This window comes from Lewinella sp. W8, from assembly GCF_004375085.3.
In the GTDB taxonomy this organism is placed as follows: Bacteria; Bacteroidota; Bacteroidia; order Chitinophagales; family Saprospiraceae; genus Neolewinella.
This window is the reverse complement of record NZ_SNAQ03000007.1, coordinates 115,344-230,686: the sequence shown is the minus strand read 5'-3', so window position 1 is coordinate 230,686 and position 115,343 is coordinate 115,344. Positions and strand designations below refer to the sequence as shown.

The 115,343-nt window shown below is 57.1% G+C and carries 92 protein-coding genes (1 of these 92 only partly in view); 40 read left to right on the top strand and 52 right to left on the bottom strand.

All coding sequences use genetic code 11. The features are described 5' to 3' along the window. Positions 1 to 5 precede the first annotated feature (5 nt). From trpD to E1J53_RS10245, 3 genes are read left to right on the top strand one after another with little or no spacing between them, the layout of a single operon-like run. Positions 6 to 995 (top strand): anthranilate phosphoribosyltransferase, encoded by a 990-nt coding sequence (trpD, locus tag E1J53_RS10255; protein ID WP_134272834.1) that lies wholly within the window; start codon positions 6 to 8, stop codon positions 993 to 995. 43 nt (positions 996 to 1,038) lie between these two features. Beyond that, on the top strand, positions 1,039 to 1,857 hold the full coding sequence (gene trpC / locus E1J53_RS10250) for an indole-3-glycerol phosphate synthase TrpC (protein ID WP_134272833.1): 819 nt from the start codon (positions 1,039 to 1,041) through the stop codon (positions 1,855 to 1,857). Continuing rightward, a complete protein-coding gene (locus E1J53_RS10245; protein WP_134272832.1) occupies positions 1,854 to 2,510 on the top strand; it encodes a phosphoribosylanthranilate isomerase in 657 nt (218 codons plus the stop codon). Before trpC ends, E1J53_RS10245 begins: the two co-directional genes overlap by 4 nt. Positions 2,511 to 2,573: 63 nt before the next feature. Here E1J53_RS10245 and mdh read toward each other — a convergent pair whose 3' ends face one another. Then, the gene (mdh, locus tag E1J53_RS10240; protein WP_134272831.1) at positions 2,574 to 3,506 is read right to left on the bottom strand and encodes a malate dehydrogenase; all 933 of its coding nucleotides are present in this window, start codon (positions 3,504 to 3,506) and stop codon (positions 2,574 to 2,576) included. 140 nt (positions 3,507 to 3,646) lie between these two features. On the opposite strand from mdh, the gene E1J53_RS10235 reads away from it, so the two are divergent. Continuing rightward, positions 3,647 to 5,164: a zinc-dependent metalloprotease gene (locus E1J53_RS10235; protein ID WP_216650032.1), complete on the top strand. Its 1,518-nt coding sequence runs from the start codon at positions 3,647 to 3,649 to the stop codon at positions 5,162 to 5,164. 582 nt (positions 5,165 to 5,746) lie between these two features. Here the strand turns inward: E1J53_RS10235 and E1J53_RS10230 are convergent. Next, a complete protein-coding gene (locus tag E1J53_RS10230) occupies positions 5,747 to 6,853 on the bottom strand; it encodes a TlpA disulfide reductase family protein (RefSeq protein WP_134272829.1) in 1,107 nt (368 codons plus the stop codon). 543 nt (positions 6,854 to 7,396) lie between these two features. Here E1J53_RS10230 and prfA point away from each other — a divergent pair. The 4 genes from prfA to E1J53_RS10210 all read left to right on the top strand — a co-directional run bounded on the left by prfA (position 7,397) and on the right by E1J53_RS10210 (position 12,195). Beyond that, the gene (gene prfA / locus E1J53_RS10225) at positions 7,397 to 8,461 is read left to right on the top strand and encodes a peptide chain release factor 1 (protein ID WP_134272828.1); all 1,065 of its coding nucleotides are present in this window, start codon (positions 7,397 to 7,399) and stop codon (positions 8,459 to 8,461) included. 258 nt (positions 8,462 to 8,719) lie between these two features. Further along, positions 8,720 to 9,535, top strand: coding sequence for a universal stress protein (locus tag E1J53_RS10220; RefSeq protein WP_173021429.1), 816 nt, complete (start codon positions 8,720 to 8,722; stop codon positions 9,533 to 9,535). Positions 9,536 to 9,559: 24 nt separating this feature from the next. Then, positions 9,560 to 11,194 (top strand): phosphoenolpyruvate carboxykinase (ATP), encoded by a 1,635-nt coding sequence (pckA, locus tag E1J53_RS10215; RefSeq protein WP_134272826.1) that lies wholly within the window; start codon positions 9,560 to 9,562, stop codon positions 11,192 to 11,194. Between the two features lie 404 nt (positions 11,195 to 11,598). Beyond that, positions 11,599 to 12,195 carry a hypothetical protein gene (locus tag E1J53_RS10210; RefSeq protein ID WP_134272825.1) on the top strand — a complete coding sequence of 199 codons (597 nt, stop codon included), beginning with the start codon at positions 11,599 to 11,601 and terminating at the stop codon, positions 12,193 to 12,195. Positions 12,196 to 12,225: 30 nt separating this feature from the next. Here E1J53_RS10210 and E1J53_RS10205 read toward each other — a convergent pair whose 3' ends face one another. After that, positions 12,226 to 12,714 (bottom strand): hypothetical protein, encoded by a 489-nt coding sequence (locus tag E1J53_RS10205; protein ID WP_134272824.1) that lies wholly within the window; start codon positions 12,712 to 12,714, stop codon positions 12,226 to 12,228. A 250-nt stretch (positions 12,715 to 12,964) separates the two neighbouring features. Between E1J53_RS10205 and E1J53_RS10200 the strand changes: the two genes are divergently transcribed. Together E1J53_RS10200 and carB are read left to right on the top strand one after the other, a co-directional pair. Next, positions 12,965 to 13,336 carry a PRC-barrel domain-containing protein gene (locus E1J53_RS10200; protein WP_134272823.1) on the top strand — a complete coding sequence of 124 codons (372 nt, stop codon included), beginning with the start codon at positions 12,965 to 12,967 and terminating at the stop codon, positions 13,334 to 13,336. 353 nt (positions 13,337 to 13,689) lie between these two features. After that, the gene (carB, locus tag E1J53_RS10195) at positions 13,690 to 16,527 is read left to right on the top strand and encodes a carbamoyl-phosphate synthase large subunit (protein WP_134272822.1); all 2,838 of its coding nucleotides are present in this window, start codon (positions 13,690 to 13,692) and stop codon (positions 16,525 to 16,527) included. Positions 16,528 to 16,542: 15 nt separating this feature from the next. Here the strand turns inward: carB and E1J53_RS10190 are convergent, their stop codons facing one another. The 3 genes from E1J53_RS10190 to E1J53_RS10180 form a co-directional block, all read right to left on the bottom strand. Then, positions 16,543 to 16,905, bottom strand: a complete 363-nt coding sequence (locus E1J53_RS10190) for an STAS/SEC14 domain-containing protein (RefSeq protein WP_173021428.1) — start codon at positions 16,903 to 16,905, stop codon at positions 16,543 to 16,545. A 668-nt stretch (positions 16,906 to 17,573) separates the two neighbouring features. After that, on the bottom strand, positions 17,574 to 18,275 hold the full coding sequence (locus E1J53_RS10185; protein ID WP_134272820.1) for a hypothetical protein: 702 nt from the start codon (positions 18,273 to 18,275) through the stop codon (positions 17,574 to 17,576). A 9-nt stretch (positions 18,276 to 18,284) separates the two neighbouring features. Continuing rightward, the gene (locus E1J53_RS10180) at positions 18,285 to 20,450 is read right to left on the bottom strand and encodes a molybdopterin oxidoreductase family protein (RefSeq protein WP_134272819.1); all 2,166 of its coding nucleotides are present in this window, start codon (positions 20,448 to 20,450) and stop codon (positions 18,285 to 18,287) included. A gap of 106 nt (positions 20,451 to 20,556) precedes the next feature. On the opposite strand from E1J53_RS10180, the gene E1J53_RS10175 reads away from it, so the two are divergent. Both E1J53_RS10175 and E1J53_RS10170 read left to right on the top strand, forming a co-directional pair. Next, positions 20,557 to 21,057 carry a GNAT family N-acetyltransferase gene (locus E1J53_RS10175; RefSeq protein WP_134272818.1) on the top strand — a complete coding sequence of 167 codons (501 nt, stop codon included), beginning with the start codon at positions 20,557 to 20,559 and terminating at the stop codon, positions 21,055 to 21,057. A 58-nt stretch (positions 21,058 to 21,115) separates the two neighbouring features. Continuing rightward, complete coding sequence (locus E1J53_RS10170) at positions 21,116 to 21,598, top strand: GNAT family N-acetyltransferase (protein ID WP_134272817.1); 483 nt, start codon at positions 21,116 to 21,118, stop codon at positions 21,596 to 21,598. Positions 21,599 to 21,611: 13 nt separating this feature from the next. On the opposite strand, the gene E1J53_RS10165 is transcribed toward E1J53_RS10170, so the two are convergent. Next, positions 21,612 to 22,310: a LytTR family DNA-binding domain-containing protein gene (locus tag E1J53_RS10165; protein ID WP_134272816.1), complete on the bottom strand. Its 699-nt coding sequence runs from the start codon at positions 22,308 to 22,310 to the stop codon at positions 21,612 to 21,614. Between the two features lie 22 nt (positions 22,311 to 22,332). Then, positions 22,333 to 23,466 (bottom strand): sensor histidine kinase, encoded by a 1,134-nt coding sequence (locus tag E1J53_RS10160; RefSeq protein WP_134272815.1) that lies wholly within the window; start codon positions 23,464 to 23,466, stop codon positions 22,333 to 22,335. 215 nt (positions 23,467 to 23,681) lie between these two features. Here E1J53_RS10160 and E1J53_RS10155 point away from each other — a divergent pair, with 215 nt between their 5' ends. After that, the gene (locus E1J53_RS10155; RefSeq protein ID WP_134272814.1) at positions 23,682 to 24,557 is read left to right on the top strand and encodes a DUF5694 domain-containing protein; all 876 of its coding nucleotides are present in this window, start codon (positions 23,682 to 23,684) and stop codon (positions 24,555 to 24,557) included. A 92-nt stretch (positions 24,558 to 24,649) separates the two neighbouring features. On the opposite strand, the gene E1J53_RS10150 is transcribed toward E1J53_RS10155, so the two are convergent. After that, on the bottom strand, positions 24,650 to 24,832 hold the full coding sequence (locus E1J53_RS10150) for a hypothetical protein (RefSeq protein ID WP_134272813.1): 183 nt from the start codon (positions 24,830 to 24,832) through the stop codon (positions 24,650 to 24,652). Between E1J53_RS10150 and E1J53_RS10145 the strand changes: the two genes are divergently transcribed. Both E1J53_RS10145 and E1J53_RS10140 read left to right on the top strand, forming a co-directional pair. Next, positions 24,831 to 25,694: a pirin family protein gene (locus E1J53_RS10145; RefSeq protein ID WP_134272812.1), complete on the top strand. Its 864-nt coding sequence runs from the start codon at positions 24,831 to 24,833 to the stop codon at positions 25,692 to 25,694. The two genes, E1J53_RS10150 and E1J53_RS10145, sit on opposite strands and share 2 nt — an antisense overlap. A 900-nt stretch (positions 25,695 to 26,594) precedes the next feature. After that, on the top strand, positions 26,595 to 28,382 hold the full coding sequence (locus tag E1J53_RS10140) for a serine hydrolase (RefSeq protein ID WP_134272811.1): 1,788 nt from the start codon (positions 26,595 to 26,597) through the stop codon (positions 28,380 to 28,382). A 69-nt stretch (positions 28,383 to 28,451) separates the two neighbouring features. Here E1J53_RS10140 and E1J53_RS10135 read toward each other — a convergent pair whose 3' ends face one another. Beyond that, positions 28,452 to 31,361 carry a leucine--tRNA ligase gene (locus E1J53_RS10135; RefSeq protein ID WP_134272810.1) on the bottom strand — a complete coding sequence of 970 codons (2,910 nt, stop codon included), beginning with the start codon at positions 31,359 to 31,361 and terminating at the stop codon, positions 28,452 to 28,454. A gap of 438 nt (positions 31,362 to 31,799) precedes the next feature. Then, positions 31,800 to 32,375 carry an alpha-ketoglutarate-dependent dioxygenase AlkB gene (locus E1J53_RS10130; RefSeq protein ID WP_134272809.1) on the bottom strand — a complete coding sequence of 192 codons (576 nt, stop codon included), beginning with the start codon at positions 32,373 to 32,375 and terminating at the stop codon, positions 31,800 to 31,802. A gap of 226 nt (positions 32,376 to 32,601) precedes the next feature. On the opposite strand from E1J53_RS10130, the gene E1J53_RS10125 reads away from it, so the two are divergent. After that, on the top strand, positions 32,602 to 33,102 hold the full coding sequence (locus E1J53_RS10125; RefSeq protein ID WP_134272808.1) for a hypothetical protein: 501 nt from the start codon (positions 32,602 to 32,604) through the stop codon (positions 33,100 to 33,102). Between the two features lie 37 nt (positions 33,103 to 33,139). Here E1J53_RS10125 and E1J53_RS10120 read toward each other — a convergent pair whose 3' ends face one another. Next, complete coding sequence (locus tag E1J53_RS10120) at positions 33,140 to 33,694, bottom strand: HD domain-containing protein (RefSeq protein ID WP_134272807.1); 555 nt, start codon at positions 33,692 to 33,694, stop codon at positions 33,140 to 33,142. An 83-nt stretch (positions 33,695 to 33,777) separates the two neighbouring features. On the opposite strand from E1J53_RS10120, the gene E1J53_RS10115 reads away from it, so the two are divergent. Next, positions 33,778 to 34,353, top strand: a complete 576-nt coding sequence (locus tag E1J53_RS10115) for a hypothetical protein (protein ID WP_134272806.1) — start codon at positions 33,778 to 33,780, stop codon at positions 34,351 to 34,353. On the opposite strand, the gene E1J53_RS10110 is transcribed toward E1J53_RS10115, so the two are convergent. After that, complete coding sequence (locus E1J53_RS10110) at positions 34,350 to 37,856, bottom strand: pyruvate carboxylase (RefSeq protein WP_134272805.1); 3,507 nt, start codon at positions 37,854 to 37,856, stop codon at positions 34,350 to 34,352. The two genes, E1J53_RS10115 and E1J53_RS10110, sit on opposite strands and share 4 nt — an antisense overlap. Before the next feature lie 345 nt (positions 37,857 to 38,201). After that, positions 38,202 to 38,516 carry a winged helix-turn-helix domain-containing protein gene (locus E1J53_RS10105; RefSeq protein WP_134272804.1) on the bottom strand — a complete coding sequence of 105 codons (315 nt, stop codon included), beginning with the start codon at positions 38,514 to 38,516 and terminating at the stop codon, positions 38,202 to 38,204. Positions 38,517 to 38,741: 225 nt separating this feature from the next. Here E1J53_RS10105 and E1J53_RS10100 point away from each other — a divergent pair, with 225 nt between their 5' ends. Next, entirely contained in the window at positions 38,742 to 39,989 is a 1,248-nt protein-coding gene (locus tag E1J53_RS10100) for a cytochrome-c peroxidase (RefSeq protein ID WP_134272803.1), read from the top strand. 4 nt (positions 39,990 to 39,993) lie between these two features. On the opposite strand, the gene E1J53_RS10095 is transcribed toward E1J53_RS10100, so the two are convergent. The 4 genes from E1J53_RS10095 to E1J53_RS10080 all read right to left on the bottom strand — a co-directional run bounded on the left by E1J53_RS10095 (position 39,994) and on the right by E1J53_RS10080 (position 43,029). Continuing rightward, the gene (locus E1J53_RS10095; protein WP_173021427.1) at positions 39,994 to 40,545 is read right to left on the bottom strand and encodes a GNAT family N-acetyltransferase; all 552 of its coding nucleotides are present in this window, start codon (positions 40,543 to 40,545) and stop codon (positions 39,994 to 39,996) included. Positions 40,546 to 40,592: 47 nt separating this feature from the next. Continuing rightward, entirely contained in the window at positions 40,593 to 41,684 is a 1,092-nt protein-coding gene (locus tag E1J53_RS10090; protein WP_173021426.1) for an XdhC family protein, read from the bottom strand. Next, complete coding sequence (locus E1J53_RS10085; protein ID WP_134272800.1) at positions 41,668 to 42,252, bottom strand: NTP transferase domain-containing protein; 585 nt, start codon at positions 42,250 to 42,252, stop codon at positions 41,668 to 41,670. Before E1J53_RS10085 ends, E1J53_RS10090 begins: the two co-directional genes overlap by 17 nt. A gap of 132 nt (positions 42,253 to 42,384) precedes the next feature. Continuing rightward, entirely contained in the window at positions 42,385 to 43,029 is a 645-nt protein-coding gene (locus E1J53_RS10080) for a deoxynucleoside kinase (protein WP_134272799.1), read from the bottom strand. A gap of 59 nt (positions 43,030 to 43,088) precedes the next feature. On the opposite strand from E1J53_RS10080, the gene folK reads away from it, so the two are divergent. The 3 genes from folK to E1J53_RS10065 all read left to right on the top strand — a co-directional run bounded on the left by folK (position 43,089) and on the right by E1J53_RS10065 (position 46,041). Further along, positions 43,089 to 44,084 (top strand): 2-amino-4-hydroxy-6-hydroxymethyldihydropteridine diphosphokinase, encoded by a 996-nt coding sequence (gene folK, locus E1J53_RS10075; protein ID WP_173021425.1) that lies wholly within the window; start codon positions 43,089 to 43,091, stop codon positions 44,082 to 44,084. 89 nt (positions 44,085 to 44,173) lie between these two features. Then, positions 44,174 to 44,959: a bifunctional 2-polyprenyl-6-hydroxyphenol methylase/3-demethylubiquinol 3-O-methyltransferase UbiG gene (locus E1J53_RS10070; RefSeq protein WP_134272797.1), complete on the top strand. Its 786-nt coding sequence runs from the start codon at positions 44,174 to 44,176 to the stop codon at positions 44,957 to 44,959. 164 nt (positions 44,960 to 45,123) lie between these two features. Further along, positions 45,124 to 46,041: an MBL fold metallo-hydrolase gene (locus E1J53_RS10065; protein ID WP_253931373.1), complete on the top strand. Its 918-nt coding sequence runs from the start codon at positions 45,124 to 45,126 to the stop codon at positions 46,039 to 46,041. A 6-nt stretch (positions 46,042 to 46,047) separates the two neighbouring features. Here E1J53_RS10065 and E1J53_RS10060 read toward each other — a convergent pair whose 3' ends face one another. From E1J53_RS10060 to mraZ, 15 genes are all read right to left on the bottom strand, one after another. After that, the gene (locus tag E1J53_RS10060) at positions 46,048 to 46,788 is read right to left on the bottom strand and encodes an SDR family NAD(P)-dependent oxidoreductase (RefSeq protein ID WP_134272796.1); all 741 of its coding nucleotides are present in this window, start codon (positions 46,786 to 46,788) and stop codon (positions 46,048 to 46,050) included. 74 nt (positions 46,789 to 46,862) lie between these two features. After that, positions 46,863 to 47,783 carry a hypothetical protein gene (locus E1J53_RS10055; RefSeq protein WP_134272795.1) on the bottom strand — a complete coding sequence of 307 codons (921 nt, stop codon included), beginning with the start codon at positions 47,781 to 47,783 and terminating at the stop codon, positions 46,863 to 46,865. A 658-nt stretch (positions 47,784 to 48,441) separates the two neighbouring features. Beyond that, positions 48,442 to 49,926: a cell division protein FtsZ gene (ftsZ, locus tag E1J53_RS10050; RefSeq protein ID WP_134272794.1), complete on the bottom strand. Its 1,485-nt coding sequence runs from the start codon at positions 49,924 to 49,926 to the stop codon at positions 48,442 to 48,444. Positions 49,927 to 50,180: 254 nt separating this feature from the next. Next, positions 50,181 to 51,524, bottom strand: a complete 1,344-nt coding sequence (gene ftsA / locus E1J53_RS10045) for a cell division protein FtsA (RefSeq protein WP_134272793.1) — start codon at positions 51,522 to 51,524, stop codon at positions 50,181 to 50,183. A 72-nt stretch (positions 51,525 to 51,596) separates the two neighbouring features. Beyond that, a complete protein-coding gene (locus tag E1J53_RS10040) occupies positions 51,597 to 52,406 on the bottom strand; it encodes a cell division protein FtsQ/DivIB (RefSeq protein WP_134272792.1) in 810 nt (269 codons plus the stop codon). After that, complete coding sequence (gene murC / locus E1J53_RS10035) at positions 52,399 to 53,778, bottom strand: UDP-N-acetylmuramate--L-alanine ligase (protein WP_134272791.1); 1,380 nt, start codon at positions 53,776 to 53,778, stop codon at positions 52,399 to 52,401. Before murC ends, E1J53_RS10040 begins: the two co-directional genes overlap by 8 nt. Next, on the bottom strand, positions 53,778 to 54,911 hold the full coding sequence (gene murG, locus E1J53_RS10030; protein WP_134272790.1) for an undecaprenyldiphospho-muramoylpentapeptide beta-N-acetylglucosaminyltransferase: 1,134 nt from the start codon (positions 54,909 to 54,911) through the stop codon (positions 53,778 to 53,780). The genes murC and murG overlap by 1 nt, the downstream gene beginning before the upstream one ends. After that, positions 54,901 to 56,061 carry an FtsW/RodA/SpoVE family cell cycle protein gene (locus E1J53_RS10025; RefSeq protein WP_134272789.1) on the bottom strand — a complete coding sequence of 387 codons (1,161 nt, stop codon included), beginning with the start codon at positions 56,059 to 56,061 and terminating at the stop codon, positions 54,901 to 54,903. Before E1J53_RS10025 ends, murG begins: the two co-directional genes overlap by 11 nt. Continuing rightward, positions 56,058 to 57,383: a UDP-N-acetylmuramoyl-L-alanine--D-glutamate ligase gene (gene murD, locus E1J53_RS10020; protein ID WP_134272788.1), complete on the bottom strand. Its 1,326-nt coding sequence runs from the start codon at positions 57,381 to 57,383 to the stop codon at positions 56,058 to 56,060. Before murD ends, E1J53_RS10025 begins: the two co-directional genes overlap by 4 nt. Positions 57,384 to 57,390: 7 nt before the next feature. Beyond that, entirely contained in the window at positions 57,391 to 58,647 is a 1,257-nt protein-coding gene (gene mraY / locus E1J53_RS10015; RefSeq protein WP_134272787.1) for a phospho-N-acetylmuramoyl-pentapeptide-transferase, read from the bottom strand. Then, positions 58,637 to 60,127: a UDP-N-acetylmuramoyl-L-alanyl-D-glutamate--2,6-diaminopimelate ligase gene (locus E1J53_RS10010; protein WP_134272786.1), complete on the bottom strand. Its 1,491-nt coding sequence runs from the start codon at positions 60,125 to 60,127 to the stop codon at positions 58,637 to 58,639. The genes mraY and E1J53_RS10010 overlap by 11 nt, the downstream gene beginning before the upstream one ends. Positions 60,128 to 60,201: 74 nt before the next feature. Continuing rightward, on the bottom strand, positions 60,202 to 62,319 hold the full coding sequence (locus E1J53_RS10005; protein ID WP_134272785.1) for a penicillin-binding transpeptidase domain-containing protein: 2,118 nt from the start codon (positions 62,317 to 62,319) through the stop codon (positions 60,202 to 60,204). A gap of 50 nt (positions 62,320 to 62,369) precedes the next feature. After that, complete coding sequence (locus E1J53_RS10000; RefSeq protein WP_368671745.1) at positions 62,370 to 62,645, bottom strand: FtsL-like putative cell division protein; 276 nt, start codon at positions 62,643 to 62,645, stop codon at positions 62,370 to 62,372. A gap of 155 nt (positions 62,646 to 62,800) precedes the next feature. After that, positions 62,801 to 63,712 carry a 16S rRNA (cytosine(1402)-N(4))-methyltransferase RsmH gene (gene rsmH, locus E1J53_RS09995; protein WP_134272783.1) on the bottom strand — a complete coding sequence of 304 codons (912 nt, stop codon included), beginning with the start codon at positions 63,710 to 63,712 and terminating at the stop codon, positions 62,801 to 62,803. After that, entirely contained in the window at positions 63,712 to 64,185 is a 474-nt protein-coding gene (mraZ, locus tag E1J53_RS09990; protein ID WP_134272782.1) for a division/cell wall cluster transcriptional repressor MraZ, read from the bottom strand. The genes rsmH and mraZ overlap by 1 nt, the downstream gene beginning before the upstream one ends. Positions 64,186 to 64,641: 456 nt before the next feature. Here mraZ and E1J53_RS09985 point away from each other — a divergent pair, with 456 nt between their 5' ends. The 5 genes from E1J53_RS09985 (at position 64,642) to E1J53_RS09965 (ending at position 69,048) form a co-directional block, all read left to right on the top strand. After that, complete coding sequence (locus E1J53_RS09985) at positions 64,642 to 64,782, top strand: hypothetical protein (RefSeq protein WP_154640174.1); 141 nt, start codon at positions 64,642 to 64,644, stop codon at positions 64,780 to 64,782. Positions 64,783 to 65,078: 296 nt separating this feature from the next. Further along, complete coding sequence (rplU, locus tag E1J53_RS09980) at positions 65,079 to 65,390, top strand: 50S ribosomal protein L21 (RefSeq protein ID WP_134272781.1); 312 nt, start codon at positions 65,079 to 65,081, stop codon at positions 65,388 to 65,390. Between the two features lie 87 nt (positions 65,391 to 65,477). Then, positions 65,478 to 66,182: a 50S ribosomal protein L27 gene (gene rpmA / locus E1J53_RS24660; protein ID WP_134272780.1), complete on the top strand. Its 705-nt coding sequence runs from the start codon at positions 65,478 to 65,480 to the stop codon at positions 66,180 to 66,182. Positions 66,183 to 66,427: 245 nt separating this feature from the next. Beyond that, on the top strand, positions 66,428 to 67,306 hold the full coding sequence (locus tag E1J53_RS09970; RefSeq protein WP_134272779.1) for a hypothetical protein: 879 nt from the start codon (positions 66,428 to 66,430) through the stop codon (positions 67,304 to 67,306). Positions 67,307 to 67,818: 512 nt separating this feature from the next. Continuing rightward, positions 67,819 to 69,048 (top strand): DEAD/DEAH box helicase, encoded by a 1,230-nt coding sequence (locus tag E1J53_RS09965; RefSeq protein WP_134272778.1) that lies wholly within the window; start codon positions 67,819 to 67,821, stop codon positions 69,046 to 69,048. A gap of 96 nt (positions 69,049 to 69,144) precedes the next feature. On the opposite strand, the gene E1J53_RS09960 is transcribed toward E1J53_RS09965, so the two are convergent. Next, positions 69,145 to 69,999, bottom strand: coding sequence for a TerC family protein (locus tag E1J53_RS09960; protein WP_134272777.1), 855 nt, complete (start codon positions 69,997 to 69,999; stop codon positions 69,145 to 69,147). Positions 70,000 to 70,066: 67 nt separating this feature from the next. On the opposite strand from E1J53_RS09960, the gene E1J53_RS09955 reads away from it, so the two are divergent. Both E1J53_RS09955 and E1J53_RS09950 read left to right on the top strand, forming a co-directional pair. Beyond that, positions 70,067 to 70,558, top strand: a complete 492-nt coding sequence (locus E1J53_RS09955; RefSeq protein ID WP_134272776.1) for a DUF6495 family protein — start codon at positions 70,067 to 70,069, stop codon at positions 70,556 to 70,558. Positions 70,559 to 70,706: 148 nt separating this feature from the next. After that, a complete protein-coding gene (locus E1J53_RS09950) occupies positions 70,707 to 73,079 on the top strand; it encodes a glycoside hydrolase family 3 N-terminal domain-containing protein (RefSeq protein WP_134272775.1) in 2,373 nt (790 codons plus the stop codon). A 341-nt stretch (positions 73,080 to 73,420) separates the two neighbouring features. Here the strand turns inward: E1J53_RS09950 and E1J53_RS09945 are convergent, their stop codons facing one another. Continuing rightward, positions 73,421 to 74,152 carry a S24 family peptidase gene (locus E1J53_RS09945; RefSeq protein ID WP_134272774.1) on the bottom strand — a complete coding sequence of 244 codons (732 nt, stop codon included), beginning with the start codon at positions 74,150 to 74,152 and terminating at the stop codon, positions 73,421 to 73,423. Positions 74,153 to 74,802: 650 nt separating this feature from the next. Next, positions 74,803 to 75,219 (bottom strand): DoxX family membrane protein, encoded by a 417-nt coding sequence (locus E1J53_RS09940; RefSeq protein WP_134272773.1) that lies wholly within the window; start codon positions 75,217 to 75,219, stop codon positions 74,803 to 74,805. 251 nt (positions 75,220 to 75,470) lie between these two features. On the opposite strand from E1J53_RS09940, the gene E1J53_RS09935 reads away from it, so the two are divergent. Beyond that, complete coding sequence (locus tag E1J53_RS09935; protein WP_134272772.1) at positions 75,471 to 76,442, top strand: TraB/GumN family protein; 972 nt, start codon at positions 75,471 to 75,473, stop codon at positions 76,440 to 76,442. 203 nt (positions 76,443 to 76,645) lie between these two features. Beyond that, positions 76,646 to 77,434, top strand: a complete 789-nt coding sequence (gene argB, locus E1J53_RS09930) for an acetylglutamate kinase (protein ID WP_173021433.1) — start codon at positions 76,646 to 76,648, stop codon at positions 77,432 to 77,434. A 94-nt stretch (positions 77,435 to 77,528) separates the two neighbouring features. Here the strand turns inward: argB and E1J53_RS09925 are convergent, their stop codons facing one another. From E1J53_RS09925 to E1J53_RS09900, 6 genes are all read right to left on the bottom strand, one after another. Beyond that, complete coding sequence (locus E1J53_RS09925) at positions 77,529 to 79,010, bottom strand: xylulokinase (RefSeq protein WP_134272771.1); 1,482 nt, start codon at positions 79,008 to 79,010, stop codon at positions 77,529 to 77,531. A 66-nt stretch (positions 79,011 to 79,076) separates the two neighbouring features. Further along, complete coding sequence (locus E1J53_RS09920) at positions 79,077 to 80,282, bottom strand: hypothetical protein (RefSeq protein ID WP_134272770.1); 1,206 nt, start codon at positions 80,280 to 80,282, stop codon at positions 79,077 to 79,079. Between the two features lie 250 nt (positions 80,283 to 80,532). Then, positions 80,533 to 81,441, bottom strand: coding sequence for a hypothetical protein (locus E1J53_RS09915; RefSeq protein ID WP_134272769.1), 909 nt, complete (start codon positions 81,439 to 81,441; stop codon positions 80,533 to 80,535). Positions 81,442 to 81,813: 372 nt separating this feature from the next. Further along, the gene (gene smc, locus E1J53_RS09910) at positions 81,814 to 85,368 is read right to left on the bottom strand and encodes a chromosome segregation protein SMC (protein WP_134272768.1); all 3,555 of its coding nucleotides are present in this window, start codon (positions 85,366 to 85,368) and stop codon (positions 81,814 to 81,816) included. Between the two features lie 190 nt (positions 85,369 to 85,558). Beyond that, the gene (locus tag E1J53_RS09905) at positions 85,559 to 86,257 is read right to left on the bottom strand and encodes a hypothetical protein (RefSeq protein ID WP_134272767.1); all 699 of its coding nucleotides are present in this window, start codon (positions 86,255 to 86,257) and stop codon (positions 85,559 to 85,561) included. 535 nt (positions 86,258 to 86,792) lie between these two features. After that, positions 86,793 to 87,650, bottom strand: coding sequence for a hypothetical protein (locus E1J53_RS09900; protein WP_134272766.1), 858 nt, complete (start codon positions 87,648 to 87,650; stop codon positions 86,793 to 86,795). Positions 87,651 to 87,843: 193 nt separating this feature from the next. Between E1J53_RS09900 and E1J53_RS09895 the strand changes: the two genes are divergently transcribed. Both E1J53_RS09895 and rfbC read left to right on the top strand, forming a co-directional pair. Further along, positions 87,844 to 88,395: a DinB family protein gene (locus E1J53_RS09895; protein WP_134272765.1), complete on the top strand. Its 552-nt coding sequence runs from the start codon at positions 87,844 to 87,846 to the stop codon at positions 88,393 to 88,395. A 28-nt stretch (positions 88,396 to 88,423) separates the two neighbouring features. Then, positions 88,424 to 88,954 (top strand): dTDP-4-dehydrorhamnose 3,5-epimerase, encoded by a 531-nt coding sequence (gene rfbC, locus E1J53_RS09890; RefSeq protein WP_134272764.1) that lies wholly within the window; start codon positions 88,424 to 88,426, stop codon positions 88,952 to 88,954. A gap of 230 nt (positions 88,955 to 89,184) precedes the next feature. On the opposite strand, the gene E1J53_RS09885 is transcribed toward rfbC, so the two are convergent. Continuing rightward, on the bottom strand, positions 89,185 to 90,402 hold the full coding sequence (locus E1J53_RS09885) for an MFS transporter (RefSeq protein WP_134272763.1): 1,218 nt from the start codon (positions 90,400 to 90,402) through the stop codon (positions 89,185 to 89,187). 89 nt (positions 90,403 to 90,491) lie between these two features. Between E1J53_RS09885 and E1J53_RS09880 the strand changes: the two genes are divergently transcribed. Continuing rightward, a complete protein-coding gene (locus E1J53_RS09880) occupies positions 90,492 to 90,920 on the top strand; it encodes a hypothetical protein (protein WP_134272762.1) in 429 nt (142 codons plus the stop codon). Here the strand turns inward: E1J53_RS09880 and E1J53_RS09875 are convergent. Further along, the gene (locus E1J53_RS09875) at positions 90,893 to 91,765 is read right to left on the bottom strand and encodes a family 16 glycosylhydrolase (protein ID WP_134272761.1); all 873 of its coding nucleotides are present in this window, start codon (positions 91,763 to 91,765) and stop codon (positions 90,893 to 90,895) included. The genes E1J53_RS09880 and E1J53_RS09875 overlap by 28 nt on opposite strands. 131 nt (positions 91,766 to 91,896) lie before the next feature. Here E1J53_RS09875 and E1J53_RS09870 point away from each other — a divergent pair, with 131 nt between their 5' ends. Genes E1J53_RS09870 through E1J53_RS09860 form a run of 3 tightly spaced genes read left to right on the top strand, consistent with a single transcriptional unit; the run spans position 91,897 to position 94,579 of the window. Continuing rightward, positions 91,897 to 93,030 (top strand): glycosyltransferase, encoded by a 1,134-nt coding sequence (locus E1J53_RS09870; protein ID WP_134272760.1) that lies wholly within the window; start codon positions 91,897 to 91,899, stop codon positions 93,028 to 93,030. Further along, positions 93,030 to 93,725, top strand: a complete 696-nt coding sequence (gene pxpB / locus E1J53_RS09865) for a 5-oxoprolinase subunit PxpB (RefSeq protein ID WP_134272759.1) — start codon at positions 93,030 to 93,032, stop codon at positions 93,723 to 93,725. The genes E1J53_RS09870 and pxpB overlap by 1 nt, the downstream gene beginning before the upstream one ends. Further along, complete coding sequence (locus tag E1J53_RS09860) at positions 93,710 to 94,579, top strand: hypothetical protein (RefSeq protein ID WP_134272758.1); 870 nt, start codon at positions 93,710 to 93,712, stop codon at positions 94,577 to 94,579. The genes pxpB and E1J53_RS09860 overlap by 16 nt, the downstream gene beginning before the upstream one ends. Here E1J53_RS09860 and E1J53_RS09855 read toward each other — a convergent pair. After that, positions 94,569 to 98,192 carry an SdrD B-like domain-containing protein gene (locus E1J53_RS09855; RefSeq protein ID WP_134272757.1) on the bottom strand — a complete coding sequence of 1,208 codons (3,624 nt, stop codon included), beginning with the start codon at positions 98,190 to 98,192 and terminating at the stop codon, positions 94,569 to 94,571. The two genes, E1J53_RS09860 and E1J53_RS09855, sit on opposite strands and share 11 nt — an antisense overlap. Positions 98,193 to 98,652: 460 nt before the next feature. Continuing rightward, the gene (locus E1J53_RS09850; RefSeq protein WP_134272756.1) at positions 98,653 to 102,279 is read right to left on the bottom strand and encodes an SdrD B-like domain-containing protein; all 3,627 of its coding nucleotides are present in this window, start codon (positions 102,277 to 102,279) and stop codon (positions 98,653 to 98,655) included. Positions 102,280 to 102,497: 218 nt separating this feature from the next. Between E1J53_RS09850 and E1J53_RS09845 the strand changes: the two genes are divergently transcribed. Further along, complete coding sequence (locus tag E1J53_RS09845) at positions 102,498 to 103,889, top strand: hypothetical protein (RefSeq protein WP_134272755.1); 1,392 nt, start codon at positions 102,498 to 102,500, stop codon at positions 103,887 to 103,889. Here E1J53_RS09845 and E1J53_RS09840 read toward each other — a convergent pair. From E1J53_RS09840 to serC, 3 genes are all read right to left on the bottom strand, one after another. Further along, positions 103,886 to 104,527, bottom strand: a complete 642-nt coding sequence (locus tag E1J53_RS09840; protein WP_134272754.1) for an HAD family phosphatase — start codon at positions 104,525 to 104,527, stop codon at positions 103,886 to 103,888. The two genes, E1J53_RS09845 and E1J53_RS09840, sit on opposite strands and share 4 nt — an antisense overlap. A 72-nt stretch (positions 104,528 to 104,599) precedes the next feature. Then, positions 104,600 to 104,812 (bottom strand): hypothetical protein, encoded by a 213-nt coding sequence (locus E1J53_RS09835; protein ID WP_134272753.1) that lies wholly within the window; start codon positions 104,810 to 104,812, stop codon positions 104,600 to 104,602. Between the two features lie 276 nt (positions 104,813 to 105,088). Further along, positions 105,089 to 106,147, bottom strand: a complete 1,059-nt coding sequence (serC, locus tag E1J53_RS09830) for a 3-phosphoserine/phosphohydroxythreonine transaminase (RefSeq protein ID WP_134272752.1) — start codon at positions 106,145 to 106,147, stop codon at positions 105,089 to 105,091. Between the two features lie 107 nt (positions 106,148 to 106,254). Between serC and E1J53_RS09825 the strand changes: the two genes are divergently transcribed. The 3 genes from E1J53_RS09825 (at position 106,255) to E1J53_RS09815 (ending at position 109,741) form a co-directional block, all read left to right on the top strand. Continuing rightward, entirely contained in the window at positions 106,255 to 107,682 is a 1,428-nt protein-coding gene (locus E1J53_RS09825; protein WP_134272751.1) for a lipopolysaccharide assembly protein LapB, read from the top strand. Positions 107,683 to 108,006: 324 nt separating this feature from the next. Further along, positions 108,007 to 108,957 carry a ParB/RepB/Spo0J family partition protein gene (locus E1J53_RS09820; RefSeq protein WP_134272750.1) on the top strand — a complete coding sequence of 317 codons (951 nt, stop codon included), beginning with the start codon at positions 108,007 to 108,009 and terminating at the stop codon, positions 108,955 to 108,957. A gap of 79 nt (positions 108,958 to 109,036) precedes the next feature. Continuing rightward, a complete protein-coding gene (locus tag E1J53_RS09815; protein ID WP_134272749.1) occupies positions 109,037 to 109,741 on the top strand; it encodes a DUF5683 domain-containing protein in 705 nt (234 codons plus the stop codon). A gap of 6 nt (positions 109,742 to 109,747) precedes the next feature. Here E1J53_RS09815 and E1J53_RS09810 read toward each other — a convergent pair whose 3' ends face one another. The 3 genes from E1J53_RS09810 to E1J53_RS09800 form a co-directional block, all read right to left on the bottom strand. Next, positions 109,748 to 112,966 (bottom strand): VCBS repeat-containing protein, encoded by a 3,219-nt coding sequence (locus E1J53_RS09810; RefSeq protein ID WP_134272748.1) that lies wholly within the window; start codon positions 112,964 to 112,966, stop codon positions 109,748 to 109,750. Between the two features lie 268 nt (positions 112,967 to 113,234). Next, positions 113,235 to 113,942: a hypothetical protein gene (locus E1J53_RS09805; protein WP_134272747.1), complete on the bottom strand. Its 708-nt coding sequence runs from the start codon at positions 113,940 to 113,942 to the stop codon at positions 113,235 to 113,237. A 363-nt stretch (positions 113,943 to 114,305) separates the two neighbouring features. Further along, positions 114,306 to 115,343: the 3' portion of a hypothetical protein gene (locus tag E1J53_RS09800; protein ID WP_216650031.1), read on the bottom strand. It continues 798 nt past the right edge of the window; only the last 1,038 of its 1,836 coding nucleotides appear in the window; its start codon lies beyond the right edge, outside the window; its stop codon occupies positions 114,306 to 114,308.

The window sequence follows — 115,343 nt, the reverse complement described above, 5'->3', positions numbered from 1 at the left end:
CCGCCATGAAAATTCAGCTGAATCAACTCTACGCTCAGGAGCCCCTTTCCCGGAAAACGGCCTACCAAACCCTGTCCCAGATTGGAAACGGGGAGGCCTCCGAGATAGAAATCGCGGCGGTCGTATCGGCCATCAATATGCGCCCCGGAGTACTTTCCGAGATCCAGGGGTTTCGGGATGCGATGCTGGAACTGGCCACCCCCATTGATCTGGAGGGCCGACAGACCATTGACATTGTGGGCACCGGCGGAGACGGCAAGAACACCTTCAACATCAGTACCCTTTCGAGCGTCGTGGTCGCCGGTGCGGGTTATCCGGTAACGAAGCACGGCAGCTACGGTGTGAGCAGTAACGTGGGCAGCAGCGACGTCCTCATTTCCCTGGGCTACGAATTCAGCAATGATCGCGACAAGCTCCTCCGGGACCTCGACACCGCCGGTATCTGTTTCCTCCACGCTCCGCTCTTCCACCCCGCCATGAAGAACGTGGTTCCGGTCCGCAGAGCCATGAAAGTGCGGAGTTTCTTCAACCTTCTTGGTCCCCTGATCAATCCGGCGCGTCCTACCCACCAGCTATTCGGCACCTTCCATCTCGAAGTATCCCGAATCTATGACTACATCCTCCAGGAAGAAAGTGACCGGTATTACAACATCGTCCACGCGACCGATGGCTACGATGAAATCAGTTTAACCGGGAGTGCCAGTGTGCGGAGCCGGGAACGGCAGCGACTGCTGAATCCGGAAGACTTTGGCCAGACCACACTGGCGCCGGAAGCCCTCTTTGGCGGGGAAACCCCGGAGGAAGGCAAGGCCATTTTCCTTTCCGTACTTCAGGGCACCTCCACCCCGGCGCAAAAGAGTGTCGTGCTGGCCAACGCGGGCCTCGCCATTCAAACTATTCACCCCAGTCGGGACTTATTGGAATGCGTGGCGGAAGCCGAAGCCAGTCTCGACAGCGGTCGCGCCCTGGAGGTCCTGCATAAAATAGTCCAGTAAGTCAGCCACTCGAAAACCGATCAATAATCCCCAAGCTACCTTCATGTCTACCATTCTTGACCGCATCGTTGCCCACAAAAAACTCGAAGTAGAACGCCGTCGGGAACGTTTTCCGATTACGATGCTACGGGACAGCGTGGGGTACGGTTGGGCTCGCCGGAGTTTATCGGCCTCCATTAGCAACAGTAAAGATTTTGGTATCATCGCCGAGTTCAAGCGCAAATCTCCCAGCCAGCAAGACATTAATTTGGGTGCCGATCCCGCTCAGGTTACTGCGGGCTACGCCAGGGCGGGTGCAGCGGGCATCAGCTGCCTGACCGACGTGCAGTTCTTCGGGGCTCACCCCACGGACATTGACGTGGTGCGGCAGACGGTGGATCTACCCGTTATCCGGAAGGATTTCATCGTGGATACCTACCAGCTTCACGAGGCCCGCGCCATGGGCGCGGATGCCATCCTCCTCATCGCCGCCTGTCTGTCTTCCGCCCAGCTGGATGAACTGGCCGCGGAAGCCAAATCCCTCGGTCTGGAGGTCCTCTGTGAGGTTCACAGTGCCGAAGAGGTAAAATTGATTTCGCCACACGTGGACGTAGTGGGCGTCAACAATCGCAACCTCAAGGATTTTTCCGTAAGCATCGCCACCAGTCTGGAACTGGCGGAAATGCTTCCCCGGGAAACGCTGAAAATCAGCGAAAGCGGGATCGAAGACCCCCAATCCATCGTCCGGCTGAAACGAGCAGGATTTTCCGGTTTCCTGATTGGGACGTACTTTATGCGGCAGGAAAACCCGGGAGATGGCTGTGCCAACTTCATCCGGGAAGTCCACGAGATTAATGAACTCTATGACGGAGCAATAGCATGAAAGTAAAGGTTTGCGGCTTAAAGTCCCCCGACAACATCAAAGAGATCCTGGAGCTAGGGGTGGACTATATCGGAATGATTTTTTACGCAAAATCACCACGGTTTGCCGAAAGCCCCGAATTGATGAACTGGCTGCGGCAGCATGAAGCCGCCTTCGAAAACACCCGGAAAGTGGGGGTGTTCGTCAACGCGGAAATCGAGTACATTCTCAACACCGTCCATGATTACCAGCTGGATTTTGTCCAGCTTCACGGTAACGAAAGCGCGGGGTACTGCCGGGAGCTCAAGCTGCTCTGGTCCGTCAACACCCTGCGTAAAGCGAGTATCATCAAGGCCTTTTCCGTAGACGAGGGCTTCGATTTTCGCTCCACGAACGAATACGCGGACAGTTGCCCACTCTTCATTTTCGACACCGGCGGCCATGCCGCCGTGGGCGGAACGGGCCAGCAGTGGGACTGGGATAAACTGGCGGAATACGATAGTCCGGTTCCCTTTCTTCTCAGCGGAGGTATCGGACTCGAGGACGCCGACGCCATCCGGCGGCTGGACCACCCGCAACTGCGCGGGGTGGACGTCAACAGTAAGTTTGAAGTCAGTCCCGGACAAAAAGATGTAACGCGATTGCGCCTTTTCCTGCGGGAACTGAAGGCGTAAAAATGACGGGGGCCGGTCAGTGATCACTGACCGGCCCCCGCGCTAAGTACCTTCTGGACTTGCTTAAACGTCCATGCTCTTGTAGACCTCCAGTACCTCACGAACGTGGTTGGCGGAAGTATTCATGAGCGCCATTTCATCTTCGTTCAGGTTGAGCTCGATGAGTTGCTCGATACCGTTGGTGCCCAGCTTTACGGGAACGCCGAGGAAGATGCCTTCCTGACCGTACTCGCCTTCCAGCAGAGCGCAGCAGGGGAAGATTCGCTTTTCGTCACGCACGATGGCGGCCACCATTTGTGCGGCGGCGGCACCGGGGGCATACCAGGCAGAAGTGCCCATCAGCTTAACGAGTTCGCCACCACCCTTCTTGGTGCGCTCCACGATGGCGTCCAGTTTGTCGGCATCGATCATGTCAGTAACGGGGATACCGGACACGGTGGTGTAACGGGGCAGCGGCACCATGGTGTCTCCGTGACCACCCAGCAGCATAGCCTGGATGTCTTTGGGGCTTACGTCAAGCGCGGTAGCCAGGAAGGCGCGGTAGCGGGCGGTATCGAGAATACCGGCCATACCGAAGACGCGGTTCTTGGGTAGTCCGCTGGCCTGGTAGGCCGCGAAGGTCATCACGTCCAGCGGATTGGACACTACGATGATGATGGGGTTCTTGCTGTGTTCCATGATGGAACGGGTAACCGCAGAAACGATTTTGGCGTTGGTGGAAATCAGATCGTCCCGGCTCATACCCGGCTTACGGGGAATACCGGCGGTGATGACCACGATATCACTATTGGCGGTGAGTGCGTAGTCTTCGGTACCCACCAGGCGGGTGCTGTAATGGTCTACGCTGGCCTGTTGCCAGCTGTCGAGGGCCTTACCCCGGGCAACGTCACCCTTGATGTCCAACAGGACAATTTCACGAACGAGATCATTGTGGGCCAAAACGTTGGCTACGGTAGCACCAACATTACCGGCGCCGACTACGGTTACTTTACTCATGCTAATAAATGGTTTTTTTGCGGTTTAAAGCGGCACGAAAGTAGCTAAAATTGAGCGGACGAACTCAAATGCCGCCAACAAGACGTCTTGTGCCCCGTGGTTTAGTTACTTTTGGGACCGCAAATGACCAAAAAATAACAATGACGAATCGAATTTCATGCTTGCTAGGCGCCCTCCTACTGACCTTCGGGGCACTCTTCGCCCAGCAGTCTTCCGATCTTGATTTCTGCGCCACTCAGGAACGCACCGAGTGGATGAAAAAATATCAGGCGGGACAGATCACACCGGTCACGACCAAATCGCTCAACACGCAATACATTCCGCTTCACCTGGTCATCGTTGGTCGGGACGACGGAACGGGTTACATCAACCCCGTAGACATGCTGGGGGCCATCCAACTGCTCAACACCAGCTTTGCGCAGTATGACATCCAGTTTTTCATCGACGGTGACGTCGACTTCGTCAACAGTAGCGCCTACTACGACCACTCCTTCTCGGTAGGGCGCCAGATGATGTCCGAAAACAACATCCGGGACAAGATGAACGTCTACTTCGTGGATAATGCGGCGGGGGCCTGCGGATACTACAGCCCCGGGCCGGACGCCATTGCCATGTCTAACGGTTGTACGAGTGCTAACAACACGGACTTTGTACACGAAGTGGGCCATTTCTTCTCCCTGGACCACACCTTCTACGGTTGGGAAAGCGTGGGAGAGATTTCCGAGATTAACCTGGAGGACCGTGCGCCCGCCACGGTCTTCTACCGTGGGGAAGATGTTGCGGTAGAGAAGGTCGACGGATCGAACTGTGATGATGCTGCCGATGGTTTCTGTGACACTACTCCGGACTACCTGATGGAGCGGTGGACCTGCAACGGTGCCGGTGAATACCGCGACAGCCTTACCGATCCGGATTCCCTGAAATTTGCGGTTCCTGGCGCCAACTTCATGTCCTACTCCCTGGGAGATTGCAAGGGGGAATTTTCCCCTGAGCAGGTGACGGCCATGCGAACTAATCTCGCCAGTCGCCTGCGCCTGGATGAGAATGGTCCCAGCAACCCCGTCAGCGCCAACGGCGCCGATGTGAACCTCCTGTTGCCCGTAAACAATGCGACCGTTGAGTTCTCCGACTTTGTGGAACTGGTCTGGAACACCACCCCCAATGCTGATTATTATCTCGTGCAGATCAACAGCTCAACCAACTTCACCGGAACGGTACTCGATTCCTACATCACCTCGGACACCTCCATCATCGTGACCGAGAACCTGGTGGCCCGCCGTCGTTACTACTGGCGTGTTCGCCCCGTGAACCGTTATTCGGTGGACAGTGATTACAGTGAAGTCTACCGGTTCCGCAACGGGGAATTCACCGTCTCCACCATGGACGAAACCCTCAATGCGGCACTCACCGTTTCTCCGAACCCCGTCCGCGGGGGGCAGGAGCTCCGCATCGCGGGCCGTGACCTGGGTACTGGAGGCAGCCTGAGCTATCAGCTGCTTGATCCCGCCGGAAGAGTCCTGCAAAGCCGAGAAGGCCTTACCGTGCCGGCCACGGGCTTTACCGACTACATCAGTACCAACGATATGCCCGCCGGCATATACTTCCTCCGTCTCCAACTGGACGATCGGCAGGTTACCCGCCGCGTTGTAGTTTGGTAGTCAAGCCCTTGATCTCCTAAAAAAGCAGGACCGGAAATTTTCGGTCCTGCTTTTTTAGTTCCTTTCTTCACCGTGGATTGGTGCGCGGCTGGTGTCGGTGTTTGGAGTTATATCGTAATTCCTTCCTCCCCCAGGCAGAAGGCCAGTGGTTTACTCTTTTGGATAAAGACCGCCAGGTAAATTGCCTGACGGCACCGGTTACCACGGCCCCCGAAGTAGATTACCTCGTGGGGAGTCTTGGCGGACTCGTAGCGTCGCCACCATTGGTTGAGACGCTGTGCGTCGATGGCTTATTCTTGCGACGGAAGGGACCTGAAAAATTCCGACAAAACTGGTGCGGTTACCTCCAAGAACCAAATGGACTACCCAAAGGGAAGTCTTGGCGGACGCATAGCGTCGCCTCCATATGCTTCGTTCTCACAAGCCTTAACCTTAGCCTTAATTCACGTCCGGCTTGCGCTTGCCCGACCAACCTCCCATTGAGCGGGGAGCAAACCTTTTCCGGGATATACGTCTAAATCAAAAAAAAGCCCCCGGTGATCAAGGCGATCATCGGGGGCTTTAGCAATGGATGTTATCTACTTACAGTACTTGCTGTAAGGCTTGTTCAATTTGGGCGGCGCCACGAAGGCCAACGGCAGCGATTTTGCCCTCCCGGTCAATCAGGAAGGTCTTGGGAATACCGCGTACGCCGTACATTTTGGCGGCCTGGCTATCCCATTTCCGCAGTTCGCTTACGTGGTAGTCCCAGATGAGGCCATCCTTCTGAATGGCGTCGGTCCAACGCTTCTTCTGTCCCTGGTTACCTTGCGCGATTTGCTCGGCGGACAGGCCAGCCGTCCGGCGGGGATCGAGTCCGTCCAGGCTCACGCTGTAGATGGTAAAGCCATCGTCTTTGTACTTATTGTATACCTTGACCACGTTGGGGTTCTCCCGGCGGCAGGGGCCACACCAGCTGGCCCAGAAATCCAGGAGTACTACCTGGCCGCGCAAGTCAGAAAGGGCATACTCCTTACCGTTGGGGTCGGGCAGATTAATGTCCGGCGCGGGCTGACCAACCTGAATCAGCTCTTGGCTCTTGCGCATCGCAATTTGCTGTTCCAGTTGACTGACGTACTGAGCGTAGGTAGCCTTGTTTTTGTCGTCGGCGGGCAGGCGCTCTACGGCAATCTTGTGGATGGGAAGTCCGGCCTCACCGGCCCGACTGAGGCTGTTGATGGCGATGAAGGCCCCGATCTTGGGATCACTCACTGTTTCCACGAGCGATTTTATGTCGGCAATCGTAACGGGAGCTCCCTGGAGCGCCTGCATCCGCTCCTTCATTTCCTTGGCCGAGGCAGATCCCTCAACGGTGAAATCATACTGCTGAAAGGTAGCGAGGTTACCCTTGATGTCGACCAGGCCTTCGTCTTCTCCCAGCGCCACTACGGCCTTTTGGGCCCCAATGCGGAGTTGGTAAACTCCGGAGGGCAGGCCCTCGGGAAAGGCCAGTTCAAAGTTGCCGCCGTTTTCCACGGGCGCATTGGCGAGCACCTCGTTGGCGGAGTTAAAGCCAACGCGATCCAGATATACCTTAAGGCCGTCGGCGCCCTCCAGGTCTCCGCGAATCACGGTGCCTTCCGGCGATGACGAGCAGTGCCAAAGGCTAACGCCCAGCAGCAGAAGCACAAATAGTCTTACAATCTTCATGGAATAGATAGTTTATTCATACAAGGTCTTCCCTGACCCCATAGTTTAATGATTGGTGATCTCGCCGGAAAAAAGGAGCCGGCGGGAGGGAATAAGGATAACGAAAACAAGCTGTTTCCGCGTATACCTTCGTTCCGGCTCCGCTAAGATATAGCTTTTCCGGATTTTAATACTACAATTGTAGTTTAAATTGTCGTTTTGCGACGAGCGCAGGTGCCGTGGGGAGGGAGAAAGAAGAAAGAAGAAAGAAGAAAGAAGGAAGAAGGAAGTAGGAAGTAATGCTGAAGGGAGCAAAGGTTAGGGAGAATTGGTTTAAGTGCCGGTCGGTCATTGCTGATGGCTTTGCGCTTTTACCCAGGCTCCTGGCACCTGCGGTCACGCCAAAATATTGTCCGCGTTTTTTTGAAACACAGCCCGGAAGCAAGCGCTGTTTACTCCCGACGGCAAATGCCCTTCGCGTGGCAACCTTTTGATCCGCCCTTACTGTTTATCTTTGCGGCCCGGAACCTACTCCCCTCCGGAGCTTGTGAAACTATTTACCCCATGCTTGATCAATTAGAGGCCATTTACCATCGATTCAAGAACCTGGAAGAATCCCTTGCGGATCCTGAGGTAATCACCGATGCGGAGAAGTTTACCAAGGTCAACAAGGAGTACGGCAAGCTCAAGCCCATTGCGGATACCTACCTGGAGTACAAGGATCTGCTCGACAATATTGAGAGCAGTGACGCCATGCGCAAAGACCCCGACCCCGAGATGCGGGAAATGGCGCAGCTGGAATACGACGAGCTACGGGAACAGAAGGAAAAAATGGATGAAGAGATCAAGATCATGCTCATCCCGAAGGATCCGGAAGACGAGCGTGATGTGATCATGGAAATTCGCTCCGGTACCGGAGGAGACGAGGCCGCCATCTTTGCCGGCGACCTTTTTGACATGTACAAACGCTACTTTGACTCCCAGGGGTGGAAGATTGAGATCATTGACGAAAACGAGGGAACGGCCGGAGGATACTCCAAACTGGTTTTTGAGGTTCACGGCGAAGACGTTTACTCGGGCCTGAAATTTGAGTCCGGCACGCACCGCGTGCAGCGGGTTCCCAAGACGGAAAGTCAGGGGCGGGTGCATACCTCAGCGGCCACCGTGGCCGTATTGGCAAAAATGGAGGCCGAAGACATCAACATCAACAAGGCGGACCTGAAGATTGACACCTTCCGCGCTAGCGGTGCCGGTGGTCAGCACGTAAACAAGACCGAATCCGCCATCCGTATTACTCACCTGCCAACGGGGATCGTTTCGGAAAGTCAGGACGGCCGCAGCCAGCACAAGAACAAGGAGATTGCCATGGCGCAGCTCTACCGTCGGATCAAAGAGCAACAGGATGCCGCCCTGGCCGGAGAAATTGCCAGTGCGCGAAAGTCGCTCGTCGGCTCGGGAGACCGGTCGGAGAAAATCCGCACCTACAACTACCCGCAAAACCGGGTGACGGACCACCGCATCAACCTGACCCTGCACAGCCTGGATAAGATCATGGCCGGGGGATTGGAGCCCATTATTGAAGGGCTACAGGTAGCCGAGAACGCCGATAAGCTGAAGGAAGGCGTATAAATTCCCTCCCCCTTTCGCCGATTGCTTTCATGCGTATTCCCGTATTCTACCGGGAATGGCGCATCCCGTATTTGCCTTAATTCTTCCCAACACACCACGAGACTTCCCTCCCATCTTCGGATAATTTCTGCCCTGCGAAAAATCACCCGCCTTCATGACGTGGGTCACCTGCCTCCCTTCTGCGGAGTAGGAACTTTGGATCATCAACAAGATCAGACACCGGCAATGATTCCGGTCCTGATCATAAGATCCACTGACATGAAAGATTTTTCCACCATAGTAGTTCCCCACGACTTTTCCCCACAGGCGGACCGGGCCTTGCAGTACGCCATCAAGTTCTTTTACGGCCAGTCCGGAAAGAAGATTCACATCCTGCACATTCTGGACAAAACCGCCAGCCGGGCCGCCGAAGCCACGGCGCTGGAAAGAATCCAGGCCATCATTGACAATTACCACGGCAAGACGAGTGCCCACCTGCACCCAAAGGTGAGCCGCGGGGAAATCCCCACGGCCATTCTGGCGGCCCAGCAGGAGCTGAAGAGCGACGCCATCATTATGGGCACCAAACGGAGCATGCAGGCGTCCGATAATGCCGCCACTAACGCGGCCAATCTGGTGTACGATGCGGAATGTCCGGTCATCGTCATTCCGGATACCGTGGACAGCTTCAAACTGAAGAAGATGGTACTGCTGGTCGGAAAAGAAGACCTGATGGAGCCCGAGAAACTTAGCGTTGCCCTGGTGGTCGCCCGGCAATTTAACGCCGAAATTCACGTGCTGACCTTTTACGATGAAGGAGACCAGGACCTGGCGGGGCAGGACGTCAACGAAGACAGCCTGGCTTACTATTTCGACCGCTTTTACACCCAGCACATCTTCGTCAAGAGCGACGACCTGCTGGAGGGCATCACCCGGTATCTGGACAATCACGACATCGATCTGTTCGCCATCATCCCCAACAACCACGCCCGCCAGGGCAAGCCCAGCGAGGGACGGCTGACGCGATTACTCACGCTCCAGGCCAAAATTCCGCTACTCACCATTGATAAGGTTAACGCCTTCACCAACGCATAAACCCGTTCAAAACCACCAACAATTATGAGCATTCTTTCACCAACTCCGGCTATGGATACCCTGGAGGCCTATGGCCTGAAAAACGTCAAGATTAACTGGAACCTTTCCAAGGAACGCCTGCAGGAAATCACCGTAGAAAAGGGCATGGGCGTGGAAACCGACAACGGTACCCTGGCCATCAACACGGGAAAATTCACCGGTCGTTCCCCCAAGGATCGCTTCATCGTCCGCGACGACTATACCGAAGACAAAGTCTGGTGGGGCAAGGTGAACCAACCCATCTCTCCCGAAAACTTTGATTACCTCCAGCAGGAAATGCTGAAGTATCTGGAGGGTAAGGAGGTTTACGTAAAGGATGCCTACGTCTGTGCGCTAACGGAGTTTAGGACCAACATCCGCACCATTGCTCAGTACCCCTGGTCGGCTTACTTCCTCAACAACATGTTTATCAACCTGACGGAGGAGGAGCAGGCTGCATTCCAGGAAGACTGGTTGATACTCTGTGCTCCCGGCTACGAGTGCCCCGATCCGGAGGCCCGTGGACTGCGGCAGGGTAACTTCTCCATCATCAACTTTTCCAAGAAAATGGCCCTGGTGGCGGGATCCGCCTATACGGGTGAGATGAAAAAGGGCATCTTTGCTTCGCTGAACCTGGTGCTGCCCGTAGAGCACCAGGTGCTGCCCATGCACTGCTCCGCCAACGTGGGAGAAGCGGGAGATACGGCCATCTTTTTCGGCCTTTCCGGCACGGGAAAAACTACCCTATCGGCCGACCCGAACCGCAAACTGATCGGCGATGATGAACACGGTTGGACGAATGAAGACATCATCTTCAACTTCGAAGGAGGATGCTACGCCAAGGCCATTGACCTGAGTCCCGAAAGCGAACCGGAAATCTATGCCGCGGTGAAGCCCGGAGCGCTCCTGGAGAACGTCGTCTTCCACGAAGGCACCAAAACGGTGAACTACGCCGACTCTTCCATCACCCAAAATACCCGGGTGAGTTATCCGTTGAGTCACATCGACAACCTGCAGATGCCTAACTACGGGAAGAATCCGAAAAACGTGTTCTTCCTGACCTGCGACGCCTTTGGGGTGCTGCCTCCCGTCTCCCGCCTGACCCCGGGGCAGGCCGCCTACCACTTCATTTCCGGATATACGGCAAAGGTGGCCGGGACGGAAGCGGGGATTACGGAACCGGTCCCCTCCTTCTCCGCCTGTTTCGGAGCTCCCTTCATGCCCCTGCACCCGACGGTATACGCGGAGATGTTGAGTGAGAAAATGCAGAAGGCCGGCACCAACGTCTGGCTGATCAATACTGGGTGGAGTGGCGGCCCCTACGGAACCGGCTCCCGCATCAAACTGAAGTGGACCCGCCGGATGATCACGGCCTGTATGGAAGGATTGCTCGATGACGTAGAGTACGAACAACACCCCATTCTGGGCCTCCATATGCCCAAATACTGTCCGGGAGTTCCCATTGAGTTACTCGACCCGATCAACACCTGGCTACAGAAGGGTGCCTACGTACGCAAAGCGATTCAGCTGGCGCACTACTTCCACCTGAATTTTGAAAAGTTTGCCGCACAGGCGTCTAAGGAAATCATTGAAGGTGGCCCACTCGTGGAGGAACACCACCAGCTTGACTACGACGTCTAGGGTAAGAACAGTGGATCAAGTCGGAAGTGCCGGCATACCTGGTTTCCGGGGTGTCTGGTGCTTCTGACTTGTGCACTGTATGGGGTTTACGCCCGATGAAACATCTCTTTGGCGATGACGGGTGGAAAATCAGTAGTGAGGAGCAATGTCATTAACGAAGGTGACCTGGATCACTATCCCCCGCCGCCCAAGCACCTACATTTACCATGAAGCCGATAGGGCCACCAGCACACTGCGAGGTTTCCTAAAACCCTAGCTGGAATCAAGGACCTGTCGGTGGGGTTTTAACTTTCGGGCATGTGAGGTAGCCCGAAGTGTCATTAACAATTGGGGTTTTGCCGGTCCGTATTCGGACCGGCTTTTTTCTTCCTACCCGGGTTTACCGATTAGACAAATTAGTCGTCATGCGCAAGAGCTTAACGGTCCTGATCCTACTGCTGGCTACCTGGGGTGGTCTCACCCTATTCGTAGAGAAAGATGGGGAAAGTATTCTTCACGCCTCCGCGCCGCAGGAGGCCCAACAGAAGGTGCTGATCACTTATTCTCCCGATCCCTTTTATAATCTGGACGAACGGGTGTGCGACCACATGGGAGCGGCCTTTCGCGAAAATCAGTGGGGCGTTACGATGGCGACCGTAGGGGCCGCCAGAAGATTGGACCTTGAACGGTACGACGCATTTGTATTTTGCGCCAATACGTACAACTGGTCTCCGGACTGGGCCATCGGTAAGTTTATTCGACAAAGTGCTCCAATTGCGGGCAAACCCGTAATGGCCATTACGCTAGGGAGCGGCTCTACCGCCAGAGCGCAACGGCGACTGGAGCAAAAAATTCAGGAAGCCGGAGGGGTTTTATTGGAGTCGAAAAGCCTCTGGCTTTGGCGCCCCAACGACGAACACCGGATGGAAGAAGAGAACGTAACGGTGGCCTGTGACCTTGCGGCGGCCTGGGCAGACTCCCTGGCCAAAAGCCTACTGGATCAACGGGTCTCCGTGCAATAAGACGTTACAATCACGGTCCATTAAGGGGCCCTACCCTCCCCCCTTGGGAAGTTTTGGCAGGGTAAAGATCGTTTCCGGCCCCTTGGGTAGCCTGCGTTTGAAGGGCGGCTCATAGTTGTCAAGTGAAGTAGCCCGGAAAGTGCGCAGTTCGTCCGTCCGCTGATCCCGAAGGATCATCTCCGCTTCGGTCAACGACACGAGATCATAGTCGATGTAGTAATCTCGTCCCTCCAGATACTTGCGGGATACGATACCCTTGCCCATCACACCATCGACGCCGAGGGTGAGGATTTGCTCGTTCGCGTTCCATTCCCACCTCCCCAGTAAATTACGGGCCGCCCGATCATGATGTGGGCCGGCATCTTCGTCGAAGTTACCTTCGGGATTGAGCCGTAGAAAATATCCATTCCGATGTCCCTCAGAAGTTTCTTCCCACCAGACGGCGGTGAATAAGGAATCCGGCTGGGCACCAAGGCCCAGGCCGCTGAAGAGGAAGACGAAGAGTAGCAATTTGCCCATAACTAAGTAAGTATGCTACCAATAAGACGGGGAAAATTCGGTCTGGGTCAAGAAAAAAACACTTTTTAGGTTCACCTTAACATTCAACGGGCAGTCCCCGAAACAGAAACATTATAATTATTTAAAAATAAATTTATTATGCATTAAACTTTTTCATCATTAATATTGTTATAATGATGTATTTTGTAACGAAAGCGGGGCTAAAACCCTTTTAAACATCTACCCCCCGCAATAGAAGATTTTAAGTATTATGAGTAACCTCATTTTAAGTTCAAGCAGTATTACCGGAACCACCGTCATTAATAGTCAAGGTAAAGAACTTGGTACCATCAAGGATCTGATGATCGATACCAATAATGGCACCATCAATTATGCCGTATTGTCCTTCGGCGGATTTCTTGGCCTGGGTGACAAATACTTCGCCATCCCCTTTGAGGCCTTTACCATCAACGAGACCAAAGAAATGTTCGAACTGAACATCAGTAAGGAGAAGCTAGAAAATGCCCCCGGCTTCGATAAAGACAACTGGCCAAAGAATACCGATCACAATTTCTGGAACGGTCTTTATGACTACTACGGCGTAAAACGCCGCTCGTTCCTGAACGAAAATCAGTACGCCTAATTAAGGCCAATGCACAACCGTGCTACAATTGCTATTAAAGCCCGCACCGTGATTACGGTGCGGGCTTTTGTTTTGTCCCGTCCTTCCTGACCCGGTACTTAAATTTTGTAGTCAAGATTCTAACGCTATTTTGAGTGGGGCCCCTCCCCTTTTCCTACGCAAAATTATCCCGGGTAGCAAAGCGCTCAGAAAACAAGGTGCTTCCGGCAAAAAAATCGACTGCACTCCCCAAAAGAAACAAATCCTGAGTACCTTTGGCCGAATTTTAGAACCCGTCGCCAGCAAGCGTTAAGTTCACGCCCTGACCACGACCGAACTGAAGCGCCCAAGGCGGCAAAATCGTTGCCCCCGGCATGCCGAAGGATACTTCCATTACTTCCGTTCTCATCATCGGTAGCGGACCGATTATTATCGGACAAGCCTGTGAATTTGATTACTCAGGCTCTCAGGCCAGCCGTTCCCTTCTGGAGGAGGGCATCGAGGTAACCATCATCAATCCCAATCCGGCTACCATCATGACGGATCCGATGACGGCCGACAACGTTTACCTCTTGCCGCTTACCGTAGAAAGCGTGGAGCAGGTACTGAAGGAGCAACCTCAGATCAACGCCGTATTGCCCACCATGGGTGGACAGACCGCCCTGAACTTGGCCATTGAATGCGGTGAGGTAGGCTTGTGGGAAAAATATGACGTGCGCCTCATCGGGGTAGACCTGGACGCCATCGAACTGGCCGAAAACCGGGAAGCGTTCCGGAAGCACATGATTAATCTCGGCCTCGGGGTTGCTCCCGCCCAGATTGCCAATTCCTTTCTGGAAGGAATGGAAGCCGCCCAGGAAATTGGCTTTCCCCTCGTGATCCGTCCCAGCTACACCCTCGGTGGTTTTGGTGGTGGCTTCTGCTTCAACGAGGAGGATTATCCGGAAATGCTGCGCCGTGGTCTCGATGCCAGTCCGACCCACGAGGTCCTCATCGATAAGGCGGTGCTGGGCTGGAAAGAGTTCGAGCTCGAACTCCTGCGTGACGCGGCCAACAACGTGGTCATCATCTGTACGGTCGAAAACTTCGACCCGATGGGTATCCATACCGGTGATTCCATCACCGTAGCCCCGGCCATGACCCTGAGTGACACCGCCTATCAGGATATGCGCGACCAGGCCATCAAGGCCATGCGCGGCATGGGCAACTTCGCCGGGGGTTGCAACATTCAGTTCAGCCAGAATCCCGAAACGGAGGAACTCATCGTCATCGAGATCAACCCCCGGGTAAGCCGATCCTCCGCCCTGGCCTCCAAGGCCACCGGGTACCCCATCGCCAAAATTGCCGCCAAACTGGCCCTCGGCTACACGCTGGACGAGCTGAAGAATCAAATCACCAAAACGACCTCGGCCTTCTTCGAGCCCACGCTCGATTACGTGATCGTAAAAATCCCACGCTGGAACTTCAACAAATTCCCCGGTGCCGATCATCGACTCGGACTGCAGATGAAGTCCGTTGGTGAGGTAATGGGTATCGGCCGGAACTTCCTCGAAGCCATTCAGAAGGCGTGTCAGAGCCTCGAAAACGGTCGGGCGGGGCTCGGTGCCGACAAAAAGGAATGGATCAAAACGGACGACATCCTTCATCGCCTGGAGAACGTCTCCGACGACCGGCTCTTCCGCCTCAAGGACGCCCTCCGTCTCGGGGTTCCGCGTAAAACCGTCCAGAAGCTCACCAAGATTGACCCCTGGTTCATTAACCAGGTCAAACGCCTGGTGGATTACGAAAAGGAAGTACTCAAGTATAATGTCCCCGAAGACCTACCCGAAGAGTTCTTCCGCGAACTCAAGGAAGTGGGGTACTCCGACGCTCAAATCGCCTGGCTCCTCCGGGTGGATGAGGAGGCCGTCACCAAACGTCGCTACGAACTGGGCATCCGCCGGACCTACAAGATGGTGGACACCTGTGCGGCCGAGTTTGAGGCCCAAACGCCCTACTTCTACTCCACCTTCGACCAGGAAAACGAAAGCGTGGTTTCCGACCGCAAGAAAGTGATTGTGCTCGGCTCCGGCCCCAACCGCATCGGTCAGGGTATTGAATTCGATTACTGCTGCGTCCACGGCCTGCGGGCCGTGCAGGAAGCGGGCTACGAAGCCATCATGGTGAACTGTAACCCCGAAACGGTGTCTACGGATTTCGACCAGGCGGACAAACTCTACTTCGAGCCCGTCTACTGGGAGCATATCCGGGAGATCATCGAACTGGAAAAACCCGAAGGGGTTATCGTCCAGTTGGGTGGCCAGACGGCGCTAAAACTCGCTGAAGAATTCCACAAGCGCGGCATTAAAGTATTTGGTACCAGCTACGAGAGCCTGGACCTGGCGGAAGACCGCGGGCGGTTCAGTGATCTGCTCAAGGAGTTGGACATCCCCTACCCCAATTACGGCACCGCCAAGGATGCCGACCAGGCCCTGGAGGTTGCCAACCGCGTGGGCTACCCCGTGCTCGTACGTCCCAGCTACGTACTCGGTGGCCAGGATATGCGGATCGTCATCAACGACCAGGAACTGGAGCGGCACGTACTCAGCATCTTCAAGAAAAGCCCAGACATGGTCGTGCTCGTTGACCACTTCCTCGACCGGGCCAAAGAAGCGGAAATCGACGCAATTTGCGACGGCGAGGATGTGCACATCATGGGCATTATGGAGCACATCGAGCCCGCCGGTATTCACTCCGGAGACTCTTCCGCGGTGCTTCCCACCTACTCCCTGAGCGTGGAAGCGGTGAATAAGATGCGAGAATACGCCGAGAAACTGGCCTTTGCGCTCAAGACAAAAGGACTGCTCAACATCCAGTTCGCCATCAAAACCGATAAGGAAACCGGCGAGGATACCGTTTACGTCATCGAGGCGAACCCCCGGGCTTCCCGGACGACTCCCTTCATCGCCAAAGCCTACAAAGTGCCCTACCTGAACATCGCCACCAAGGTGATGTTGGGCGCCAATAAGCTGAAGGACTTTGACATCAACCCTCAGCCCAGCGGTTACGCCATTAAGGTACCGGTATTCAGTTTCAACAAGTTCCCCAACGTCGACAAACAGCTTGGTCCCGAGATGAAATCTACCGGAGAGGCCATTCGCTTCGTGAAGGACATGACCGATCCCTTCTTCCGGGAGCTGGACCGTAACCGGAGCATGTATCTGACGCGGTAGGCTGGTTGCTAGTTACTAGTTGCTGGTTAGCCAGTTTTTTGCGGCGTTCAGTTGTTGGAGGGAAAACACTTTGACGGCCGGGCGGGGAAGCAGCCTGGCGGCCAGGGAAAACAGGCGTTGCAGACGTTGATCATCGGTCACGAGTGCATACTTGTGGGCCTTCCACAACAGGGTTGGCTCATTGCGTAAGACCTTGATCATGGCCCATAGACTTGCGTATCCCCGAAAACGAGGGACCTCAGACAGGAGATTCACCTCGCCGTGTCTTTGGTAAAGGGGATTGATGGTCTGAAACAGCAAATCGATGTCCGCCGAGCCTACTTTGCCCGCCACCCGATAGTGAATACAGCGAAAATCGGCCTGAAGGATGGTCAGCATAATCATCTGGGCGCGGAGCGCAGGTGCCCTGCTTTTCAGGAAGTACCTGGTACCTGCGGTCCCCCGCCCTCATTTATTGTTACCCCTTTAACCCTAAGAGGCCCAAGAGGTTCTTACCCGTGGTCGAATAATCCAGTTGTGAGCCAATAGGATTCACGCGCCACGAACATTGCCCTCCATGGTGGAGACGGTATGCGTCAAAAGCCTCCCCCGAAGCGCCAGCCAATTCTCCACTCAAAAACTCCTTCACGACGTACAACGTCGAAACCAACCCTCCATGGTGGAGACGCTATGCGTCGAAAGCCTTCCCGAAGCGCCAGCCGTATTACCACGCCGTACTCCATCACGACCTACAACGTCGAAACCAACCCTCCATGGTGGAGACGCTTTGCGTCGAAAGCCTTCCCCGAAGCATCAGCCAATTCTCCATGCAAAAACTCCATCACGACGTACAACGTCGTGCCCCATGGTGGAGACGCTATGCGTCGAAAGCCTTCCCCGAAGCACCAGCCAAATCTCCATGCGAAAGCTCCATCACGACGTACAACGTCGAAACCAGCCCTCCATGGTGGAGACGCTATGCGTCGAAAGCCTTCCCCGAAGCATCAGCTAGATTTCCATTCAAAAGCTCTATCACGACGTACAACGTCGTGCCCCATGGCTTCCCTCTACAGGACCCGATCGAGCGTAGCTACATAATTCCTCTCCACGGTTGCCCGCAGAGCAACGAATGCGGGCTCGGCCAGGAAGTTCTTCAGGCTATCGGCATCCGCCGCTTCCCATACGGCAAAGTGGTTCATAAGGTAGGGAATTCCGCGGGGTGATTTTTCTCCCCGTTGGGCCATTAACTCGGCCTTCATCCGACCAAAGTAAGTCAGCTTTACCGCTTCATCGTCCGCCAGCTTCCGGTAGGCAGTTTCCGCCTCGGAAGTTCCGGTAAAAAAGTGCACCACGTGATGGCGCGACTTATAGTTTTCCGGACGTGGTTCGTGGGTGATTTTTTCCGTGAAGTTGAAGGTAAAATCCTTCACGGAATTGATCCTCAGGATACTGATGATCTGAAACAGGGTTTTAGACGCCAGGGTAAGAAATGCGGTCGCGTGCGGATACCGCACGATCAGCAGTTGCTCCCGGGCCAGTTGAGGGTCTCCCTCCAGGGTCTCCCCGACGAAGGCTTTGAACACCGGAAAGGCACCAACCGTCTTCACCTGCGTGACGGCCAGGCTGAGGTATAGACTATACATCCAGGCCCTTTTGGTGGAGAACCAATTGATGGCGTACAGGGGAGTATCCAGATCATCGGTCTCCCGAACCGCCCGGACGATGACCTTGATGTCTTTAGTGACCGGCTTACTTACTTCTTTCGGCATGGTAGTGGGTTATGGGGTGGGAACTTCCATCGGCTCCAGTTGTACAAATTGCCCGCTGAAGGCAGCGTTCCCCGTGAGGGGGTCGAGGCGGAGCTCGTCGGTAATGTCATTGACGCTTGGTCCGGCTTCCCGGCTAGCGACCTGCAGTTGCGTCCCCTTCCGGCGATGGCCAAAACCGTGGGGAATGCTGACGACACCGGGCATCATTTCATCCGTCAGTTCCGCGGGAAGTTCAATACTGCCTACCCGAGAGGTCACGCGTACGCTCTGCCCGGTCAATACTCCGATCGCTCCGGCATCTTCGGGGTTAATCATCAGGGTACATCGCTCCTTACCCCGGGCGAGACCGGGTGCATTGTGCATCCAGCTGTTGTTGCTCCGTAAATGTCGTCGACCGATGAGCATGACCTGGCCCGCTTCCCGGTGCATCAGCGACAGATCGTTACCCTTACTCCGCAAATCCTCCAGCGCCTCCCGGAGGGCTTCCGGTAACAATTGGATCCGCCGGTCGGGGGTCTGCAGCACCCCCGGCAATTGTGGTTTCAGGGGGCCCAGATCAATCCCGTGGGGATGACGTAGCAGCTTGCCCAGGCTCAGTCCGGAAAACCACTTCTTCCACGACGACAGGCGACCATATTGGCCGGTCAGCAAGGCAAGATTGAGGATCATTCGTGGATTTCCGAGGCGGTATAAACGCGAGGGCTTCTTCCCCGTCATGGGGGCCAGCCTTTCGATCAGTGCCTTGGCGATTTGCCAGTCGTAGGGTTGTCCTTCCGGGGCACGGAACAGGGGAGCTGAGAAGCGTGCGATGTTTCGCGTGGCCAGGTGATTAAACACCAGGTCGTAGTGGTCCACTTCCAACTGGGAGGGCGGGGGCAGAATCAGGTCGGCGTGACGGGTAGTTTCGTTTAGGAAAATATCGATACTGACCATGAAGTCCAGTGATGCGAAGGCTTCGTCGAGCTGACGGCCGTTCGGTGTCGAGAGTACCGGGTTACCCGCGTGGGTGATCATGGCGCGAATCTGTCCCTCGCCCGGCGTCAGAATTTCTTCGGCCAGCGCCGCCACCGGAAATTCTCCTTCGGCTTCCGGAAGTCCACGAACCCGACTGGTCCAGCGGCCGTATTTCTTGCGGTATTTTTTGGTGCGGATCACGCTGACCGCAGGCGTCGTAAACAGGGCGCCGCCCTCCCGGTCCAGGTGTCCCGTGAGAACGTTTAGCGTATTGAGCAACCAGTTGCACAGACTGCCGTGCTCCTGGGTTGAAAGTCCCATCCGGCCATAGATTACCGCCTTTGGGGTAGTGGCGTACTGTTGGGTGAGCCGAACAATGTCCTCCGCCGGCACACCACAACGTTCACTGGCCATTTCCGGGGTGAAGTCCCGGACCAGGGCACGCAACTCCTCCATCCCGTTGAGGTGATCGGCCAGGTGGCCGGGGTTTACCCAGTTTTGCTCGAAAACGAGGTGCAGCATCGCCAGAAGAAAGTACACGTCCCTTCCCGGAAGGATAAAATGATGCTCGTCGGCGTATTTGGTCGTCTCCGTGCGGCGGGGGTCAATGACGATGACTTTGCCCCCACGCTCCCGGATGGCCTTTAGCTTGGGGGTTACGCCGCCGGAGCTCATCAGGCTACCGTTAGAGACGCTCGGATTGGCCCCCATGATGATGAGAAAATCGGTGCGGTCAATGTCGGGGATGGGGATGTGCAGGGTATGCCCAAACATGTGGTGGGCGACGTACTGGTGGGGAAGCTGATCCACCGAGGTCGCCGAAAAAACGTTACGGGATCCCAGTGCCCGGCGAAATTCGCCGGCGTAGGTGAGAAACCCAAAATTATGGACCGTGGGGTTGCCGTAGTACAGCCCGACGGCGTCTAGTCCATGTTTATCCCGAATTTCGTTCAGCCGTTGTCCAGCAAAATTGAAGGCCTCCTTCCAGCCGATTTCCTCCCAGCTCCCGTCCGCTTTTTTTCGCAGGGGGTGACGCAAACGGTCCGGATCTTCGTGAATTTCGTGAATGCGTGCCCCTTTGGGGCAAATGAATCCCTTACTGAACACATCCTTCTCGTCTCCGGTGACCTTCAACACGCGCTGACCGTCGTGTTCAATGCGCAAGCCACACATGGCCTCACACAGGTTACAAACGCGAAAATGTACTTGGGGGGCTGGCATAATCAGGATTTGCGGATCGGGAAGATAGGATAATCCTGAGGAGGAGGCTACTTCAGCGGAACCGGGACGGGTATATTTGACCAGAAGGGATCTCTAATTCAACGCCATGCTCCAACTCCGCAAACTAACCGCAACTGATCCCGAGCCCATCGCTACAGCCTTCGCCGACCAGGGCTGGAACAAGCCCGAGGCCCAGTACCGGGAGTACCTACGACAACAACGGGAAGGCCTACGGGACGTCATCGTCGCCAGCTGGGCGGGCAGCTTTGCGGGCTACCTCACCATCGTGTGGGAAAGCCAGTACGCCTACTTCCGGGACAATAAGGTGCCCGAGATCGTGGACTTCAACGTGCTGAAAAAATTTCAGCGGCGAGGAGTCGGCACGGCGCTGATGGACGAAGCGGAACGGCGCATCGCGGAGCGATCTGCGATGGTGGGTATCGGCGTGGGGATTACGGCGGACTATGGCCCGGCCCAGATTCTCTACCAGAAGCGCAGATACCTTTCCCTTGGCCACGGGCTGACCCGTGACGGGGAACCCCTTCATTACGGAGACCGGGTGACGATCGACGACAGTCTGGTCCTCCACCTCCAGAAAATCCTTTAGCCGGCTTCTTGATACTCTTTTTTAGTTTGTGGCTTTTCCTGGTTAATCAAGTTCTACCATGTCGCTCGTCCGCTCCGCTCTACCCTCCGATGCTCCCGCCATTGCGGCCATTTTCAATGAATACTTGGGGAACGGCACCATGGTCCTGCGGGAACGCTCCGAGCAGTATTATCGGGAGATGATGGATCGCTCGGACTGCAGCATCTTCGTATCGGAATCTCCGGAAGGAATCCTACAGGGGTATGCTTCGGTAAAACCCTACAGCGACCGCCTGGGCTACCACATTGCCGGGGAGGTGTCGGTCTTCCTGACCACCGCGGCCTGCGGCCGCGGAATCGGGAATGCCCTCTACGCGGCACTCTGGCCCGCCTGCCATGCACTGGGTTACCGGCACCTGACGGCCAAGATATGGGCGGAGAACACGGCCAGCGTCCGGTTCCACGCCCGTCATGGATTTACCGAAGTGGGTATTCAGCGGGCCATCGGTATCGTGGACGATCGCCGGATTGATATGCTGATTATGGAGAAACTTCTGGGATAGGGGGATTAGGGCATCACTCACTGATTACCCGCGCAAACTCATCGGCGTAGCCATCGCTAATCGGCAGGTAAACGCCGTCGATCACGACGCGGCGGCGCTCAACGTAGTCAATCTGCCGCAGTGCCACGAAGTGACTACGGTGAATGCGGCAGAAGCGATTAGCGGGCAATCGCTGCACGAACTGCTTGATCTTCTCCAGGGTGAGGAGTTTTCTTCCGCCGGCCAGGTGGAGGGTAAGGTAGTCACCACTGCTGCTGCCGTACAGTATTTCTCCGAGGGCGATCCGGTGCGTGCGGTGCCCGCTCTTGACGAAAAGGAAATCCTTGGCCGGTGCGACCGCCGGGGAGTCGGAAACCTTCTCATCGGGAGAAAGCTTTTTGATGGCCTGATGAAAGCGGTCGTAGGATATGGGTTTGAGCAAATAATCGACCACGTTAAGTTCGTAACCCTGAAGGGCGTATTCGTCGTAGGCGGTCGTCAGGATTACCCGGCACTGGTCCCCAATGATTTTGGCCACCTGCAGTCCATTGATTTCGGGCATCTGTACGTCTAGCAGGAGGAGGTCGGCGCGATGATCCCGGAATTCCCGGAGCGCCTGGATGGGATTGGTGAAACTGGCGAGCAGCTCCAACTCCGGAGTGCGCTCTACGTAATCGGAGAGGAGTTTTACCGCCAGGGGTTCGTCGTCAATAATGATGCAACCTAAGGTCATACGTGGAAATAAATTATTGGGTTCAGGCTACCGGTGACATCCGCGCACGCCCAACCGAATGCCCGGCCTTACCCACGTTTTGGCACCTGCGCGCCGCCGCCCGCCGAATGATCAACTCCACCCGGAATTTATCCGCCCCATCGTCGATACGGAGTTCATGCTGTTCCGGATAAAGCAGGGCAAGCCTTTTGCGCACGTTTTCCACGCCGATGCCCCCCTGCCCGTCCTTTGAGCCCGGAAGGTGGCGCTTGGCGTTGACGATCCGGCAACAAAGATCCCCGGCTTCACTTTCGCGGATGCTGATGCTCAGGGGAACGGCGGGGTCCCGGAGGTTGCCGTGCTTGAAGGCGTTCTCCACGAAGGGCACCAGCAGGAGGGGCGGCAGGCACCAATCCTGGTGGAAGGGGCCCGTTTCCAACTGCGTGGAGGTCAGGTTATCTACCCGCAGTTCCTCCAGGTGGATCAGGTCACGCAGGTAATCGAGTTCGCGTTCCAGCGGTACCAGACTTTCCCGTTCGTACAGGGAATACCGCAAGAGTCCGGAAAGCTTTTCCAGCACCGGCAGGGCGTGATCGGAGCCGGAATGCACGAGGGAGTAAAGATTATTGAGGGTATTGAACAGAAAATGAGGATTGACCTGGGAGCGAAGGAATTTGAGCTCCGTTTCCCGCCGCAGCGACTCGGCCTCCCGTCTTCCTAGTTCCTGAAAATCTGCCCGCTGCATGAGGTAAAAAACAATACCCAGGGCGGTAAAAATGAGGGCATAAAGCACCTGATCTAAAAGGTAATAATTCCACGACATCCCCGGGTTGTAGTTCCCGTAACCGGCGATCGCTTTAAAGACCACCTCTTCCCAAAAGGCCCGCATGAACATACAGGCCACTACGCCGGCCAGCATGACTACTCCCAGAAAAAAGCGGCTGGCGCCATCATAATTGCGGTACAAAAGCCAGTAACTCCACAGCGAGTAACTGAACCAGGAAACTCCGGTGAAAAACATGAGGAGTAGGTGTAGGGGATCGGTGTATTCCATCAGTTCCGCCCAGCGATCTTCGGCCTGAATGAGGTCGCTCAGGTGGAAGAAGGAGAGGTAGACAACCAGAAACCAAAGTAACAGCCGACCGAATAGGAAGGGCATTTTATCCGCTTTCATCATGCAACTAAAGTAAGCAGCCCGGCCGGAGCGGCGGACGAAAATCGGTGGATCCGGTAATTACATCGGTGAATCGCTCCACTTGCGGGAAAAACGCGAAAACGATCATAAGCTCCATTCACCGAAGGATTCCCGCCGTCTAAAGATTTCGTTTGCGGGCTGGCCGCTACCCTGCCGAATATTGAACCATCACTTCACCAAACACCAAATACGGGACCATGAAAACCTACCCACTCCTCCTCCTGATGGCCATCCTGCTAAGTGCCAGCCTGCACGGGCAGGAAAAAACCCAAAAAATGTTCAATCCCGACGACATTCTCGTCCAGGGAGACCAACAACCCCAGATTCTCCTCGTGGGCACCTTTCATTTTGACTACCCCGGTCTCGACTCCCACAAGACGGCAGCTGAAGATCAGGTGGACGTGAAGAGTGAAAAGCGCCGGGCTGAAGTTGAGGAACTTCTCGATTACATCGCCCGTTTCAAGCCCAACAAGATTGTGGTGGAACGCCGGAAGGGCAGCAAAATAAACGAGAATTACCGACGCTACCTGGAAGAAGGTTTTGAGCTGCCCCGCAGCGAAATCTACCAGTTGGGTTTCCGGCTCGGCAAGCGGTTTGACGTCGATACACTCGTCCTGGGCGATGCATTTACATTCTCCAATTCCCTGTACTGGCACCGGGATTCTTTGATGCTGCGCCCCATACTGGACAGCATCTTCGCGGACGTGGAGGGGAATACAGACACGGTCATTGATCGTCGCTACTACCAGCTCTATGACCACGAGGATGAGATGCTGAAAAACAGCACCCTGCTGGAGCATTTCAAATACGAGAATGATGTATTTCGGATCCGGCGGGGCCACGGACACTACCTGGAATTTGAATCCGACCTGGGCCCCGATGCCCTCGCCATCTGGTGGTATTCCCGCAACCTGCGCATCTACCGCAACATCCAGAAGGCCACTACCTCCCCCGACGATCGCATTCTCGTCCTTTTCGGCGCCGGACACCTCGGCATCCTTCGCCAACAGTTTGAGAGCTCCCCGAAGTATAAATTGATTGACTTTGCGGACTTAGAAAACTGGTCCAACTAACCCCACTTAACCAACTCAGGGCCAGCTCTTTTTGGAGCTGGCCTTTGTTGTTTTATCCAGAGCGTTCGTGGTCGCTAAAGACCATGGTAAGGTTACTTCAGCGGGAGGCGTTGAATGATTTTGGCGCGTGCGCGCAGGTGCAACGTCCAATCCGCCATGCCAGGGTGCCAGCCGACCGGGTGGTCGGCGATGATCGATCCTCCGGCGGAAGTGAGTTTGCCGTGAAACATTCTCTTACTGCGTACGTTTAATGTACCTACATCTAATTTGATCATGGACCGCAAGAAATTCCTCAAAACTTCGCTTCTGGGTGCGGCTGGGATGGCCGCCTCCTCCGCGGCATCCGCCCGACCGGCCACCTCCACCTACGATAAGCTCATGGATCAGGTGGGATTCAATCACCTGCCGAACGAAGAAATCCGGACGCCCAAAACTGTCCTTCACCGGGCGGAAACCCGGGGGCACGCGGATCACGGTTGGTTAAACACCCACCATACCTTTAGCTTCGCCAACTACCGCAACCCAGAGCGGATGCACTTTGGGGTCTTGCGGGTGCTCAACGACGACGTGGTGGCTCCGGGACGGGGCTTCGGCCGCCATCCCCACGATAATATGGAGATCGTTTCTATTCCCCTGGAGGGTGACCTCAAGCACCAGGACAGCATGGGCAATACCGCCGTTATCCGTCAGGGCGAAGTACAGATGATGAGTGCCGGCACGGGCATCTTCCACAGCGAGTTTAACGGGAATGCGGACCAGGCGGTAAAGTTCCTCCAGATCTGGATGTTCCCCAACAAAAAGAACATCACTCCCCGTTACGATCAGATCCGGTTAAGCGGAGAACGAAACGTCCTTCAGCAAATCCTCTCCCCCACCGCAACCGATGCGGGCGTCACTGCCCAACAAAACGCCTGGTGGCACCTTGGGGACCTGGACCGCGGTTTCCGGACGGACTACTGCCTCCACCGGGGTGGAAACGGTCTGTACGCCTTCGTCATTGAGGGCCGGGTGTCCGTTGCGGGCCAGGAACTTAATCGGCGCGACGGATTCGGTATCTGGGACGTTGACCAGGTCAGCATCGAGGTCAGTGAGGATGCCCGCCTGTTGCTGATGGAGGTTCCCATGCAGCTTGGGTAGTTTTTTTGCATCGGGTGATTGTGTCCCTTTGGGGCTCAATCGTTCCCGTAGATCAGCTTTGGGTGCTCCGACCGGACGCTCAGAGGACCGCTTTGCGGACACTCCGAGGACCTGCTTTATCCCGAAAAATAAGCGAACTGGGCTTTCAGAAGTGTTCATTATTGGTGTTGACTTTCCCCGAAAGTCAACCAGGTCGGGCAACTCCTTATTTTCAAAGCCTAATTGAACAAATGACGCTTAACCTTTCTAGTCTACCGTAACCCTTCCAGTATCGCGTCCCGAAAGTCAATAAGACGCTCCGCCACATATTGATGATGGTTGTGATTAAAGTGTGACAACCCCATTCTAGCAACCTCAAAATGCGCTAATTTCTTGACAATAGCATTCACGTCTCCATCCATCACCTCCCTCATCAGCAAGTGCACGTAGGAACTATATTCACCCCGAGCATCAGGTAGATCCTTTACCCCAATTGGGTCCCAAACATAGTACAGGACCTCATCCACCCTTTTTCGTAATTCTGTGAGTTGTCCTCTATTCAATTTTAAAGTCATTGCAGCTTAACGGCAAAAATATTGAATCGCCACCATTCACCAATCAACCCACACCTCTCGTACGCCTCAATCGTTCCGGTAATTGAGCTTTGGGTGCTCCGACCGGACGCTCAGAGGACCGCTTTGCGGACACTCCGAGGACCTGCTTTATCCACAAAAGTCAAGCCGGTGGATGCCTTGGGCAGTAATCGTCTGGTGGGGCTCCGACGCGGTTCAGCCTTTCGCCGGATGAATCCGGCGCTACCGGGAGAGAGAGCGGTTGGGGATGAAGGTTTACTAATTGACTACCGCCATGCAACGCTCTCCCGGTGGCGCTCGTCCTTCCGGACGAGACTATTACTGATCAATGTTCCCACTACGCACTACTACCTTTCTCCTCCTTCCTTTGCTCTTTACCCTGTTGCCCGGCACCTGCGTCCGCGCCCAAAATGGTGGCCCCAGTCCGAGCGTGGACCGGCTGATTCACGCCGCCAGCATACCAGGATTCCAGGGGGTCTATTTTGAAGACGGGGAGATCGTTACGTCCCTTACCCGGGGCATTACGGACGCGGACACCCGCCGTTCGGTCACCCCCAACACGGTATTCTCCGCCGCCTCCCTCAGCAAGCCGCTGCTGGCCTACCTGACGTTGCAACTGGTCGATGCCGGTCAAATGGACCTCGACGTTCCGCTGGTGCAGTACTTCAATTATCCGGACGTCGCGAAGGACGATCGCCACCGGGAAGTCACGGCCAGAATGGTCCTTTCCCACACCACCGGACTACCCAACTGGCGAGACGATGACCTTCAGTTTCGCCGCGCGCCCGGAAAAAAATTCGGGTATTCCGGAGAGGGGTTCGTTTGGCTACAACGCGTAGTGGAGCACCTCAGTGGCAAGGACCTGCAGACGCTCGCCCAGGAAAAAATCTTTACGCCCTTCGGCATGGAGCACAGCAGTTTTGTGTGGAAAGAAGCCTTTGAACAGGATTTCGCCCGCCCCCACAAAGTGGGGGAACCCCTGACGGTTAACCATAAACCCGAGTACGCCAATGCCGCTCATTCCCTGAAGACCACGGCCGAGGATTACGCGCGGTTCCTTATGGCCCTGGCGGAAGGAAAGGGGCTGTCCGCAACTTCCCTCACCAACCTCCTGACCATCCAGAGCACCCCGAAGGGCAGCGAATTTGTCCACTGGGGTCTGGGAGTAGGCCTCCAGGAATCCGACGGCGGCACCCAGTTCTGGCACTGGGGCGACAACTACGCCTTCAAAGCCTACTTTACCGTGGATGCGGAGGCCAAAAGGGGGCTCGTTTACTTCGCCAACGACTACAATGGACTGAGCATCACCCCCGACGTAACCGACCTGGCCCAGATGGGCTCTCAACTGGGTTGGGAGTGGGCCGACTATAAATACTACAAAGACCTTCCCCGCCCCAAAACCGCCATCAACGCTACCCTACCCTTTCGCTGCGTGCCCTGCAACCAGTCTTGTGACACCCTGACCTACCGCGAAGGTGGCTACTGCTACCACTGCGGTATGGAACTGATTCAGTACGAAGGGGAGCCCAAGCAGTACACCATTGCGTTTTACCTCCAGAACGGGGTGGAGGTCCTGGATTTTGCCGGTCCGATGGAAGTTTTTGCCTACGCTGGTTTTGAGGTCTTTACCGTATCGAAGACCAGGGCACCGATTCAGTCGCAGGGCATTCTGACCATCGTACCGGATCATGATCTGGAGAGCGCCCCCGAGGCCGACATCCTGGCCTTCTTCGGCGGGAACTCCGGAGTAGCCGCCGATGATCCGGACGTCATCAACTGGGTGAAGGCCCGCGACGAGGCCGATTATTACTTCAGCGTGTGCACCGGCGCCTTTGTCCTGGGCGAGGCGGGCATGCTGGAGGGGCAGACGGCCACCACCTTTCACCGGGCCCTGGACCGACTCGAAGAACGCTTCCCCAACACCACCGTGTTACGGGACGCCCGCTTCGTCGACAACGGACGAGTCATCACCACCGCCGGCATCTCTGCCGGGATTGACGGAGCGCTCCACCTGGTGGCCAAGCTTCGCGGAGAGGAAGCCGCCAAGCGGGTGGCCCGCTATATGGAGTACGACAAATGGACGCCGGGAGAGGGGGTGATCCTTAAGGAAAATTGATTGCGGGTAAAGAAAAGCGGCCATCCGTCGCCGTGACGGATGGCCGCTTCTCGTTTCGGCTCGTGGACATTACCCCACCACAAAATTCACCATCCGCTTCGGGACAACGATCACCTTGCGGATCGTCTTTCCCTCGAGGTGCTTTTGTACGCCGGCATCTTCCTTGGCCATGGCTTCAATGTCTTCCTTGCTCGCGTCGGCGGGAAAATCAAGCGTCAGGCGGGTTTTGCCGTTAAAGGCGATGGGATAGGTAAAGCTATCCTCCACCAACCACTTCTCTTCAAACACCGGCCACTCGCTCCGGTGCACGCTGCCTTCCCCGCCCAGGGCGTGGAACAGCTCATCGGCAATGTGGGGCGCGAAGGGAGCGATCAGTCGCGTAATCGGCTCCAGTACGGCGCGCTTGTTGCACTTCATTTTGCCGAGGTCATTGCAGGCCACCATGAAGGCCGAGACACAGGTATTGAAGCTGAGTTTCTCGATGTCTTCGGTCACCTTCTTGATGAGGGTATGGAGTACCTTCATTTCCTCCTTCGTCGGAGTCTCCTCGGAGACCTCCAGCGTCTCGTCGTTACCGACGTACAGATTCCAGTAGCGACGCAGGAAACGGTAGACACCATCAATGCCACTTACGCTCCAGGGCTTGGCCTGATCGATCGGTCCGAGGAACATTTCGTACATCCGGAAGCAATCCGTGCCGTAGCGGGCACAGATGTCGTCGGGGTTGATGACGTTGTGCTTGGACTTGGACATCTTACCCATCTGAAAGCTGAGCTCAATGTACTCCCGTCCTTCTCTGTCGGTTTCCCAGACGAAGCCCTGCCCCTGTTCGAGGACGGAACGGAAGTAAGCCGCATCCTGGGCCTTATCCTCCGCAAGGCTATTGACCGCATCGCGGTAGAGGCGGAAGCTCGGTTCGTTATCCACGCTGGTTTCTTCCACCATCCGCAGGGGTACCTTCCGGGTGCCGCTGGCGTCGCCGAAGGCCAGCGTTCCCGTGCCGACGCCGGTCACTTCAATGCTCGCACCAGCGGTCAGATTGCTGCCGACCCACACCGGGGTTTCCTGACCATCGGTGGTCTGAAGAACGGCCAGCTGGATGCTCGTGATCGGGGCACCAATCATGCCCTGGTTGAGCAGTTTCTTGTAGGGTTCGCGGGTGGGCACTTTGCCCAGGTCGAAGAGCAGCTTGTGGCACAGACGACTGTAGAGGATGTGACTCACCGCGTGCTCGGCTCCCCCGACGTAGAGATCGACGTCCTGCCAGTATTGTACGGCGTCCTCGCCGGCAAAGGCCTCGTCGTTATTGGGGTCCATGTAGCGGAGGTAGTACCAGTTCGATCCGGCCGTAGCGGGCATGGTGTCCGTTTCCCGTCGTCCCTGGGGGGTATTCACCCAGTCGGTGGCGCGCTTGAGGGGGGCCTGTCCGCCGACACTGCGAAAATCCTCCATCGGTGGAAGGGTAACGGGCAGCTCTTCGGTGGGCAGGAAATGGGGAATGTCCTGGTCGTCGTAGATGATTGGCCAGGGTTCTCCCCAGTAGCGCTGGCGACTGAACACCAGGTCCCGGATGCGGTAATTGACCTCCTTACGGCCCCGGCCTAACTCTTCCAGCTTTTTGGTGGCCGCCTCAATGGCTTCGGGCACTTCCATGCCGTCCAGGAAGTCACTATTGATGAGAATGCCCACCTTATCCTTCAGCGTAGCGCCGGGATACTTACTCTTGTCGATCACGTCAATGATCTCGATACCAAACTTTTCGGCGAAACGCTTGTCCCGTTCGTCGTCACTGGGCACGGCCATGATGGCGCCCGTGCCGTAGTCCTTCAGTACGTATTCCGCGATGTAGATGGGTACCCGGGCGTTGTTCAGGGGATTGATACAGTAAGCCCCCGTAAAGGCACCCGTAACCTTTTTGACGTCACTCTGGCGCTCGAGCTCGCTCCGTCCCGCCACGTACTTGAGGTAAGCATCAATTTCTTCCCGCTGCTCGGCCGTGGTCAGTTCTTCCACCAGGTCATGCTCCGGGGCAAGCACCATGAAGGTGGTACCGAAGATGGTATCCGGACGCGTGGTGTAGATGTCGAGTTGGTGGTCGTGGCCCTCAATGTCAAAGTGCGCCAGGGCACCGGTGGATTTACCAATCCAGTTGGTTTGCTGGGCCTTGAGGCCTTCGCTGTAATCCACGGTATCGAGGCCCTGCAACAGGCGCTCGGCGTAAGCGGTAATGCGGAGACTCCACTGCACCATGGGGCGCTGCTCTACGGGGTGATTGCCCCGTTCACTGCGGCCGTCCTTTACTTCGTCGTTGGCGAGCACGGAGCCCAGGGCCTCGCACCAGTTCACCATACTGACGCTGCGGTAGGCCAGCCGGTAGTTCATCAAAAAATCCGACTGCTCCTTGGCCGACATGGCCCTAAACTCCCCGGCGGAGACAACCTTTTCCTCCGATTGTGCGGCGTTGAGGTTTGCCGTACCGTGGGCTTCCAGGTGGGCGATCAACTCCTCCACCGGACGGGGCTTGTCGGCCGACTTATCGTACCAGTGCTTCCAGAACAGGCCGATCAGCCACTGGGTCCATTTATAGTATTTGGGGTCCGAAGTATTCACGGCACGTTCCCAGTCAAAACTCAGGGCCAGGCGCAGCATTTGCTCCTTGTAGCGCTTAACGTTTTTGGCCGTCGATTCCGAGGGGTGCACTCCAGTATCAATGGCATATTGTTCGGCCGGGAGGCCGAAGGCATCAAAGCCCATGGGGTGCAAAACGTTGAAACCGCGCAGTCGCTTGTAGCGGGCAAAAATATCGGAAGCAATATACCCGAGCGGGTGACCAACGTGCAGGCCGGCTCCGGAGGGGTAAGGGAACATGTCCAGTACGTAGTACTTGGGTTTATCCGGATCGTTCGTTGTCCGGTAAGTTTGGTGTTGCTGCCAGTAGTCTTGCCACTTACGATCAATGGCCTGAACGTCAAATTTCATGGGGCTGCGTTTAGCGATGCGCAAAGGTAAAGCGACGATGGGGATTTGTGCGTATATGAGGTAAACAGATGTAGGTGGGGAGGAAGTTGCCGGGGGAGAAGGCAAAGGCTGAGGCTGAGGAGAAGGCTGAGGAAAAGTATCTGGAATAGGCTTGCTCCGCAAGCCGGTCGATTTGAAGAAAGGCATAACTAGCCGGTTAGGACACACAAAGCAGCAACGCGCTGCGCTCGTTGCACACCTCGTGGTCCAAGGAAGCACCCCAAAATGGTCGATACGTTCCACGTCGAGCCAAACCCAGAACCCGAAAAGTTACCGGAATAGACTTGCTCCCCGCCCAATGGGAGGTTGGTCGGGCAAGCGCAAGCCGGTCGTTTTGATGGGTGGGGATACGAATCCGGTAAGGACGCACAAAGGAGCAACCCGCAACGGTTCGCACTCCTACACAAAAGCCCGGAGGGTAACGGAGATCCTTTTTCCCTGATACTTTTTCAATTTCGGCACTTCGTGGGTCCAGGAGAGGTTGGTGTTCCAGGGAATGATGACGACGTCACCGTTGGCAACCGGAAGATCCACGCTACCGGTTCCCCGGTAGGGACGCAGCCGGAAGACCCTTTCCTCCCCCAGACTGATGGTGACAATGGGGCTTTGCGGCAGCAGGCCGATGGTGGAATCGCGGTGCTTACCGATGTAGTGCCCCTGCTTGCCATCGTACCAATTCAACAGTAGGCCGTTTAACCTCTTGTCCACGTGCTCGTGGCAAAACCGCAAAAAGGGGTGAAGCTTTTTGGGGATGGGTAACGACTTATTCACCGATCCCGTGTAGCGATAGTTGTAGCCGTAGGCCTGCTGCCAGCGGGGCAACGGCACTTCTTTTCCGGCCATCACCACCCGATGAAATTCCTCCGGACGTAAATCCCAGAGGTGCGAGAAATCATTTATTCCCCCTCCAAAAGACTGGGGAAAGGAAGAGCGGAGGATGAAATGATGGTCGTCCAGAGGCACCTTATCAAACATTGGGGTTCAGTTGCGTCATTAAAAACACAAATTATCGTTATTTTACAAATATTCAAACTTTTCAACAACACAATGCTACAACAGGGCGTCGGCGCGCAGGTGCAGTGCAGGTTTTGTAGGAAGCCATGGAGACGTATTGTTTGGTCCATCGGGAGGCATTGGCTGATTCTGGCAAGCGAAAAATGAACGGGAAGACTAACTTGATCTCAAGAAAACGAAACCACCGATGCGAAAACTGATCATCTTGACACTATGCCTGGCGGGGGCGTTCCTCCGGGCCCAAGCCTCCTGTCCCTGCTGCACCGAAGACCACGGCGGGTTCGACTTTTGGGTCGGGGAATGGACCGTAACCGACACCACCGGAACCGTGCTGGGGGCCAACACCATCGAACGCGTTGAGGGGGGCTGCATCGTGCTGGAACACTGGCGCGGAGCACAGGGTAGTACCGGCCGCAGCCTCAATTACTACAACCGAACCACCGACACCTGGCACCAGACCTGGGTGGACAACGCCGGCAACCCCCTGATTCTTTACGGTGCGGTACAGAACGGCAGCATGGTGATGCGCACCGACGAGCAAACCGCCCAGAGCGGAACCGTTTACTACAACCGCGTCACCTGGACGCCCCTCGAGGATGGCTCCGTTCGTCAGCAGTGGGACATCATGAGTACGACGGACAGCCTGTTGAGCACGGTATTTCTGGGGATTTACCGGAAGGAGGAATAGGATTTAGGATTCAGACTGAAGGCTCATGGCCGACGGATTATTGTTCGGTATGGGGGTATTGCTCGATTCGGGCGGCTAGCCGCCCGGCGAGGTACGTATTTGCCTTCCCTAGAGTAGCGTGAATTAGTCTTGCTTCCTCCCGGTAAGCAGCAATCTTTTCTGGCGTCCAGTAGTGAGGAGGGGGCGAAAGGTTAACGATACGGTCGGCCAGTTTAACCATGGCCACTTCGCGTCGACACCCCAAAATTCGATCAAGGCTATCCCGCATCTGGGCGGGTTTACCCGGTAGCGTTTCATCCTTGGTGAGGGCCCGTACTCCCGCCAGAATTTCGGGACCAAAACTTGCCAGTATCTCCGCTTCGGTAAGCGCGGTATCCTCGAGGGTATCGTGGAGGATAGCGCAGCAAAGGGCCAGGTTGGCGTCCGCCTCCGGATCACCCTGCAGGGCCGCCATAATTTCGAAGGTCACCTGACCGATGTGCGCCAGGTATTCAACCTCACGGTCCGCTTCGTGGCTCCCGTATTTTTGTCCGTCGTGATGCCGCACGGCCAGTGCCCAGGCGCGGTTGATTAAATCAATCTTAAAGTCCATATGAAATTATCTCAACTATAGTTCGTTGCTTCGTTGTATTTGCACTGCACCCGCGCGCCGCGCCCTTCTGCTATTTCAACTCTATGAAACTACTCTCTAGTTCCAACTACCGGCAAAAAATACTCTGCCTACTTTGCTTTTGCGCGGTTGCGCTTACCACCATCAGAGCTCAATCCGAAGCCGACCACATCCGGGTACTGGGGGAACACTTCCAGGGAGCCACCGAAGTGCACGTCGAAAATGGCCGCATCGATATCCTCACAAAAACTCACGCCATTGAAGTAGAATGGGCTTCCAAATGGAAGAACAGCATTGGTCAGGCGTTGTGGTACGCCCAGCAAAAAAACGTGAAGGCGGGCATTATTCTACTGCTCAAAGAGCGCAAGGACTTAGAGCACTTTTACAAACTTACCTCCACCCTATCCTACGCCGGTCTCTCGGACTTGGTGACCGTCATGGTTTACCCCGATCAATTTCCCGGACTCACCGTCGGACCGCCGCCCATCGCGCCCAACGATGACCACACCCTAACCCACTGGCTGAATCTGAGCAGCAACAAGCGGCACAACGCCAGCTGTGAGCAAAACTTCGGCCGCACCAAAAACGGTCGATATTGCCGGGCCGACGAGGGCGTAGCCTGCGGGAGGTGCGGCGGCTAGGTAGGCACCACGATTACCACCAGGTCTTCGTTTTCCACCAGGGTTTTCTCCTGAAGTTCGACGGCCGTCACCTCACCGTCAATGGGGCTGGTAATGGTGGACTCCATCTTCATTGCCTCAATGACAAACAGCGGGTCACCCGCCTTGACTTCATCCCCTACTTTAACCAGAATCCGGCTCAAATTACCCTGTAGCGGACTACCAACTTCCCCGGTACCCGAAGCCTTCCGGTTCGCCACCAGCTTCGTTTCCAGGCTGAGGTCGCGCACCTTGATGGACCTGGTCTGACCGTTGAGACTGAAGAAAACCAGTCGGTTGCCCTGCAGGTCGGCCTCGGTCATGTTCAGGTACTTGATCGTAATGGTTTTACCCATACTGAGGCGCACCAGCACCTCCTCGTTCGGTTTCAGTCCGTAGAAAAAAGCGTGGGTCGGAAGGTTAGCCACCTGCCCATACTCTTCGTTGAACTGGTGGTAGTCAGCGTACACCCGCGGGTACAGTAAGTGACTCAACAGTTGCTTCTCGTCCGGAGCGTAACCGAATTCTTTCTGGTAGGCTGCACTTGCCGCCTCCCAATCGATGGGCTCCAGGTGAGCGTTCGGACGTTCGGTGTAAGCATCTTCCCCCTTGAGGACGAGGGACTGCACTTGTTCATTGAAGCCTCCCTCGATCTGGCCGAGGTCCCCCCGCATGAGGTTCTTCACGCTGTCCGGAAAGTCCAGCTTGTCGCCGCGGCGGAGAATGTCCTCCTTCGTGAGGTTATTGCTGGTCATGAACATGGCCATGTCGCCAACCACCTTACTGGAAGGCGTCACCTTAATCAGGTTACCGAATAACTCGTTGGCCGCCGAATAATTCTCGCGGATCTTTGGGAACTGGTCCTCGAGTCCCAGGCCCCGGGCCTGGGGGCGGAGGTTGGAGTACTGGCCACCGGGAATTTCTGTGTCGTAGATCGTCGCCGTGCCCGCCCGTAATTCCGTTTCGAAGGGATAGTAGTAAGTACGCACCGTCTCAAAGTAGTCGGCGTACTGGTTTAAGAGGCCGAGATCAACGGGGTTTTCGCGCTCGTGCCCCTGCATCATGGCCGCCACGCTGTTGTAGCCGGGCTGGCTGGTCAATCCGGAGAGGCTGTTGATGGCCACGTCCACCACGTCAACGCCCGCTTCGATGGCCCGGAGGTAGGTCGCACTCTGAATACCGGAAGTATCGTGGGTGTGGAGGTGAATGGGCAGGTCGACCGTTTCCTTGAGGGCCGTGATAAGCTCCTCGGCCGCCAGCGGCTTGAGCAGTCCCGCCATGTCTTTAATGGCGATCAGGTGCGCCCCGGCGCTTTCCAGCTGCTTGGCCAGTTTGAGGTAATAGTCCAAGGTGAACTTGGTCTTCTTCGGGTCCATAATGTCCCCGGAGTAACAGATGCAGGCTTCGGCCAGACTGTCGGTATTTTCCCGGACGGTCCGGATGGAGGTTTCCATGTTCTGCACCCAGTTCAGGGAGTCAAAAATTCGGAAAAGGTCGATGCCACCGGTGTAGCCGGTAACCTTTCCCGCTTCGTCGCGCTCCTCGAATCCCCGGGCGGATTCTTCGATGAACTTGATGATCAGGTTATCCGGGTAGGCCTTGTACCCTACCCCGTTGCTACCCCGGAGCAGCATCTGGAAGATGGTATTCGGGATTGCCTTGCGGAGCTTGCGCAAACGACGCCAGGGGTCGGCCTTCAGGAAGCGCATCGCCACGTCGAAGGTGGCGCCGCCCCATACCTCCATGCTGAACAGGTCGGCGGGCTGGTTGACGGCGTAGCTGCGGGCCATATTGAGCATGTCATACATCCGCATCCGCGTAGCGAGTAGCGACTGGTGAGCGTCCCGGAAGGTGGTATCGGTGTAGTGAATTTTCTTCTCCTGCTTGAGCCAGTCCACGAAGCCATCGCGTCCGAGTTCCTTCAAAAGGTCGCGGCTCCCCCGGGGAATGCCCGCGAAGCGGTCGTAGGGGGGCACGATAGGTTTGAGGAAACTGCGGTCTTTATCGGGGTTTTTCACGTCGGGATTACCGTTGACGATAACGTCCGCCAGGTAACTGAGCATTTTGGTGCCCCGATCCCGGAAATTCATGGGTTTCATGAGTTCCGGATGGTCGGGAATGAAGCGAACCGTGGCCTTTCCGTCCTGAAAATCGCGGTTTTCCAACAGGTTGAGGAGAAATCCGATGTTGGTCTTTACGCCCCGGACGCGGAATTCCCGCAGCGCGCGGTGGAGTCGGCGGGCGGCACCCGGCAGGGTGCGGCCGGTGCCCGTCACCTTAACCAGCAGGCTATCAAAGTAGGGACTGATGACGGCCCCCGGAAAGGCCGAACCGGCGTCCAGCCGGATACCCATACCGCTGGCGGAACGGTAGGCGATCAGGGTGCCGTAGTCGGGTTTGAAGTCGTTGGCGGGGTCTTCGGTGGTGACCCGGCACTGAATGGCAAAACCATTGTACTCGATGTCTTCCTGGCTTCGGATGAAGATGGTCCGGTGATCCAGGGGGTAGCCCATCGTAACCAGGAACTGGGTGCGCACCAGATCGATGCCGGTAATTTCCTCGGTGATGGTGTGCTCTACCTGAATCCGTGGATTGACCTCGATGAAGTAGATGGCATTATCCTGGTCCACCAAAAATTCAACCGTTCCGGCACAGTAGTAGCCCACTTCGCGGCCGAGCCGCAGGGCGTATTCGTAAAGTTTATCCTTTACTTCCTGGGGGAGATTCGCCGCCGGAGCGACTTCGACGACCTTCTGAAAACGTCGTTGCACCGAGCAATCTCGTTCGAAGAGGTGGACCAGGTTACCGTAGTGATCGCCGAGTAGCTGCACCTCAATGTGGCGCGGGTTTTCGATGAACTTTTCCAGGAAGATGGTACCGTCCCCAAAGGCCTTTTCTGCCTCGCTGCTGGCTTCCACCACTTCAATCCTGAGATCCTGTTCGTTCCGGACGACCCGCATCCCCCGTCCGCCGCCGCCGGCGGCGGCTTTAATGATCACCGGATATCCGATGCGGCTGGCTTCTGCGGCGGCTACTTCCGGGTCCGAGATATCCTTATCACTGTCCTGGATGAGGGGAACATTTACTTTTCTGGCCAACTCCTTGGCGGCGACCTTATCACCCAGTTGGTCCATGCTTTCGGGCGCCGGTCCGACGAAGGCAATCCCGTTGTCCCGACAGGCCCGGGCGAACTCTACGTTTTCGGAGAGAAACCCGTATCCCGGGTGGATAGCATCCACCTTACGCTCCTTGGCCAGTTTGATGATCGCCTTAATGTCGATGTAGGGGCGCAGGGGCTCATCATCGGGACCAATTTGGTAGCTTTCATCCGCCTTATAACGGTGCAGACTGTAGCGATCTTCGTAGGTATAAATCGCGACGGTGCGCAGCTTCAGCTCGCTGGCGGCGCGTAGGATGCGGATGGCAATTTCGCCGCGGTTAGCGACCAGAATCTTTTTGAAACGGGTGATTTTGGGGGCGTCCATGGATCAAATATTCGTGATGCTGGGAAGATACTAAATTGTTGAAGCTGCCGGCGTACCGTCCCCCTTTGCTTACGATCTAATCTATCCCAAATTACGATTGCTTTCGGGCGATGAAAAACGTAAACTGGCCTAATTCAAATGGTTTCCGGTCGCTGCGCGCAGGTGCCAGGAAGTAGGGAAACGAGCAGTGCTCAGGTAGGGCATTAAAGTCCGGGCATGAGGAATAGTCAGGGGGGAATTGTATTTTTTCTTGAAACCTGGTTCCGCCTACTGAGCCTACATGTAGGCTCAGTAGGCAAGATTTACACAATTTTCCATTGCACCCCCATTTTCCTTCACCCCCCGTTACAATTTCTGTCGAAAGCGTTGCTCCACCGCTGCCAGAAATTCAGCCAGGGCAGCATCATTTAGAGTAAACCCGGCCTCTCCGGAAGGCAAACCCGTTCGGTGTAGTAGGGAAAATCGTTCTAACATCCTCAGATGACGCCGGAAGGAAGTTTCGGAAAGAGGAACGTGCTTACGAATCTGGGAATAACTCAGGATACGATGTTCCCGTAAGAAGGCCACAATCTGTACCCGGGCAGCGTGGGCCAGGGCTTTGTTGTAGCCCGCAATAATCTGATCGTCAAAATCAAATTGGTATTCTTTGGCGACGGCCATGGTTAATAGGTTTTAGGTGAAAATTTTGAACCCGTCTCTAGGAATTTGAGGAAAGGCCCAACACTTTTTAGTCAATAAATATAAGCGAAATCAACAAATAAAACTTTTTGTTTCTAAAATCATCATGGTCCCCCTTCACGAATACGTACCACAACCGCTTGGTAATGCGTGGCTTATCGGCTACATTTACATTATCGTGACATTTCCTCACCTCAACACCCTCGCATGCGCCAGACACTTCTATTCCTATCCTTTACCCTGCTCCTGGCGCTGACCGCCTGCCAGCCGGACTACTCCATCCTCGACCCCGTTGTTCCCGATCCCCTGGATAACATCTCCAATCCCCTCAGTTTCTCCGACGAAGCCTACGAAATTCTCAGCCGGGAACTTAACATCGAGCAGGACATCTACATGCCCCTGCCCAAAATCCCCGCACACTTTCCCCGCCAACCCTCCGCCCGGGAGCTGACGGAAACCCAGATGCGCCGGGCAGTACTGGGCCGGGTACTGTTCTACGACACCAGACTCTCCGCCACCGGAGAAACCAGTTGCGCCAGCTGTCACCAGCAAAAGGCGGCCTTTGGCGACAATATCCACGTCAGCCAGGGTATCAACGGCAATCACACCTCCCGCAATTCCTGGCCCCTGGCCTCAGTACCCTCCTTCGCCACCGGAACTACCACCACCACCGTCCAGGGATATTACGCCCCCACTACCACCACCGTTGACGATCCCAAGGTTAAGTTCTTCTGGGACGGCCGGGCCAGCAACATCATGGAACAGGCCATCGAAACCATGAGGAACCCTGTGGAAATGGGCATGGAACTCGAAGGCATTGTGGACCGGCTGCGTAATGAGCCGATCTACCGCGTGCTTGCCGCCAAGGCCTACCATACCGAGGAACTACAAACGGCCCACATCATTCAGTCAATCGGTGATTTCATGACCACCATGAGTTCAACGGATACCCGCTTCGACGACCTGATGGATGACCTGGCCGCCGGTCAGACCGAAGCGCAGCTCCTGCGCGCCTACTCCGCCCAGGAACTGCGGGGCGCTACCCTCTTCCAGCAAAACTGTGCCAGCTGCCACAGTGAAAACCTTGATCGCCACGAGATCGTCATGGCCAACAACGGCCTGGAAATGGATTACCTCGACCAGGGAAATGGTGCCGTCACCGGAGATGCCATGAAAAACGGAATGTTCAAAATTCCTTTCCTCCGCAACGTCGCCCTCACGGCTCCCTACATGCACGACGGAAGGTTCGCTACCCTGCGGGAAGTAATTGACCACTACAGCGATAAGCTCGTGGAGCACCCCAACCTGCACCGAAACCTGAAGAACGCCGACGGGGCCGCCAAACAGCTTCACCTGTCTGAAGAAGACAAGGAGGCGCTGGTTAAGTTCCTGGAGATGACCACCGACCGGACCATCCGGGAAGCACACCACCTCTCTGACCCCTTCATCCGGTAATCCGCTATTTTTCCGCCGCCCACTCCCGACGGAGGATGCGGTACTGATAGACCGAACTGATGCGCCCCTTGCGGATGAAGTAGTCCTCAAGGAGCGCTTCTTTTTTCATGCCGTTCTTTTCCATGACGCGTCCACTGGCCGGATTCGTTACCAGGTGAGTCGCATCAATCCGGTGTAGCTTAAGTTCCTCAAAGCCCATGGCAATCAGCGCCGCCACGGCCTCGGTGGTTATGCCTTGGCCCCAGTAGGGCTGCCCCAACCAGTAGCCAAGGGTGCCCCGCTGGTGGAGTTCATTGACGGTAATCCCTACGCCCCCCAGAAATTCTTCCGCCTCCGGGTCACGGATGGCGAAAATGTAATGATGGCCTCCGGCCCGCCCTTCCCGGGCCATATTCAACCAGAACACCGCGTCCATCTCCGTATAGGGATGTGGAATGTTCAGGGTCATCTTGGCCACGTCGGGATCGTTGGCCAGCGTGGCGATCCGGGGAATATCGGTTACCCGGGGAGCCGTGAGCAGTAATCGGGGCGTACGTAGCTGGTTGCGCGGGTCCATAATCATTGGCTTTTGCTACCAACAATACCACTCCCCACGGAAGTTCCTCAATGGATGGTTCCCCGTCGGTCTTTCAGCATCCCTCCGGGACGACGACGAAACACCGTGGTGATCTCCGCACAAATCGCCATGGCGATTTCTTCCGGGCTTTCCGCGCCAATATCTAGTCCAACTGGACTAAATAGCCGCGGATACCCCCCGAGGTCAAATCCCTCCTCGGTGAGCTCCCGGTGCATTTTCTCCATTCGTTTCCGGGGACCCAACATCCCCAGGTAGGCAGGCTGCTGCGGTAAAAAGTGGGCGATCATCGCCTTGTCTTTATCGTAGTCGTGCGACATCATGACTAGGGCCGTATGGGCATCCAGTTGTAATTGCCCCACCTCGTCGTACCCGTACAGGTGGTGCGTCTTCGCCTCAAAGTCGTGGGTAAATTTTCGCCGGGTACCGACGACGTGTAGTTCCCACCCCAGGGCTTGGGTCACCTCCGCCAACGCCAGCACGTCATAGTTATCGCCCACTGCGATCAGTCTGGTTTCCGGCCGAATCTGTTCGATTAACATTTCCAGCGGTGCTCCAGCCTCTCCGTTAAAGGTGCCCAACCTCGACAATCCCCGGTCAGTAACCTGCAGAATCTCCCGATATAGCTGCCTTTCGGATACTCCCGTCCGCCGGGCAATTTCTGCTCTACCCCGCAGGGGTTTACCCACCAGGTCCTGCAATGATTTAGGTCCCCTGACCAACTGTATCATGACTTCCGGGCCCCGGGTATCCACCACCGACCGGAGAATTTCCACCGGATTCTCGGGGTCCGCAACGCCGATCGGGGTAAAGAGTACGGTTACTTTTCCGTTGCAGCCCAGTCCGATGCCGATGACGCGGTCTTCTCCGTCCAACGTATCGTAGACCTGAATCGAAGGAGTTTGCTGGTAGATGGCGGTTTGGGCCCGCCGTTTGGCGTCGCCCTCCAGGCAGCCACCACTGATGCCGCCAACGCAGCGGCCATCGGCCGCGACCAGCATCCGGGCACCGATTCGGCGGTAACTGCTGGCCTCCACGCCCACTACGGTAGCCAGGGCCATGGTCACCTCCTGTTGTTTAAGGTTATCGTAGGCCGCAATGATCTTACGAATCTCCTTCATATCGTTGGTAGTCTTCGGGGGTATCGAGGTCAATGATAGCAGTCTCCGCCGAGAAGCGCAAAAGGGCACTTTCCTCCCGCAAAAGATTCCGGGCACCGGCATCTCCCGTAAGCTGACCGAGTTGCGTCCGGTAACGGATGGGGAAAACCGCCGGCACTCCGGCCCGCTGTCCGTAGGCCGTAGCCCGAATGAGGGAGGAATCCGCCCGCATCAATTGCTGGAGGTATGCTCTGGTGACGAAGGGCTGATCCCCGAGGCAAACCAGAATCTGCTCCGGGAGCTCCTGGTCGGGAATGGCGGCAACCCCCGCGGCAATTGATCCGCCCATGCCTTCTTCCCAGCGGTCGTTGAGGACGACCGTATAAGGGCCCTCCGGTAACTCCGCCTGAATCTCCTCGGCGTGAGCACCCAGGACCAGATAGGTCGGCTGCCCCAGAGAAAGCACTTCCGCAAGAACGTGGGTAAGCAGTTTCTTTTCTCCCCACGGGAGCAATTGTTTTACCCTGCCCATCCGGCGGCCGGCACCGGCGGCCAGAAGCAATATGGCGGTAGCGGGAGTTGCTGGCATCTCATGCGCCAAGGTACGGCTTAGGCGGAGGAAAATACGCCTCAACTTGCCCGGCAACCGACCCGCGTGGCCCTCCGGTATTTCCTGGCACCCGCCATCGGCCAGCTGCTGCTCTTTGGAAAATCGACATCCTCAATCCCACTGGTCGACGGTCGTAATCCCCACCGGATAGGTCTCCGCGATCCGGGCCAAAATTTGCTCGTACAGCGCGTCGTCCCGGGTGAAATCACGGTCGCCCAGGTCCAGGATCAAGACGGGATGCTCCTTCTGACTACGGAAAAAATTGAAGTAAGCCTGCTGTACGGAACTCAGGTAGTCGTCCTGAATTTCCTGTTCAAAACTTCGTCCCCGCTTGGCAATATTGGCCTGCAGAGCCTCCACCGGCCGGTGCAGATAAACGATCAGATCGGGGTTCGGAAAGCCCGCGTCCATGGCCCTGAATAACCGGCTGAACAGCCGAAACTCCTCGTCGGGTAAGGTATTTCGGGCAAAGAGCAGGGTCTTGACAAAAATGTAGTCGGACACTACGCCATTGGAGAATAAATCCGTCTGGGCCAGCTCCGCCTGAAGTTGCTTGTGCCGCTCGGCCATAAAAAACAACTCTACGGGGAAAGCGTAGCGCTCGGGCTCCTGGTAAAAGGGCGGCAGGAAGGGATTATCGTCAAATTCTTCCAGAATGAGCCGGCGGTTAAACTGCTCACAGAGCCGCCGGCTCAGGGTAGTTTTGCCGGCACCAATGTTGCCCTCAATGGCGATGTATGCGTGGGGAATCTCCATCACGGCGCGAAAATACCGTATTCGTTCGCAAGCCGCCAAGCCGGTGTTACATTTGCGACATGCAACTGACGCTAGCCCTCGGCACCAATCTGGGAAATCGGGAGCAAAATCTCGCACGGGCCCGCCAAAGCCTGATGGATTACATCGGCCCCCTGGTCGCCAGGACCGCCGTAGTCGAGACGCCCGCCTGGGGCGTAACCGACCAACCGGCCTTCCTCAATCAGGTGATCGTTCTGGATGCGACAAGAAATTTGCGGGGGGCGCATCGCGCAGGTGCCAGGCTGACGGGTAAGGCCCTGGTGGATCAGTTGCACCGTTGGCTGGACGTCTGCCAGCACATTGAGCAAACCGGTGGCCGGGAACGCAAGCTCCACTGGGGGCCCAGAACCATCGATATTGACCTCATCTTTGCCGATGATGTCCACTTCGAAGACCACCGCCTCAGCCTGCCGCACCCCTGGTGGAACAAGCGCGATTTCGTCGGAGGGCTCCTCCAGCGGGAACTCGCCGACCTGTTTCCCCAGCACTATCCTCCGCAGCCGCGGCTCGAAGAGGTGCTCCCATCCCCGACGCCCTTTCTGGAAGCCTTTTTTGCGGCCCTTCCCCCGCAGATTCACCACCTTCCCATCGATCATCTCTGCTACCGGGTAGCCAACCAGACCGACTATCACAACTACCGCGATGCCCTTGTGGCCGCCGGCCACGAGCTCCTCACCGAAGCGCCCATCAGTGGGCGCCCCATCGCAACCTTCCGCCTCCTGACGCCCGTGCGGTTCCGGGGACAAGCCATCCACCTCCTCGAGCTCCCCGCTCCGAAAACGGGAAGCCCCTACCCCGCCGGGTACGAGCACGCGGAAATGGTGGTCGATCAATCGCTCCCAAAATTCGAACGATGGTTATTACAACACACTACCTTTGCCCCCGAGGACCTGGATCAATCCGGACGTAACAAGCCCCTGAATGCTGATCTGAGAATTCGCCTCGACCATGGCATGAGCATCAAGTTTCACGAAAAACCCCTGGACGAAATCATCAGCATCGAACAAGGGCAATAAATGGTCCCGTCGTTCCGCTTCGCTAAAGCATCCTATCTTTTGCGCCCGGATCGCGGACGCTCAACCCCAAATCGAACTAAAATCATCCCATGCACGATCGCCATACCAACCGGCAGCGGTACTTTCGGGAACAGGCACAAACGACCCAGAAATACGTCATCCCCTACCTCCAGCAAGTTACGCCAGTGACCGGAGAGAGCCGGATCTTGGAAGTCGGCTGCGGGGAGGGTGGCAACCTGATGCCCTTCGTGGAGATGGGCTGCGAAGTCATCGGCGTGGACATCAACCAGGGTAAAATCGATAAGGGAAACGCCATCATCAAAGAGCGTGCACCGGAAGCCAACGCCAGCCTCCGCCACGACAATATTTATGACCTGAACGAGACCGAAATCGGCACCTTCGACGTCATTTTTCTGCGCGACGTTATCGAGCACCTCCCGGATCAGGATCGCTTCTTCAAACACGTTCAGCAGTTCATGAAACCCACCGGAGTGATTTTCTTCGGCTTTCCTCCCTGGCGGATGCCCTTCGGCGGACACCAGCAAATCTGCGAGGGAAAAATACTGAGTAAACTGCCCTTCTTTCATCTGCTCCCCACACCGCTATACGCCATGGTGTTACGGGCCTTCGGAGAAAGTGATCGCGTGGTAAATTCCCTCCTGGAAATCAAGGAGACCGGCATCAGCATCCATCGGTTCAATCAGCTGGTGCGCCGTAACGGCTTCCGTTTTGCCCGACAAACCTACTACTTCATCAACCCGAATTACGAGATAAAATTCGGGCTGACGCCCCGGGTGCAAACGCCCCTGATTGCGGGCATCCCCCACCTGAGAGACTTCTTCATTACCTGCTACTACAGCGTTATCCGGCGCTGATCCACGGTAAGGGAGAGCCAGCAAAACGCGCAGCAGCCCGGAAATAATCGGTGACGGCGGGATAAAAATCCACGCATTTCATTCAGAGAAAATTCTGGATGAGTAATTTTATCGCAACCATTTTCTTTCCCATGGTTTCCCAAGGGTAACTCACCAATTCAATCATGATGCTACGCCGCCATTTCCTGCGGACCTCCGCCCTCGCTCTGGGCGCTGCTCCCCTCACCTCCCTGTTCAGCAAGCAGTTTAATGCCCTGCTTGCTCCCCAGATTACCATGATTCGGGATAACGTAGGCTTTTACACCAATCGTGGCGGCAGCATCGGACTGTATCTCCCGGCCGGCAAACCCGAAGGTGGAGCGGTGATCGACACCCAGTTTCCGGAGCAGGCTACTACCCTGCTGGAAATGCTGCGCGATCAGGGGCAACTCACCCAACTAAGCCTGCTCGCCAACACCCATCACCACGGTGATCACACGGGGGGCAACGGGGTTTTTGCCGATCTGGCCAAAGACTACGTCAGCCACGCCCGGGCCCAAAAGAATCTGGCCGACAACCTGAAAAAGAACGACCGGGAAGGAAGCATGCCTCTCCCGAAGACGACCTTCACCACGGACTGGAGCATGGCCCTTCCGGACGGCAAAGAGCGGGTCACGATGAAGCATTTTGGTCCGGCCCATACCGGAGGCGATGCGGTCATTCACTTTGAGCAGGCCAACGTGGCCCACCTTGGTGATCTGTTGTTCAACCGGCGATTCCCCTACATTGACCCCGGAGCAGGTGGAGACATCATCAACTGGGCCAGCGTCATGAAGAAGATCCGTAAGCACTACGACCGGGATACCGTATTCATTTTCGGCCATGCGGCCGAATCTTACGCCGTAACGGGGACTTCCGAAGACCTGAAGGCCTTCGAAAATTACCTTAATTATCTACGGAAATACGTCAAAAAGGCGAAAAAGGCCGGCACCAGCATCGAAGCTCTCCAGGCAAAGACGACCACCATCCCCGGTGCTCCGGAATGGCGCTTCGGCGAGCGGATGCGGAACGTCAACCTGCAGGTGATGTACGAAGCCCTTTAGGTTCGCCTACCAGCTCACCGGTTCACCGTCCCGGAAAAAACCACCGGTCGGCCCGTTGTCCGGAATGAAGGCGGCCCACAGTACGGAAGCCGCTCCCTCTTCGGGGCTGCGCGGGGCCGCGGCCCCGCCCATATCGGTGCGCACCCACCCCGGGCATACGGCATTGACCAGGATACCATCTTCTTTGAGGTCTGCGGCCATCTTCAGGGTCAGCATATTCAGGGCGGCCTTGGATACTGAGTAGGCCGGAGTACCCGGCCAGCTGTCTTCAAACGAACCGGAACTGCTGCTCACGTTGACCACCCTGGCACCTGCGTCCGCGACAAATGGTCGGGACCCTCGTGCTCTGCCGGGGCTCCGTCGCAAAAGTGGATACGCCGCTTTCGTCATCCGCCAGGGCCCCAGGGTATTGACCCGCCAGGCTTCCTCCACGATGGCAAAGTCTGCGGTCATCGTATTCTGGAAGGTATCGTAATGAATGCCGGCGTTGTTGATGAGGATATCAAGGCGGCCGTGATCCCGAGCAATGGCCTCCATGACCGTCGCAATGCTCTCCGGATTAGCGACGTCCAGCTGATAAAAGTGCGCCTGCCCACCACGGCCATTAATCTCTTCCGCCACGGCCTTACCCGCCGGGCTCCGGCTCGTCACCAGCACCCGACATCCTTTATCGGCAAGTCCCAGGGCCGCCGCCCGGCCAATGCCGCGGTTAGCCCCGGTAACCAGGGCTATTTTTTGCTTTTCCATAGGGATATTATGCCACCAGCTTCCCCGAAGTTTAGTCGGAAATCAGAATTTACCCGCTTCCGGCCAAGTCCGGATCAGTGGGTATGAATCTCCATTTTCGAAAACACCTCCGGATGTTTGGCCCTGAATTCCCCGAGGCTGCCGGACGTCAACCCCGACAAATCGACGTTTTCCCGGATGCTCCGCCGTATTTCCAGCAATTCAGAATAACCGTATAACAGCCTGATTTTCTGAGCGGCGATTCCGTTTCCGGTCGGCGGCTGATCCCCCACAACAAAAAAGCTGAATACTTCCGCAAAGTCTTCCCCGGGGTTCGTGGCCGCGTACTCACTCACGAAGCGGTCCCGGTAGCGGTTATAGGTCCGCGTAGGGTTCTGTTCATCGTGCTCGGCGTAGATGTCCTTCCACCCCAGGTCATAGAGAGTATTGATGTAGGAGTTGCGGAAACTACACCCCTCTCCGGCAAAGAAATAGGGGCAAGTACCGGCCTCTTCCTGAGCGTCTAACTGCGATTCATTCAGGCTCACGATGTGCCCGAACTCGTGAATCACCACGAAGGTAAAAAAGTCATTCAGATCGGCTGCGGACAGATCCGTGGCCGCATCGATGGCCAGTCCCATCCGCCACCGGCTCAGGTCACTGGGGTCAATGGGTTCTACGTAGCCCTGAAATTCTCCGTCTCCGTAAAAAACGATGAATTCGGTCAGGCGGCGGCGGTGGGCAGCATTAAAGAGCTGGGTCACGTAGTCCCACATGGCCAGGTGCCGCCCCTTATCGTCCTGGTAGCGCTGCAGCGAGGCATTAACGTTGAAGTCCTGGACCAGCTCAATTTGGCTACCGACCACCCGGTACTGACTCAGCAGGCCATCTTCCTCGGGGTCAAGACCACCGTGGTCAATTTCCGGGTCAACTCCTTCATCCGGTAAAATGTCTTCCCGTTCCGCACAGGAGAAAACCAGTAACGCAAGCAACAGCAGTAGCGAACACTTTTTCATGGGGTATTGGTTGAGGCGGCCCCGATCCTGAGGAAGGAAAACCGCGGTGGAAAAAGTGTAATGCTGTCAGAATAGGCGAAGGGGAGTTGCGGAGGACTAGCCGGGAGAATGGGTCCTGCGGGTGGGGATGGTGATCAATTTCTCCACTTAAATGAAAAAAGAAGTAAAAAAATTGTCGTCCATTGAATCCACCCGGATTCTTTTCTCGTAAGTACACCCGAACTGTATTTCCAAAAAGCCTACCATGCTGTAGCCAAATAAAATTGTCAGAGGTTTTTTTCGAACACTAGAACAACAATTTACTTGAGATCCTTATTCCAGTTCTCCTATCTGAAGGAGCTGATGCACGATTGCCCCCTGACCATGGTTGGGGGGCAATCTTTTTTTAAAAAAAAGCGGACAGCAGGATTGACCCCCTACTGCCCGCATCCAAAGCTAAAAAGGTGTGATTGCTGAGGCTGACACCCACGCGGGGCACCAGCGTCAGCCGTTAGACTGATCGTTGTTGTTGTCGGATGTAATCCAGCTGTTTAGAAATATCATCGGGGTGCTTACCCACTCGCCGGCCGGCCCGGCGGTGCCGGGCCTTCCGGGAGGAGTGTTCAAATCAACGGAGGACGAAAACCACGCCGCTGGCGCAGTGCCTCCACTAGTTCGTTTAGTCTACTTTGTCGTGCAGGTAAGCGTTGTCCTGCTTCAGCGGCACGTTCTCGTCGTCGCTGATCGTCCACCGGCTCATCTCCTGATGGTCGCTGGGGCTTACCTGATCGAGTTGAATGTTCCGCCGCAGGTAGGCCGGCTGGTTTTCCAGCTCATTGACCACCTTGGGGTTGCTCAGTTTGGGCAGGCTCTGACGGTTGCGGAGTTCCCGGCGCCGTTCGGCATCCCGGGCCTCCATCTCCTGTCGTTGCGCCTCCCGACGCGCTTCCTCTTCGTTCTGCAGATAACTCTTGGCGAAACTGGTTTCGTCCCGACGCTTGGCGCGCAACCGGGCCTTGGCCTCGTCCAGGTTTTCAAATTCGAAGGTGGGTGCACCGGACTCCTCACGGTTGTACCCCACGGGGTCACTTTCCCCGGTAATGTCCTCCAGGCTGACCCGACGGACGGGTTGCTCGGGCTCCTTCCGGTCCGTGTCGTCCAGGTGCACTACCCGGCGTTCCGGAGCTTCCTTGGAGAAGACGGACTTCCGGTCACCGAATCCGGTGGCGATTACCGTCACGCTGATGTGGTCGCCCAGACTCTCGTCGAAGCAGTTACCCCAGATGAGGTCCGTACCGTATCCGGCTTCTTCCTGTACGAACTCCGTGATTTCGAAGATCTCGTCCATGGTCACCTCACGCGTACCACTGGTGATGTTCAGCAGGATGTGGCGAGCGCCCTGGATGTCGTTGTCTTCCAGCAGTGGGCTGTGAAGCGCCTGGTCCACGGCCTGACGGGCGCGGTCTTCTCCTTCTGCGGTGGCGGTACCCATGATGGCGACCCCACTTTCCCGCATGACCGTGTTCACGTCTTCGAAGTCAACGTTTACGTAGCCGGGAACGGTAATGATCTCGGCAATGCCGCGGGCGGCGGTCGTCAGGATATTATCCGCCTTGGCGAAGGCTTCGCTCAGGTTCAGGTTACCGTGAATCTGCCGCAACTTGTCGTTACTGACCACGATGAGGGTATCCACGTTGTCCTTCAGCGACTGTAGCCCCTCCATACCGTTGTTGGCCCGGCGACGCCCCTCAAAAGTGAAGGGAAGCGTGACGATACCTACGGTGAGGATATTCATCTCCCGGGCCGTTTTGGCAATGATGGGAGCGGCTCCGGTTCCGGTGCCACCACCCATACCCGCGGTCACGAAGAGCATTCGGCAGTTATTGTTGAGGTACTTTTTGACCTCCTCAATACTTTCCTCGCAAGCAAGCTTGCCCACATTGGGCTTGGAGCCCGCTCCCCGGCCTTCGGTCAGGTTGGGCCCCAACTGAATTTTGGTCGGCACCGGGCTCAACTCCATGGCCTGATGGTCCGTGTTACAGATGGCAAAATCCACTCCGATGATGCCCTGGCTATACATGTGGTTGACGGCATTTGAACCACCGCCACCAACGCCGATTACTTTGATGATGGGGCTTTCGCCCTGTACAATATCAAACGTCATGATTTATTTTTTTGCGCCCGTCGCGCTGTCCTCAGCGGGTTCACACCTTTTTTGAAACCCAGAAATTCGGATGGGGTAACGGGCTAATTCGGGCACCTTCAGTGCCCGGGTTAGTTATGATTATGAAAAGTACACCAGCACGTCATCCGGATCGTTTTCCGGGCAACGGCGTGCAGGTGCCGAGGAGTGCCGAAGGAGCCATGAATAAAGGATCAACATTCAATCCTTCCGTCATTCCTTCCTTCAGTCCCTTTCTAGAAGTCACTGTCTGGTTCCGCTTCGAACCATTCCTTCGTTTTACGGAAGACGTTATCGAACCAGTTCGGACCGTCGTTGGCCGTTGCCGGCTCCTTGACGGCTTCCTTGGTGTCTTCTTTGGTTTCCGTTTCTTCGGCCACGGGCTTGGCGGTAGCGGGACGAATCTTCCCGGCATCAATGTCCGCAAAGCCCTGCAGCAGCAGACCTACCCCGGTAGCGTAGATCGGGCTGGTGAGTTTCTCCTGGTAACCGTGCGCAAGGTGCTCGATCGGCGTACCAATGCGGGCCGTCAATCCGGTGTGCAGCGCGGCCAACTTTTCCAGGTCACGCAGCAGAGCGCCTCCGCCCGTCAGGACGATTCCGCCGATCAGTCGCTGACCGTCAAATCCGGCCCGGCGGATTTCCCACAGGACGTGGTCGAGAATCTCCTCGGCGCGGGCCTGAATGATCCGGGCCAGGTTCTTCTCGCTGATCTCCTTGGGCTCACGGCCACGGAGTCCCGGAATGACGATCACCCGGTTTTCGTAGACCTCGCTGGCCAGGGCACAGCCATAGCTAACCTTGAGTTTTTCGGCGTGGTGCTCCATTACGGTGCAGCCCGCCTTGATGTCTTTGGTAATCACATTACCGCCGAAGGGAATCACGGCCGTGTGGCGGATGATTCCGTCCTGAAAAATGGTAATGTCCGTAGTTCCTCCGCCGATGTCGACGAGGGCTACACCAGCCTGCTTTTCGTCCTCGTAGAGAACGGAGGCGGCGCTGGCAATGGGCTCCAAGGTTACGCTGGCCATCTCCAGCCCCGCACGCTCCACGCAGCGGTGGATGTTGTTGCTGGCCGTAATCTGGCCGGTAATGATGTGGAAGTTGGCCTCCAGCTTGGAGCCTGACATGCCGATGGGATCGGTGATCCCCTGTTCGTTGTCCACGGTGTATTCCTGGGGAATGACGTGGAGAATCTTGTCGCCCGGTGGGAGTACCAGCTTGTGTACGTCACTGATCAGGCGATCAATGTCACGCTGGCTGATCTCCGACTGTGCGTTGTCCCGCATCATCATCCCGCGGTGCTGCAGGCTTTTGATGTGTTGGCCGGCGATGCCGACGTGCACGGTGTCGAAGGTCGTCCCGCTGGCCTCTTCGGCCAGACGACGGGCTTCCGAAATGGCGCGTACGGTCTTCTCGATATTAGAGACAACGCCGCGCATGACGCCCTCGGATTCTACCTTTCCGGTTCCGAGGATTTCCAACCGTCCGTAAGCGTCCCGTCTTCCAACTAGGGCGCACACTTTGGTGGTGCCGATATCCAGAGCGGCAATGGTTTGTGGTTGAGTGGTATCAGTCATAATACATCCGATTAAAAACAGACCGGTTTGTGTAGGGTCATTACGCTCACCGGTATTAAATGGGTTGCTTCTTTATCTTTTTCGGGCGACGACCTGGTCCGAATAGCGCAAATCAAAACTGGAGTATTTGCGCCACCCTTCGTAGGGTAATCCTTCCCGATAAAAGGTTTTTAGCCGGCGCAGCCGCGCCGGTGTTTTTGTCTTGTCGTAGCGGCCCAGGTAGATGATCTGATCCCCCACTTTGGGAGCCAGGATCAATTCTCCCTGGTTGTTGACGTAAATCTGCTCCACGAGGGCGTCGAGAAATTCGTCTTGCCGCAGGTAATGAGCCAGCTCCACCAATTCGGTAAGCTGGTGTTTTTCGTCTTCCATGAAGTTGCGGGACCATACCACCACGTTCCCGGTCACGACGGGTACCCGGGCGGTATAGGTATCACTGAGTGGCATCCGCACGCCGTTTTCGTCCAGGTAGTAATTCTGGGAGTTATTGGCGATCACCCGCAGTAGGGGGACCCGCTGCGTCACTTCAATGTTCAGTTGCAGTTTGGCGTCGACGTAGGCATCGGCATCCGCCACGAAGGCCTGTCCCTCCAGCACACGCTCTACTCGCTCCACGTCAATGTCGGCCAGGCTCAACTCATCCATCGGTTTGGTGAAGGAGCGGCTCAGCAGATCGAGCAGTTCAGCTTCGGTCACCAGGGCTTCGCCGTCGGGAAGGGGTAAGACCACCGGGGCCACGGTCACCACGTGGCTGGCTTCGCGGGCCGTGATGGCCGAAATGGCCAGCATCCCGACGATCAGCGCCACGCCAATCCATCCGTAGGTGCGGACGCCCTGCAGCAGCCGCAGGCCCAGCGAAAGTTTTTGCTTCTTCCTAGCCATGTTGTACGGGTTTTTGGTGTTGGTCAACGATTTTAGGGACCAGCGCATCAATGTCACCGGCACCTAACAACAGTAATACGCCGTCGCTTAGTTCCGCCGTGGCTTCGAGCATTTGCTCGTCGGAGAGCAGTCGACGATTCGTCAACCGCATCTTATCGTAAATCAGCTGGGAGCTCACTCCGGGCAGGGGTTCTTCCCGGGCCGGATAGATAGGAATCAGGATGGCCTCATCCAGTTCATCCAGGGCCAGGGCGAAGCCGGCCGCAAAGTCTTTGGTCCGGCTGAACAAATGCGGCTGAAATACTCCCCGGATAGTTTTGCCGGGATACAGTTCCCGGGCAGCCCCGATGGCCGCCTCCAGTTCCGTAGGATGATGCGCGTAATCGTCGACGATCACGATTTTATCGGACCGCAGGACGGTCTCAAACCGGCGGGCGATCCCCCGGAAACTGGCCAGGCCCTTCCGCAGAGCGTCTTCCGTGCCTCCGGCCAGGAGGGTCACCGCACAGGCGGCAACGGCATTCTCCACGTTATGTCGCCCGGGAAGGGCGGTGCGAATGTCCTTGATTACGTGCCCCAGGGGATCCCGGAGGTCGAAGTGAAAAGCACCATCGCGTACGTGGACGTTCTGGGCGCAGTAGTCGCCGGCTCCTACTCCGAAGGTTTGGGCGTGAACGTTTTCCAACCCTTCGAAGTGGTGCACCACATCGTGGCGTACAAGTAGCCGACCTCCCGGCTGTACGCGCTGAGCGTAGGCCCGGAAGCCCGTTTCCAGCATTTGCCCGTGGTCGCCGTAAATGTCCAGGTGATCAGGGTCAACGGACAGGATGACGGCAATTTCCGGATTGAGGTTCAGGAAACTCCGGTCGTATTCGTCGGCTTCCACCACCACCCAGTCGCTGGCACCGTGAACGTAATTCCCCGCAAAGTCGCGGGCGATGCCCCCCAGGAAGGCCGAGGGCTCTAGCCCGGCGGTCTTCATCAGGTGGGTAGTAATTGTTGTCGTAGTGGTCTTGCCGTGGGTGCCGGCAATACCCACGCACTGCATTCCCCGGCTGATTAGCCCCAGGACCTGAGCGCGCTTCAATACTGAATATCCGCCTTCCGTGACTTTGAGCATCTCCGGAAACTTGGCGGGCACGGCCGGCGTATACACCACGAGGGTATCGGGTCCCGCCGGGGGAATAGCCTCCGGCCGGGCCTCGTAATGGACCGGAATACCCTCCTCCACCAAAGCCCGGGTGAGCGGGGTCTCGGTACGGTCGTAGCCGGACACACTCAGTCCGCGCCGCTTGAAGTAACGGGCGAGGGCACTCATGCCGATGCCGCCAATGCCGATGAAGTATACCGTCTTGATGTCCGCTAACTGCATCAGTTCGTACTTGGGGTGGGTGAAGAAATCAGGGTGAGGACTTCCTGGGCGATCCGGTGCACACCGTCGCGCTGCACCATCTCGGCCGCGCGCTGTCCCAGTCCCCTTCTGCGGGCATCATCATCCAGCAACTCGTACACCGTTGGGATGAGGGTCCGTTGTGCTTCGACGTCTTTGACGTAAACGGCGGCGTCTTTGGCCGTGAGGGCCAGTACATTTTTCGTTTGGTGGTCTTCCGTTACCCAGGGGGAAGGCACGAAGATGGCGGCTTTCCCGAGGTACTGCGTTTCGGCAATGGTCGTAGAACCCGCCCGGCCAATGACCAGGTCCGCGGCGGCGTAAGCTTCGGCCATGTCGTCCACGAAGGCCGTGATGGTAACGTTGGGCAGCTGGGCGGAAGCACAGTCTTTGAAGCTTTCGTAGTAATGCTTGCCACACTGCCACAACCACTGCACCTGCGGACGCGCCGCCAGCAACTCTGTATTGTCCCGCAAGGCCTCGTTCAGGGAACGTGCCCCACCGCTACCGCCCATGAGGAAGACCGTTTGGGGAGCTTGGTCGTTCCGGCTTGCGGAGAGCTCCAGGGCCTTTTCCAGCATGTTCTCCCGCACCGGGTTGCCGGTGATTACAAGTTTACTGGCCGGGAAGTAACGTTCCATTCCCTCGAAGGCCACGCAGATTTTATCCACGTGCTTACCCAGCCACTTATTGGCCAGTCCGGCGAAGGCGTTGGGTTCCTGAATGAGCGTAGGCACTCCCATCTTGGCGGCGGCAAAGAGCGCCGGTCCACCGGCGTAGCCTCCCGTTCCCACGGCCACGTCCGGGCGGAACTCTTTGATAATTTTGCGGGAGGTCCACAGGCTGTGTACCACCTTGAAGGGAAAGCTCAGGTTATCCAGCGTCAGCTTGCGCAGCAGACCCGAGATCCACAGACCGCGGATTTCGTAGCCCGCCTGGGGAACCTTATCCATTTCCATTTTTCCCAGAGCACCGACGAAGAGGAATTTCGTATCGGGCCGCAGACGCTTCAGTTCGTCGGCAATCGCGATGGCCGGGAAGATGTGTCCCCCCGTACCTCCACCGCTGACGAGTACCCGCAGCGGCGCACTATGGGCTACTGTCTTAGGTTGCATCGGCGGTTACGGCTTCGATGTATTTCGACACGGAAAGAATGATTCCGAACGACACACAGGTGAATAAAATACTCGTTCCTCCCATACTGATCAGGGGCAGGGTTAGTCCCGTAATGGGCAACAGGTCGAGGTTTACGGCAATGTTGAAGAAGGCCTGCAGGAGCAGGGCCAAACCGATTCCGAGGGCCACCATCGCCCCGAAGGCTTTTGAGCTTCGGGTAACGAGGCGTACTATCCGGAAGAATAGCAGCACGTACAACAGAATTACGGCACAGCCCCCAATGGCCCCGTATTCCTCCACGATGATGGAGTAGATGAAGTCCGCGTGGGCACTGGGGACGTAGTTCCGTTGGGTAGAATTTCCGGGCCCTACCCCGATGATCCCTCCGTTGGCCATGGCAATCTGCGCCTTGGTGATCTGGTAGCGTTCGTCATTGCTTGCCAGTTCGGGGTTCATGAAGGTTTCCAGGCGGTTCTCCCAGGTCTTGGCCCGGGGCAGCAGGTCCGGATACCGGGCTCCGATCATCACCATCAGGCTGAATACGCAGATACCCAGCAGAATCAGCATCACGATGTACTGCAGCGCTACGCGCCCAACGATCATCATGAGGATGCAGATGAAGAACAGCATCACCGCCGACGACAAGTCGTTTACGGCAATGAGGGCGCAGATCAACAGTATCGGCAGGATGATGGGAACAAAGGCCTCTTTGAAGTCCTTGATGACGTCCTGCTTGGAGCCGATGGATCGGGCCACAAAGATGATCAGGGCCAGCTTGGCGAAGTCAGACCCCTGGAAAGTAAGCCCGATGAAGGGTATTTCAATCCAGCGCTTGGCGCTGTTGATCTCCACCCCGAAGGTATTGGTGACCAGCAACAGGGCCACGGCAATGACCATCATGGCCGGGGCCCACCGAGAGTACTTCGTATAGGCCAGCAGGTGGCAAATGTAGATGATCACCAGTCCGGCACCGAGAATCACCCCGTGCTTGAACAGGTAGTAACCGACCTCTCCGGCCCGCTTTTCGTAGGCCAGCGTAGAGGCTGAACTGAAAACGGAAAGCATGGAAATGATGGCCAGCAGAACGACTACGGCCCAGATCACGCGGTCTCCCCGCAGCTCCGTTGCTATGCGTGTAGAGATGTTCATGCGTGCTGGGTTTTAACGGCCTCGCGGAACTGGTCTCCACGATCCACGTAATTTTTAAACAGGTCAAAACTGGCGCAAGCCGGACTCAGCAAAATGCGGTCCCCGGCCTCAGCGTAGTATCCCGCCAGCTGCACGGCCACGGTCATGCTGTGCGTGGCGTGAATCTGAGGCACCACTCCGGCAAAGGCTTTGCGTAGTTTTTTCGCATCGATGGCCAGACAAATCAGCGTATGGACCCGACCGCGAACGGTCTCGACCAGCAGATCATAATCGTTGCCCTTATCCGTTCCGCCCGCAATCCAGACGGTGGGTTCTTCCGTGGCGTCCAGGGCAAAGAAGGTGGCGTCCACGTTGGTGGCCTTACTGTCGTTGATCCAGGTACGCCCGTCCGCGGTGGGTACCACTTCCATGCGGTGGGGCGCGGGGGAGAAGCTGTCCAGCCCCAGCTGGATTTCCTGCTCCGTCACGCCCAGCATCAGGGCGATTCGGATGGCAAAGAGCGCGTTGAGGGCATTGTGCTTTCCGCGGAGCAAGCCCGTTTGCAGGCTAAATTCAAAGCCGTCCACCAGCAAGCCGTCCCCATTTAGGTCCGTGGCGTCAATGGTCGTGAGCTGGCTTTGCGCATCACGGCGACGGAGCGCAGGTTCAATGACCTCGGTATCGCGGAGCAGCAACAGTTGATCATCCCGGCGTTGCGCCATGCTGATCCGCAGTTTAGCGTCGGCATACCGCTCCATCTCGTAGTTGTAGCGGTCGAGGTGATCGGGGGTAATGTTCAGCACCGCGGCAATGTCGGGGCGGAACTTTTCGATGCCGTCCAGCTGGAAACTGCTCAGCTCCAGGACAAAAATATCGGGCGTTTCGTCTTCCAGAAGCAGGCGGGCAAAGCTGTCCCCGAGGTTTCCACCGGCTACTGCCTTTAGTCCCGCAAAGTCCAGCAGGTGATGGGTCAGCATGGTGGTGGTGGTCTTGCCGTTGCTGCCGGTGATGCCGACGATCTTGGCTCCCCGCGGAGCGTAGCGGAAGGCAAATTCAATCTCGGAAATCACGGGGATTCCTTCCGCCCGGAGACGTTCGACCATGGGTACCGAATCGGGGATCCCGGGGCTTTTCACCACCAGATCGGCGCTAAAGATGCGGTCTTCGGTGTGTCCTCCGGTCTCAAACTCCACGCCGTCCTGCCGCAGTTCTTCGAGGTAGCGTTCCTGTCCCGCTCCGGCATCGGAGACAAAGACACGATGCCCCTTGCGGCGCGCGAGGCGCGCCGCGCTGGCTCCGGACTCTCCGGCTCCCAAAACAACTATGTAGGCGGCAGCAGACATACTAGGATTAGCGGAGTTTGAGGGTGAGGATGGTGGCCACGGCCAGCAACAAACCGACGATCCAGAAGCGGATCACGATCTTGGTTTCCGGCATGCCTTGTTTCTGATAGTGGTGGTGAAGCGGAGACATGAGGAAGATGCGCTTCCCTTCTCCGTATTTTCTTTTGGTGTATTTGAAGTAGGCGACCTGCAGGACCACGGAGAGGTTCTCCACGACAAAAATCCCGCACAGCAGCGGCAGGAGAAGTTCCTTGCGCAGCAGGACCGCCAGGGCGGCAATCACGCCCCCCAGGGCCAGCGATCCGGTGTCCCCCATGAAGACGGAGGCAGGGAAGCTGTTGTACCAGAGGAAACCCAGACAGGCCCCCAGCAGGCAACCACTGAAAACGACCAGTTCCTGGGTGCCGGGAAGATGTAAAATCCCCAGATAATTCGCGGCAATGGCGTTACTGCTCACGTAGGCGAATACGGCCAGCACAGCCGCCACGATGGCGGAGGTTCCCGTGGCCAGGCCGTCCAGTCCATCGGTAAGGTTGGCGGCATTGGAAATGGCCGTCACCACAAATACGATGAAGGGCACGAAAAGAATCCAGACGAGCTGTCGGCCGATACCGAAGATGTTTTCGTAGGCCAGAATGCTGTCCTTTACGAAGGGAACATTCGTGATGGTCGTGCGGTAGTTGGCCCGGATAACGGTTTCTCCGTTGGCCAGGACGGTGGTAGCGGGTGCTCCCACCTGGTCTTCCACACTAAGCCCGGCCGCTTCGGCTTCGGCTACGTCCATCCGTACCGTCACCTGCTCGCTGAACAGCATAATGGCGGCGATGAAGATGCCGAGCCCCACCTGCCCCATGATCTTGAAGCGACCCGCGAGGCCGTCCTTGTTCTTGCGCTTGATTTTCAGGTAATCATCCGTAAAGCCAATGAGCCCCATCCAGACGGTAGCCACCAGCATGGTGATCAGGTAAATATTGTCCAGGCGGCCCATCAGTAAACAGGGCACGAGAATGGCCAGCAGGATGATGATCCCGCCCATGGTGGGCGTTCCTGCCTTCTGCTGCTGCCCCTCAAGACCGAGATCCCGGATGGACTCTCCCATCTGCTGCCGCTGCAGCAGCCGGATGATGCGCCGCCCGGTCACCATGCTGATCAGCAGGGAGATGATGATGGCCACGCCGGCCCTCACGCTCAGGAAGTCCAGCAGTCCCGCTCCGGGATAATCCCCCAGAACACCTTCCAACCATTCCATGAGACTAATTAGCATGGGCGCGTGTGTTTAGGGCCTGAAGAAGTTCAGCTTTATCGTCGAAGGGAAAACGTTGCCCCTTGATTTCCTGGTAGGTTTCGTGGCCCTTGCCGGCCACCAGAATCAGATCTCCCGTGCGGGCGAGCTGCACCGCCGTACGGATCGCACTGCGGCGGTCCGCAATTCTCAGGGTGCGGGGGCGCAGAGCCGTATCCACTCCGGCTTCCATGTCGTTCAGGATCGCTTCAGGATCCTCAGAACGGGGATTGTCACTCGTCAGGATCACCTGGTCGGAAATGGTGGCGGCGATGCGGGCCATTTCGGGCCGCTTGGTGCGGTCGCGGTCGCCACCGGCGCCGACGACACAGAGGATGCGCCCTTCGGCGCCCATCAGGGACCGCAGGGTTTCCAGCACGTTGCGCAGGGCATCCGGGGTGTGGGCGTAATCCACGATGGCCGTCAGGGCACCAGCGGGATCGGTCACGTGTTCCAGACGTCCCGGAGCGGCGGAGAGCCGGCTGATGGCCAGCAACACCTCGTCGTGTTCCTGCTCGAGTTCCATGGCCACTCCGTAGGCGGCCACCAGATTGTAGGCATTGAAGCGGCCCAGCAGTCGGGTGAACAGCTCGGTACCGTTGATTTCCAGTTGCAATCCCTGGGGAGAATTCTCCAGGATTCTGCCCCGGTAGTCCGTCAGTTTGCGCAGACTGTAGCCCCGCTTGGTGGCGGAAGTGTTCTGTAGCATCACCGCTCCGTTCTTGTCGTCGAGGTTGGTGAGGGCAAAGGCCGTGGCGGGAAGTCCGTCAAAGAAGGCCTTCTTGGCGTTGAGGTAGTTGCGGAAGGTCTGGTGATAGTCGAGGTGATCGTGAGTGATGTTGGTAAAAACACCTCCGCGGAACCGGAGCCCGACGATCCGGTCCTGATCCACGGCATGGCTGCTGACCTCCATGAATACGTAGTCGCAGCCCGCCTCGCGCATCGCGTCCAGGTTGGCGTTGATGGCCAGGGCGTCCGGGGTAGTGTGGGTAGCCACCACCTTTTCCTCGCCGATCCGAACTTCCACTGTGGACAGTAAACCCACCCGGTATCCGAGGGCCGTAAACAGGTCGTGCAGCAGGGTCGTTACGGTTGTTTTTCCGTTGGTGCCCGTCACGCCCACCAGCTTGAGGTCGCGGCTCGGACTACCGTAGAAGGTATCGGCCAATTGCGCCAGGGCGGTGGCCGAACTGGCCACCCGGATCATTACCGGGTGATCCTCATTATTCTTTGCTTCCTGCTCCCAGGCCTCCAGGGCCTGGCCGACCACGGCCACGGCACCTGCGGTGATCGCCCGCTCGATAAAATCATGCCCGTCTACCTGAGTGCCGGGAACGGCCACAAACAGATCACCGGACGCCACTTTGCGGGAGTCAAAGGCAAGCCCACTCACCTCACGACCTTCCACCCGGCCGGAAACGGCCAGTGGCGAAATGCGATCGATGAGTTGAGTGAGCTGCATGGTAATCAGGTTGCAATAATCTCAGAAAAAGGGATCGGCGGGTCGCCGATCGTTGATTGGGAGTATGATGCTGTTTAGTTAAGAATTAGGGTTACGTCCCGACCGCGCTGACCGCGACCGTCCAGGTGCCATTTCTGATCAGTTACCCGGCCAACCCCCTGAGGGTGAACCCGATAGCCTTCATTTTCCAGTACATAGATGGCGTCGCGCAGCCGCATTCCCCGGACGTTCGGAAACTTCTGGGAAGCGGGATTGATGGGCTTGATGTCCACCTGCTCGTCGCCGGCGTCCACCACCACCAATTTGGTGTTTGGCAGGCTGTCCACGTCGACGTTCACGTAATCGAGCACCTCCACGATTTCGGGCAGATAGCCCGCATCCCGGTTGGGAAGCTGACTGGCGTACAGAACCGGCCGTGGTCCCTGGTTGAGGGGCTCGTGGACCTCGATCATGCTGTTGTGAATCCGGTCGGCAATTTCCCGGAAGACGGGGCCGGCCACCTCACCACCGTAGTATCCTCCGCGGCGCGGATTGTAGATGACCACAATGATGCTGTAGATCGGATTCTCCGCCGGAAAGTAGCCGGCAAAGCTGGCCTGGTATTCCTTTTTGCGGCGACGCTTACCGTAGTTCTGCTGACTGGTGCCCGTCTTGCCCGCAAAGCGGTACTGGTCCGTTTTCAGTTTCTTGGCCGTACCGCGTTCCACCACGCCCTCCATGAGGGTACGAAGTTGTTCGATGGTGCGCTGACCGGCAATTTGTTCGTCAATCACCGTGGGCTTGAACTCCTGGATGGTCTTTCCTTCCCGGCGCACTTCATTAACCAGGTAGGGTTTCATCATCTTACCGCCGTTGGCCACGGAGTTGAAGTAGGTGAGGGTCTGCAGCGGCGTCAGGCGGCTTTCGTACCCGAAAGCCATCCAGGCCTTGGACACCCCGGAGAAGGTGCTCGACGTCGTATCGTTGATGAAGGGCTGCGCCTCCCCCTCGATTTCCAGTCCCGTTTTCTCGTTGAGGTGGAAGGATTGCAGCTTCAGGGAGAACTCGTTGTCCGAGTAGAGGCTATCCACCAGCTTGGCCATGGCGACGTTGGAGGATTGCTCGAAGGCGTCCCGGACGCTAATTACCCGCCAGTTGCGGCTCAGGGGATTGGAGTCTTCGATGGTGCGATCGTAAAATTCCTTCACCCCGTTCTCGATGTCGATTTCGCTGTCCAGACTCACCTTATTATCGTCCAGCAGGGCCATCATGGTGGCCAGTTTGAAGGTGGAGCCGGGCTCGGTGGCCATGGCGATCGAGTAGTTGTACATCTCGAAGTAGTCCGTACCACTGGTGTTCTTGCCCAGGTTCGCCATCGCCCGGATGGCGCCGGTCTTGACGTCCATCACGATGGCACATCCCCAGTCGGGGGCATGGTCCCGCACGGCCCGGTCCAGGGCATTTTCGGTGATGTCCTGGATGTTGACGTCCAGCGTGGTGTATACGTCGGACCCCGCCGTGGGCTCCACGATGGCCAGGTTGTTGGTCGGCAGCCACAGGCCGTCTCCCACCCGGAACATTTCTTCCTTACCGCTTTTCCCGGCCAGGGCCTCGTCAAAGGCTCCCTCAATGCCGACCTTGCGGCCATCTACGCTCTTGCCGATCGTCCGGCGGGCCAGCCAGCCAAAGGGACGTTTTCTTTCGTCCCTTTTCTCCACGATCAGACCACCGCTCAAGCGTCCGCGGTTGAAGATCGGGAATTGCTTGATCTGCTGCAACTCCCGGTAGCTCACGCTTTCGGCGATCTTGTAATAGTGGCGGGCGGGCTTGTTAAGACTGTCCCGCATGGCAATGAGGCTGTCGCGCCAGGCACCAACCGTAAATCCGCTGTCTACGTACAGGGAAAGCATGTAGGCCAGGCTATCCAGATTATCGTAGTACACCTTCGGGGGCGCCACGAAGGGATCAAAATGCAGACTGAAGTAGGGCACCGAAGTAGCCAGCAGGTTTTCGTTGCGGCTGTAAATATTACCGCGTTCGGCCCGTACGGTCCGCTCCCGGAAATACTCCCGCCCCATTTGCTGGTATTCGGCCTGCTTCACGACCGCCACCTCTACCGTTCGCCACATCAGCAGGCCCGCCACGGGCACGACGATCAACGCCAGGATGGCGTAAATGCGTACCAGTACTTCGTCTTTAAAATTGAGGGCCACGGAGGGAGGATTGAGGAGTTAGGATTAAGGTTTGAGGCTTGTGAGTGAATTTATTTTTTGCTGGGGATGACGATTTTCTTGGGTTTTCCGCGGTGCATCCGCAGTCCCTCGTCCCGGACGTTCTCTACGACTTCCGAGCGCAGTCCGTTGTACATATTTTCGCTCTGCAGCGACATGTACAGCCAGCGTTGTTCTTTGATTTCCTCTTCCAGGACCTGGATGCGGCGGACATTGTATTCCGCGTAGTGGGCGTTAGCGATGTACAGCAGGGCCAGCCCGCCGAGGAAAGCGAGGTAGCCCAAATTGTTCAGAATAAGGGTGGGCACGTTAATCGTGTTTGCCCCCCGGCGTTTTGCTGCTGCCATTGTTTCACACCTTTTTGAAAGCCGGCCTTAACCGCCTTCCGTAAAAATCAGTCGTGATGCCTGAATCCGGGGCTCATCTCGATTCCTGACGAAGCAGGACGACCTAAGCCGACGAATCAATCATCACTAATCCGCTCCCCTACCCTGAGTTTAGCACTCCGGGCCCGGGAGTTGCGCTGAATTTCTTCGGCGCTCGGCAAGACGGGTTTCTTAGTCAGGATTTTATACGGGCGGTCAATCTTCCCGTAAAAGTCCTTGATGACTTTGCCTTCCGCGTTGCCGGTTTTGAGGAAATTTTTCGTGATGCGGTCTTCCAGGGAGTGGTAAGAAATCACGACGAGTCGACCTTTGTTTGGTATCAGTAAGTCGGTGGCTTGCGCCAATAAATCAGTAAGTGCGCCGATCTCGTCGTTGACTTCAATCCGCAGCGCCTGGAACACCTGTGCCAGGTAGCGCGCCCGGTTTCCCCTTACCAGTGGATCGACGATGGACAAAAAGTCCTGAATCGTGACGATCTCCTGCTGCTCCCTTGCCTCGGCGACGGCCAAAGCCAGGGTGCGGGCGTTGCGCACTTCTCCGTACTCCCCGAAAACGGCCTGAAGCTCCTCGGCGGCGTAGTGGTTGACTACGTCGGCGGCGGTGCGGTCGGCAGCTTTCCCCATACGCATGTCCAGCGGCGCATCGAAGCGGTAGCTGAACCCCCGGTCGGCCTGATCGAACTGGTGGCTGGAAACCCCCAGGTCGGCGAGCAGCCCGTCGATACGGTCTACTCCGTGCAGGCGCAGGTAGTTGCGCAGGTGGCGGAAATTTGCGGCAACGAAGGTGAAACGGTCATCGGCGAGTGCATTGGCCCGAGCTTCCTCATCCTGGTCAAATCCGAACAGGCGTATCTCAGCATTTTTGGCCCGTTCGAGGATGAGGCGGCTGTGCCCGCCCCCACCGAAGGTTACATCAACGTAAATTCCTCCGGGGCGGAGATTCAGGTAGTCCACGCATTCGTGAGCCAGTACGGGAATGTGGTAATCCATTACAGATCGTTTTCCCGCGGAGAATCACCGAGCACTTCCTCCGCCAGCGCGGCCAGATCATCCGGCTCCTGCTCGAGGTAAAGGTCATATTCGGCTTCCGCCCATATTTCAATTCTGTCGTTCATGGCCGTCATCACGAGGTTCTTTTCCATTTTCGCCCAACTGACCAACCGCTTGGGAAGCAGGAGTCGATCGGCCGAATCAGGAACCACCTCGGTGGCGCCGCGATAGAAGGCCCTGACGTAACGCAGGTTCTGCTGGTTGTTTTTGTTGAGTGCGTCCACCTCCTGCTTAATCTCGTCCCATACCGGTTTCGGGTAAAGGGCCAGACAGTTGCCGAGGCCACGATTCACTACAAACTTCAGCGTATCACGGTCGCCCAGGTTTTTCAGCAGACCACTGGGAATACGGAAGCGCCCCTTTGCGTCAAGGGTAACTTCATATTCGCCAAGTAAGTCATACTGTGGTGCCATAAGCGGTTAAAACGGGATACACTTATCCCGTCGTGGAAGTAAAGGTAAGACCTATTCCCACAAGTTCCCACTTTTGCCCACAAAATTTCACTATTTTATTTCAAGCACCCCCGACCCGGGATACGCCAACGTCTATTTATATCAACTATTTGCATCAAAACGGGTAACAAATCTTCTTTTTGCGATCAAAATTTAGCTTCGATCCCCCACTCTTCCCCATTTTTTCACCAAACCAGTTCTAATCAACGGACTATAGCGGGTGGGAGAAAGTGGTAATCGGGGTGGTAAAAAGTGTACAATTAGTACACTTGCGCACCGAATCCCCCACAAGATACCCAATTTTGTTCTAAACAATACGACAAAATCAACTTTTGTGGGCAAAACTATTCCACCGCTTTTCCGGGCTAACTTTTCTCCGGGACGACAACCAAAGCCGTCAGCAGGGGTTTTCCTTCCATGAGACTTACTCTACTGGAATTCCCCTCCCTGCTGGGTGGGAACGGCGATTTTACCTCCTGGCTGGTTTTCATCCTGATCATCCTCTTTGTGGTGGGGGTACTGACTTTCGTGTTTCGGTTTATGCAGCAGGAGGAGTAAGGCGGGACGGTTCTTCCCCTCCTTTTCAATGCCCTGCGGTGGCTCGACCTAATTCTTTGGGGGCAGCCGGTACGGGTGCCGGGTCAGGGCCAGAAAGCAAGGAACTCCGGAGACCATAATATATAGGCTCCGCATCAGCACAACCCGAAACGAGAATACCGGCTACCACTGCTGTTCCGAAACGTATTTGGCACCTGCGCGCCGTCGCCCTAATTCTCTGGGCCGGAATTCCGTAAAGCCTTGGTTAAGAAAAAAGAATGCCTTACCTTTGCGCCCCCAATTAAACACATTTCTCAATGTTTGCAATCGTAACCATAGCCGGTCAGCAATTCAAAGTAGAGGAAGGTCAGGAGATCTTCGTCCACCGGTTAGAAGCCGAGGTTGACAGCAACGTCAACTTTGACGCGGTACACCTGCTGTCTGGTGACAGTGGCGTAACCGTCGGCACGCCGAATGTTAAAGGTGCCAGCGTAGGTGCCACCGTCCTTGATCACGTGAAGGGTGACAAAGTTGTCGTCTTCAAGAAGAAGCGCCGTAAGGGCTACAAGGTCAAGAACGGTCACCGTCAGCAGTTCACCAAACTGAAGATCGACTCGATCGCGGGCTAAGCCCCCGTCTCGTACCGCCTCCCGGCGGTATCACGAAATCCCTTTGTTCATTTTCCCGCCCGGTGCGGGATGCCAAAAGAAAAAACCATGGCACACAAAAAAGGTGTAGGTAGTACGGATAACGGCCGCGACAGTAAATCGAAACGCCTTGGCGTTAAGCTGTTTGGTGGTCAGACCGCTAAAGCCGGTAACATCATCATCCGCCAGCGCGGTACGAAGTACCACCCCGGTGAAAACGTTTATATGGGTAAAGATTACACCATCCACGCTAAGGTGGACGGTACGATCGCCTTCCGCAAGAGCTACCGCAACCGCATGTACGTGAGCGTAGTTCCCGCCGGTGCTGAAGTAGCTCCCGCTGCTCCCGCCCCCAAGAAGGCCGCCCCCGCAAAGAAAGCTGCTCCCAAAGCAGAAGCTCCGAAGGCAGAAGCCCCAGTAGAAGCTACGCCCGCAAAGGCCGTAGCGGAGGTTCCCGCCGAAGAAGCGCCCAAGAAAAAATCACGCTCCAGCAAGATCGAGCTGCCCAACGGCAAGAAGATCAAGCAGGACGACCTGACGGCAGTTGAAGGCATCGGTCCCAAGATCGCTGGCCTTTGCAACGACGCCGGCATCACGACCTGGCGCGAACTCAGCGAAACGCCCGTAGAGAAGCTCCAGGAAATCCTGGACGCTGCCGGCCCTCGCTACCGCATGCACAACCCCGGTACCTGGCCCCAGCAGGCTGGCCTGGCGGCTGACGCCAAGTGGGACGAGCTCGTCAAGCTGCAGGAAGAACTCGACGGCGGAAAATAAACCCCTCCGCTATTAGAATACCGAATCCCGGTCAGGCTTGCCTGATCGGGATTTTTTTGTTGGTCCCCCTACCACAACGGTTCCGAAAAGCGCCCCGCAACGGACTGGCCAAGGTGCTTGTGGTCACTTCAGCCCACTTTTAAGGCGGTTCACCCCCGATTTAACAGAATGGAAATACCCTCGGTGACGGGCATACGTTTCTTTTGCCACTGAACAACTGGATACAAAACCCAAAACCAACCAATATGCGTATTTACCTATCCCTTTTTGCCCTGTGCTTCCTGATCTTTGCCTGTGAGGAAGACCGAATTGCTCCCAGCAACGTCTCCGAAACCGACGCCCAACGGGCCAGCGAAGCCGTGGCCGAAGTACTCAACGGCCAGGCGGCCCTTCAGACGGGCTACGACCAGACCCAGATCAACGCCAGTCAGGAGCCCGAACTGGGCAACCTCACCGGGGACAAACCCGAAGTCCCCAGCCTGGGCAAGAGCCTGACCTGCCCCGCCGTCACCTTTACCAGTACCCCGGAGACTTTCTTCCCCGCTACGCTGGGCCTCGCCTACGACGGCTGCAACGATGAAGGCCGTCTGCTGGACGGCAGCATCACGGCCGTCTTTAACGGCCTGCTGCTCTCCGCCGGAACGGACATCGCCCTGAGCTTTGCCGACTTCTCCGTAGACAACACCCGCCTTAGCGGCACCTACGTCGTCAGCAACACGGGGCTGGACGAAGACGGTCGCCAATCCTTCTCCAGCGTGGTCGAGGACGCCGTGTTCTTTCGGGACGAAGTACAGGTGCTGACCTACACCCACGACTGGCGCAGCGTCCAGGTGGAAGGACAGGAAACCAACTTCTTCAACGCCGGACTGGCCGGCATCTTCGACGACGAGTACGACGAAACCTACGTGGCCAGCGGTACCACCGTCACCGGTGAGGTCTTCTCCATCACCACCGAAGTACCCGTACGCGGAGAACTCGACTGCCGCCACAAAACCTCCGGCAAACTGGTGTTTGACTTTGCCTTCCTGGAAGGCACGCCCGCCGTGCTCGACTTTGGTGACGGCAGCTGTGATAATCAGGCCACCGTTACCGTAGGGGAGTTTGTCTACCCCATCGAGCTGTAGGTTACCCAAAAGACTAAGTTTGATGACCGGCTCCCCGCCAATGCACTTGCGTTGGTGGGGAGTACTCATTTATCCCTTTGGATTCCCAACAATATATCTGGCTAAACGTTATTTCAGCACCACACGACGTCCCGACCATTGGTTGACCCTACAGTTTATATAAATTAGGAAGTGACTTCGGCCTGTCTAGGGCGGGCCTCAGACCCTTTGACTTGTCAGGGTTTCTCCTTCGGGAGACAAGGGGATTACCGAACCAGGCCAGCTATCCTAACCATGTCTTTATGAGGAGTCAAACCACTCCGGGGGCGCGTGTGGCTTTTTTTGTACCTTTACGTCCTATTCAATACAGCGGACAAGATCCATTTAATTGATACGCGGGCTGATACCATTGACACCGCGTGGATCACTTTCGATTGAACATCATCTCCGCTCCACTACATTTTGCCTTACTTTTTGATGCTGAGCGTGTTGTTGTGATCCCATCTTCCTCAGTTTCTCCCCCTTAATTCCACATGGATAACAATCGCTCCGGTGGCAACAGCCGCCGTAAACGTAAATCCCGTCCTAAAGCAGGTGCGGGTAACCAAAATGGCCGGTCCGGCCGCCGTCCCCGCGGTCCCCGCCAGAAACACAACTACAAACCCATTGACGCCGAACTCATGGTCCACGAAGCCGTGCCCATGAAAAAGGTCAAGTACATCGCCGACCAGAAGTTTGACGATTGGGACCTTCACCCCAAGCTGAAGATCGCCATCCGCCAGGCGGGATGGACCTACCCCACCGAAATTCAGGAGAAGGCCTTTTCCTCCATCGTTGACCTGCGCGACGTTATGGGTATTGCCACCACCGGTACCGGTAAAACCGGGGCCTTCCTGATTCCGCTCATCGATGCGCTGCTTAAGGACGAGCCCTTCCAAACGCTCGTCCTGGCCCCCACCCGGGAGCTGGCCCTGCAGATTGAACAAGAATTCGTGACCCTCACCAAAGGGATGACCTTCACGGCACTAAGCCTGATTGGCGGCCGGAACATCAATACGGACATCCGCAACCTCAAGCGTGACTACGACCTCATCGTGGCCACGCCGGGCCGCCTCAAGGATCTGCACGGACAGGGTAAAATTGACCTCACCGAGGCTTCCGTTCTCGTCCTGGACGAGTTTGACCGGATGCTCGACATGGGCTTCCAGAAAGACGTTACCTTCCTGGCCGACCAGATGGGCGACCGGGAGCAAACCCTCCTCTTCTCCGCTACCCTCGACAAATCCCAGCAGCAACTCATTGACCGTTTCCTGGATAATCCCGTTACGGTCAAGGTCAGCAGCGGCGAGGCCAGTGCGGAACACATCAACCAGACCGTCCGCTACGTCGCCCCGGACGAGAAGTTCGACGAACTGATCAACCTCCTCCAGGAACCCGACCTGAAGCGCGTGCTGGTCTTCGCCGAAACCAAGCACCGGGTGAAAAAGGTGACCAAGAAGCTCAATCAGGCGGGCATTCCCGCCGACGAGATTCACGGCAACAAAAGCCAGAACTACCGGCAAAAGGCCCTGGCCAAGTTCAAACAGGGAAAAATCAAGGCCCTGTGTGCCACCGACGTGGCGGCCCGCGGACTTGACATCGATAACATCACCCACGTGATCAACTTCGAAGCCCCCACGGACTACGACGTCTACATCCACCGCGTCGGCCGTACCGGCCGGGCTGGAAAAACGGGGGAAGCCATCACCTTCGTGGATAAGTAGGGGCACCGTCCCTAAAAAACAAGCCGCCAACCGGGAGTTCCCGGTTGGCGGCTTTTGTTTTTGGGGGAACACCGAAACTGGTGCACCATCCCGGCCCTATTTCTTATTCAGAACGCCTTCCCGGGCGGCCTCTTCGGCGTAGGTGTTCAGGTGTACCTGCTTATCCGGTGCGCTCTTGCGCAACCGCATGTTAAGGAATTCCACGACCAATGAGAAGGCGATGGCGAAGTAGAGGTAACCCTTGGGAACCGTGCCCACTTCACTCCCCAGAACCACCAGATGCCCCAGGTGGGCACCCTCGGCGATCAGCATAAATCCAATCAGGATCAGGAACGCCAATCCCAGCATCTGAATGGTCGGATGCTGGTTGACGAAATTCCCTACGGGTACCGCAAAGAGCATCATGATGATCACCGAGGCAATGACGGCAATGATCATAATGACCAGTGCTCCGGCAAGGCCGTTGGTCATCCCGACGGCCGTGAGGATGGAGTCAAAACTGAAGACGATGTTGATGATCATAATTTGAAAGATCACCGAATTCAGGCTGGCCCCCTTCTGCGGCGTTCCCGGGTCTCCGTCCACGTGTTCGTCTCCCTCCAGCTTATGGTGTATTTCGGAGGTGGCCTTGTACAGCAGGAATACCCCACCGGCAATGAGAATCAGGCTCTGGCCGCTGAAGCCCGCCTTGGCCCAGCCCCAGTCGAACTTGATCCACGCCTGGTTCATGCTGATCAGCCAGCTGACCCCGAACAAGAGGGCAACCCGGAGAACCATGGCCAAAATGAGGCCGATGTTGGTGGCCTTTTTGCGATCCTCTTCCTTGTCCAGCTTCCCCGAAGCGATGGAAATGAAGATGATGTTGTCAATTCCCAGGACGATCTCCAGAAAGGTGAGCGTGAGTAGCGACATCCAAACGGCACCGCTGCCAAAGTCAGGTAGTTCAAACATAGTGAGGTGGGGTCTTTTCTTTCTTCAATGGCAAAACTACGACAGAAGGAGGGATGTTTGCTAAACCATGAAGGAAACCAAATTTCGCCGACTCCGACGTGAAGAGCTAGAAGAGGTTCGGGATCAGTTCGTTAAGTTCCTGGGGGTAAACGGCGTGGATGCCGACTCCTGGCAAAAGATGAAGGCCGATGATCCGCAGCGGGCCGATGGACTGATACTTCAATTTTCTCAAATCGTCTTCGAGGGCGTCATCAAACGTATTGAGTACCTGATCCAGCGGCGGCCACGGGACCTCCGTACCTATCGCTTACTCGACGATAAAATTGAAATGCGGGGAATTCTGCTGGAGGGAGAAACCAGTCTGGACTTATCCGATACGGATATCTCTCCCCAGGACATGCTCATTACGCTGCGGAGTGACGGTGCTAAAGTCAAGCTGTTTCGCGGCGAACGCGCCTACAACGCCACCATTGGTCGTGACCAGGATATCTTCTTACTCATGGAGGCCGGCGCCCTGATCGATGACGGTGAACTGTTCGGTATACTGAACGATTTATAGCCGCTAGCGGAAGCTTGTTTTCTCTTCTTCGGGCCTTCTCCAAAGGACGGTGGGCAAATTATTGCGCGAGCGCAGGTGCCATGGTATGGCCAAAGAACCTTACTTTCCCCATGGATTGGGCGCCCGGCGCCCGGAAATGGATCGAAACATGCGCTTTTTATTGTTCCTGGCGCTTCCCTTCCTCGCGGCCCTTGATGGCTGCGGCGAAGAAGACGCTTCTACTACCACTACCACCACCACTCCGGAACCTAATACGGAAGCCCTTTACCGGGACACCACGCAACCCACCGCCGACCGCATTGAAGATCTGATTGGTCGGATGACGGTAGAGGAGAAGGTGGCGCAGGTGACGGCCGTCTGGAAGGCAAAATTCCGGATGGATAATGACGACGACTACAGTTTCAACCCCGACAGTGCCCGCCTGGTCATCCCCCACGGCATCGGGCACATTACCCGCCCGAGTGAACTGACCGGTCCTCCGGCCTCCGGCCGGACGGGTGCCGAGGAAGTGGAATACCTCAACGCCATCCAACGCTGGCTGGTCGAAGAAACCAGACTCGGGATTCCCGCCCTGGCACACGAAGAGAGCCTCCACGGCCTCGCCGCCCGGAATGCGACGAGCTGGGGACAGCCCATTTCCGTTGCGGCAACCTTCAACCGGGAACTTACCCGCAAACTCTACGCCACCGCCGCCCGTCAGACGGCCTCCCGGGGTGGCCACGTCGTCCTGACGCCCGTCGTCGACGTTGCGCGGGACCCGCGCTGGGGGCGGGTGGAAGAAACCCTCGGCGAGGACCCCTACCTGGCCGCCCAGCTTGGCCTCCAGGCCGTGCTCGGCTTTCAGGGAGATGACGATCAATGGGATCCGGGTGAAGTATTCGCTACCCTAAAGCACATGGCCGGCCACGGTGAGCCGGAAGGCGGCAACAACATCGGCCCCGCCCACATCAGTGAGCGCACCCTCCGGGAAGTGTTCCTCTTTCCCTTCCGCTACATCGTCCAGAACGGGAACGTTCGCAATATCATGGCCAGCTATAACGAAGTCAACGGCATTCCCAGCCACGCCAACGGGTGGATGCTCAACACCCTGCTCCGGGACACCTGGGGATACCGGGGTGCCGTGGTCTCCGATTATTTCGCCGTCAAGGAACTCAATACCCGGCACGCCGTGGCTCCCGACTGGAAAACCGCCGCCATCACGGCCATCTCCAGCGGCATCGACATTGAACTCCCGGACGCCGAGGCCTTCCCCTACCTGGTCGAAGCCGTCAACAATGGAGAACTCGACGAACAAATTCTCGATCAGGCCGTAGGCCGCATCCTCCAACAAAAGTTTGATCGGGGGCTCTTCGAAAACCCCTACGTCGATCCCGCCGGAGTGCTGGGAAACACCCCCGCCGATGACACCCTCGTCCGGCAAGCGGGTACCGAGGGGATGATTTTGCTGCAGAATAATAACGGCGTCCTCCCCCTACCGAAGACCACCACCGTTGCCCTGATCGGTCCGAATGCCGATCGCATACTACTTGGGGGCTACAGCGACGAGCCCAGTCACTTCGTCACGGTTAAAGACGGTATGGAGCAGGCTCTGGAGGGCGCGCCCGGCGGACTAATCTACGCGGAGGGTGTCCGCGTTACCGAACCGGGCAGCTGGTACCGCGACCCCGTCGTAGCCATCGACGAGCGGGAAGACCGACAGCGTATCAGCGCGGCCCTGCAGACCGCCCGCAGGGCGGACGTGATCGTCCTGGCGCTGGGTGGCAATGAACTGACGAGTCGCGAAGCCTGGGCCGAAGGGCACCTTGGCGACCGCCCTACCCTCGAAATGCCCGGATTACAGAACGAGCTCATCGATGCGCTCGATAAGCTCAACAAGCCGATGGTGGGGCTCGTTTTCGGCGGCCGACCGCTCGACATCAGCAATCTCCTCATGAAGGCCGACGGCGTATTCCAGTGCTTCTACCTCGGGCAAGAAACCGGCCACAGCGTGGCCGACGTCCTCTTCGGTGACGTAGCTCCGGGTGGTAAGCTCCCCATCAGCATGCCACTCTCTGCGGGCCACATTCCCAGTTACTACAACCACAAACCCACCGCCAGACGTGGCTACCTGTGGGATAACGTCACCCCCCTGTTTCCCTTCGGCTACGGGATGAGTTACAGTCCCTTCGAGGTAAGCCCCCCTACCCTTTCGGCCGCCAGCATCCGGGTCGGTGAGACCGGTGAAGTATCCGTTCAGGTAACCAACCTAGGACAAATGCGCGCCTCGGAAGTCATTCAGCTCTATATCCGCGACAAATTCAGTTCGGTCACCCGTCCGGTAAAGGAACTCAAGGGTTTCGAAAAGGTATTCCTTGACCCCGGCGAGTCCACCACCGTTACCTTTCCCCTCGGGCGGGAACAACTGGAATTCCTTGACCTCAACATGAAGTGGAACGTAGAGCCCGGAGAATTTGACGTCATGGTGGGCACCAGCTCCCGCACCGAAGATCTTGGCACCGTAATGCTGACCGTCAAAAAGTAGCGACGGTATCACCTAACAACCTTGGCACAAATGAAGCTCCCGGAACCGACAAGGTCGGCCCGGGAGGCAAAACAAAAAACAGCAGGATAAAATGGCGCTTTATCTGCCATTAAGCGTTCAGAGCTTGTTGGGACTTTAGCCATCGCCCCGCATTTGGCCATTTTTGGTGCTAGCTGCGTTGGCCAGACGGCCACCATCTAAACAAGTTCTTAAATGGCCCGAAATCCATGGCCCCAGCAACGCAATGCGCGTTGCCGTTTCAAAAAAAAGGTGGGCTGACCTACGGCCAGAACCACCTTTTCGTTCCTATTCTTCCGTTTCCGGAAGCGCTTCTTTGCAACCTATATTTCGCTTACTCGCCGTACGACTTCGTAGAGGCGGGTATTTTTATCTACTTCCTCCACCCAGGGATCATGTTCGAGGTAGTTGGCCGAGATCAGCTTCAGGCCGGTAATCCGTCCCTTACCGTTGGGCACCTTCTGCACGTACTTTACCCAAAGACGTCCGTTACTGCGCACGGCGTAAATGCGATTCTCTTTCACCTGATGCAGTCCGTCGACTTCCTTACAAATAACCACGTCCCCGTTGTTGATCACCGGTTCCATGCTGTTTCCGTTGATGGGGAAGGCTACGTATCCACTTCCGGAAATTCCGGGTAAGCGGAAGAAGTCGTTGTTTTCGGTAACGAAACTATCGGAATCCACACTGGCTCCCGCAAAGGCTTCCGTTGAGGTAAAGAGGATGTTGAGGGGTACGTCCGCTCCTTCTACTTCGACGGGTTCGGGAAGCTCCATGCCGAAGGGAGTACCGTCTCCTTCCAGGAGGTAGCCCATGTTGACACCGTATTCGTGGCACACCCGACGGGCCTGCTCGTAGTTGATGCAACGCTTATCGTCATCGTTGAGAAAGGCACGGATAATGTGGCCGTAGGAGCGGTTGTTCAGGATACGCTTGGCAAAATCCCCAAGACCCCGACCGTTGCGGTCGTTCTTGATGATTTCTCCACGCTCCTCTAAAATCCGGAAAACCTCCTTAAAACGGTCGTTTAATTCCCGGCGATCTTGGGTTATCATATTGGTGGTATCAGTTGTTTACTCCAGCAAATTAAAACATTTTAAAACAACAACACAAACTTTAGAAGGATTTTCTTGAAATTATTATTTGGTTTTAGCGAAATAAACCAACTAGAAGATGTTGCAGAAAATTTGGGATTAGGCCGTTTTGTTGGTTAATGATTCCTGCGCGATTTATGGGCCCTTCGTGGTGATTTATCCGCTGCGGGAGTGGCTCGACGGGGAAGGGATCGGCCAGTTAAGACTTGCTTCAGCCGGATGTATCCATCTCTTCTACCCACTACTGCCTACCTGCTCTTCAGCTTCAACGACCGGCCTGCGGAGCAGACCTTTTCCAGTCACCTCTCCTTAGTCTACTTCCGCTGCGGGAATGACTCGACGGGGAACGGATCGACCGTTTTAGATCTCCCTCCCTGGACCACGAAGTGTGCAACAAGCGCAGCGCGTTGCTCCTTTGTGCGTCCTCACCGAATTCGTTTCCCTCCGCAATAGAACGACCTGCTTATGGAGTAAACCTACTCCGGAGACTTATCATGATCCTTCTCCTCAGTCTCCGCCTTTGTCTTTACGACCGGCTTGCGGAGCAAACCTACTCCGGAGATTATTCTAAAGCCTTAGCCTTATCCTCAGCCCTATCCTCAGCCTCAGCTCTAAACGTTCGTCGTCGCGAAGAGCCGTCTCAACCGGTATTTCCCCGAAGTGTGGGTGGCCACGATCAGGAGCCCCCCGGTGATGGCGATGTTCTTCATGAACAGCAGGCTTTGCAGCCGGAAGACGGCCGTACCCGGCTCCTCGGCCCAGAAATCGTGCACGATGAAGGTCAGGGGTACCCAGTAGATCATCAGCAGGAAGGCGCCCAGTCGCATTCGGTAGCCCAGCAGCACCATGAGGGCACCCAGCAGGAGGAGGAGAATGGCTCCGTAGAGTAGGAAGTCCTGATTCCAGGTGAGTCCGTAGATGATCATCGCCTCCTTATTCAGTCGCTCGTAGGCAAAATAATCGTAGGCCTCAAAAAAGAAGATGAACGACAGAAGAATGCGCCCCAATAAGTCAGTAATATCCTTCATTAGCGCAAAGGTAAGGAAGGTAATCTGGGAATTCACCCCATGCACAATCCATCCGCTTGCCTGATTTTTTTGGCGATCACCGCAGGTGCACACCTGATGGGAAAGCGCGGAGCTGGTGGGAATTGTAAGTGGAAGGTAAAAAGCCATCGGGCAAGAACAATGGAGCGGACCAATCGGCGGTTTGAGTTAGGTCGGTGCACGCGCCGCCCGATCGGCGCATCGTACCTTTATCCCTCAATAGCTACGATCCCATGCGGACACTTATCCTCTGTTTCCTCACTACCCTTTTCTTCTTCGGTGCCCTCCAACCCGAAGTCATGGCCCAACGGGCGGACCTGGCACCCGCGGCCTCGCCCCTGGCCCCCACCGCTACCGACACTACCCTGCTTTGGCGCATTTCTGCGCCCGGCATCGATGCCCCCAGCTACCTTTACGGAACGATTCACCTGATTCCCGAAGAGGATTATTTTTTGCCCAATACGGTCGTAGCCGCCCTCAACGACAGCAAGGAAGTGGTGTTCGAGATTGACCCCCGGGACATGCAGAACCCCGCCAAGATTATGGGTCTGCTCAACAAGATCAATATGCGCGGAGACACCAGCCTCGAAGACCTGCTGCCCAAGGCGCAGTACGATTCGGTGGAAGCCTACTTCTCCGAAAGCGGTCTCCCGTTTTTCTTCTTCAAGAAGATGAAGCCGCTGTTTCTCTCCGCCATGGTGGGCCAGGATATGCAGGCCATGGGTCAGGGCGGCGGCATGGCCGCCGGGGGAATGAAGAGCTACGAAATGGAGCTGACCGACATCGCCCAGGCCGCCGACAAACGCATCAGCGGACTGGAAACCATGGAGTTCCAGCTCAGCCTCTTTGACAGCATCCCCTATACCGCCCAGGCCCTCATGCTTTTCGAGGCCGTCAAGGCCGACATGGCCGGGGAAGAGAGAGAGGGCCCCAACCAACTCGACCAGATGGTGGACATGTACAAACGGCGGGCCGTGGCCGAAATGGCCAGTTCCATTAGCGATGAAGCCGCCGGCGTCGCCCGCTTTGAAGAGCTCCTGCTCACCAAGCGCAACCAGAACTGGATTCCCCTGATCCGCCAGGCCATGGAGGCCGAGGAGGGAGGTTCCCGGCTGTTTGCCGTGGGGGCCGGTCACCTGGGCGGTGAGCGGGGCGTCATTGCCCTACTGCGCAGCGCCGGACTGACGGTGGAGCCGGTGTACTAGTTGCTGGTAGCACTGTTGCTGGTTGGACCTAGCCACTGGGTGGCCAGCCGATCACCAGCGATTCCTGCGGAATCGCGGTTGTTTTCGGGGCGCATTCGGTAGGCGACAAGGTATGCCTTGTCGCTACATCTCCCCATCTTTCCTGGCCCCATCGTGGGAGAATCTGAAATTCCCCGTTTCCTTACATTTGGGGCGCAACCCAGCTGGTCATGAACATTACCATTCTTAAAATCGGTGGCAACATCATCAATAATCCGGCGGCCCTGCACGAGGCGCTGGATTATTTCGCGGAGCTCCCCGAGCCCGCCGTTCTGGTGCACGGAGGAGGAAGAAAAGCCAGCCAGGTCATTTCCGAAATGGGCCGCCAGCCGGTCATGATTGACGGGCGACGGATCACCGATGCCGCCACGCTGGAGATCGTCACCATGGTCTACGCCGGTTTACTGAACAAGACCGTAGTGGCCAAACTCCAGGCCCGGGGCTGTAACGCCATCGGACTGAGTGGAGCCGACGGCAACGCCGTCCTGGCCGAAAAACGGCCGGTGAAGGACATCGATTACGGGTACGCCGGCGACGTCCGCAGCGTGAACGCTCCCCTGCTGGAACAACTACTGCGCGGCGGACTGCGCCCGGTCCTTTGTCCCATCACCCACGACCAGAAGGGACAGTTACTCAACACCAACGCCGACACCATCGCCAACGAAACCGCCCGCGCCCTGGCCGCGGCGGGCTTCGGGGTTTCCCTCCGGTACTGCTTTGAACTTCCCGGCGTGATGGAGGACATTAACGATCCGACCTCCCTCATTCGGGAGCTCACCCCCGATCGTTACGCCGACTATCGCTCCCAGGGGATCATCGCCGGGGGGATGATCCCGAAGCTGGACAATGCCTTCGCCGCCGTGGCGGCGGGCGTCCGGGAGGTGATCATCGGGGATTTGCCCGCGCTGCGCGCGGGGTCGGGGACGCGGGTGCTGGCGGAACCTGATGTCTGACGTGGGATGTTTGAGATTTGATGGGAAAGAAGGCACCTCCTGATTTATGGTGAGGCCCCATCCCTGACGTATAGATACGTCTATACCCCCAAACTCACCCCAACATTTTCTCCAGCCGGTTACACCATTGCGCGTAGGCCGCCGCCAGCTCCTCCGTAGCGGCTTCCTGAATACTCGAAACTATTTCCTGGCGCCCCAGCGCCGTGGATAAATCCGGGGATAAGCCCACCGAAACGCCGGCGGCCAAAGCTGCGCCTACGGCCCCCGTGGTGTTGTGCACCTCGATGGTGGCGCCGGTGAGCGCCGAGACCGTCCCGGCAAAAACGGCGCTCTGGAAGAGATTGTCGTTACCCACCCGGATGGTACTCAGGTCCACGCCCAACTTTTGCATGACCTTCATGCCGTAAACGAAGGCAAAGGCTACGCCTTCCAGTCCGGCACGGACCAGGTGTGCCCGGGTGTGGCGGTTCAGGTCTACCCCCAGCAGGTGCGCACCCACAACGCGGTTGCCCAGCATCCGCTCGGGGCCGTTCCCGAAGGGTAAGAAACTGAGGCCTTCGCTCCCGGCGGGCACCTCTGCGGCCAGGGCTTCCATTTCTCCGTAGCTGAGGTCCTGTCCGCAAACCTGTTCGCGCACCCAGCGGTGCAGGATACCCGCACCGTTGATACAGAGCAGTACCCCGATGCGGGTTGCACCGGAAGTATGATTAATGTGAGCGAAGGAATTGACGCGCTGTTCCGGGTCGAAGGCCAGCCGGTCGGTCACCCCGTACACTACCCCGGAGGTGCCGCCGGTGGCGGCGACTTCCCCCGGCTCCAGCACGTTGAGGCTCAAGGCGTTATTGGGCTGATCTCCGGCCCGGTAGCCGACGACCGTTCCGGGGGCAAGCCCGAAGTCGGCCGCTGCGGCCGTGGTCAGCACACCCTGCCGGCCTACGGCCGGCACCCGCGGAGGGAGCTTTTTAGCGTCCAGGTCCATGTCGTTCAGCACGAGGTGCGCCAGGTCATTCTCTTTGAAGTCCCAGAAGACGCCTTCGCTCAGTCCGGTAACCGTAGTGGTGGCTTCCCCCGTCAGGCGCAGCGCCAGATAATCGCCGGGGAGCATGGCGTACCGGGCGCGCCGGTAGTTTTCGGGCTCGTGGTCGGCCACCCACTTCAGCTTCGCGGCCGTGAAGTTCCCCGGACTGTTCAGGCAATGCCCCAGGCAGCGTTCCGCTCCGATGGAATTTAGGGAAGCCTCTCCGGTGCTGACCGCTCGCCCGTCACACCAGATGATGGACGGTCGTACGACGGCGTGGTCTTCATCCACGAGCACTAACCCATGCATCTGGTACCCAATTCCGATGGCCTTAACCTGATCACTTTGCACCTGCGTCTGCGCCAGAATCTGCTGGGTAGCTTCCCGGGCGTAAGCGTACCAGTCTGCGGGATTTTGCTCCGCCCAACCGGGCTCCGGCACGGCCATTCCCATTTCGTGGTCCGGCGCCGTAACGCGCGCCAGCACCTTGCCGGTCGCCACCTCTACCAGGGCAGCCTTTACGGAGGAAGAGCCAAGATCAAATCCAAGGGTATACATCGGGGGGTCGTTTTGGGGTAAAGACGCAAGATAGGTGCGCCACCCCGAATGGACCGCCCCCGAAAATCAGCTTTCGCGCACCCTGATCAGGGCATCCAGGTCGAAGTAGCTCAGCAACTCCTTACCTCGCGGTTCGGGGGTTTTCACCCGCAACCGAATCCGGAAGGCAATTTCCTCCTCGTCAAAGCTAACCAGGGGCAGCAGGGTCTGGCGGGGGCTCTCTTCTTCGGAAAGGATCAGGTAGTTCCGATCTCCGGAGAGCGCCCATTTGCCTGACTTTATGGCCCGGTCACCCACGAAGAAATTGTAGTCGTGACTCTGCGGATCAAAGAAGAACTCCAGCCGATCCAGTTCCTGAAGCGTTAGTCCGCCGCGGCGGATAAAGTCCTTTTCGTAATTGAAGCTAATCCCGGTTGCTTCGGTCACCGAAAACCCCCGATCAACCACGATACGCCCGCGATTGAGTCGCTCGGCGAGTTTGGCTTCATCCACGTAGTGGGGCACCACACTCTCCAGCGGCTGCAACACTTGAGAAAACACCCTTTCCCCGTCTTCCGTCCGGTAGGCCAGATAGGGATCGCCCTCCGCGTTCCGACCGAGTTGGAAATTAAAATTAGCGCCCGTGACCCCGTCCAGGTAGCGGAGTACCGGGTGAGGCTCCAGCATCAGAAATCCGTATTCCGCGTAGCCTTCGGGCCGTTCCACCAGCGCCAGACTGCTTTCCGCGGTATAGGTAGGCAGGACCTGGGCTACGTACTGCTCCCGGATGGTTTTTCCGTCCCGCCAGGAATGGTGGCCGAAGTACACCCGCCGGGATCTGGTGTCTTCCCCGGGTAGTGCATAAGTGTTCCCCACCCATTCGTCAATCCTCAGGGGTTGATCGGTGTCCGTGTGGGGCGCAAACCAGCGGCTCGACACCCGTTCGTCGGCGGCCCAGAGGGAAATCCGGAGGGAGGAGTCGGGGGCCAGCTCGTAGTCCAGGGTCAGTTGGGCGGTATCCTCCAGCACCGGATTACGCAGCGGGAAGGTATCCAGGCGGTGAGAGAAGACGTTGGTAATGATTACGGAGTCTGGCCCAAACGTCAGGCGATCCCCCAGTTGCAGGGGCTGCAGGTAAAAGGGCAGGTCTTCCGTCACCGCATTGCTGGGGTCGTAGGCAAAGGTGCGGCCGGTGGGGTCAAAGTTGTGCGTTGAGGTGTCGTCACCGCAGGTGCAAAGCAATTGGCAAAAGAGCAGCGGTAGGGGGATCCGCCACCAAAACTTCAGGGTCATTGGGAAAACTTGGGTGCCCCCAAGGGATGCACCCTACCCGCCCTTTGGTGGTTTAGCGTGAATATATTCTAACGTGAGGTTAGCTCCTGGCGACACTCAAAGGACCCCAACATCCGTGATTTTTCGGACGCTTCGAGGACGCCATCCGTCATTTGGGGTGTCCTCGAAGCGTTTATCGAGGAGAGCCATTGATTCGCCTCGATAATCCTTTGATTGTGAATCCATCAACCCTTAACCTAAGGTTATTCTGCTAAGGCCGGATCAGCCACGCCATCGGGAGGGCCAGGGGTCGGTGACTGGCGAGTTCTCCCGTGGCCGGATTGCGCATCATCGTATCGTGGGTACCCCGCGTACTGGCCAGCATCGACCACTGTAACTGTTCCTTGAGCGTAATGGAGGCCTCCCTAAAGTTGGGCGTTTGCCCGATGATGGGCTCAATTTGGGCCAGGACGTGATGGTCGTTCAGGACCGTCAGGAAACTGGCCTCCGCGAAGTGTTCCACCGAATGGGCGTTTTTATCCGACCGGGTGTGTTTCCACCGCAGCCGGACTTCCTTACCGGACTTGACCGCGGCGCGCAGCGCCGCCAAACTGCCCTCCGTCGCCCGCCCGTGCTCATCGTGGGCGTAGACGACCATCCAGCCGGACTCCACGGCCGGTGCTACCGTCCGAAAGGTGTCCCGGTGAAATATCCGGTCCCAATCGGTTCCGTTCCACAGCCCCACGACGTAGTCGTAGGCATGGTCGTCCAGATAATGCCAGGCGTCCCGGACGTCAAAGTTCTGGTAGACGTAATCATAATACAGGTCCCTGCCGCTGGCCGTTACCTTGCCACTGGTGTGCTGCCCCAGTTTATCGTATTCGGTAAAGTGCCAGCTGGAGTCCGCCATCTGCCAGTACCGCACCCCCTCACTCCGCAAGCCGAACGTTCCGGTTTCGGCGTTCACGTTGTAGGTTTTCACGTGTACGATCTGCCCGTCAAGGCCCACGGAAAATTGTTTTTCGGTACGGCCCGCCAGTCCGCGCCCGGCGCCTTCGGCCACCCAGGTGCCTCCCCCGGAGAGGATTTCCAGGGCCGGGGGCAGGGACTGCCCCGCCAGGGTAAATACGCTGCACATTAGTAACCCGAGCAAGCAGATACGGTAGGAGATGGAGTTCATACGGTGCAAGATAGGGAGCGAAAGGGACCCGCGGCTACTCTCCTACCCGCTACCGCCTCGCCTTCTTCTTAACGACCGGCTTCTACGGCAACCTCCACTGTTTGGACCAGAAACTGCTTGGCTGACGCCTACTCAATTTACCGTTCCGACCAGGGTAACCTTTAGCTTTCTCCTTAGCTTGAAACAGGTGCATTCGCCGCTACAATCCTACCCGCTACCACCTACCTTCTCCTCAGCCTCCGCTTTCTCCGGCAACCTCCACTGTTCGGACCAGAAACTGCTTGGCGCACGCCTACTCAGTTTACCGTTCCGACCAGGGCAACCTCCTCTCCTTCTCCTTAGCCTCAGCCTTCTCCTCAGCCTCCGCCGCTACTACACCGCCGAAAACACCGAACTGCCCTCCAGTTCCGTGAACTTCACCTGCGCTACGCCACTGACGCCCTGTTCGGCCATGTACACCCCGTAGATGCTGTCTACGGCCTCCATGGTCAGCTTGTTGTGGGTGACGATGATGAACTGGCTCTCTTTGCTGAACTTCTTGATGATGCGGTTAAACTTGGCAATGTTCGCGTCATCCAGTGGGGCATCCACCTCGTCGAAAATACAGAAGGGAGCCGGCTTGAGCAGGTAGAGCGCGAAGAGAAGCGCCGTGGCGGTCAGAGTCTTTTCGCCACCACTCAGCTGACTGATGGTCTGTGGCCGTTTGCCCTTCGGTTTGGCCACGATTTCAATCTTGGATTCCAGGGGGTTTTCGGGGTCCAAGAGGATCAGGTCACAGTTATCGTCTTCGGTAAACAGGCTGCGGAAAACGTCGATGAAGTAAATCCGGACCCGCTCAAAGGCGTCCAGGAACTGTACCGTTGCGGTTTCTTCGATCTCCTTGATCGTATTGATCAGGGTGTCCTTGGCCTCCACAATGTCATCCCGTTGTTTGGTGATGGTCTCGTGACGCTCTTTCATCTCGTCGTAGGCCTCCACGGCCAGGGGGTTAATTTCCCCGTAATTGGCGATGCGGCCCCGCAGGCGGTCCACCTTCATCTCCAGTTCGGTGGCGTCTCCGGTCCATTCGGGAATATCCTGCTGGTTGAGTTCTTCCAGTCCGAGGTTGAACTCAATCTTCAGCCGCTCGGCCAGACCGTTGATCTTGAACTTGATGTCGGTAAACTTCTCCTTGAGCTGATTGACCTTGATCTGTCCGTCCTGGCGCACGCGGTTTTCCCGCCGCAGGTCGTCCTCCAGCTTATTGATCTCGGTGCGGGCCTCAAAGTAGGCCGATTCGAACAGGTTGAGGGTAGACTGGTACTCCTGCCGGTTGGCGTACATCAGCTCCAGGTTCTTGGCCAGGGTAATCTCTTGCTCCTCAAACTGCCGGGCTTCTTTGGCCAGCTTATTCAGTTGGTCCTTATTTTCCTCGTCCTGCTGCCCGAGCTCGGTCAGCCGGTTTTGGCGGAAGGTCAACTCCTGCTCCAGCGTCTGCACCTTATTCTGCTGCCGGATGTAGAGGATGTTTTGCTCGTTGTAGGCGGCGCTGGCCTGGGAGAGTTGTTCGCTGAGTTGACGGTAGTTGCCGTCGGTACCCGCCAGCTGTTCCCGCAGCTCCTCCACCCTGGTTTGCAGCTCCTTGAGTTGCTGCTCGATCTCCACGTTGCCCCGCAGCATATCGTCTACCTGCTGCTGCAGTTGCTCATTCTTGGCGGTGGTCTCGTTGAAGTAGTTGGCGAAACTCTCCACCCGGGCCCGCAGGGCGGCCCGCTTCTGCTGCAGGCGGCTCAGTTCGCGCTGTTTTTCCTGGATGTCCTTATCCACCCGGCGCTGCCGTAATTCGTTGAGTTTATTACGCTCCTGATAAAGTTGCTTGTCGATGACCTCCGCCTTGGCTTCGGCCTCGGCGATGGCCTTTTCGAGTTGTTCCAGGTTCTTCTTCCGACCAATCTTTTTACCCTCAAACAGGCCAACCGAACCACCACTCACCGAGAAGGGGCGCCGGATAAAGCGCCCGCTTCGGGACAGGATCGTCAGCCCCTCGGGTGGCTGTTCCGGCAGTTCATCCGAGTCGGTCACCAAAACGTTGTGCAGCAGGTGGTTCAGCAGGGGCTGGTAGGCACGATCTACCCGCACCACCTCCGTGGCCGGCCGGGTACCCGCCGGCAGCAGGGCGGGTCCTCCGTCAAAACGATCGTCCATCGTATCCAGCAGGAAAAAGTTGGCCTTACCCTTCTGGCTCCGGCTCAGTAACTGGATGGCCGACCGCGCCTCGGCGGCGTTTTCTACCACGTAGTAATTCAGAAAGGCTTCGAGGTAGTTTTCGATGGCCACCCGGTAATCGGGCTCTACGAGGAGGAGGTCGGAAAGCAGCTGGGGGTCCTCCTTCCATTGCTTGCTCTGCGCCAGGAAGCGGATCGATTCCGGAAAACCTTCCAGACTGTCGATCATGCTCTTGGTCAGCTTGTATTCGTTGCGGCGCGCGTCCAGGCCCCGGTTGATCCGGCTCTGTTCACTCTGCAGATTATCAACCGTTTCCTCGGCCTTCTCCAGGGCATCCCGACGGTCCGTCTCGGCCTTCTCCAGGGCCTCCAGGGATTTGAGCTGCTCCGCCTCGGCGGCCTCCAGTTCCCGGAGGCTGGCTTCCAGGCTTTCGCGCTCCCCCTGGCGATCTTCCATTTCCCCGGCGTTGCGCTCCATCTGAAAACGGAAGTTCTCTACCTGGTTGCCGTTGATGGCCCGGCGCTTCTCCAGCTCAAATATTTTGCGCTCCTCCTGCTGCTGTTGCTGCAGGCCTTCCTCCAACCGGCCCTTGATGCTCTCGTGTCCGCTGCGGATTTCTTCCAGCGCTTCGGCCGCCGCATCCAGGGCAGATTTCCTGGCCGCCTCGGTGCGCTTTTCTTCGGCGATCTGCCCCTCCATACGGGCGATCTGTTCGGTGTAGTCGGTTAGCTGCCCCGCCGCCTGGGCTACATCCTGATGCAGTTTTTCCGTCTGGCGCTTCACGAAAGTCTTTCGCTGGGCCAGCATCTGCTTCTCGTTTTCGAGGCCGCGAAGCTCGTTGACCAACTCGTTCAGTTTTCTCTGGCGCTCTCCGAGCCCCTTTTCTTTATCGACGTGCTTCTTCCGCTCCTCCTCGAGCTTGGCCTCCAGTTGGCGGATTTTCACGTCCGAAGCACGGTATTCGTCTTCGGCTGCCGTGATCTCTCCCTTCAGTTTGCCGTAATCCCCCCGAAGCTTACCGACTTTCTGCTGCGTCAACTGCAGGCTCATCGTCCGGTATTGCCCCTTGAGTTCCAGGTAGCGACGCGCGCGCTTGGCCTGCTTCTCCAAACTGACGAGGTTATTGTTGATCTCGTGGAGGAGATCCTCGATCCGGTCCAGGTCCCCCTCCGTGGCCTTGAGCTTGTTGAGGGTCTCCCGCTTACGGCTTTTGTACTTACTGATGCCCGCCGCCTGCTCAAACATCCGGCGGCGACTGTTGTCCTTATCGGCCAGGATATCGTCCACCATCCCCAGGGCGATGATGGCGTAGGAATTGGAGCCGATACCGGTATCCAGCAGGAGATTGGAAATATCCTTCAGGCGGCATTTTACGCCGTTGAGCTGATATTCGCTGTCTCCACTCCGGTACAGCATCCGCGTAACGGTGACGGTATTGTATTCGGTGGGGAGCAGTCCCTTATCGTTGTCGAAAGTCAGCGAGACGGAGGCCAGATTCCCGGCCTTCTTCTTTTTGGTACCGTTGAAGATGACCGAACTCATCTTGTCCAGGCGTAGCTCACTGCCCTTCTGTTCTCCCAGCACCCAACGAATGGCGTCTACGATGTTCGACTTCCCCGAACCATTGGGACCGACGATACCAATGACGTCCTCGTCAAAGTTGACGACCGTTTGGTTGGCAAAACTCTTAAAGCCCTTTATCTCTAGTTGCTTCAGCCGCATCCTGCGAAGGTAGTACCTCCCTCACGATTGTCCTACCACCGCACCAAGGGAAGTTTTCCTCCCTTTCCACAGCATTGTTAACAGCCGGTGGGGAAAACTAAGGCGGGCGACGGCGCGTGAAGCAAAGCGGAATACTCGGCTAAGCCGGTACAGGATGCCGGGCTTCCTTCCGGGGGCCGGGTGGGTGGGTTTATCCCACCAGGTCGCAGTCAGCCTTACCCGTTTGGATGACCTCCGAGACAAAATCCCAGGCAGCGGGTAATTCTCCGTCGGTTTCCAGCAATTGATTCGGCACATTGTCCGGATCGGTAGGCTCGTCGGCCCAACTCAGTATCTCGTACTCCTTGGTCAAGGCCCGGATAACTTTGCCCTCCCGTACGTAAAAGCGTTCCTCCGTAACGACATCCCTGGTGCCACTGACCAGGCTGCCGTCTTCCAGCTCACTTTGCGGTCCGCCAAAATGCCAGTAACTGGACTCCCCAAACACAAACACGGGCCGTCCATCCCGGAGGTACCAGTATTCTACGCCCCCGCCGTGATCCCCCTGGTACAGACTGTATTCCACCAAAACGGTCTGGGTTCCCCGACGGTACAGCACCACCGAACCACCCTCCACGCCTTCATCGCACCTAAACGAGATGGAGTCTTTTTTCAGCATACCGCCGGCTTTCCACTGTTCAATTTGCTGGTAAGCACCTCTGATTTCCTCAATGGCAGCTTCTACGTCCAGGTCGTCTTCCCCCTCCACTTCTGCCGGGATCGGAGCAGGGATTATCTCATCATCAACCATTTCTTCCACCGGGGCGGTCCCGGTGGGGTCTTCCACAGCGGCAGTTTCGTTGCCGCAACCCAGCATCCAAAGTGCCAGGAGAAAAATTCCGTAGCGCATCACCATACTTTTTCCGGCAAGATACCGATCTGGTCTTTACGAACGGCTTGCCGAGCAAGCCTTTTCCAGAAACTGCTTTTTCCTCGTCGTACGGATTCCATCGCCCTTGGCGATACTTCCGTCCGACGAATGCACCAACGTTCATCACATCTTTCTTCCCAGTCTCCACCTCCGATAATGTCCACCGGAAGGTATCGCCCAAGGGAGGACTTCCTGAAATGGACGAAGCGTTTGGGATCAGGGATGTCTATCCGCTCGGCCGACCAGCCTGCTCGTGCCTCACGCCTGGGCGGACGAGCTCCACTTTTTCGGCAAGAAATCGATCTGGCCCCTTGCAACCGGCTTGCGGAGCAAGCCTTTTCCGGGCCTTCCCCTGCGTTCGTTTGCGGCCGGTTCATCCAATCTTATCCTGGATCTTAGAGCCTGAAACCTACATCCTAACCCCTCCTTCCCTTAGAAACATCCGGCTCTATGAATGGCTCGACGTGGAACGTCTCGACCGGTTTCGGGATGCATTTCCCGGAGGTCTCTTTACCTAAAAATGTCGCGTACGGACGTAAAAGTGCTTGTCCCTTACCCCGAAAGCCTTGACGAGGAGCGGACTGACGACCACCACCACATTCCGATCATAAATCTGGTCGGGGATGCGGCCCACCACGCGGGCGTAAAGGGTTTTGCGGCTGCGCGGATCATCAATCTCAATGAGGCTGTTGATGGGTGCCGTACGGTGCAGGGCCATCCACTTGTTGTCGTCTCCCTTGGCCGTCCAGGCGGCCTTTCCGTTGTTGGCAATCATCCGCTTGCCACTGGTGCGCTGTTCCCAGAGTTCCCGCAGGCCCCGGTTACGGATTACGTAAGGGTCGATCACCTCTCCCTGGAGTTCTTTTGGGATGCCGGTAATCATCAGGTAGCCAACGTTGACCTCCTGGTTACGCGACATGGCCAGGGGATTCAATCCCGGATTCAACTGCTGAAGTTGGGCATCGTTTTCGAGCTGTAGCGTCCGTTTGTGTAGCCCGAAATAGGTTTGCCCGGGGCCCATGCGGTAGCGCATGGGAACGAACCAGGCCAGGCTGTCGGCCGACCGCGACGGGCGAATCGCCCCCCTCGGCACCACGACCTTCACCCGGTCACCCGTTTCGTAGCCGGTCCGCAGTCCCGGGTTAAGCATGTATACCTCCTCCAGGGTGAGCCCGTAGAATCTCGCCGCCCCGAAGAGCGTTTGCCCGGGGGCCAGATAATGGTCGAAATAAATGTGTCCGTCCCCCTTACCTTCAGAATACAGGGTCATGGTATCGGTGGGGAGCAGAAAGTAGAGGCTGTCGCCCGTATACTGGGCTTGCCCTTCCAGCCAACCGGCCAGGAGCAGCAGGATAATAATTACACGTTTCAAAATAGGGATTCTTTGTATCAGTAGACTACGAAGGTACGGGAGCGAGCTTGGTCTTGCAAAATGATCCGGGTGGCTTGCGCTACCAGGGTCCACGGTACCTGCTTCGCCATCCTGATTGATCCCCCAAACCCAGCAGTTTACCTTTGGGAAATATCCGCCGGGCATAACCCCCGCCACCGTTTATCTTTGCCGCATGAAAAACTACTTCCTTTTGGTCTTTTGTCTATTGGGTATGACCATGAACGCACAGGATGCCGCCTTTAAGGCCGGCACGGCCACCGAAGAGTGGCTGGAAAAATGGGAAAACTCCCTGAAGTATACTTTGGAAGCCCTGGAGATGGTCCCCGACAGCAGCCTGCAGTTTCGCCCTACCGCCAGCCAGATGTCCATCCAGGAACAGGTGCAGCACATCAGCGGCAATATGTTCGGCCTCTCCCGCCGCTTTTTGGACTACCAACCCGCTAGCTACAACGAGGAGGAGTTGCGCAACAAGCTGTCCGCCGAAACCCTGACCCGCAAGGAACTGGTGCAATTACTGACGGACGCCCACGCCTTCGCCGCCAGCGCCGTCACCACCCTCACGGAAGACCGGTGGGAAGAACCGGTAGAGAACTTTTTCGCCGGCCCCAAATCGCGCAGGACCATCGTCTACCTCCTGCAGGATCACGCCACCCACCACCGGGCGCAGTTGCTGGTTTACCTCCGGCTGCTGGACCTTACCCCTCCCCGCTACCGCGGCTGGTAATCCGATTCCCGAAACAATCCCAGCTACCTTGCCTTTCCTTCCAACTCCCCTGGCAGACGCTCTTATTTTTGAGCCCGTCGTTCACGGCGACGACCGGGGCTACTTCTTTGAGTCGTACAATGAACGGACCTTCCGGGAAGCAGGCATCCCCAATGTGTTTGTGCAGGATAACCAGGCCCGCTCCGCTCGCGGCGTGTTGCGGGGACTGCACTTCCAGTACGGAGAGGCCGCCCAGGCTAAACTCGTCCGGGTCCTTGAGGGGGAAGTCTATGACGTAATCGTCGACCTGCGCCCCGACTCCCCCACCCTGAACCAAAGCTTCGGCCTCGTGCTCAGTGCCGAAAACCGGCGCCAGCTCTTTGTCCCCCGTGGCTTCGCCCACGGCTATCTCGTGACCTCCCCCCACGCCACCTTCGCCTACAAATGCGATAACTTCTACGCTCCGGAAGCCGAAGGAGGCCTGCGCTACGACGACCCCCGGCTGGCCATCAACTGGCCCGACCTCGGCACTGCTTTCCAGCTCGCCGAACGCGACCTGCGGTGGGAGTTACTGGATTGATCGTTCCGACCGGTAATCACTGACCAGTTTGTGCGGTGCTGACCATGCTTATTTTGGACGTGACCGTAAGGCTGCTTCGGTAAATTGTTTTTCCACCAAGAGCGGCTCGACGAGGATCGTCTCGACCGGCGGATTCGGGGCCTTGACGACCGGCTTGCAGAGCAAACTTACTCCGGAGTTCATTTCCAAGCCTTAGCCTTGACGACCAGCTTGCGGAGCAAGCCTATTCCTCAGCCTTCAATTTTACGCTTCTGCGGGTCCTCAAATTTGAGTACGAAGAGTGCCAGGATCAACAGCAGCACCATGAGGAACAGCACAAACCCGAGCCCGACCCGCAGCCCCAGGACGCCGGGCAACCAACTGCCGCCGGAGGCCAGCAGGGCATTCTGGTAGTCGGCAATGTACCCGATGATGGGCGGCCCGACCAGGAATCCGGAGTATCCCAGGGTACTGACCGAAGAAATGCCCACCCCGGCCGGCAGGCCGGGAATCTTACCCGAGATGCTGTACACGATGGGCACGATATTCGCCAGCCCCAGCCCCACCAGCGCAAAGCCGATGATGGCCGTAAAGGGCGCCGGAAAGAAGATGGCGATGGCCAGCCCCGTCATGGCGGATATGGCACCTCCCCGAATGAGGGCCGCCGCCCCCAACCGGGCGCGCAGCCAGTCCCCCAGGAATCGGCCCAGGACCATCGCACCACTGTAGGCCGCCTGGCCGATGGGACCAAAGCTTTCCGGACTCATCGTTACCTTAATCATGTACAGGGGCGTCCAGTCCGCCATTGACCCTTCGGCCAGCATACAGCAAAAGGCGGCCGCGCCAAGGTAAATAATCGTCAGGCTGAACTTCCGCACCTTCTTTCCCTCCGTATTCGTTTCCACCGGAGCGTCGGGAAGCAATTGCCGCACGCACCAGAGGCTGATCAGCAGACTCGCTCCGGAGACGGTCAGCAGATGCGGCCCCGCATCCAGCCCCAGGGCAATTAGCCCCGCCGCAATTCCCGCCCCGACGAACATTCCCACCGAGAAATAGGCGTGAAAGGAAGACATCAGGGGTTTTTTCATCCCCTCTTCGATCACGATGGCCTGGGCGTTCATGGCAATGTCCACCATTCCGGTAAAGAGCCCGAACATGGGCATGACCAGCAGGAGCCCGAAGTAGGACGGCATGAACGCCATGAAGGGCATAATGACCGCCACCATGATGATGGCCACCGACGTCAGCATGCGGCTGCCGTAGCGAACGATCAACACGCCGGTCAGGGGCATCCCCACCAGGGCACCGATGGCCAGGCAGGTAAGGGCGAAACCCGTTTTCCCGTTATCGATGCCGTAGATTTCCTGGAGGCGGGGCAGGCGGCTGGTCCAGTTGGCGTACAATAATCCGTTGAGCGCAAAAATCAACGCAACGGCAATACGGGCAAGTTTCAGTTGAGCGGTGGTCATGGCGCAAAGATAGATTGGGGGTACCGGGGCCGGGCCATCGGCCCGGATGCAATATCTTGTGGGTTTACAATTACCAACCTCCCATTCCCGTGTCAATATCCGCCCTAGAATGGTTGCTGAGCCTGGCCAGTAGTTGGGCCCTCTTCGGACTTATCTGGACGATTCAGCTCGTCCACTACCCTGCTTTTCGCTACGTTCCGGATTTTTCGGAGTTCCACCCCCACCACACTTCCAGCATCACCATGATCGTCATGCCGCTGATGCTCCTGGAAATCGGACTGAGTGCCTACCTGGCCTACAAAACCGGCTTCGACTGGCAGTGGGCCGTCCCATTGTTCATGGTGCTCCTGATCTGGGGCATCACCTTCCTGAAGGCCATCCCGCTACACGATAGTCTGAGTACGCACCGGGAACCAGCGGTCATTGAAGCCCTGATCCGGATCAACTGGCCAAGGACTATTCTCTGGACGGCAAAAGCCCTCTGGATCAGTTACTCCTTTTGGTATACCCGCACGTAGTCGATCTTATACTCCGCCGGGAAGGCGCCCGCATCGTATTTGCCGATCGGCCCGCGAATACCGCCGACGGACAGCGTCGCTACCATGTAGAAGGGCCACTGAAAAGGCCAGCCCATGGTCTCCCGGGCGTAGTCGCGGGTGTAGGTCCAGTATGGGTTTCCGTCCACGGAAAAGGTCAGTGCATCATCCGTCCAGAGACAGCCATAAACGTGGAAGTCCTCCTCTACACCTTCCAGGGTGGTGGAACCTCCCAACTGTCCCTTTCCCTGCTTGGCCCAAAAAGCATCCTGGGTTTGTACCGCCGCGTTAATGACGTTGGGAAACTGCCCGTAATGTTCGACCAGATCAATTTCTCCGGCATTGGGCCACCCCATCTTACTCACGGTATCGCCCACCATCCAGAAAGCAGAACGCAGCCCGTTACCCTTGGGGAACTGTGCGCGAATTTCAAAATAGCCCTGGTCAAAGTCGGCCTTCCCCTTGGACACCAGGCGGGTGCTGGTAAATTTATTTCCCTGGTAGTCTTCCTGCAAAGCGGTGATGGTCAGATGACCATTGCCTACGCTGACGTTGTCGGGGTCGGCATCTTTGTAGTGCTGCAGTTCTTTGGCCGTCCAGCCAAAACCACCTACCTGATAGCCCCAGATGCTGGTGTCCGGTAAGCCTTCGTAGTCAAACTCTTCGTTCCAGACCAGCGCATACCCCTCGGGCACGCCTTCACTGTCCGTTACGGGTCCGGAGTTCCCGGATGAGGCGGGGGAAGTGGTGCCCGCAGGACCATCATCCTGGCAGGAAAGCATCAACAGGGGCAGTAAAAGCAAGGGGTAAAAAGCGGATTTAAACATAAGATTACGGCTTGATTAATCAGGGGATTGAAATAAAGCGCCCCAAAGGTAAAGCCTGCAGGATTGATTTCCGGATACGCTCCCGCCGCAAAGCATACGGGGATAAGCTTTTCCACCTACATTTACGGTTCATGCGCATTCTTTTCGTCACGCCCTGGTATCCCAATCGCACTTCCCCACACCACGGGAACTTCGTGGAGCGGTTTGCGGAACTGGTTGCCCAACGGTACGAGGTGGAGGTGTTGCACGTGGAGGCGGACTCCGACCTTCCGGGAGGTACGCTGGAAGAGCACGTTCGCAACGAGGCCTACGGACGGGTGGTTACGGTATATTACGGGGGCGACGGAGCGCGGGTGCAACGTCTTTGGGGACGGCAACGGGCCTGGAAGCGGGCGCTGAGCCTCCTCCTCATTGAACCACAACTGATTCACGCCCACGTCCTCATCGACGGTGGCATTGTGGCCAGTAGGCTGGCCCGACGGTTGGGGATTCCTTTCGTGGTTTCCGAACATTCCAGCAGGTATCTGCGGCCGGCACACTGGACGCGCTGGCCGGATCGCTACCTCGCCCGCCGGGCGGCGGCCGGGGCCGCCGCGATGCTCCCGGTTTCCCCCTCCCTGGCCGCGGCCATGCGGGCCCGGGGGTTCCCGGGCAACTACCGGGTGGTGCCCAACGTGGTGGATGACGGTATTTTCCGGCCCCTGGCGCCGGACCCCAACCGGGAATCCGTGGTCCTGCTGCACGTCTCCGACGCCACCGCCAACAAGCGGCCGGAACTGCTCCTGGAGGCTTTCGCCAGGGCCTACGAACGTGCTCCCCGACTCCGGCTGCACCTGGCTACCGATGGCAACCGGGAAGCACTGCACGAACTGGTACAAGCCCGGCACCTGCCGCCAGGCATTATTACCCTCTCCGGCCCCCACCCGAGGGAAGAAATCGCGCAGCTGATGCGCAACTCGGACTATTTCATCCTCACCTCCCGCTACGAAACCCAGAGTGTCGTGCTGGTCGAGGCCCTGCTTTCCGGGCTCTACTGCCTCGCGACCCGGGCGGGTGGGCCGCAGGATATCCTTCACGACGCACTGATGGGTGAATCGATTACTGATTCGCCCGCCGAGATTTCACACCGATTTGTCGCCCTTGGCAATGCGCCAATCCCTAATTTGGCCCAACGAAAGGCCATCCGTCAACTGGCGCTCGCCAGGTTTGGCCTCCGATACACCCAGGATTTATTGGAATCCATCTATCAGCAAAGCTTTCCCTAATGCGGTTGCCAAGATCCATTCGTACCTACGGTTCTTCCGCCCTGCTGCTGGAGTGGGAAGCCCGGATTGACCCGATGATCAATCAGAGCGTGCACCGCTACGCCCGGGCGATCGGTCAAAATCCGGGGGTCGCGGAATGCATTCCCGCCTACGCCTCCCTGCTGGTACGCTTCCTTCCCCCCAAAATCACCGCCTACCAACTCCGGGAGGCCATCTATGCGCTGCAACTCACTCCCGATGAGATTCCTCCGGGCGTCCTGCATGAGCTTCCGGTATGTTACGACCCGGAGGTAGCACCGGACCTCCCCCACGTGACCGAGACCCTGGACCTGACGGCCGCTCAGGTGGTGGATCTCCACACTCGACCGACTTACCTGGTCTACCAGCTCGGCTTTCTTCCGGGCTTCGGTTTTCTGGGCACAACGGACGAACGGCTCCAAATCTCGCGCAAGTCGAATCCCCGACGCGCCGTACCCGCGGGTTCCGTCGGACTTGCCGGCCGGCAAACCGGCGTCTACCCCACGGGGAGCCCCGGGGGATGGCAACTGATCGGGCGCTGCCCCGTAGCCATGATCCGCACCGGCACTGACCCCATCCGGCTGCGGGCGGGCGACCGGGTAAAATTTTTCTCCGTTGACCTGGAAACCTACCACGAACTTCACCAAAAACCGCTTCGGGAATGGCCGACACGCTGAACATCGAATGCATCCGACCGGGAGGAGGCGCCTTCCTCGTTGACGGTGGCCGCCCGGGCCGGCGGGCCCTGGGCGTTCCCACCGGCGGCGCCGCGGACCCGGCAGCGTTTCTGGCCGCCAATCAACTGCTCCACCGACCACGACATTCGGTTTGCCTCGAGACCACCCTGCTCGGCGGAGAATGGATTTTGAGTGGCAAGGGGCAAATGGTCATTACGGGGGCAGAAATGAACTGGCGCCTCAACGGGCAACTCGCCGACTACTACACGACCATTTATCTGGACGGAGACTATCTGCTGACCGGGGGGCGGTCCCGGGCCGGCTGCCGGGGATACCTGAGCATCCGGGGGAAATGGCACGTAGCCCGACAGCTCGGCAGCGTGGAGGCCGGGCTACCCGGACAGCTACCTCCACACCCCGGATGGAAGACCATCATCACCGCAGATTCCGAAGCGGATTTCGAGCTGGACCTCGACGTCCACCAGCACCGCCCCCAGGGCCCGCAACGGTTAAGCGTCCTGCCCGGGCCGGAATGGCACGAGCTCCCGGCCCGGTGGAAATCGTGGCTGACGACGGCTACTTTTTCGGTCAGTCCGGACAGCAACCGCCAGGCCATCCGGCTCCTCAACCCCCAACCGCCCGACCGGTCCGACTGGCCCGACATGATCAGCTCACCGGTACTTCCCGGCACCGTTCAACTGACGCCCAGCGGCCCCATTCTGCTGGGCCCGGAGGCCCAGACCATCGGCGGCTATCCGAGAGCATTGGTGCTCCAACAGTCCACCGATCTGGGGATGGCCAATCAATTGATGCCCGGGGAATTTTTGTCCTTCCGTTTACCCGCTAAGGCGTGATTACGAAAGACGTCCGCCCAACAATGCGATTGGCGCCATCCGTGATCAGAAGCAGGTAGTACCCTCTCCCTAGTTGCCGGAGATCCCAGCCCGAGCCAAGCATGCCGTAGGCCCTGCGGGCCACTTCCCGGCCGTAGACGTCGAGGATTAGCACCTGATCCCGATGACTTACGCCATTAGGCCCCCTGCTTAGCTGAATCATCCCGCTTCCCGGATTGGGGTATACGGTAACGGGCTGCAGTAGTGCCCCATGCTCCAGAATGCTCGTGGGCAGGGGCTCGGTGGCCAGTCGATGTCGGGAGCGATTAGTGATGATGGGCTCGTTGAAGTCAAAGTAAATGGCCGCCTGGTTAAATATGAGGTCACCCCGTTCCAGGTCCTTGGCGTGGTCGATGGAGAAATTGACTACGCCCTGACTACCCGCCAGATTGGTCGAACTATCGGGAAGGAGGATGTTCTCAAAGGTGATGGTCAGTACCCGACTACTGTCGACCGTAGCGGAATAGGGGTGACTGGCGGCTTCCAGCCGCAGGCTGGCCAGGTCTAATTCCGGGCCAATGGTATCCCTAATGATTACCGTAAAGGCCGTATCCGTGCCGGTATTCTGGAAGCGAATGGCGTAATCAATCCGGGTGCCCGGTTCGATATTGTTGTCGTCCCACCCCAGCGGGAAACCGCGCTTATCGTTGGGGTCATAGGCCCCCACGTTTTCCCGGCAGGCGACCGAGCTGCCAGGGTTACCGTTCCGTAGTGGGAGGATGTTGGCAAAGCCCGTACTGAAGCTTCCGGCATTGTTTTCTCCGCAGCCTTCCGCCAACACGCTTACCACTCGCCCACCCGGAGCGTTGGGTTCCTGTTCGGCGATGATCTGGTAAGTACTGCCGTTCGCCGGAACGTTCACTTCAAAGACTCCGTTCGCGTCCAGAACGGGACCGACGAGCGGACGCGCCGTCATCATAATCCCGTCCTCCACGACCACAAAACTCAGGGGAGCGGAAAGCGGGAATTCTCCAATATTCTCCACCAGGAAAGTGAGACTGTCGCCGTTACAGACCGTTCCCGCTACCGAGACCAGTCCGCCGGACCAGTTGCTCTCCGGGACACAGGGAAAATTTGGGGTAGCCGTTGCCTCCACGCAGTGGGATTGACCGAGGATTGCGGAACAATCTACCTCCACCATAATGGCTACTACGCCCGTGGCAAAGGGCGGAAGTGAATCCAGCACAAACACCAGCTCCTGCCCATTCTGCGTCACCGGCAGGCTGGCGTCCAGGAAAATCAGGTCATGGTCTAGTTGCACCCTTAACTCCGGGTTTACGGCCGTGGCCGTCCCTTCATTGCGGTATTCTACGAATAGCGTATTGGGGAAGCACCGGCGGAGGAAAGGAATGGCGACGGAGGTCGTCATCCGGGGACAGGGCCCCAGGGAGGGCAAGAAAAGATCCAGCTCTTGCTGACTATCCGGGGTAACCTGAACCATCGCAGTATCACAATTTCCTACCAGGCTGTCTCCCGCTACGATGGGAAACACCTCGTATTCACCCAGGGGCACCTCGGTGGACCAACCTCCGTTCGGGCCACTGAGTGCAAAGTAGCTTTCTCCCCCGTCCACCTCGCGGATTTCAATCATCCTTCCCGGCACGGGCAGATCTTCCTGATCCAGGGAGCAATTCCCGGCCTGATCCAGCCACAGGGTTCCCCCTAACTGGCGGCATTCCTCTGCTCCCAGATCCAGGAAATAAAACAAAGTATCTATGCCGCACTCACTGGACACAACAACGGAGTATTCTCCGGGGGCATCCACACAGATGACGGAAGAAGAGTCAACGAGGGGCCCGTCCGGTCCCGTCCAGGAAAAGTTAAAGGCCGCTACCCGGAAGACTTCGTTAGGCACCAGATAGAGGCAGGTGACTTCCCCGCAGGATTCTCGTTCAAAGTCAAAGGTGAAGCCACCGTCCAAACGCGGGTCAAGCACCAAAAAGTCATCCTGCAACAAACACAGAGAGTCGTTTTCCGGGCTGGCCTGCACGAAATACGTTCCGTCTCTCCCAACGGTGATACTATCGCCCCGGTAGGTTTCCCCCCGTTCGTCAAACCAGGAGATCGTGTAGCCCGTCGGGATGCTATCGACGGAGAGGACGATAGAATCCTGATCGCAGGGAAACCTATCCGGCCCCACGATATTGATCTCCTCCAGCAAAACGGGCCCCGGCAGATACTGGATGCGGTCAAAACCAACACAGCCGACGCTGTTGCTGACCGTTACGTCGTAGAATCCCTGTTGGACTAAAAGACCACTGGGCAAAATGGAATCCCTCCAGACTTCCAGTCCGGGGGTTCCCCAGTCGAAAGTGTAGGGTCCCCTCCCCCCGGTGACCACCGCCGCCAGGAAATTTGCTTCGTTCAGGGAGCAGCCGAATTCTCCTTCGATACTGACTTCCAGTCCGTTGTTGTCGTCCAGCACAACGACCACCTCATTGTCGGCAACACAGCCATCAGAGAAGTAGGCGATCACGGAATAGATGCCCGGAATGAGGCTTTCAATGGTGTCGGTGCGCTCGCCCGTGTTCCAGACCAGGCTGTCCAGCTCTCCAGACCCCGTGTATTCCGCCCAGGCCACGCCGCCCATTGCGCAGGTTGCGGCAACCGATCGGGTCTGTACGATACAGTTCTGGGGGACCCAACCAACGTTGATTCCCGTAAATTGGTCTCCTTCCGCGACGGCCAGCGCCACGCGACGCGTCCCACGGTCCGCGTCGCTATCCAGGTCAGGATCATTGCCCTGATTACGGAGGGTGGGCTGCCAGGGACCGGCCGGGTTCGTCGGCTCCTCGAATTCGACCACGTAATTTCCGGGAAGTAAGCCTTCAAGAAAATATTCGCCATTTGCGCCGGTGCTGGGCACCGTGACCCACAGGTCCCCTTCGTAAAAAAGACGGACGGTGTTGGCCATGGCGGGTTCCCCGGCTTGCCGAATGCCGTCGGCGTTCTCGTCCAACCAGGTAATGCCACCAATGCTCCCGCAATCCGTTCCCGGTTCCACCTCAAAGAAGGTTTCCGCCACGCAACCGACGGCATCTTCCACGAAGGCGGTGTACTCCCCGCCCCCCGGCACCTCAAAGTAGGCTTCGTTGCCGTTGGTGATGCGCTGAGCACCGCCCAGTGCTCCGACGACCACCACGGTAGCCGGAAGTCGGGCAAACTCAATGGTCACCCTTACGGGGAGCACCTGCTCACAGAGCTGACCAGTCGATTCCCCAAAGGCCTCCACGAAGATGTTCGCACAGCTGTCTTGCGCGCAGCCGATGGCCCCGGCCGAAACCGAACGGGCGCAGTTCCGGTTGGACTCGTCGATGATGCGCGCAAAAAAATCGTCGCTGCCCATGACGGGGCCAAACGTTACCGTATCACCGTAAAGGCCCGACTGGTTAAACTCCGGGCTGAACCAGCTGCTGTCTCCCGTCCCCTGGCCCCATACGTCCACGAAGTATGCCGAGCCGCCGTCGGCACAACGCATTGCGGTGATCTCGGGAATAATGTTACACTGAGCGGAAAGCTGAGTCCCCAGGAGCACGAGCACATAAGGGGCAAGCCAACGGAGCATTTGTTTCATATTGTAAGGATATTTCAGGTGATCAAGCTTTCAATTAGAGCAGATCAATAGTTTGAAAGCAGTGGGTTTCGAATTGAAGAAATTCACATACGCAGGAGCCTTCAAGGTCCACAAATTCCCGGACTTGGGGAAGTCCAGCCGGAAACCTTACGACTTGTTCCCCCAGCATTAGCCCCGCGAACGACAAGGCAAAAGCCCGACCAGGAATCTGATCGGGCGGGGAAAACTCCAGGTATAAAAGTGGCTTAATGATCTCTCAAGACGACCTCCGCTTTTCGACCACCCCGAAGGGTAACTTCTGGGGCTTATCGCGGAGATTTTCATTTTTCCGGGTACAATTTATACCACCTTCCGAAGGCTACTTTGCGTCCGGCAAAACCATGGGCAACGGAGTGCAGGTGCCATTGCTTTCGGGTAGGGCAATGCACCCGCGCTCCGCGCCAAATGGTTGTTCGCAAGATTATCTGCTGATCACAAAACCGGTCCGGCCCCGGGTAACCCCCGAAGCATCCGCCACCAGGAGCAGGTAGTATCCGGCGGGTAGGTGCTCGAGGTTCCAGGCATTGCCCGCCAGGGCGCCGTAGGTCATGGAGGCCATCGGACGACCGTAGATGTCCGTCACCGTCAGGAGGTCACCGGCCCGTACTTCGCGGTTAGGCACCGCGATATTGATCTCACCGGCCGTCGGATTGGGGTACACCATCAGGGTAACCTGCTGGGCCTCCTCGGCGCGCACGCTTACGGGAAGTCCTTCCTTGGCGATCCGGTGCCGGCTGTAGTTGGTGATGATCGGCTCGTTGAAATCAAAGTAAATGCCCGCCCGGTTGGTGATTTCATCACCGGGAATCAGGTCGGGATTGTGGTTGACCGAGAACGACACCACGCCCTGGCTGCCGGCGAGATTGACCGAGCTGTCGGGAAGCATGATGTTCGGGAAAGTGAAGGTGACCACCCGCTGGGTATCAATGGAGACGAAGTATTCGTGGCTGGCGGATTCCATTTTCATGGTCCTCAGGTCCAGGGCCTCACTGATCGTATCCCGGATGACCACGTTGAAGGCCGTATCGGTACCCGTGTTCTGGAAGCGAATGTTGTAGGTCAGTCGCGTGCCTTCTTCGATGTTGTTACCCCGAAAGCCGAGCGGGTAACCCAATTTGTCGTTGGGGTCGTAAGCGCCCACGTTGACCCGGCAGGCGATGGCCTCAGAGGGCAGTCCATTGCCCAGGGCAATGATGTTGGCAAAACCCGTAGAGAAGGTTCCGTTGGCGTTGGTGCCGCAGCCTTCGGCCAGCGCCGTGGGGGTATCGGAGCCCGGAGCGTTGGGCTCCTGGTTGGTGATCACCTGATAGGTGGTTCCGTTGGAGGGCAGGTTGACTTCAAAGGTACCCTGGGCGTCCAGCGGCTCTACGATGATGGGTTGGGGCGTCATCATGATCCCGTCCTCCACGACGATGTAGCTCAGGGGCACGCTCATCGGGTTATCCCCCACGTTGCGGATCGCGAAGGTGACCTCCTCCCCGTCACACTCAGCGCCGTTTACGTTCACCAAAGCCCCGTTCCAGGATTCATCGGGCACGCAGGGATCATTGGGGGTAATGAAGGCCTCGATACAGTGAGACTGCCCCAGTTGGGCGTCACAACTCACGGTGAAGTACAGCACGATCGTTCCGCTGCTGAAGGGGGGCAGGTCGCCTACCTGGAAGGTCAGCGTCTGTCCGTCCTGGGTAAAGTCTTGGCTGGCGTCAATATTAACCAGGAATTCATCCAGTTCTACGGTTATCTCGGCGTCTTCCGCCACGGCCGTGCCCAGGTTCTCGTACTCCACGTAGGCGAAGTTGCGGAAACAGCGGCGGAGGAAGGGAATGGACACACTGGTCGTCAGCATCGGACATTCCACCAGGGCGGGCAGGAACACGTCCGCCTGTACGTTGGCACCTCCCCCGGAGAGCGTTACCTCCAGCGGCGGCTCACAGGAACCGAAGGGCTGGTTGGGGTCCGAAACGGGCCGGACCTCGTAGGTACCCACGGGGATTTCCGCACTGTACTGTCCCGAGTCGTCCGTGATGGAGAAGTAGGTATCTCCCGTAATCACGTCCATGATTTCCACGATAACCCTCGGGGCGGGGAAATCTCCCGCGTCGAAGGAGCAGTTGGCGGCGTAGTCGATGTAGACCGTTCCACTGAGGATGTCACATTCGGGATTGGGCTCAAAGAAGGTCGTCAGCGTAACGGTATCACAGGAGTTGGAGACCACCACCCCGTAGATTCCGGGTTCGTTAGAGTCAAAGCAAATTTCGGGGCCCTGTCCGTTATTGGGAATCTCAACGCCATCCGGACCAAACCACTGGAAGTTAGCGTCGAAGGGGAAACCGCCGTTGCTGTTATTCGTCCAGACCCAGAGGCAGCGATCAAAACCACAGCCCAGGGTATCAGAGAAGGTGAACAGTTCGAGGTCATCCAGACTTTGTCCACCCACAACCAGTGCTTCTCCCTGGATGATGCAGGAGCCATCGGAATTGGTTCCCTCAACGAAATAGTTACCGGGGATGGAGGCCTCGATACTCACTCCCGTAGCAGTGAAATTCTGGGGGCCCGTCCAGGTGAAGGTAAAGTCTTGAATGGAGTCTACGGCGATGGTGACCGAGCCACCGTCACAGGGTAGGAAAAAAGGACTGAAGAAGGTGATTTCCGTAACGAAGGGTTGGAAGATGGTCCGATCAACGAACTCGCATCCGTTGGCGTCCGTTACCGTCACGGTGTAAACTTCACCGGCGATAAAGGGCCCGGTAATACTTTGGGTGGTTTCTCCGGTGTTCCAGAGGAATGCGTAGGGAGCCGTACCACCAAAGACTTCAACAAAGAAGCTGGCCACTTCTCCGGCGTCGCTACAGTTGTTTCCGCCGGTTTGGACGATATCGGCAAAGAAGGTAGAATCCGAAACTTCCAGGAAGATCGTTTCCGTAGACACACAGCCTTCGGAGTCCGTCATGGTCACGCCGTACTCTCCGGGAGAAAGACCGTCAATCGTGGAACCAGTATCCCCGGTGCTCCACTCGTAAACGAAGGGAGGAATACCGGAAACGGCTTCGGCCACCACAGTCCCGGTTTGTCCGCATCCGCCAATGCTTCCCGAAACCTCTACGTCACAGGCGGGAATGCGCCATCCGGCGTCAATGTCGGTCGCGTTTCCGTTAGGGTCTACGGTGAATAGTCTCGTGGTACCATTGAGGAAGAACACGTCGTTATCAATGGCGCGATCATTGCCGATCTGGTAGGCCGTGGGGACCAGCAGGTCCGGGACGTCAAAGTTCACGGAGTAGGTACCGCCGGGTACGTTGTCGAAACGGTACTCACCGTTGACGGTTACCGTAGTGGCGATGATGTTGTTGTTTCGAATCAGTTGTACGGCAGTTTCCACCGGGGGCTCGTTGGGCCCCTGAAGTCCGTTATCGTCCTGATCGCGCCAGCTTTGTCCGGAGATAGTAGCACAGGCACCGGAGCTGGAAGTGAGGAGAACTTCTTGCTGACACCCATTGGCGGAGGTTGCCACAACGAAGTAAACCCCATCCGGAACATTGAGGGTAATCACGTTGGTGTTCTCCAGCGTTTGGGTGAAGATCATCGTCTGGTTGGTGTTGAATATTTCGATCACAATCGGATAATCTTCTCCGATGGCGTTGATCGTCCACACCTGCGAGGTATCGTTGCAGTTGGTGGAATCGCCGGACATGAACACTTCAAGACCGAAACCAAAACAGGGGTCCGTCTGACACTCGGCGGGGCCATCAACGATTAGTTGGGTCCCGCAGTTGGGATTCGTCTCGTCGGTGACGACCAACATGGCCTCTTCCCCGAGGGGAATGGGTTGACTCACCAGAACCTCGTCGGTATTATAACTGCCGCAAACACCCCGAAGGGCTTCGGAACCGCACCAGAGCGAATCCCCGGTACCTTCCACGTCAAAAAAGACGACGTAGTTGTTGCCGTCAGGGGTACATTCGACCCCCTGGAAGTTGATGGTGATTTCGCATTGAGCGGACAGGGCGAGGGAAAAACAACAAAGGATCAGACCAAGTAAATAGCGCATGGGAAATAAGAATTATGATTTTCAGGCAAGAACTCTGCTTCGTGTAAGCTCTTTGACGCTACAATAATCCCGCATAGCCAAGCCATCACCAAGTACAAAATTGCTGTTTTGTTGAAAGTGATTCCTTCCACTTTTGCCTTAACTATTATAAAATAGGGCTTTTAGTGGTCACTTTTTCATAAATTGTTGACAACAATTAATTAACCGTTGCCCGTCAAGTGTCGTTACTACAACAAATAATTGAGGATTTAAGTCCCGGTGAATTTAAGAAAGCCCGGCGATGGCTGGAATCCCCCCTGCATAATCAACGGGCGGACGTCCGGGAGCTCTTCCTTTTGCGGTGGAAAAACCGGGCGGGTGATCCGGATAGTCGGGTGGAATTTAGGGCTATCTACGGTCAGGAACCCTTCCGGGCCGCGAAGCACCGTCAGTTAGAGCACCAGCTACTGAAGCGACTAGAGGCTTTCCTGGCCTGGTCGGTCTATTCCGAGAATACCTACCTCCACAACCGTTGTCTGCTGACGGCTTACCGGGAACGGGGCTTACGGGATCATTTATCGACCCGCTTACGGCGCTACCAGTCCGATGACTTTGCGGGGCTGGACCGCTATTCCTTTGAGTATTTCCACGCCCGGGAGGAATACGACGAGAACCTGGCCGGAGACCGCGGCGGCCGGGCCGACTATACCCTGGCGGAGCAACACCTGGAGCGGTACGTGCTGGCCCTTAAACTTCGGCAATCCACCATCAGTCTGGCGCACCAGCGTCTGCACAAGTCGGAAAACGCCTATCCCATCCCCCGCCTAGAGGATGTGCTGGCGGCCGCAGAGCAGCCACCCTTTTGCGACGACCCGGGTATTCATCTCTTTTACCTGGCCGCAAAAATTCAGCAGGCCGGACCCGAAGCGGCCGAAACTTATTTCCGGGAACTGGTCACGGGACTGGAAGAACGGGGCAATCTCTTTCCGCCCGACGACCACCGGAATCTGTTGGTATTGGCCATCAATTACGGTCTGCGCCGGGCCAACGCCGGCTGGGAGCCGGCCGTTCCCCTGACCTTCAACCTTTACCGCTTAGGACTGAGCCGCAACATTATTTACCAGCACGGGCAGCTCAGCCTGTTCTCCTTCAATAATATCCTCGCCCTGGCCATCCGTCTACAGGAGGTAGAATGGGCCGAGCACTTCCTGGACAGTCAGGAACAATTTCTCTCGCCGAAGGGCCGGGAGGAGGTGGTCGCCCTGGGCAGGGCCCGACTGGCCCTGGCGAACGGAGAAGACGGAGACGCCCTCCGCCACCTCCAGCAGGCGGATTTTCGTGACTTCATTCATCACCTCACCGCCCGGATTATTCAGCTGAAAATCTATTTCCGTCAGGACAGTTATATGCTCCTTCAGTCACACATCAGCAGCACCCGCAAGCTGCTGACCCGCAAGAAGAAAGCGAGTTATCACCTCGAAAATTACCGGAACATCTTTATGCTGGCCAGCGCCGTTTTACGGTTGCCCCCCGGAGACAAGGCTCCCCGGAAACAACTCCGCACCCGCGTCCTCGCCACAGAACCCTGCACCGAAAAGCCGTGGTTGCTCTCCTTAATTGATCAATCCTAGCCCGCCAGAAGCTCGTGCGCCCGAGCCAAAGCGGCGGCATTGTCCCGGATAACCTCGTCGGCTCCCTCAACGCCGTCATTGAGTCCAATCAGGTAGCAGCCCGCTCGTTTGGCCGCAATCCCCCCCGGACCGCTGTCTTCAATGGCCAGGCAATCCTCGGGCCGCAGGCCCAGCCGTTCTGCGGCCAGGAGATAGATATCCGGGGCGGGTTTCAGGTTTTCCACGTCCGTGGCCGTCACGACGATCTCCGTAAAGCGATCCAATTGCAGGGCGGGCACCACCACGTCGGTGTCGGCTCGCCCGCTGTTGGTGGCGATGGCCAGGGGGAAGCGTGCCGAAATGCTGGCCAGCGCTTCCGGGACGCCGGGGAAGGCGCGTCCTTCTTCACGAATCAGTTGATGGAAGCGGCCCTGCTTTCCCAGCACCAGAAAATCATCGTCGACCCCAAGCTGGTGTTCCCGGATCAACCAGGCGGCGACCACCCGGTCGCTGGTGCCGATCCACTGTTCGAACCAGTGGCGATCGTAGGTCAGAGAAAGCGTGTCCTGAAGAAACTGCAGCCACGCCCGGCAGTGCAGAGGTTCTGAATCCGCCAGCGTGCCGTCGAGGTCACACAGGAGGCCGCGAAATTGTGCCATAAAAAATTGAGGCTTGGTCCCGCGAAGGTAACCAAGCCAGTTCGATAAGCATACGTCGTATAGAAGAAGAAGTTACTTAACCAGTAACCGTTTGACGATCTCCGTGCCCTTATTCAGGACGGCTCCGCTGGTGCGGATCTGTTCGCTGGCCTTCTGGATTTGTTCCGAGGCCCGGGTAGTATCCATCTGCTGGCTTCTCCCGATCAGAAATCCGTAGCTAGCACCACTTAGCGCCAGCACCAGGACCAGGACGATGGTTGTCATTCTAGCTTTTAAGGAATTCATTGCTTGGGGTTTCTGTGATCTGTGCTTTAGTCAGTGAACTAAAGTACTAAACTCGCGCGTATTTAACGCCACGATAAAGGCAAAGGATCGGATTTCTCGACCAACGAACCCAAATGATCGACCAACGGACGGTATAAAATGGGCCGCGCCCGAAAATTTTGGCTTTTCCTTAAGAAATCAGCGCAAAATTTTCGGGCGCGGGAGCGTGAAGTGAAACGGAATACTCGGCTCAGCCGGTACAGGTGCCACGGCCGTCGGTCCGGCAGTGCACCTGATTTAGAAGGCCTTCATGACGTCCACCAGCGCCTGTACACTTTCCTTCGGCATGCTGTTGTAGATGCTGGCCCGGAAGCCCCCCACGGAGCGGTGTCCCTTCACCCCCTCGCAGCCGGCGGCTGCGGCCGCGGCCAGGAAGGGCTCCAGGTCCGCCTCATCGGTGGGTACGAAGGTTACGTTCATCAGGCTCCGGCTGGCGGGATCGGTAACCGTACCCCGGAATTTCGGGTTGCGATCAATCTCATCGTAGAGTAACTGGGCCTTTTCGGCGTTGTGCTTTTCCATCGCCTCCAGTCCTCCCTGGGCCTTTACCCAGCGCAGGGTCAGCATACTGACGTAGATCGGGAAAACGGGCGGCGTGTTGAAGGAAGACTTCTTGGCGATGTGGGTCCGGTAGTCCAGCATGGTGGGGAGGGTACGGTTGACCTGTCCCAGCAAATCCTTGCGGACGATAACCAGGGTGACCCCGGCGGGCCCCATGTTCTTCTGTGCTCCGGCGTAAATCAGGCCGAATTTCTCCAGGGGAATCCGCCGACTGAAAATATCGCTGGACATATCGCTGATCAACGGAGCGTCGGTATCGGGGAATTCCCGGAACTGCGTTCCGAAAATGGTATTGTTGCTCGTCAGGTGTACGTAGCGCAGTCCGTTGGGGATGTTGACGTCCTGGGGAATGTAGGTGTAGTTGCTATCCTTACTGCTGGCCAGGATTTCTACGTTACCGAAGTTCCGGGCTTCCTTGATGGCCTTGGCGGACCAGGCTCCGGTATCGATGTACCCGGCCGTCTGGTCTTCGGCCAGCAAGTTCATGGCCGAGAGGTAAAATTGACTGCTGGCCCCTCCGGTCAGAAAGAGCACGGCGTAATCATCACCGACTCCGAGTAGCTCACGCACCAGGCTTTCGGCCTCGTCGAGGATTTTTACGAAGTCCGCGGACCGGTGGCTGATTTCCAGGACGGAAAGGCCGCTCCCGTTGAGGTTAGCCACGCCGGCGGCGGCTTCTTGAATTACACTGGCGGGAAGGATGGCCGGACCGGCACTGAAATTATGCTTTTTCATGTTAAGGGGCTATTTGGGCGCAAAAATACGTTTTTTCGCCACCTGCATTAGCCAACATTCATAAGCTTTAGCATCTTTATACTATCGATAACCAACGTAATGATTTGATGCGGACTTCCTTTTCGGTGTTTTCCTCTTTTCTTCTTGCCCTAATCGTATTGATTAATCCTTTGTTCCTGGGTGCCTCGGAGGCCCTGTCCGACGGGGGCAGTTCCCCCGAAACTACGACCTCCAACGATACGTCCTGCCGGACCTTCAGCGACACCAGTGATCCCGACGAGGCGGAAACCAATTACGTCATTTACCGTAACCTGATCAAGGCCAACGAAAAGGAAGAGGCCATGAAGGTCTGGCGTAAGGTTTACGCCACCAGTCCCGCCGCCGACGGGCGGCGCCCCACGGTCTACACCGACGGCGTGGCCTTCTTCTCCGAGTTAATCCGCCAGTACCCTGACCGGAAACAAGCCTACGGAGATACCATCCTTATGCTTTACCAGCAGGCCCGTGATTGTTACCCGGGCGATGGCTACATGGCCGCCATTCAGGGTTTCGACAGCTACTACACCTACGAGGGCCTGGCCACCAAAGACGAGGTTTTCGCTCTGTTTAAGGAAAGCCTGGAAATTGATGGGCCGGAAAAACTACAGTATTTCGTCATCAATCCCATGTCCAGCCTGCTCGTCGAGCAGCATCGGGAGGGCAAAATTGAAGCCGACGAAGCCAAGGAAATCTCCGATGCCCTCATGACGCGCCTTGAAAAGGGCCTGGCCGAATGTGAGGGACGCTACTGCGAGGCCTGGGAGACCATCAAGGCCTATACCCCCGACGTGCTCCGTTACTTTGAAACGGTGAAGGGCTTTTACGACTGTGACTACTACATCAATCAGTATTACCAGGATTTCCTGGACAACCCTACTGACTGCGACGTCATCCTAACGGTTTTCAGCCGTCTGAAGTACGGGGAGTGTCTGGAGGGCAGTCCGGAATTTGATGCCGTCAGCAAGGCTTACGCCGAGAACTGCGTGGTGACGGCGGGGCCATCTACCCTCAAGATTGCCTTTGACAACCTCAAGGACGGAGAATACGATACGGCCATCGAAAACTTCCTGGCCGCTTCCGAAGAAACGGATGATGCGGAGAAGAAGGGGCGCTATCTGCTGTACGCCGCCAAAGTGTACTACAGCCACAAGCGGAACTTCCGCGAGGCCCGCAAGTATGCCCTGCGGGCGGCCGGAGCGAACCCGAATTCCGGTGAACCCTACATGCTCATCGGCACCCTGTATGCGTCCAGTGGGCCGCTTTGCGGACCGGGCACGGGCTTTGACTCCCAGATCGTTACCTGGCCGGCCATCGATAAGTGGCAGCGGGCTAAGGCAATCGAGCCGGCCCTGGCTTCCGAAGCCAATAAATTCATCAATCGCTACGCCCAGTACATGCCCTCCAAGTCGGACATCTTCCAGCGGGGCATCAACGAGGGAGATAAGTTCTTCGTGGGGTGTTGGATTCAGGAATCCACCCGGGTAAGGACGCCGTAGGAAAGCAGATTCGACGGGGGAAGCTGGCCACCTCCCGGTGGTGGGTACGGACAAAGACCGTCCCCAGGAAAATTATTTATTCCCGGCGACGGTCCTACGAATACCCCTTAGGTATTGCTCTCGAAGCCTGTATGCTACGAGATGACGGACCGTTACACTTCACCTGAATTTTTTCTTAAATTAATTCCGTGGGTGGAGAAGATACCGCGGGTTATTCTCAAGTAGGAGTATCCCGATCATCCGCGCGCCCCCTCCCCTACACCATCCGTTTGGCAATCCCCTAATCCTTGTATCTTTGCCCACCGGTATAAACAGAACCCTCCCATGGCGAAAAAATTCAAGCGCGGACAACCAAGTAAAGATGCCCTCAGTAACAGCCTGGGCGACGTCCTGAAGAAGGGCGCCGGAGTCAATGCCGTTTTTGGGGAGCGCCAGGTCCAGGAGACCCTGGCCAAGCCCACCGCCGAGGCGGTGTCTACCCTGAGCCGCAATTTCGCCATGTTGCCCCTAGACAAGATCTTCCCTAATCCGGATCAGCCCCGGAAGGAATTTGAGCAGGAGCCGCTGGATGAACTCACGGACAGCATCCGGGCTCACGGCATCATCCAGCCCATCACCGTGCGGCACATGGGCGACGGTAGCTACCAGATCATCAGCGGGGAGCGGCGCTACCGGGCCAGTAAGGCCGCCGAATTAACGGAAGTCCCCGCCTTCATCCGCACCGCCAATGACCAGACCCTGCTGGAAATGGCGTTGATCGAGAACGTCCTGCGGCAGGACCTCAACCCCATGGAAATTGCCTACAGCTACCTGCGGCTCAAACAGGAATTCAAGTTGACGCAAAAGGAGCTCAGCGACCGCGTAGGCATTAAGCGCTCCACCGTGGCCAACTATCTGGGGATTTTGGAAACCAGCCCCATGGTGCAGGAAGCCATTAAAAACAACCAGCTCACCATTGGTGCGGCAAAGGCTTTTGCGGGCATCAAGGACAAACAACTCCAGGAGCTTTTCCTCAAGGACATCCTCGACCATCCCGAATGGAGTATCCGGAAGATTGAACAGGAAGCCAAGTCTTACAAGGAAAAGACCAAGGTGAGCAAGAACCGGCAGCCCTCCAACGACGAACTGAAGGAGGTCAAGCAAGCTTTCCAGGCCTTCTTCGGCACCAAACAGATCAAAATCGACCTGGAAGACAAGGACGCCAAGTCCGGCTCCATCACCATTAAATTCAAAAATCAGGAAGAACTGGAGGGATTCTACAAATCCGTAGAATAATTCCTCCCCTGGCCCACGTTTTGCCTGCGTTACTCGTCTTGTTTACGGCATACCTTAAGACCACCCCAACCAAGTAAGCATGCGTACCCACTTGTACGATACCCTTTCGGGCACTTCGCCATTTTTGCGGCTTTCGGGGATGGTCATCCTGGGTCTGATCTTTTCCTGTGCTTTATCCGCCCAGGCCGACACCCTGCAAAGAGATGAACTGCTGATGGACGAGGCCGACACCTTACTGACGCTTGCCTCCGTTCAACGTAACCCCCGCAACGCCCTCCTCTGGGCGGCCATTCCGGGTGGAGGGCAGGTGTACAACCGTCGGTGGTGGAAGGTGCCGCTCGTCTATGGCGGTTTGCTGGGCATCATTGCCTACGCCGACTTCAACCAAACCCGCTACGTGCGCTTCCGCACCGCCCTCGAAAACCGCTGTCTCGGCGACGGAAACGTGATCCGAATTCCGGAGTCCCAGTGTTTCGTTACCGACGATGAGTTCCCGCAGGAACAAGTCTCCGATCAGGCCCTCATTACGGCCAGAGACAACGCCGACCGTGGTCGGCAAACCGCCTACATCGGCATTTTTGTGGTTTACTTGCTTCAGGCCGTCGAAGCCTACAGCGACGCTCACCTTCAGGAATTTGACATCAGCGATGACCTGTCCATCCGTCTTCAGCCTACCGTGCAGCCCGACGGAACGCTGGCGGCCGGACTGGTGGTCCCCCTCGGCGGCGGCGCGCAGTTGCGCCGCCAGGAGCGGGAGGTACAACGACTGCGGTCCGCCCGGTAGGCGGCGCTACTGCTCCCTGCGCAGGATCAAGTGACTTCCTTCGCGCACCACCAGTAACCAGTGACGGCCATCCAGAGGAACGATCTTCGTGATCATACTGCGGTTACGGACTCCCCCCAGGTCAATGACGGACACTTCACCGGCCTCGTCAATCAGTTGGAGGGCCGCACCGTCCAGACGGCCGAGGCGGGGAAGTACGGTGGTGAAGTTGCCCGCCAACAGCATCCGCTCCCCGTCCAGTATTTCGTGGTTTACGGGCACGGGTTGCAACTCCGGTGCGAGGTAGTCCACCTCCCATTCCACGTCCTCCGCCTCCAGTTTATACAAGATCAGGTTATCCAGTTCCTCGGCGGTGCCCACCGGGGCACCCAACTCGGGGAAGCTTTCGTCCACGCTGCGCCGACTGAAATCCGCGTAGCTCAGATTATTCCGCCGCAGAGAAGGTAGCTGGGTACCGAGCTCATCCTTGTCCGCCCAGCTGTACTCCTGAGCGTTCCGTCGGTAAGTGATCAGGGGGTCACGGCGACCGTTGCCGTCAAGGTCGTCCCGGTAAAGGAACAATGGCCCCTCGTTGTAGGGGTCCCCCAGACTGGTGTTGCGGGTCAGGTTACCCACGACCAGCTCCCGCGTGGAATCGGGAAACTCTACCAGGCTCACGGAATGATAGAGACCGGCGGGACCAAAGTCCAGTACCTGCCAATCCTCCCCGGCCAAATCCACCAACTTGAGCTGTTGCCAGGGACCGACGGCAATAATTTCCCGGTTGTCCCGTATCCAAACCGCATCCCGCATGCCCGCCAACGGTAGGCGAATGGTATCCATCGTTCCGTTCCCCCGGTTATCGAGCCGGTAAACCGGTGTCCGTTCTCCGAAGGAACTACCGTCGGACTGCGTCAGGACCAGTAAATCCTGGTCGCCGTCTTCGTCGAAATCCCCTGCAAGTATGTGTGACGGGATGAAGGGCAGCTGGGGGAGGCATTCCTCGCAGTCCGTAAGCTCGGCTCCCCTCTGATCGTAGAGCCGGAGCTTCCCCCGATCGTCCCCGATCAGCAGATGATTGCCCCGGGTACTGTCCAGGCGAACGTAGACCGCCGCGGTGACCCGATCCTCGGTGTCAATTTCGGCCAGTGTGACCAGTTTTTCCCCGTCAAAGCGGTACAGCGCCGGAGCACCGTCCCCGCCCCCCAAAAACAAGGGCTCTCCCGCGAGCTGGGCCACTACGGGGGCGCCCAGGGGCGCGGCCCAGGGCCGCAGGGGTTCGCGGTCAAAGTCTTGGGCTACCCTACTCTGGTGGACGATGGGCGTTTCCCGTACGGAGTACCGGGCCGCCGGTGAGGTGGACATCTTCCCCGCCGGTCCGATTTGCAATTTGTCCAACCTGCCCCACTGCAGTACGTAGCGGGTGGCCGTGCCGGCGGTGGCATCAATACGGATGAGGGAGTCCAGTCCCCCGCCCTCCGGCAGCCGGAAGCTGAAGCGGTCATCCGACTGGGAAAGCTGGCCGCGCTGCGGGCCCCAGGCCCGCATCACCATGGTGCCATCCGACAGGTAGGCCCGATAGGTGACTGCCCCGGAACGCAGGGCCACGTCCTGAATGTTGATGATGCGCAAGGTGGTTTCGTAATTCGAGTTGTCTTCCACCCGGTAGTAGACCATGGCCGAAGTGCCCGGCAGAGCCACCGAATCGCGGGAGCGGGCCACCTCAAGCAGCGTATTCTCGTAGATACTGGCCGGCTCGTTCAGGTGAGTGACTACGACGTCAAGGTCGCCGTCGCCGTCGAAGTCGGCCACGGCCGCACCGGTCGAGCTGCCCACGTGCTCCAGTCCGCTGGGGTCCGTATCCTCGCCCCGTGGAGCGAATTCGAAGTAGGGTCCCTGATCATAAAACTGGTTGGCGACCCTTCCGGGCGGCATTTGTTCGGCCAGTTCCAGGTTGGTGGCCGTCCGGGCCAGGTCCGAAGAGATGAACTTCAAATAGTCCAGGTCGTTGGGCCGCCGTTCGATGCCGTTGGCCACGAACACCTCTTTCCAACCGTCGAAGTCGAAATCTTCAGACAGCACGGACCAACTCCAGTCACTGGCCTCCAGGCCGACCAACTGTCCGATTTCCGTGAAATAGCCATCTCCGCGGTTCCACTGCAGGTTATTGCGGGGTACCTGGTCGTAGTAACCCAGTTCCCGCTTGATGGCGTAGACATTATAGGCATCGGCGTTGGCGGTGTGCTTCAGCACGACTTCATCGCTGGGCCGCATATCGAGGGTGAGCAGGTCCGGTCGGCCATCTTCGTCGAGGTCCAGCAGGTCATTGCCCATACTGAACTGACTGCTGTGGCCCATCCGCTCGCGGACGGACTCCCGGAAGGTGCCGTCTCCCTGATTGAGGTAGTAGTAATCGTTTTCGGAAAAGTCGTTGCAGACGTAGAGGTCCGGATAGCCATTCTGGTCAAAATCCGTAATGGCCGCGGACAGACCGTAACCGATTTTGGAGGAATACATCCCGGCGGCCGCGGTAACGTTGACGAAGCGGGGGGTGCTGGCGGTGGCGGAATTGACGTCGTTGCGGAGCAGGAGGTCCCCGGCCAGGGAGTCCATTATTTCACGGCCCTGGGCCGTGCCGTAGGTGGCGTCGTTGTGGACCGAGTGCCGCAGCAGGTACATATCCTGATCGCCGTCCAGGTCGTAATCAAACCAGTAGGCCTGGGTGTTGAAGCCGGCGAAATCCAGTCCGTAATCGGCGGCCTGCTCCCGAAAAGTACCGTCGGCCTGCTGGACGAAGAGTTCATTCTTGCCCGTAAGGCCCTTGTATCCGCTGACGTTACAGACGTATATATCCTGCCGCCCATCCTGATTGACGTCGGTGATGGACACACCGGTGGACCAACTGCCGGCACCTGCGACCTCGCCCTCTTCCGTTGCGTCCCGGAATTGCCAATTCCCCTCGTTGATGTAGTACTTATTCGGTTGCTGGTTGTTGGTAAAGTACAAATCCGGCAGGCCATCGCCGTTGATGTCGGTGGCCGCCACCCCACCCCCGTTGTAGTAATAGAGGTACTCGATGATGTTGAAATCCTCCGTGGGCTTGAGGGCATTAGTGCTCTCGATGCCCGCATCCTGCCGTACCCGGAAGAGCAGGGGGGAGTTTTCCGGGGCGAGGTCGCAGGTGCAAAGCAGACCGGCAAGACCGCCAAGCAGAAGGGTATAACAAATGATGGACGTAGGGCGCACGGACGATAATTCTGGTGGCGCGAAGATAGGCGTAGCGGCGCACACATCCGGCGGAGGATGGTCGATACGTTCAGCGCAGGTGACCGTCGAGACGTTCCACGTTGAGCCATTTCCGGCGCCGGATATCTCTCCGGGAAGGACTGCTTTACCTAGTTAATCGGGTAAGCGCAGGGCCGCCCGTGGGTTTTATGGCGATGGCCAGGGCACAAACCCTGGAAAAGGCCTGCTCCGCAGGCCGGTCGTGGGTACCGATGGGGACGCTCTCAGCTTAACCCTTAGCTAATCCTTCGAGATACCTAAGTTGGCTTTTGGGAAGCTCTTCCCACTCCGCTGGAGAGAATAACTCAATCCAAAGCTGACTAAAATGCTGGCGAATAAAACGGTGTTCCATAAATGGGTTTGGTGCGAAATGAAACCGGAATCCCTTTTGACGGATAGCTTCCTTTACTGGCGCCCTGATTCCGGTGTCGGGAGAATTAACAATTAACTCAAAGATTGGCCAACACCCAACCCTTACTTCATCAAGAGGACAATTTTTGCCCTTAACGAAGGATTTTTCAATGATCTCTTGAATACACTGCTGCTGCTCGATTAGCGCCAAAACGATAGCACACTTTAATGCATCACTAAAGCCAGAAGAAAACCTACGAAAGTCGATACTATCCGAGTCTTTACCTTTTGCCCAATGGTAGGGCTCCTTTGGCCCCAGGAAGTAGTTTAGCGAAGCGCATCCTTCTCGCCGCGTTATGCCAACTACGGTTTCGATGATCGTTGTATCTAACGAGATCAAAGAATCTCTCCAGGCAGTTTCCCAATCCGTGATGACCTGGTCAAAGTCAGGCTCTTGTGCTCCAATAATTTGTGGGCAGGTAAGAAAGACAAACCAAATTAGACAAATGCCAAGGCTTTGAAAGCTGGCCAATACCATGTGTAAATATTTAGTAGACACAGGATGTCCTAAAATGCTAAACTGCATAAAAATTGGCCTCCTGTTTTCTTTGGAGAAAGCAATGGCCGGTAATTTCTTCTCCGCTCGGCGGACCAGTCAGCTCGTTCCTCGCGCCTGGGCCGACGAGCTTTCCCCCTGCTTATTTCGCTGGTGCTGCGGTAATCGGCCAGGTGAGTATCCGCGATTCCGGGGGAATCGCCATCCTTTTTTGCTGCTCGGTAGTGGCAGGGCATGTCCTCCCGACACCCAACCCGTTGATCTTTCCTTGGTGGCTTTTACCCTTTTTTTTAATCATGCTTCTCCTTCGCCTTCACCTCGATCCTAAATCCCCAAAAAGCCGCCACGGGAAAGGTTCCCGCGGCGGCCCGAATACGCTCTCTAGGTTATAATTTAGGTAGGCCAGACGACTACGATGTTGCTGCCATCACTGAAGTCGGCGCCCACCACCCGGAGGTGGTAGATGCCGGGGGGTAGATCGGCGGGAATCATGAAGTTGACCTCGTTGGGTCCACGGATAACCCGACGCGCGACTTCCACCAGTGGCTGCCCGTCAATTCGCAGGAGAATCATGGTGACTACGCCACCTCCGGGACTGGTGAAACTGACGGTAACTTCCTTCCCGGCGGTCGCGGGGTTCGGGTAGATTTTGAAGATATCCGTATCGAGGACGCAGGTGGCGCAGCCTTCGGCGGCGGCCGCCGGAAGGGGCAGGTTTTGGTTATCCTCGATGACGACGTCGCCAAAGGCGGGGGTATGGCCCTCGGCCATCCACTGGTCCTTGAGGGATTCCACGCGCTGTTCCAACTGATTGACGGCGACGATCTCTTCTTGGGGACGTTCCGCCTGCAGGCTTCCCCCCGCTTCACCCAGGTAGAAATAATCAATGGCAATGTCGCTTTCCGGGCCGGTCCCGCCCGTCTCGCCAACGATTCTCACCCGGGTCTGACCGGAATTGTAGGGACTCAGATCAACGGTAGCGTAGCTCCAAATGAAACCATTGTTACCGGTGTCTTCAAAGGCCCGCTCCCAGCTCTGCCCCCCATCGTCGCTTACCTCGATGGCGAAACTTCCCTGGTGGATGCCGTACATATTGTAGGCCACCTGAACAATTGGCTGGGTCAGGGAGGTCATGTTCAGGCATTTTTTCACCGTGAGTACTCCCGTTCTGGGATTATTGCCGTTGCCCGCCTCGATGTAGCGATACTGGGGTCCGGCCGGGAAGGGGATAAAACTTTGGGGGCCCGTCCCCGTCGTGGGGGTATCTCCGGTCAGGCGCCGCCAGTTTGTATCGTCGTCGCGGTTTTGCTTTAGCAAGCCCAGGCCATTACTTTCAAAATCGTAGCTGTAGGGCCAGCCTCCACCTTTGGTTCCGTTACACGCCAGCGGATCCGAAACGTAGACCGAGGCCACGCCAAAACAGCCGTTGAC

What these genes read in the sequence shown, in the direction of transcription:
- trpD (WP_134272834.1), top strand. Translation starts at nt 6, where the DNA reads ATGAAAATTCAGCTGAATCAACTCTACGCTCAGGAGCCCCTTTCCCGG.
- E1J53_RS10180 (WP_134272819.1), bottom strand. Translation starts at nt 20,450, where the DNA reads ATGCCAGCCCCCCAAGTACATTTTCGCGTTTGTAACCTGTGTGAGGCC.
- E1J53_RS09935 (WP_134272772.1), top strand. Translation starts at nt 75,471, where the DNA reads ATGCGGACACTTATCCTCTGTTTCCTCACTACCCTTTTCTTCTTCGGT.
- E1J53_RS09955 (WP_134272776.1), top strand. Translation starts at nt 70,067, where the DNA reads ATGAAGGAAACCAAATTTCGCCGACTCCGACGTGAAGAGCTAGAAGAG.
- E1J53_RS10170 (WP_134272817.1), top strand. Translation starts at nt 21,116, where the DNA reads ATGTCGCTCGTCCGCTCCGCTCTACCCTCCGATGCTCCCGCCATTGCG.
- E1J53_RS09960 (WP_134272777.1), bottom strand. Translation starts at nt 69,999, where the DNA reads ATGTTTGAACTACCTGACTTTGGCAGCGGTGCCGTTTGGATGTCGCTA.
- pxpB (WP_134272759.1), top strand. Translation starts at nt 93,030, where the DNA reads ATGCGGTTGCCAAGATCCATTCGTACCTACGGTTCTTCCGCCCTGCTG.
- E1J53_RS10245 (WP_134272832.1), top strand. Translation starts at nt 1,854, where the DNA reads ATGAAAGTAAAGGTTTGCGGCTTAAAGTCCCCCGACAACATCAAAGAG.
- E1J53_RS10185 (WP_134272820.1), bottom strand. Translation starts at nt 18,275, where the DNA reads ATGCCGAAAGAAGTAAGTAAGCCGGTCACTAAAGACATCAAGGTCATC.
- murG (WP_134272790.1), bottom strand. Translation starts at nt 54,911, where the DNA reads ATGCAACCTAAGACAGTAGCCCATAGTGCGCCGCTGCGGGTACTCGTC.
- E1J53_RS10065 (WP_253931373.1), top strand. Translation starts at nt 45,124, where the DNA reads ATGATGCTACGCCGCCATTTCCTGCGGACCTCCGCCCTCGCTCTGGGC.
- E1J53_RS09885 (WP_134272763.1), bottom strand. Translation starts at nt 90,402, where the DNA reads ATGACCACCGCTCAACTGAAACTTGCCCGTATTGCCGTTGCGTTGATT.
- E1J53_RS09870 (WP_134272760.1), top strand. Translation starts at nt 91,897, where the DNA reads ATGCGCATTCTTTTCGTCACGCCCTGGTATCCCAATCGCACTTCCCCA.
- E1J53_RS09825 (WP_134272751.1), top strand. Translation starts at nt 106,255, where the DNA reads ATGCGGACTTCCTTTTCGGTGTTTTCCTCTTTTCTTCTTGCCCTAATC.
- E1J53_RS09855 (WP_134272757.1), bottom strand. Translation starts at nt 98,192, where the DNA reads ATGAAACAAATGCTCCGTTGGCTTGCCCCTTATGTGCTCGTGCTCCTG.
- E1J53_RS09820 (WP_134272750.1), top strand. Translation starts at nt 108,007, where the DNA reads ATGGCGAAAAAATTCAAGCGCGGACAACCAAGTAAAGATGCCCTCAGT.
- rpmA (WP_134272780.1), top strand. Translation starts at nt 65,478, where the DNA reads ATGGCACACAAAAAAGGTGTAGGTAGTACGGATAACGGCCGCGACAGT.
- E1J53_RS10025 (WP_134272789.1), bottom strand. Translation starts at nt 56,061, where the DNA reads ATGAACATCTCTACACGCATAGCAACGGAGCTGCGGGGAGACCGCGTG.
- E1J53_RS10120 (WP_134272807.1), bottom strand. Translation starts at nt 33,694, where the DNA reads ATGGACTTTAAGATTGATTTAATCAACCGCGCCTGGGCACTGGCCGTG.
- E1J53_RS10100 (WP_134272803.1), top strand. Translation starts at nt 38,742, where the DNA reads ATGCGCCAGACACTTCTATTCCTATCCTTTACCCTGCTCCTGGCGCTG.
- E1J53_RS09805 (WP_134272747.1), bottom strand. Translation starts at nt 113,942, where the DNA reads ATGCAGTTTAGCATTTTAGGACATCCTGTGTCTACTAAATATTTACAC.
- E1J53_RS10115 (WP_134272806.1), top strand. Translation starts at nt 33,778, where the DNA reads ATGAAACTACTCTCTAGTTCCAACTACCGGCAAAAAATACTCTGCCTA.
- E1J53_RS10145 (WP_134272812.1), top strand. Translation starts at nt 24,831, where the DNA reads ATGGACCGCAAGAAATTCCTCAAAACTTCGCTTCTGGGTGCGGCTGGG.
- ftsA (WP_134272793.1), bottom strand. Translation starts at nt 51,524, where the DNA reads ATGACTGATACCACTCAACCACAAACCATTGCCGCTCTGGATATCGGC.
- E1J53_RS10210 (WP_134272825.1), top strand. Translation starts at nt 11,599, where the DNA reads ATGCGCAAGAGCTTAACGGTCCTGATCCTACTGCTGGCTACCTGGGGT.
- rsmH (WP_134272783.1), bottom strand. Translation starts at nt 63,712, where the DNA reads ATGGATTACCACATTCCCGTACTGGCTCACGAATGCGTGGACTACCTG.
- E1J53_RS09940 (WP_134272773.1), bottom strand. Translation starts at nt 75,219, where the DNA reads ATGAAGGATATTACTGACTTATTGGGGCGCATTCTTCTGTCGTTCATC.
- E1J53_RS10040 (WP_134272792.1), bottom strand. Translation starts at nt 52,406, where the DNA reads ATGGCTAGGAAGAAGCAAAAACTTTCGCTGGGCCTGCGGCTGCTGCAG.
- folK (WP_173021425.1), top strand. Translation starts at nt 43,089, where the DNA reads ATGCAACTGACGCTAGCCCTCGGCACCAATCTGGGAAATCGGGAGCAA.
- E1J53_RS10080 (WP_134272799.1), bottom strand. Translation starts at nt 43,029, where the DNA reads ATGGAGATTCCCCACGCATACATCGCCATTGAGGGCAACATTGGTGCC.
- E1J53_RS10155 (WP_134272814.1), top strand. Translation starts at nt 23,682, where the DNA reads ATGAAAACCTACCCACTCCTCCTCCTGATGGCCATCCTGCTAAGTGCC.
- prfA (WP_134272828.1), top strand. Translation starts at nt 7,397, where the DNA reads ATGCTTGATCAATTAGAGGCCATTTACCATCGATTCAAGAACCTGGAA.
- E1J53_RS10220 (WP_173021429.1), top strand. Translation starts at nt 8,720, where the DNA reads ATGAAAGATTTTTCCACCATAGTAGTTCCCCACGACTTTTCCCCACAG.
- E1J53_RS10125 (WP_134272808.1), top strand. Translation starts at nt 32,602, where the DNA reads ATGCGAAAACTGATCATCTTGACACTATGCCTGGCGGGGGCGTTCCTC.
- E1J53_RS09875 (WP_134272761.1), bottom strand. Translation starts at nt 91,765, where the DNA reads ATGTTTAAATCCGCTTTTTACCCCTTGCTTTTACTGCCCCTGTTGATG.
- E1J53_RS10055 (WP_134272795.1), bottom strand. Translation starts at nt 47,783, where the DNA reads ATGAAAAAGTGTTCGCTACTGCTGTTGCTTGCGTTACTGGTTTTCTCC.
- E1J53_RS09985 (WP_154640174.1), top strand. Translation starts at nt 64,642, where the DNA reads ATGAGACTTACTCTACTGGAATTCCCCTCCCTGCTGGGTGGGAACGGC.
- E1J53_RS10070 (WP_134272797.1), top strand. Translation starts at nt 44,174, where the DNA reads ATGCACGATCGCCATACCAACCGGCAGCGGTACTTTCGGGAACAGGCA.
- E1J53_RS09815 (WP_134272749.1), top strand. Translation starts at nt 109,037, where the DNA reads ATGCGTACCCACTTGTACGATACCCTTTCGGGCACTTCGCCATTTTTG.
- smc (WP_134272768.1), bottom strand. Translation starts at nt 85,368, where the DNA reads ATGCGGCTGAAGCAACTAGAGATAAAGGGCTTTAAGAGTTTTGCCAAC.
- E1J53_RS09850 (WP_134272756.1), bottom strand. Translation starts at nt 102,279, where the DNA reads ATGCGCTATTTACTTGGTCTGATCCTTTGTTGTTTTTCCCTCGCCCTG.
- E1J53_RS09840 (WP_134272754.1), bottom strand. Translation starts at nt 104,527, where the DNA reads ATGGCACAATTTCGCGGCCTCCTGTGTGACCTCGACGGCACGCTGGCG.
- mraZ (WP_134272782.1), bottom strand. Translation starts at nt 64,185, where the DNA reads ATGGCACCACAGTATGACTTACTTGGCGAATATGAAGTTACCCTTGAC.
- mdh (WP_134272831.1), bottom strand. Translation starts at nt 3,506, where the DNA reads ATGAGTAAAGTAACCGTAGTCGGCGCCGGTAATGTTGGTGCTACCGTA.
- E1J53_RS09925 (WP_134272771.1), bottom strand. Translation starts at nt 79,010, where the DNA reads ATGTATACCCTTGGATTTGATCTTGGCTCTTCCTCCGTAAAGGCTGCC.
- E1J53_RS10200 (WP_134272823.1), top strand. Translation starts at nt 12,965, where the DNA reads ATGAGTAACCTCATTTTAAGTTCAAGCAGTATTACCGGAACCACCGTC.
- E1J53_RS10060 (WP_134272796.1), bottom strand. Translation starts at nt 46,788, where the DNA reads ATGGAAAAGCAAAAAATAGCCCTGGTTACCGGGGCTAACCGCGGCATT.
- E1J53_RS10085 (WP_134272800.1), bottom strand. Translation starts at nt 42,252, where the DNA reads ATGCCAGCAACTCCCGCTACCGCCATATTGCTTCTGGCCGCCGGTGCC.
- murD (WP_134272788.1), bottom strand. Translation starts at nt 57,383, where the DNA reads ATGTCTGCTGCCGCCTACATAGTTGTTTTGGGAGCCGGAGAGTCCGGA.
- E1J53_RS09965 (WP_134272778.1), top strand. Translation starts at nt 67,819, where the DNA reads ATGGATAACAATCGCTCCGGTGGCAACAGCCGCCGTAAACGTAAATCC.
- E1J53_RS10140 (WP_134272811.1), top strand. Translation starts at nt 26,595, where the DNA reads ATGTTCCCACTACGCACTACTACCTTTCTCCTCCTTCCTTTGCTCTTT.
- E1J53_RS09835 (WP_134272753.1), bottom strand. Translation starts at nt 104,812, where the DNA reads ATGAATTCCTTAAAAGCTAGAATGACAACCATCGTCCTGGTCCTGGTG.
- E1J53_RS09950 (WP_134272775.1), top strand. Translation starts at nt 70,707, where the DNA reads ATGCGCTTTTTATTGTTCCTGGCGCTTCCCTTCCTCGCGGCCCTTGAT.
- carB (WP_134272822.1), top strand. Translation starts at nt 13,690, where the DNA reads ATGCCGAAGGATACTTCCATTACTTCCGTTCTCATCATCGGTAGCGGA.
- E1J53_RS09915 (WP_134272769.1), bottom strand. Translation starts at nt 81,441, where the DNA reads ATGAACTCCATCTCCTACCGTATCTGCTTGCTCGGGTTACTAATGTGC.
- E1J53_RS10105 (WP_134272804.1), bottom strand. Translation starts at nt 38,516, where the DNA reads ATGGCCGTCGCCAAAGAATACCAATTTGATTTTGACGATCAGATTATT.
- E1J53_RS10165 (WP_134272816.1), bottom strand. Translation starts at nt 22,310, where the DNA reads ATGACCTTAGGTTGCATCATTATTGACGACGAACCCCTGGCGGTAAAA.
- E1J53_RS10160 (WP_134272815.1), bottom strand. Translation starts at nt 23,466, where the DNA reads ATGATGAAAGCGGATAAAATGCCCTTCCTATTCGGTCGGCTGTTACTT.
- murC (WP_134272791.1), bottom strand. Translation starts at nt 53,778, where the DNA reads ATGCAGTTAGCGGACATCAAGACGGTATACTTCATCGGCATTGGCGGC.
- pckA (WP_134272826.1), top strand. Translation starts at nt 9,560, where the DNA reads ATGAGCATTCTTTCACCAACTCCGGCTATGGATACCCTGGAGGCCTAT.
- ftsZ (WP_134272794.1), bottom strand. Translation starts at nt 49,926, where the DNA reads ATGACGTTTGATATTGTACAGGGCGAAAGCCCCATCATCAAAGTAATC.
- E1J53_RS10235 (WP_216650032.1), top strand. Translation starts at nt 3,647, where the DNA reads ATGACGAATCGAATTTCATGCTTGCTAGGCGCCCTCCTACTGACCTTC.
- E1J53_RS10090 (WP_173021426.1), bottom strand. Translation starts at nt 41,684, where the DNA reads ATGAAGGAGATTCGTAAGATCATTGCGGCCTACGATAACCTTAAACAA.
- serC (WP_134272752.1), bottom strand. Translation starts at nt 106,147, where the DNA reads ATGAAAAAGCATAATTTCAGTGCCGGTCCGGCCATCCTTCCCGCCAGT.
- E1J53_RS10095 (WP_173021427.1), bottom strand. Translation starts at nt 40,545, where the DNA reads ATGGACCCGCGCAACCAGCTACGTACGCCCCGATTACTGCTCACGGCT.
- E1J53_RS09895 (WP_134272765.1), top strand. Translation starts at nt 87,844, where the DNA reads ATGAAAAACTACTTCCTTTTGGTCTTTTGTCTATTGGGTATGACCATG.
- E1J53_RS10110 (WP_134272805.1), bottom strand. Translation starts at nt 37,856, where the DNA reads ATGGACGCCCCCAAAATCACCCGTTTCAAAAAGATTCTGGTCGCTAAC.
- mraY (WP_134272787.1), bottom strand. Translation starts at nt 58,647, where the DNA reads ATGCTAATTAGTCTCATGGAATGGTTGGAAGGTGTTCTGGGGGATTAT.
- E1J53_RS10010 (WP_134272786.1), bottom strand. Translation starts at nt 60,127, where the DNA reads ATGCAGCTCACTCAACTCATCGATCGCATTTCGCCACTGGCCGTTTCC.
- E1J53_RS10130 (WP_134272809.1), bottom strand. Translation starts at nt 32,375, where the DNA reads ATGTTTGATAAGGTGCCTCTGGACGACCATCATTTCATCCTCCGCTCT.
- E1J53_RS09920 (WP_134272770.1), bottom strand. Translation starts at nt 80,282, where the DNA reads ATGACCCTGAAGTTTTGGTGGCGGATCCCCCTACCGCTGCTCTTTTGC.
- E1J53_RS09905 (WP_134272767.1), bottom strand. Translation starts at nt 86,257, where the DNA reads ATGCGCTACGGAATTTTTCTCCTGGCACTTTGGATGCTGGGTTGCGGC.
- E1J53_RS09970 (WP_134272779.1), top strand. Translation starts at nt 66,428, where the DNA reads ATGCGTATTTACCTATCCCTTTTTGCCCTGTGCTTCCTGATCTTTGCC.
- E1J53_RS10175 (WP_134272818.1), top strand. Translation starts at nt 20,557, where the DNA reads ATGCTCCAACTCCGCAAACTAACCGCAACTGATCCCGAGCCCATCGCT.
- E1J53_RS09860 (WP_134272758.1), top strand. Translation starts at nt 93,710, where the DNA reads ATGGCCGACACGCTGAACATCGAATGCATCCGACCGGGAGGAGGCGCC.
- E1J53_RS10150 (WP_134272813.1), bottom strand. Translation starts at nt 24,832, where the DNA reads ATGATCAAATTAGATGTAGGTACATTAAACGTACGCAGTAAGAGAATG.
- trpC (WP_134272833.1), top strand. Translation starts at nt 1,039, where the DNA reads ATGTCTACCATTCTTGACCGCATCGTTGCCCACAAAAAACTCGAAGTA.
- E1J53_RS10135 (WP_134272810.1), bottom strand. Translation starts at nt 31,361, where the DNA reads ATGAAATTTGACGTTCAGGCCATTGATCGTAAGTGGCAAGACTACTGG.
- E1J53_RS10230 (WP_134272829.1), bottom strand. Translation starts at nt 6,853, where the DNA reads ATGAAGATTGTAAGACTATTTGTGCTTCTGCTGCTGGGCGTTAGCCTT.
- E1J53_RS09945 (WP_134272774.1), bottom strand. Translation starts at nt 74,152, where the DNA reads ATGATAACCCAAGATCGCCGGGAATTAAACGACCGTTTTAAGGAGGTT.
- E1J53_RS10205 (WP_134272824.1), bottom strand. Translation starts at nt 12,714, where the DNA reads ATGGGCAAATTGCTACTCTTCGTCTTCCTCTTCAGCGGCCTGGGCCTT.
- rplU (WP_134272781.1), top strand. Translation starts at nt 65,079, where the DNA reads ATGTTTGCAATCGTAACCATAGCCGGTCAGCAATTCAAAGTAGAGGAA.
- E1J53_RS10190 (WP_173021428.1), bottom strand. Translation starts at nt 16,905, where the DNA reads ATGCTGACCATCCTTCAGGCCGATTTTCGCTGTATTCACTATCGGGTG.